110 protein-coding genes, 1 pseudogene, 1 riboswitch and 1 other annotated feature (2 of these 113 running past the window's edge) are annotated in these 115,343 nt (G+C 37.3%); of the genes and pseudogenes, 94 read left to right on the top strand and 17 right to left on the bottom strand.

What is annotated here, in order from left to right:
* Positions 1-55 carry the 5' end (the start) of a hypothetical protein gene (locus IGM04_RS06240; RefSeq protein WP_002357693.1) on the bottom strand. Its footprint begins 452 nt before the window's first position, so only the first 55 of its 507 coding nucleotides appear in the window; it begins with the start codon at positions 53-55; its stop codon lies beyond the left edge, outside the window.
* 245 nt (positions 56-300) lie between these two features.
* Here IGM04_RS06240 and abc-f point away from each other — a divergent pair, with 245 nt between their 5' ends.
* Positions 301-1,767 carry a ribosomal protection-like ABC-F family protein gene (gene abc-f, locus IGM04_RS06245; protein WP_162782759.1) on the top strand — a complete coding sequence of 489 codons (1,467 nt, stop codon included), beginning with the start codon at positions 301-303 and terminating at the stop codon, positions 1,765-1,767.
* Positions 1,768-1,807: 40 nt separating this feature from the next.
* Here abc-f and IGM04_RS06250 read toward each other — a convergent pair whose 3' ends face one another.
* Together IGM04_RS06250 and IGM04_RS06255 are read right to left on the bottom strand one after the other, a co-directional pair.
* Positions 1,808-3,094: an NAD(P)/FAD-dependent oxidoreductase gene (locus IGM04_RS06250; protein ID WP_033595232.1), complete on the bottom strand. Its 1,287-nt coding sequence runs from the start codon at positions 3,092-3,094 to the stop codon at positions 1,808-1,810.
* 121 nt (positions 3,095-3,215) lie between these two features.
* Positions 3,216-4,274 (bottom strand): type I restriction endonuclease, encoded by a 1,059-nt coding sequence (locus IGM04_RS06255; RefSeq protein WP_002357690.1) that lies wholly within the window; start codon positions 4,272-4,274, stop codon positions 3,216-3,218.
* Positions 4,275-4,513: 239 nt separating this feature from the next.
* Here IGM04_RS06255 and gdhA point away from each other — a divergent pair, with 239 nt between their 5' ends.
* On the top strand, positions 4,514-5,860 hold the full coding sequence (gene gdhA, locus IGM04_RS06260; protein WP_086317859.1) for an NADP-specific glutamate dehydrogenase: 1,347 nt from the start codon (positions 4,514-4,516) through the stop codon (positions 5,858-5,860).
* A gap of 181 nt (positions 5,861-6,041) precedes the next feature.
* Positions 6,042-7,391 (top strand): glucose-6-phosphate isomerase, encoded by a 1,350-nt coding sequence (locus IGM04_RS06265; RefSeq protein WP_002357685.1) that lies wholly within the window; start codon positions 6,042-6,044, stop codon positions 7,389-7,391.
* Positions 7,392-7,456: 65 nt separating this feature from the next.
* Here IGM04_RS06265 and IGM04_RS06270 read toward each other — a convergent pair whose 3' ends face one another.
* A complete protein-coding gene (locus IGM04_RS06270) occupies positions 7,457-7,636 on the bottom strand; it encodes a hypothetical protein (RefSeq protein WP_002357684.1) in 180 nt (59 codons plus the stop codon).
* A gap of 58 nt (positions 7,637-7,694) precedes the next feature.
* Positions 7,695-8,138, bottom strand: coding sequence for a class Ib ribonucleoside-diphosphate reductase assembly flavoprotein NrdI (gene nrdI / locus IGM04_RS06275; protein WP_002382293.1), 444 nt, complete (start codon positions 8,136-8,138; stop codon positions 7,695-7,697).
* A gap of 208 nt (positions 8,139-8,346) precedes the next feature.
* Positions 8,347-8,394: a sequence feature (sodium ion sensor (DUF1646 type); this cis-regulatory element may regulate processes involved in with the transportation of sodium ions), on the top strand.
* Between the two features lie 116 nt (positions 8,395-8,510).
* Between nrdI and IGM04_RS06280 the strand changes: the two genes are divergently transcribed.
* The 10 genes from IGM04_RS06280 to IGM04_RS06325 all read left to right on the top strand — a co-directional run bounded on the left by IGM04_RS06280 (position 8,511) and on the right by IGM04_RS06325 (position 17,514).
* Positions 8,511-8,834, top strand: coding sequence for a V-type ATPase subunit F (locus tag IGM04_RS06280; protein WP_002381927.1), 324 nt, complete (start codon positions 8,511-8,513; stop codon positions 8,832-8,834).
* Positions 8,824-10,803, top strand: a complete 1,980-nt coding sequence (locus IGM04_RS06285; RefSeq protein WP_002361772.1) for a V-type ATP synthase subunit I — start codon at positions 8,824-8,826, stop codon at positions 10,801-10,803. The genes IGM04_RS06280 and IGM04_RS06285 overlap by 11 nt, the downstream gene beginning before the upstream one ends.
* A gap of 27 nt (positions 10,804-10,830) precedes the next feature.
* Positions 10,831-11,304: a V-type ATP synthase subunit K gene (locus IGM04_RS06290; protein ID WP_002363905.1), complete on the top strand. Its 474-nt coding sequence runs from the start codon at positions 10,831-10,833 to the stop codon at positions 11,302-11,304.
* Between the two features lie 16 nt (positions 11,305-11,320).
* The gene (locus IGM04_RS06295; RefSeq protein WP_002365627.1) at positions 11,321-11,902 is read left to right on the top strand and encodes a V-type ATP synthase subunit E; all 582 of its coding nucleotides are present in this window, start codon (positions 11,321-11,323) and stop codon (positions 11,900-11,902) included.
* A gap of 16 nt (positions 11,903-11,918) precedes the next feature.
* Positions 11,919-12,920 carry a V-type ATPase subunit gene (locus IGM04_RS06300; RefSeq protein ID WP_002363908.1) on the top strand — a complete coding sequence of 334 codons (1,002 nt, stop codon included), beginning with the start codon at positions 11,919-11,921 and terminating at the stop codon, positions 12,918-12,920.
* Complete coding sequence (locus IGM04_RS06305; protein WP_002357676.1) at positions 12,910-13,221, top strand: V-type ATP synthase subunit F; 312 nt, start codon at positions 12,910-12,912, stop codon at positions 13,219-13,221. The genes IGM04_RS06300 and IGM04_RS06305 overlap by 11 nt, the downstream gene beginning before the upstream one ends.
* A gap of 17 nt (positions 13,222-13,238) precedes the next feature.
* Positions 13,239-15,020: a V-type ATP synthase subunit A gene (locus tag IGM04_RS06310; protein WP_179189115.1), complete on the top strand. Its 1,782-nt coding sequence runs from the start codon at positions 13,239-13,241 to the stop codon at positions 15,018-15,020.
* Complete coding sequence (locus tag IGM04_RS06315) at positions 15,013-16,389, top strand: V-type ATP synthase subunit B (protein ID WP_002357674.1); 1,377 nt, start codon at positions 15,013-15,015, stop codon at positions 16,387-16,389. The genes IGM04_RS06310 and IGM04_RS06315 overlap by 8 nt, the downstream gene beginning before the upstream one ends.
* Positions 16,390-16,393: 4 nt before the next feature.
* Complete coding sequence (locus tag IGM04_RS06320) at positions 16,394-17,029, top strand: V-type ATP synthase subunit D (protein WP_002357673.1); 636 nt, start codon at positions 16,394-16,396, stop codon at positions 17,027-17,029.
* Between the two features lie 74 nt (positions 17,030-17,103).
* On the top strand, positions 17,104-17,514 hold the full coding sequence (locus tag IGM04_RS06325; protein ID WP_010825224.1) for a hypothetical protein: 411 nt from the start codon (positions 17,104-17,106) through the stop codon (positions 17,512-17,514).
* A 57-nt stretch (positions 17,515-17,571) separates the two neighbouring features.
* Here IGM04_RS06325 and IGM04_RS06330 read toward each other — a convergent pair whose 3' ends face one another.
* Entirely contained in the window at positions 17,572-18,513 is a 942-nt protein-coding gene (locus tag IGM04_RS06330; protein ID WP_086317861.1) for a serine hydrolase, read from the bottom strand.
* A gap of 94 nt (positions 18,514-18,607) precedes the next feature.
* Positions 18,608-20,488, bottom strand: coding sequence for a fructose-1,6-bisphosphatase (locus IGM04_RS06335; protein WP_086317862.1), 1,881 nt, complete (start codon positions 20,486-20,488; stop codon positions 18,608-18,610).
* A 197-nt stretch (positions 20,489-20,685) separates the two neighbouring features.
* On the opposite strand from IGM04_RS06335, the gene lysA reads away from it, so the two are divergent.
* Positions 20,686-21,996, top strand: coding sequence for a diaminopimelate decarboxylase (gene lysA, locus IGM04_RS06340; protein WP_179189116.1), 1,311 nt, complete (start codon positions 20,686-20,688; stop codon positions 21,994-21,996).
* A gap of 147 nt (positions 21,997-22,143) precedes the next feature.
* The gene (locus IGM04_RS06345; RefSeq protein WP_016615871.1) at positions 22,144-23,136 is read left to right on the top strand and encodes an alpha/beta hydrolase; all 993 of its coding nucleotides are present in this window, start codon (positions 22,144-22,146) and stop codon (positions 23,134-23,136) included.
* 15 nt (positions 23,137-23,151) lie between these two features.
* Here the strand turns inward: IGM04_RS06345 and IGM04_RS06350 are convergent, their stop codons facing one another.
* Positions 23,152-23,685: a hypothetical protein gene (locus IGM04_RS06350; RefSeq protein ID WP_016615870.1), complete on the bottom strand. Its 534-nt coding sequence runs from the start codon at positions 23,683-23,685 to the stop codon at positions 23,152-23,154.
* Positions 23,686-23,970: 285 nt separating this feature from the next.
* Between IGM04_RS06350 and IGM04_RS06355 the strand changes: the two genes are divergently transcribed.
* The gene (locus tag IGM04_RS06355) at positions 23,971-24,825 is read left to right on the top strand and encodes a hypothetical protein (protein ID WP_179189117.1); all 855 of its coding nucleotides are present in this window, start codon (positions 23,971-23,973) and stop codon (positions 24,823-24,825) included.
* 266 nt (positions 24,826-25,091) lie between these two features.
* Positions 25,092-25,575 (top strand): annotated as a pseudogene (locus tag IGM04_RS06360) (GNAT family N-acetyltransferase).
* A 97-nt stretch (positions 25,576-25,672) separates the two neighbouring features.
* On the opposite strand, the gene IGM04_RS06365 reads toward IGM04_RS06360, so the two are convergent.
* Positions 25,673-26,017, bottom strand: a complete 345-nt coding sequence (locus tag IGM04_RS06365; protein ID WP_002357660.1) for a metal-sulfur cluster assembly factor — start codon at positions 26,015-26,017, stop codon at positions 25,673-25,675.
* A 275-nt stretch (positions 26,018-26,292) separates the two neighbouring features.
* On the opposite strand from IGM04_RS06365, the gene IGM04_RS06370 reads away from it, so the two are divergent.
* The 18 genes from IGM04_RS06370 to fur all read left to right on the top strand — a co-directional run bounded on the left by IGM04_RS06370 (position 26,293) and on the right by fur (position 49,111).
* Entirely contained in the window at positions 26,293-27,357 is a 1,065-nt protein-coding gene (locus tag IGM04_RS06370; protein ID WP_086317864.1) for a dipeptide epimerase, read from the top strand.
* Positions 27,358-27,373: 16 nt separating this feature from the next.
* Positions 27,374-28,750: a transglutaminase-like domain-containing protein gene (locus IGM04_RS06375; RefSeq protein WP_010820816.1), complete on the top strand. Its 1,377-nt coding sequence runs from the start codon at positions 27,374-27,376 to the stop codon at positions 28,748-28,750.
* A gap of 17 nt (positions 28,751-28,767) precedes the next feature.
* Complete coding sequence (locus IGM04_RS06380; RefSeq protein ID WP_086317865.1) at positions 28,768-30,420, top strand: peptide ABC transporter substrate-binding protein; 1,653 nt, start codon at positions 28,768-28,770, stop codon at positions 30,418-30,420.
* 310 nt (positions 30,421-30,730) lie between these two features.
* Complete coding sequence (locus IGM04_RS06385) at positions 30,731-31,564, top strand: PRD domain-containing protein (RefSeq protein WP_002357655.1); 834 nt, start codon at positions 30,731-30,733, stop codon at positions 31,562-31,564.
* Between the two features lie 36 nt (positions 31,565-31,600).
* Positions 31,601-33,598 carry an N-acetylglucosamine-specific PTS transporter subunit IIBC gene (gene nagE, locus IGM04_RS06390; protein ID WP_086317866.1) on the top strand — a complete coding sequence of 666 codons (1,998 nt, stop codon included), beginning with the start codon at positions 31,601-31,603 and terminating at the stop codon, positions 33,596-33,598.
* 241 nt (positions 33,599-33,839) lie between these two features.
* Positions 33,840-35,321 carry a BglG family transcription antiterminator gene (locus tag IGM04_RS06395; protein WP_002379430.1) on the top strand — a complete coding sequence of 494 codons (1,482 nt, stop codon included), beginning with the start codon at positions 33,840-33,842 and terminating at the stop codon, positions 35,319-35,321.
* A complete protein-coding gene (locus tag IGM04_RS06400; RefSeq protein ID WP_002389217.1) occupies positions 35,311-35,763 on the top strand; it encodes a PTS sugar transporter subunit IIA in 453 nt (150 codons plus the stop codon). The genes IGM04_RS06395 and IGM04_RS06400 overlap by 11 nt, the downstream gene beginning before the upstream one ends.
* Positions 35,763-36,080, top strand: a complete 318-nt coding sequence (locus IGM04_RS06405; protein WP_002408519.1) for a PTS fructose transporter subunit IIB — start codon at positions 35,763-35,765, stop codon at positions 36,078-36,080. Before IGM04_RS06400 ends, IGM04_RS06405 begins: the two co-directional genes overlap by 1 nt.
* A gap of 19 nt (positions 36,081-36,099) precedes the next feature.
* Entirely contained in the window at positions 36,100-36,549 is a 450-nt protein-coding gene (locus IGM04_RS06410; RefSeq protein ID WP_002369427.1) for a PTS sugar transporter subunit IIA, read from the top strand.
* 109 nt (positions 36,550-36,658) lie between these two features.
* Positions 36,659-37,759 carry a PTS fructose transporter subunit IIC gene (locus tag IGM04_RS06415; RefSeq protein WP_086317867.1) on the top strand — a complete coding sequence of 367 codons (1,101 nt, stop codon included), beginning with the start codon at positions 36,659-36,661 and terminating at the stop codon, positions 37,757-37,759.
* Positions 37,760-37,896: 137 nt separating this feature from the next.
* Positions 37,897-38,586 carry a D-allulose 6-phosphate 3-epimerase gene (gene alsE, locus IGM04_RS06420; protein WP_002369425.1) on the top strand — a complete coding sequence of 230 codons (690 nt, stop codon included), beginning with the start codon at positions 37,897-37,899 and terminating at the stop codon, positions 38,584-38,586.
* A 290-nt stretch (positions 38,587-38,876) separates the two neighbouring features.
* Positions 38,877-39,494 (top strand): lysozyme family protein, encoded by a 618-nt coding sequence (locus IGM04_RS06425; RefSeq protein ID WP_002357646.1) that lies wholly within the window; start codon positions 38,877-38,879, stop codon positions 39,492-39,494.
* Between the two features lie 128 nt (positions 39,495-39,622).
* Complete coding sequence (locus IGM04_RS06430; RefSeq protein ID WP_002357645.1) at positions 39,623-41,959, top strand: cation-translocating P-type ATPase; 2,337 nt, start codon at positions 39,623-39,625, stop codon at positions 41,957-41,959.
* A gap of 316 nt (positions 41,960-42,275) precedes the next feature.
* Positions 42,276-44,162, top strand: a complete 1,887-nt coding sequence (dnaG, locus tag IGM04_RS06435) for a DNA primase (RefSeq protein WP_002363929.1) — start codon at positions 42,276-42,278, stop codon at positions 44,160-44,162.
* A 107-nt stretch (positions 44,163-44,269) separates the two neighbouring features.
* Positions 44,270-45,376: an RNA polymerase sigma factor RpoD gene (gene rpoD, locus IGM04_RS06440; protein WP_002360364.1), complete on the top strand. Its 1,107-nt coding sequence runs from the start codon at positions 44,270-44,272 to the stop codon at positions 45,374-45,376.
* Between the two features lie 151 nt (positions 45,377-45,527).
* On the top strand, positions 45,528-47,591 hold the full coding sequence (locus tag IGM04_RS06445; protein ID WP_086317868.1) for a cell division site-positioning protein MapZ family protein: 2,064 nt from the start codon (positions 45,528-45,530) through the stop codon (positions 47,589-47,591).
* A 73-nt stretch (positions 47,592-47,664) separates the two neighbouring features.
* Positions 47,665-48,546 carry a CvfB family protein gene (locus IGM04_RS06450; protein ID WP_002361792.1) on the top strand — a complete coding sequence of 294 codons (882 nt, stop codon included), beginning with the start codon at positions 47,665-47,667 and terminating at the stop codon, positions 48,544-48,546.
* A gap of 115 nt (positions 48,547-48,661) precedes the next feature.
* Positions 48,662-49,111, top strand: coding sequence for a ferric iron uptake transcriptional regulator (gene fur, locus IGM04_RS06455; RefSeq protein WP_002357640.1), 450 nt, complete (start codon positions 48,662-48,664; stop codon positions 49,109-49,111).
* Between the two features lie 50 nt (positions 49,112-49,161).
* Here the strand turns inward: fur and gap are convergent, their stop codons facing one another.
* Positions 49,162-50,172 (bottom strand): type I glyceraldehyde-3-phosphate dehydrogenase, encoded by a 1,011-nt coding sequence (gene gap, locus IGM04_RS06460; RefSeq protein WP_002357638.1) that lies wholly within the window; start codon positions 50,170-50,172, stop codon positions 49,162-49,164.
* A gap of 287 nt (positions 50,173-50,459) precedes the next feature.
* On the opposite strand from gap, the gene obgE reads away from it, so the two are divergent.
* From obgE to IGM04_RS06485, 5 genes are all read left to right on the top strand, one after another.
* Positions 50,460-51,776: a GTPase ObgE gene (gene obgE, locus IGM04_RS06465; protein WP_002384537.1), complete on the top strand. Its 1,317-nt coding sequence runs from the start codon at positions 50,460-50,462 to the stop codon at positions 51,774-51,776.
* Between the two features lie 138 nt (positions 51,777-51,914).
* The gene (locus tag IGM04_RS06470) at positions 51,915-52,217 is read left to right on the top strand and encodes a hypothetical protein (protein ID WP_002357636.1); all 303 of its coding nucleotides are present in this window, start codon (positions 51,915-51,917) and stop codon (positions 52,215-52,217) included.
* A gap of 26 nt (positions 52,218-52,243) precedes the next feature.
* Positions 52,244-53,542, top strand: a complete 1,299-nt coding sequence (locus IGM04_RS06475) for a PTS sugar transporter subunit IIC (protein WP_002363934.1) — start codon at positions 52,244-52,246, stop codon at positions 53,540-53,542.
* A gap of 218 nt (positions 53,543-53,760) precedes the next feature.
* On the top strand, positions 53,761-54,306 hold the full coding sequence (locus IGM04_RS06480) for a TetR/AcrR family transcriptional regulator (protein WP_002377438.1): 546 nt from the start codon (positions 53,761-53,763) through the stop codon (positions 54,304-54,306).
* Between the two features lie 142 nt (positions 54,307-54,448).
* On the top strand, positions 54,449-54,823 hold the full coding sequence (locus IGM04_RS06485; protein WP_002357632.1) for a YxeA family protein: 375 nt from the start codon (positions 54,449-54,451) through the stop codon (positions 54,821-54,823).
* A 43-nt stretch (positions 54,824-54,866) separates the two neighbouring features.
* On the opposite strand, the gene IGM04_RS06490 is transcribed toward IGM04_RS06485, so the two are convergent.
* Positions 54,867-55,616, bottom strand: a complete 750-nt coding sequence (locus IGM04_RS06490) for a peptidylprolyl isomerase (protein WP_086317869.1) — start codon at positions 55,614-55,616, stop codon at positions 54,867-54,869.
* Positions 55,617-55,797: 181 nt separating this feature from the next.
* Here IGM04_RS06490 and IGM04_RS06495 point away from each other — a divergent pair, with 181 nt between their 5' ends.
* The 8 genes from IGM04_RS06495 (at position 55,798) to IGM04_RS06530 (ending at position 63,847) form a co-directional block, all read left to right on the top strand.
* Positions 55,798-56,889 carry a DUF871 domain-containing protein gene (locus IGM04_RS06495; RefSeq protein ID WP_002360357.1) on the top strand — a complete coding sequence of 364 codons (1,092 nt, stop codon included), beginning with the start codon at positions 55,798-55,800 and terminating at the stop codon, positions 56,887-56,889.
* Between the two features lie 194 nt (positions 56,890-57,083).
* Entirely contained in the window at positions 57,084-58,013 is a 930-nt protein-coding gene (locus IGM04_RS06500) for an alpha/beta hydrolase (RefSeq protein ID WP_002357629.1), read from the top strand.
* A gap of 168 nt (positions 58,014-58,181) precedes the next feature.
* On the top strand, positions 58,182-59,072 hold the full coding sequence (gene xerD, locus IGM04_RS06505; protein ID WP_002360354.1) for a site-specific tyrosine recombinase XerD: 891 nt from the start codon (positions 58,182-58,184) through the stop codon (positions 59,070-59,072).
* Between the two features lie 64 nt (positions 59,073-59,136).
* Positions 59,137-59,931 (top strand): segregation/condensation protein A, encoded by a 795-nt coding sequence (locus tag IGM04_RS06510; RefSeq protein WP_002390627.1) that lies wholly within the window; start codon positions 59,137-59,139, stop codon positions 59,929-59,931.
* On the top strand, positions 59,928-60,533 hold the full coding sequence (gene scpB / locus IGM04_RS06515; protein ID WP_002357625.1) for an SMC-Scp complex subunit ScpB: 606 nt from the start codon (positions 59,928-59,930) through the stop codon (positions 60,531-60,533). Before IGM04_RS06510 ends, scpB begins: the two co-directional genes overlap by 4 nt.
* A 3-nt stretch (positions 60,534-60,536) precedes the next feature.
* Positions 60,537-61,253, top strand: coding sequence for a pseudouridine synthase (locus IGM04_RS06520; protein WP_086317870.1), 717 nt, complete (start codon positions 60,537-60,539; stop codon positions 61,251-61,253).
* Positions 61,254-61,403: 150 nt separating this feature from the next.
* Positions 61,404-61,523: riboswitch (FMN riboswitch) on the top strand.
* A 71-nt stretch (positions 61,524-61,594) separates the two neighbouring features.
* Entirely contained in the window at positions 61,595-62,260 is a 666-nt protein-coding gene (locus IGM04_RS06525) for an ECF transporter S component (protein ID WP_002382314.1), read from the top strand.
* A gap of 255 nt (positions 62,261-62,515) precedes the next feature.
* Entirely contained in the window at positions 62,516-63,847 is a 1,332-nt protein-coding gene (locus IGM04_RS06530; RefSeq protein WP_179189136.1) for a zinc ribbon domain-containing protein, read from the top strand.
* A 22-nt stretch (positions 63,848-63,869) separates the two neighbouring features.
* On the opposite strand, the gene IGM04_RS06535 is transcribed toward IGM04_RS06530, so the two are convergent.
* Positions 63,870-64,088: a ferredoxin gene (locus IGM04_RS06535; RefSeq protein ID WP_179189118.1), complete on the bottom strand. Its 219-nt coding sequence runs from the start codon at positions 64,086-64,088 to the stop codon at positions 63,870-63,872.
* Between the two features lie 35 nt (positions 64,089-64,123).
* Here IGM04_RS06535 and IGM04_RS06540 point away from each other — a divergent pair, with 35 nt between their 5' ends.
* From IGM04_RS06540 to IGM04_RS06585, 10 genes are all read left to right on the top strand, one after another.
* Positions 64,124-65,158 carry a helix-turn-helix domain-containing protein gene (locus IGM04_RS06540; RefSeq protein WP_086317873.1) on the top strand — a complete coding sequence of 345 codons (1,035 nt, stop codon included), beginning with the start codon at positions 64,124-64,126 and terminating at the stop codon, positions 65,156-65,158.
* On the top strand, positions 65,159-66,601 hold the full coding sequence (locus tag IGM04_RS06545; protein WP_086317874.1) for a RecQ family ATP-dependent DNA helicase: 1,443 nt from the start codon (positions 65,159-65,161) through the stop codon (positions 66,599-66,601). It begins immediately after the preceding gene.
* A gap of 75 nt (positions 66,602-66,676) precedes the next feature.
* A complete protein-coding gene (locus IGM04_RS06550) occupies positions 66,677-67,303 on the top strand; it encodes a LysM peptidoglycan-binding domain-containing protein (RefSeq protein WP_086317875.1) in 627 nt (208 codons plus the stop codon).
* Positions 67,304-67,539: 236 nt separating this feature from the next.
* Positions 67,540-68,220: a (d)CMP kinase gene (gene cmk, locus IGM04_RS06555; protein WP_002357612.1), complete on the top strand. Its 681-nt coding sequence runs from the start codon at positions 67,540-67,542 to the stop codon at positions 68,218-68,220.
* Positions 68,221-68,333: 113 nt separating this feature from the next.
* Complete coding sequence (gene rpsA / locus IGM04_RS06560; RefSeq protein ID WP_002360341.1) at positions 68,334-69,545, top strand: 30S ribosomal protein S1; 1,212 nt, start codon at positions 68,334-68,336, stop codon at positions 69,543-69,545.
* 173 nt (positions 69,546-69,718) lie between these two features.
* On the top strand, positions 69,719-71,029 hold the full coding sequence (gene der, locus IGM04_RS06565; protein ID WP_002357608.1) for a ribosome biogenesis GTPase Der: 1,311 nt from the start codon (positions 69,719-69,721) through the stop codon (positions 71,027-71,029).
* Positions 71,030-71,276: 247 nt separating this feature from the next.
* Entirely contained in the window at positions 71,277-71,552 is a 276-nt protein-coding gene (locus IGM04_RS06570; RefSeq protein ID WP_002357604.1) for an HU family DNA-binding protein, read from the top strand.
* A gap of 306 nt (positions 71,553-71,858) precedes the next feature.
* On the top strand, positions 71,859-72,899 hold the full coding sequence (locus tag IGM04_RS06575) for a hypothetical protein (protein ID WP_010777634.1): 1,041 nt from the start codon (positions 71,859-71,861) through the stop codon (positions 72,897-72,899).
* Between the two features lie 9 nt (positions 72,900-72,908).
* Complete coding sequence (locus IGM04_RS06580; protein WP_002365653.1) at positions 72,909-74,165, top strand: tetratricopeptide repeat protein; 1,257 nt, start codon at positions 72,909-72,911, stop codon at positions 74,163-74,165.
* Positions 74,166-74,174: 9 nt separating this feature from the next.
* Positions 74,175-74,714: a ReoY family proteolytic degradation factor gene (locus IGM04_RS06585; RefSeq protein ID WP_002360333.1), complete on the top strand. Its 540-nt coding sequence runs from the start codon at positions 74,175-74,177 to the stop codon at positions 74,712-74,714.
* A 37-nt stretch (positions 74,715-74,751) separates the two neighbouring features.
* On the opposite strand, the gene IGM04_RS06590 is transcribed toward IGM04_RS06585, so the two are convergent.
* Positions 74,752-75,636 carry a YitT family protein gene (locus IGM04_RS06590; protein WP_086317876.1) on the bottom strand — a complete coding sequence of 295 codons (885 nt, stop codon included), beginning with the start codon at positions 75,634-75,636 and terminating at the stop codon, positions 74,752-74,754.
* Positions 75,637-75,759: 123 nt separating this feature from the next.
* On the opposite strand from IGM04_RS06590, the gene IGM04_RS06595 reads away from it, so the two are divergent.
* From IGM04_RS06595 to queG, 23 genes are all read left to right on the top strand, one after another.
* A complete protein-coding gene (locus IGM04_RS06595) occupies positions 75,760-76,110 on the top strand; it encodes a nucleotide pyrophosphohydrolase (protein WP_002363944.1) in 351 nt (116 codons plus the stop codon).
* Positions 76,103-76,882 carry a 4-hydroxy-tetrahydrodipicolinate reductase gene (gene dapB, locus IGM04_RS06600; RefSeq protein WP_086317877.1) on the top strand — a complete coding sequence of 260 codons (780 nt, stop codon included), beginning with the start codon at positions 76,103-76,105 and terminating at the stop codon, positions 76,880-76,882. The genes IGM04_RS06595 and dapB overlap by 8 nt, the downstream gene beginning before the upstream one ends.
* Positions 76,879-78,099: a CCA tRNA nucleotidyltransferase gene (locus tag IGM04_RS06605; RefSeq protein WP_086317878.1), complete on the top strand. Its 1,221-nt coding sequence runs from the start codon at positions 76,879-76,881 to the stop codon at positions 78,097-78,099. Before dapB ends, IGM04_RS06605 begins: the two co-directional genes overlap by 4 nt.
* Positions 78,099-78,473 (top strand): thioesterase family protein, encoded by a 375-nt coding sequence (locus IGM04_RS06610; protein WP_086317879.1) that lies wholly within the window; start codon positions 78,099-78,101, stop codon positions 78,471-78,473. Before IGM04_RS06605 ends, IGM04_RS06610 begins: the two co-directional genes overlap by 1 nt.
* 89 nt (positions 78,474-78,562) lie before the next feature.
* The gene (locus IGM04_RS06615; protein WP_002357586.1) at positions 78,563-79,018 is read left to right on the top strand and encodes a hypothetical protein; all 456 of its coding nucleotides are present in this window, start codon (positions 78,563-78,565) and stop codon (positions 79,016-79,018) included.
* 488 nt (positions 79,019-79,506) lie between these two features.
* The gene (aroE, locus tag IGM04_RS06620; RefSeq protein WP_086317880.1) at positions 79,507-80,373 is read left to right on the top strand and encodes a shikimate dehydrogenase; all 867 of its coding nucleotides are present in this window, start codon (positions 79,507-79,509) and stop codon (positions 80,371-80,373) included.
* A gap of 36 nt (positions 80,374-80,409) precedes the next feature.
* The gene (aroF, locus tag IGM04_RS06625; protein ID WP_002363948.1) at positions 80,410-81,435 is read left to right on the top strand and encodes a 3-deoxy-7-phosphoheptulonate synthase; all 1,026 of its coding nucleotides are present in this window, start codon (positions 80,410-80,412) and stop codon (positions 81,433-81,435) included.
* A 22-nt stretch (positions 81,436-81,457) separates the two neighbouring features.
* Positions 81,458-82,534, top strand: a complete 1,077-nt coding sequence (gene aroB / locus IGM04_RS06630) for a 3-dehydroquinate synthase (RefSeq protein ID WP_086317881.1) — start codon at positions 81,458-81,460, stop codon at positions 82,532-82,534.
* A gap of 1 nt (position 82,535) precedes the next feature.
* The gene (gene aroC / locus IGM04_RS06635) at positions 82,536-83,702 is read left to right on the top strand and encodes a chorismate synthase (protein WP_002357582.1); all 1,167 of its coding nucleotides are present in this window, start codon (positions 82,536-82,538) and stop codon (positions 83,700-83,702) included.
* Between the two features lie 33 nt (positions 83,703-83,735).
* Positions 83,736-84,830, top strand: coding sequence for a prephenate dehydrogenase (locus IGM04_RS06640; protein WP_086317882.1), 1,095 nt, complete (start codon positions 83,736-83,738; stop codon positions 84,828-84,830).
* Between the two features lie 6 nt (positions 84,831-84,836).
* The gene (gene aroA / locus IGM04_RS06645; protein WP_002378283.1) at positions 84,837-86,123 is read left to right on the top strand and encodes a 3-phosphoshikimate 1-carboxyvinyltransferase; all 1,287 of its coding nucleotides are present in this window, start codon (positions 84,837-84,839) and stop codon (positions 86,121-86,123) included.
* 19 nt (positions 86,124-86,142) lie between these two features.
* Positions 86,143-86,649: a shikimate kinase gene (locus IGM04_RS06650; RefSeq protein ID WP_002360319.1), complete on the top strand. Its 507-nt coding sequence runs from the start codon at positions 86,143-86,145 to the stop codon at positions 86,647-86,649.
* Positions 86,650-86,656: 7 nt separating this feature from the next.
* On the top strand, positions 86,657-87,505 hold the full coding sequence (pheA, locus tag IGM04_RS06655) for a prephenate dehydratase (protein WP_002361812.1): 849 nt from the start codon (positions 86,657-86,659) through the stop codon (positions 87,503-87,505).
* 142 nt (positions 87,506-87,647) lie between these two features.
* Positions 87,648-88,820, top strand: coding sequence for an LCP family protein (locus IGM04_RS06660; RefSeq protein ID WP_086317883.1), 1,173 nt, complete (start codon positions 87,648-87,650; stop codon positions 88,818-88,820).
* A gap of 75 nt (positions 88,821-88,895) precedes the next feature.
* Positions 88,896-89,744 (top strand): DegV family protein, encoded by an 849-nt coding sequence (locus tag IGM04_RS06665; RefSeq protein ID WP_002382324.1) that lies wholly within the window; start codon positions 88,896-88,898, stop codon positions 89,742-89,744.
* Between the two features lie 193 nt (positions 89,745-89,937).
* Entirely contained in the window at positions 89,938-90,132 is a 195-nt protein-coding gene (locus IGM04_RS06670; RefSeq protein WP_002357574.1) for a hypothetical protein, read from the top strand.
* Between the two features lie 11 nt (positions 90,133-90,143).
* Complete coding sequence (locus IGM04_RS06675; protein WP_002369392.1) at positions 90,144-90,620, top strand: hypothetical protein; 477 nt, start codon at positions 90,144-90,146, stop codon at positions 90,618-90,620.
* 77 nt (positions 90,621-90,697) lie between these two features.
* The gene (locus IGM04_RS06680; RefSeq protein WP_002357572.1) at positions 90,698-91,030 is read left to right on the top strand and encodes an ACP phosphodiesterase; all 333 of its coding nucleotides are present in this window, start codon (positions 90,698-90,700) and stop codon (positions 91,028-91,030) included.
* A gap of 35 nt (positions 91,031-91,065) precedes the next feature.
* Positions 91,066-93,120 carry a cation:proton antiporter gene (locus IGM04_RS06685; RefSeq protein ID WP_002360309.1) on the top strand — a complete coding sequence of 685 codons (2,055 nt, stop codon included), beginning with the start codon at positions 91,066-91,068 and terminating at the stop codon, positions 93,118-93,120.
* Between the two features lie 110 nt (positions 93,121-93,230).
* Entirely contained in the window at positions 93,231-95,120 is a 1,890-nt protein-coding gene (locus IGM04_RS06690) for an ABC-F family ATP-binding cassette domain-containing protein (RefSeq protein ID WP_179189119.1), read from the top strand.
* A gap of 17 nt (positions 95,121-95,137) precedes the next feature.
* On the top strand, positions 95,138-96,085 hold the full coding sequence (locus IGM04_RS06695) for a thymidylate synthase (protein WP_002384508.1): 948 nt from the start codon (positions 95,138-95,140) through the stop codon (positions 96,083-96,085).
* Between the two features lie 17 nt (positions 96,086-96,102).
* The gene (gene dfr, locus IGM04_RS06700) at positions 96,103-96,597 is read left to right on the top strand and encodes a trimethoprim-sensitive dihydrofolate reductase (RefSeq protein WP_002357568.1); all 495 of its coding nucleotides are present in this window, start codon (positions 96,103-96,105) and stop codon (positions 96,595-96,597) included.
* Positions 96,598-96,620: 23 nt separating this feature from the next.
* Entirely contained in the window at positions 96,621-97,790 is a 1,170-nt protein-coding gene (gene queG / locus IGM04_RS06705) for a tRNA epoxyqueuosine(34) reductase QueG (RefSeq protein WP_002366694.1), read from the top strand.
* 13 nt (positions 97,791-97,803) lie between these two features.
* Here queG and lexA read toward each other — a convergent pair whose 3' ends face one another.
* Positions 97,804-98,424 carry a transcriptional repressor LexA gene (gene lexA, locus IGM04_RS06710; protein ID WP_179189120.1) on the bottom strand — a complete coding sequence of 207 codons (621 nt, stop codon included), beginning with the start codon at positions 98,422-98,424 and terminating at the stop codon, positions 97,804-97,806.
* A 150-nt stretch (positions 98,425-98,574) separates the two neighbouring features.
* Between lexA and IGM04_RS06715 the strand changes: the two genes are divergently transcribed.
* Together IGM04_RS06715 and tkt are read left to right on the top strand one after the other, a co-directional pair.
* A complete protein-coding gene (locus tag IGM04_RS06715; protein ID WP_002384502.1) occupies positions 98,575-98,817 on the top strand; it encodes a DUF896 family protein in 243 nt (80 codons plus the stop codon).
* Between the two features lie 71 nt (positions 98,818-98,888).
* Positions 98,889-100,883 (top strand): transketolase, encoded by a 1,995-nt coding sequence (gene tkt / locus IGM04_RS06720; RefSeq protein WP_002360299.1) that lies wholly within the window; start codon positions 98,889-98,891, stop codon positions 100,881-100,883.
* Between the two features lie 51 nt (positions 100,884-100,934).
* Here the strand turns inward: tkt and IGM04_RS06725 are convergent, their stop codons facing one another.
* Positions 100,935-102,125, bottom strand: a complete 1,191-nt coding sequence (locus IGM04_RS06725; RefSeq protein ID WP_086317886.1) for an MFS transporter — start codon at positions 102,123-102,125, stop codon at positions 100,935-100,937.
* Positions 102,126-102,479: 354 nt separating this feature from the next.
* Between IGM04_RS06725 and IGM04_RS06730 the strand changes: the two genes are divergently transcribed.
* From IGM04_RS06730 to IGM04_RS06745, 4 genes are all read left to right on the top strand, one after another.
* Positions 102,480-103,340: a glucosaminidase domain-containing protein gene (locus tag IGM04_RS06730; protein WP_002357562.1), complete on the top strand. Its 861-nt coding sequence runs from the start codon at positions 102,480-102,482 to the stop codon at positions 103,338-103,340.
* Positions 103,341-103,568: 228 nt separating this feature from the next.
* Positions 103,569-104,501 carry a cysteine synthase A gene (gene cysK / locus IGM04_RS06735; protein ID WP_086317887.1) on the top strand — a complete coding sequence of 311 codons (933 nt, stop codon included), beginning with the start codon at positions 103,569-103,571 and terminating at the stop codon, positions 104,499-104,501.
* A gap of 138 nt (positions 104,502-104,639) precedes the next feature.
* Complete coding sequence (locus tag IGM04_RS06740; protein ID WP_002357560.1) at positions 104,640-105,083, top strand: Fur family transcriptional regulator; 444 nt, start codon at positions 104,640-104,642, stop codon at positions 105,081-105,083.
* Positions 105,084-105,380: 297 nt separating this feature from the next.
* A complete protein-coding gene (locus IGM04_RS06745) occupies positions 105,381-106,721 on the top strand; it encodes an NADH oxidase (RefSeq protein ID WP_002369384.1) in 1,341 nt (446 codons plus the stop codon).
* A 50-nt stretch (positions 106,722-106,771) separates the two neighbouring features.
* Here IGM04_RS06745 and IGM04_RS06750 read toward each other — a convergent pair whose 3' ends face one another.
* On the bottom strand, positions 106,772-107,380 hold the full coding sequence (locus tag IGM04_RS06750) for an NUDIX hydrolase N-terminal domain-containing protein (RefSeq protein ID WP_002363964.1): 609 nt from the start codon (positions 107,378-107,380) through the stop codon (positions 106,772-106,774).
* Positions 107,381-107,556: 176 nt separating this feature from the next.
* On the opposite strand from IGM04_RS06750, the gene IGM04_RS06755 reads away from it, so the two are divergent.
* Together IGM04_RS06755 and IGM04_RS06760 are read left to right on the top strand one after the other, a co-directional pair.
* Complete coding sequence (locus tag IGM04_RS06755) at positions 107,557-108,057, top strand: GNAT family N-acetyltransferase (RefSeq protein ID WP_086317888.1); 501 nt, start codon at positions 107,557-107,559, stop codon at positions 108,055-108,057.
* Between the two features lie 19 nt (positions 108,058-108,076).
* A complete protein-coding gene (locus IGM04_RS06760; protein ID WP_002357555.1) occupies positions 108,077-108,604 on the top strand; it encodes a GNAT family N-acetyltransferase in 528 nt (175 codons plus the stop codon).
* 54 nt (positions 108,605-108,658) lie between these two features.
* On the opposite strand, the gene IGM04_RS06765 is transcribed toward IGM04_RS06760, so the two are convergent.
* On the bottom strand, positions 108,659-109,477 hold the full coding sequence (locus IGM04_RS06765; protein WP_002357554.1) for a helix-turn-helix transcriptional regulator: 819 nt from the start codon (positions 109,475-109,477) through the stop codon (positions 108,659-108,661).
* A gap of 136 nt (positions 109,478-109,613) precedes the next feature.
* Here IGM04_RS06765 and IGM04_RS06770 point away from each other — a divergent pair, with 136 nt between their 5' ends.
* From IGM04_RS06770 to IGM04_RS06790, 5 genes are all read left to right on the top strand, one after another.
* A complete protein-coding gene (locus IGM04_RS06770; protein WP_002377388.1) occupies positions 109,614-111,362 on the top strand; it encodes an ABC transporter ATP-binding protein in 1,749 nt (582 codons plus the stop codon).
* Positions 111,355-113,133, top strand: a complete 1,779-nt coding sequence (locus tag IGM04_RS06775; RefSeq protein ID WP_002360293.1) for an ABC transporter ATP-binding protein — start codon at positions 111,355-111,357, stop codon at positions 113,131-113,133. The genes IGM04_RS06770 and IGM04_RS06775 overlap by 8 nt, the downstream gene beginning before the upstream one ends.
* Positions 113,134-113,221: 88 nt before the next feature.
* Positions 113,222-113,647, top strand: a complete 426-nt coding sequence (locus tag IGM04_RS06780) for an 8-oxo-dGTP diphosphatase (RefSeq protein WP_002385906.1) — start codon at positions 113,222-113,224, stop codon at positions 113,645-113,647.
* 139 nt (positions 113,648-113,786) lie between these two features.
* A complete protein-coding gene (locus IGM04_RS06785; RefSeq protein WP_086317889.1) occupies positions 113,787-114,797 on the top strand; it encodes a hypothetical protein in 1,011 nt (336 codons plus the stop codon).
* 303 nt (positions 114,798-115,100) lie between these two features.
* Positions 115,101-115,343, top strand: partial view of a catalase gene (locus IGM04_RS06790; protein WP_086317890.1) — the 5' end (the start) only. Its footprint extends 1,194 nt past the window's final position; only the first 243 of its 1,437 coding nucleotides appear in the window; its start codon is at positions 115,101-115,103; the stop codon falls past the right edge of the window.

Consider the following 115,343-nt stretch of genomic DNA (forward strand, 5'->3'; position numbering starts at 1 on the left):
TTATTTTGCCATAGTTTCGGTAAAATTGTATCCTACTAAAGTCCGATTCTCTCATTTTAGGGGCAGAATTGACAAAAGAAAGCAGAGGTGTTAGTGTGGGAGTAATTAAACGAGGAGGTATAATTGTATGTTGGCATCTATCAGAATTTGGATTGACTTTTTGACAAAATAAATTGAATAAATCTTATCAAAAAGTCTGAAATTAAAATTCATGGGTGACGTGTGTACTTTTATACGAAACTACAAGGATAGCGATTAGGCTGTCCTTTTTTGCGTACCCAAGATTCTTTCGTTTCAGAAATGAAAGAAGAGGGCAAAATGAAAAAATTAAGTATTCATCTGAAAGACGTAAGTATTCACTTTTCGGGAAAACCAATTCTAGAAATTGATGAATTATTTGTATATGAAAATGAAAAAATTGGGATTATTGGTAAAAACGGCGCAGGAAAATCAACACTGCTCAATTTAATTATGGGTAAGATTCAATCAGATAAAGGAAAAGTTCAAAGATTGAACGATTTTCATTACTTGGCACAAGTAGCTGAAGAAATAACGAATGAACCAGAGAAAACTGACAAAAACTGTTTGCTAAATCAGAAAAATCAAAAACTAAGTGGTGGCGAAAAAGTCCAAAAACGCTTAGCGACATTATTTTCAGAGTATCCAACCGGGGTTATTTTAGATGAACCAACCACACATTTAGATAAAGAACATCGTCAGTTGTTAGTGGCGGATTTAACGTATTATTATGGGACCGTTTTGTTTGTTAGTCATGATCGCTTTTTCTTGAATCAATTAGCAGAGAAAATTTGGGAAGTTTCGGATGGACATGTCAAAGAATATTTAGGAAACTACGATGCGTATTGTCGTCAAAAAGAATTGGAACAGCAAACACAATATAATGTCTATCGTCAGTATCAAAAGGAAAAGAAAAAATTACAGGAATCTTACGCAAAGAAACAAGCACAAGCGCAAAAATCTAGTCATGTTTCAAAAAAACAAAAACAAAAGCAAATTAAACCTAGTCGTTTAGCTGGTTCTAAACAAAAAGATACCGTACAAAAAGCACTCCAAAAACAAGCGAAAGCGATTAATGCCAGAATTGACAGATTACCCGATGTTGCGCAAGCAAAACAAGAGCGAAAAATTATTTTTCCTACTAATAATCAGTTCTCTTTATACAATCCATATCCAATTAGAATTGAAAATTTAACTTTCGCTTATGAGAATCGAACAATTCTTAACCAAGTGAACGTTCAAATTCCTTTAAACGAAAAAATAGCACTTTGTGGAAAAAATGGTGCTGGGAAGAGTACCTTCCTTCAACAAATTGAAGCCCGTCACCCGGCCATTTACTTTTCTCCCAAAGTCAGGTTAGGAACGTATCATCAATTAGATTATCGATTAAAAAATGATGAACCACTGTTGACTTATTTATTGAAGCGGACAAATTATTCTGAAAAGATTGTGCGTTCACTTTTATATCGACTAGGTTTTCAACAAGAAAATTTACAGACAAAGATATCTTCTCTAAGTGGTGGCGAAGCCATAAAAATTACTTTGGCTCAATTATTTATAGAACCAAATAATATCATCTTATTGGATGAACCCACCAATTTTCTTGATTTAGAGACAATCCAAGCACTTGAAGAATTTATAAGTGCCTATCAAGGAACAGTAATTTTCACTTCGCATGATGAAACGTTTGTGGAAAAAGTAGCCACCCGCACTATTTATTTAGAAAACGGGAAAATTATTGATAAATAAAAAAAGTAAACAAAAAGTCGCTATTTTAGCGACTTTTTGTTTAGACTTCTTCAATTGGTAAATAGGTGTATTCTGCAATTTCTGCGGCATGGGAGCCAGCAACATGTCCAGTGACAAATGCAGCTGTAACATTGTAGCCTCCAGTATAGCCATTAATATCTAAAAGTTCACCAGCAAAAAATAAACCATTGACTAATTTGCTCTCCATTGTTTTAGGGGTCACTTCTTTGAGGGAAATCCCACCGCCTGTGACAAAAGATTTTTCCAAAGGCAATGTTTTCGTAACAGTGAACTGAAAGTCTTTCAGTAGTTCCACAAAGGAAAGACGTTGCTTTTCTGTTAGTTGTTTGGCAGGCACTTCTTCAATTGCTAGTTTCTCTAGATAAAAAGTGAGCAGACGTTCTGGTATTAAAGAATGAAAGGCATTTTTTGCCACTTTATTTGGCTGTTCCTCAATCATGCAATCAACATTTTTCAGCACTTCTTCAAAAGATTTTGTCGGAAACACATCCAAGGCTACCGTGACAGGCTGATTGCCGTTGCGAGTTAATTCTTGGTTAATAAAACTAGAACAGCGGAGCGCGGCAGGTCCTGAAATGCCAAAATGTGTAAACAGCATATCCATTTGATGATTAACTAAAGGTTTTCCTTTTTGGTTCAAAACAGTTAAATTAACATCTTGTAAAGAGAGACCTTGCAACGTTTTATCAAGGATAAAAGGTTCTTCAGAAATAATAGGTGATTCGGTAGGGTATAGTGGGCTGATGGTATGCCCCATTTTTTTGGCTAGTTTATAGCCATCACCAGTTGCTCCTGTGGAAGGATAAGTGCGGCCGCCAGTTGTTAATACAACACACGGTGCATAAATTTTTTCCAGTTCGGTTTCAACGCCAATTATTTGATCGTCTTTTCGTAGTAATTTTGTGACCTGTGTTTTTGTAAAAACAGTGACTCCTAATTCGTTAATGCGGTTAAATAGCGCATCAACAATTGACTTCGATTTATCTGTAACAGGGAACATGCGTCCGTGATCTTCTTCTTTTAAGTGAATACCATTGGATTCAAAAAAGTTCATGATATCATAGTTATCAAATTGTGAAAATGCGCTGTATAAAAATTTTCCATTCCCAGGAATAAATGAAATGATTTCTTCTGCGGGCCGATTATTAGTTACATTACAGCGGCCGCCACCAGTCATTAATAATTTTTTCCCAACACGGCGATTTTTTTCAATCAATAATACTTGAGCGCCTGCTTCTGCAGCCGCAATCGTGGCCATCATACCACTCGTCCCAGCGCCGACAATAATTACATCAAATTTCTTCATAGTTCTCCTCCAATTCAATAGGTAGTGTACCATAATTACGGGATTTTTTCTGGATTTAAGGAAAAAATAAATAAAACTAAGGAACCAGCTAATTGAAAATTTACTAACTGGCTCCTTAGTTTTATAAGAACTCGTTTACAATTTTTATTATTTTTTCTGAATGATTAGACACATCTAATGGTGATTCGATTGAAATTAATTCTTTTAATCCGTTGTTTAGTTCTATTTTCATACCATTATTATTCATGTAAAATCTTAAAATCCATTTTCTGATATTATTATCAAGGAGTACATTAAAGTAACTTTTATTATCTCGGTAAAATATCCTATCCAACACTACTGTATCTTTTAAAATGAGTTTAGAAATTGTGTAAACTTCTAATTCTTCAGGAGTAGTAACTATATTATTCTCGATTTCATCTTCAGGCTGTTCAGACAAATCATCTTCTTTGTCCGAAACAGAAGTATTTAATGCAGCACTTAACTTTTCATTTACTTTTTCATTGATAAATTGATTTATTCCTTTTTTTATTATAGGTGTAAACTTATCTAATGTTTGTTTAGTTTTTACTCCGCCATAAATTTCTCCAACAAAATATTTTACAAAATCTTCTGAAGGGTCTAAAAGCTGATCTGATAAGAAAGCTTTAAATTTATTTAAATATTTCAATTCAGAAGCGCTACTTGTAATTTTATCAATATCAAATGTGTCTTTATGGAATTTAGCAATTTCTGGTATTTGTGTATCCTTCAAATTAGTTATATCAATAGTTAAAAATGGAGAGACGTCCATTTTGTTGGGTTCTTCCAAATCGGTAAAAAATTTATATTCTTTACCATTTGTTAATATTCCAAATTTTGATGTCGTAGTCCCAAAATATCTAAATAATTGAGAATCATGTTTTGTTAATTGCTCGTTGACAGATTTTGCTTCAATTAACATAGTAGGAATACTATCAATTACTATCGCATAATCTACTTTTTCCCCTTTCTTAATCCCTACATCAGCAGTAAATTCTGGAACGAATTCCAAAGGATTAAAAATGTCATAACCCAGTATTTGAAAGAAGGGCATAATTAAAGAAGTTTTGGTTGCTTCTTCGGTAGCAATATTTTCCTTTAATTTTGTTACTCTTTTACCTAACGATTTTAAATCATCTTTAAATTTTTCCATTTCCATAAATATTCCTCTTTTCTTTAAATACATCTTGATGTATAAGAGTGTATTTAATGCAAAATATCAACAAATTTTTATCTTTGCTTACTAATTTTATATTACATACTTTACAAAAATATGTCAACGCTTTCATTAGCGCAATAAAAATGCAAAAAAGAAATAAATAAAAAAATAAACGTTTGACTATGGTAATTTTTGAATTTTCAGTTAAAATAAACCTATAACAATGAGAGGATGATTAAATGGACGCAAAACAATATGTTAAAAATATTCAAGAAAAGATTCACCAATTAGACCAAGGTCAAACAGAATATTTACAAGCAGTCGATGAGTTTTTACTAACCGTAGAAGGTTTTTTAGAAAAAAATCCTCAATACATTGAAGCAAATGTTTTAGGTGTCTTGATTGAACCTGAACGTATTTTTCAATTTCGTGTGCCGTGGCAAGATGACCAGGGCAACTGGCATGTGAACAGAGGCTATCGTGTCCAATATAATTCAGCGATTGGACCATACAAAGGTGGTTTGCGGTTTCATCCAAGTGTGAATTTAAGTGTGATGAAGTTTTTGGCCTTTGAACAAATTTTTAAAAATAGTTTAACTGGTTTGCCAATCGGTGGCGGCAAAGGTGGTAGTGATTTTGATCCAAAAGGTAAGTCAGATGCTGAAGTGATGCGCTTTTGTCAAAGTTTCATGACCGAACTTCAAAAACATATTGGTCCAAGTACAGATGTTCCAGCAGGCGATATTGGCGTAGGCGCTCGTGAAATTGGTTATTTGTTTGGCATGTATAAACGCTTGCGCAACTATGATGCAGGAGTGTTGACTGGCAAACCTTTAGGATACTGGGGAAGCCAAGCAAGAACAGAAGCGACGGGTTATGGAACGGTTTATTTTGTTAAACATTTATTAGCAGATAAAAACGATACGTTTGAAGGCAAAAAAGTCGCTGTTTCTGGTAGTGGGAATGTCGCAATTTATGCCATGGAAAAAGCAACTGAGCTAGGCGCCACAGTAATCACATGTTCCGATTCGTCTGGTTTTGTCTATGATCCAGAAGGAATTGATGTGGCGTTAGTAAAAGAACTAAAAGAAAAAAATCGTGAACGCATTTCAAAATATGTTGAAACACGTAAAGGCGCAACTTATTATGACAAAGAATCTGTTTGGGATTTCGAAACAGCGTATGACATTGCGTTACCATGTGCAACACAAAATGAAATCAACGAAAAGCAAGCCGCTATTTTAGTGAAAAACGGAGTGAAAGTTGTGGCAGAAGGCGCAAATATGCCTTGTACACTAGAAGCAGTCGCCGTTTTTGCTAAATCAGCTGTAATTTATTGTCCAGGTAAAGCTGCTAATGCAGGTGGTGTTGCGGTTTCTGCCTTAGAGATGAGCCAAAATGCTGAACGTTTAGCTTGGTCCTTTGAAAAAGTTGACGGTATGCTAGATCAAATTATGCAAAACATTTATGAGACTTGTCGTGATACAGCTAACGAATATCAGGCACGAGATAACTTTGTTTTAGGTGCGAATATTGCTGGCTTTGAAAAAGTAGCGGCAGCAATGCTAAGTCAAGGTCTCGTTTAATAACAAAAAATGCTAGGATTTCCTAGCATTTTTTATTGATTTGTTTGATTAAGAGAATAAATATCTCTAATTAAATAGTTAAAATTAAACAATTGGTCTATCCAAAAGAATTTGCTTGAAAAAATGTCTAAAAACACGTAAAGTATACATGTAGTAAGTTTACTTTCGAGGAGGAAAAGGAATGTCACACATTCAATTAGATTATTCCAAATTAGCACCATTTGTTGCTGATCATGAATTGGAATACATGCAAACACAAGTCACTGCAGTGGACAAAGCATTACGTGAAGGTACAGGAGCTGGTAATGATTTTACTGGCTGGATTGATTTACCAGAAAACTATGACAAAGAAGAATTCGCGCGCATTAAAAAAGCAGCAGCAAAAATTCAATCTGACTCTGAGGTATTAGTAGTCATTGGTATCGGTGGTTCATATTTAGGTGCCCGTGCAGCAATTGAATTTTTGACACATTCATTTAATAATCTATTATCAAAAGAAGAACGAAAAGCGCCACAAATCTTCTTTGCTGGAAATAGCATCAGCTCAACTTATTTAGCTGATTTAATCAATGTGATTGGTGATCGTGATTTTTCTGTCAACGTTATTTCAAAATCTGGAACTACGACAGAACCAGCGATTGCTTTCCGCGTCTTTAAAGAGTTACTAATTAATAAATATGGCAAAGAAGAAGCCAATAAACGTATTTATGCGACAACTGACCGTGCTAAAGGAGCAGTAAAAGTTGAAGCTGATGCGGAAGGTTGGGAAACATTTGTGATTCCTGATGATGTGGGCGGCCGTTTTACTGTTTTAACGCCAGTAGGTCTTTTACCAATCGCTGTTAGCGGTGCGGATATTGATCGTTTAATGGAAGGTGCAAATGATGCACGTAAAGAATACGGCGCAACGAGCGACTTAAAAGAAAACCAAGCCTATCAATATGCTGCGTTACGTAACATTTTATATCGTAAAGGTAAAACAACTGAAATGTTAATTAACTATGAGCCTGGTATGCACTATTTCTCTGAATGGTGGAAACAATTATACGGTGAATCAGAAGGAAAAGATGGCAAAGGTATTTTCCCAGCAGCCGCAGACTTTTCAACTGACTTACATTCTATGGGTCAATATGTTCAAGAAGGTATGCGTAACTTATTTGAAACAGTGGTTAAAATTGAAAATCCACGCCATAGCATTTCAATTCCAGAACAAAATGAAGATCTAGATGGCCTAGGCTATTTACAAGGAAAAGAAATTGACTTCGTCAATACAAAAGCGTTCGAAGGTACGTTGCTTGCTCACACAGATGGTGGTGTGCCAAACATGATCGTTAAAGTGCCAACAATGGATGCTTATTCATTAGGTTATGTTATGTACTTCTTTGAAATTGCGGTGGGCATCTCAGGTTACTTAAATGGGGTTAATCCATTTGATCAACCAGGTGTTGAAGCTTACAAACGCAACATGTTCGCTTTATTAGGTAAACCAGGTTTTGAAGAATTAGCAAAAGATTTAAATGCACGTCTATAATTTGTAAATAACAGAAGAAAAGAGCCAGAAACACTTACGTTTCTGGCTCTTTTCTTCTGTTTAAATTATTTTTCCAATGGTTCGTTCCATTTTTTAGGACTCCAAATGGTTCCTTCCAATGCAACTTGAAGACTTTCATTATCATCTTCTAATTGTTCAATATATTTGATGGTTTCCTCGATAATAAAAGAATTGGGTTCTTCACTGATTGACTGAAGTTGTTCTGCTAACCATGTATTTCTCATTTTTCTTCACCTCAAAATGTAGTCTATCATAGGTGAGCTTTTTAGTAATGAAACTTGCTTATTGGTTTTCCTTTAAAATAGCATAAATTCGTTCAATATCCGCTTGGGTACCTCTTAATTCATAATCAGCTAAGAAGGGGAAGTTAAATTGTTCCGCATACTGTTTAGCTGTCAGGCAGTATTGGTGGTTAAAGTTTTTATTGCCGCTGCCCACCACGCCAGAGCAATAACGATAATTATTTTCAAAAGCAAGATATTCTCGCATGACTTCTGTTAAAATTTCGGTATTGCCATTGTTGATGCCATCGCCACCATCTAAATAGGTAGGCACAAAGGTAAAAAATGGTTCTGTTTCTACTTCTAACGGAGAATTTTCCGAAATTTCTTTGAAAGTAATCGTAGGATTTTTTTCGTTGTGCTGATGTTGCTCTTCAGAATAAGTTGTTAAACGTTGAACAAATGAGCGTGTATTACCAGAGATTGAAATATATCGTATATTCATCAGAGATCCCTCCAAATAAATTTAATTGTTTACGTAAGTATAGCACATCTATGTGAAAAAAATTCAAGATCAATAATTATAAAGCGAAAAAAATAATGCCTTTTTATTACCTATTATAAAAGTGAAAATTTGTTATTTTAATTCATTTGGGTAAGTATTGAATTTTGCGAAAAACTTTGCTAAGATGGTAGAGTATTGAATAAAGAATGGTTGGGCGAAAGCTTCAAGGATTCAGTTCTTCAAGGGGTGAGAAGAACAATTTTTGAGTTTGCGCCTTTTTGCATACCTAAAACAAAAGGGCTGAGCGTATCTCTATTTCGCTAGTCCTTTTTCTTATATGCTAAAGGTGTAAAAACTAAGGAGGTGGAGACAATGGTACAAGAAGTACTAGAGCAAATCAAGGCAGCGGAAGATGCGGTGGAAGAGCATCGGCAACAAGCTAAGATGAATTGTCGTTTATATGAAGAACAGAAGCAAGAACGTTTAGCTGAACTACGTCAAGAGAGTGAAGAAGCTGTTGAAAAAGTGCTGACGGATTCACTAGCAACGCAAGAAAAGATGTTACAACTTGAAAAAGAACAACTTTTAGATGAAACAAAGCGCACTGAACAAGCGCTTCACGAACGTTATGAAGCGAACAAAGAACAAGTCATTGATTCAATTATTGAGAGGGTGAAAGACGTTTATGGCAGTTAGTAAAATGGAAAAAATGACAATAATTGCCGCTGCCGAAAAAGAAGCAGCAATTCTACAAGCCATTCAAGGCTTGCAAATTGTCGAAGTAAAACGGATTTTTCATTCGCCTGAAGAAGAACAAGCCTTAAAGAGTCAATATTCTTTTTTACAAGCAGAACAGTCAACTGAACAGCTACGTAAATATGAAACGATGCTACAACAATTGCAAGAGCTTCTTTTATTTTTGACACGCTCTTCAGGAAAAGGCTTAAAGATAAAAAGAAAAGTCTATACCTTAGAAGAGTTGGAACAAACCTTTGATGAAGAAACATTACAAAGCTATTTGACGGAATTAAAGAATATTCAAGAATCTTTGAAACAAATTCAAACGGATCGTCAAGGATTAGAAGCCGAAGAAGAATTATTAGGCCGCTGGCAATATCTGGATATTTTACCGCATAAACAACAGTTAAAAAGTAGTTATGTCGTTCATGGTTCGATAAATCTAGCCAATAAAGCCAGTTTCTTGAGCGCTTTGTCTCAATGGCCAACGGTTTATTTTGAAGAAATTTATCAAAGTATGCATCATAGTTACTTTACACTCGTTTACCTGAAGGAACATCAGCAGAGTGTAACCGAGTTATTAAACCAATATAGTTTTGAACCACTCCAATACCGTTATGATGTTCCACCTAAAGAGGCATATCAACAAGTCAAAGAACGATATGAAATTTTACAAAAAGAAGAAAAAGCCTTAAAGCAACAACTGGCTTCTTATCATGATTTTTATGAAACGTTTTGCTTGGCTGAAGAAGTCTTATTGGCGGTTATCCAAAGAGAACAAGCACGTCAACATTTGTTAAATGCTTCATCATTTTTCATCTTGCAAACGTGGATTCCAGTCGAAGAAAAAGCCGATATTTTGACAGCGATTGAAGAAAAAGTTCCTAAGGACGAAATAGCTCTTACTTTTGAAAATCCTACGAAGGCGGAAATTGAGACGGATATACCAGTTAAACTAGCGAATAATAAATTGGTGCAGCCGTTTGAAATGTTAACAGAGATGTATAGCTTACCAAAATATGAAGAAGTTGATCCGACACCTGCGATGATGCCGTTTTATCTAGTCTTTTTTGGCATGATGGTAGCGGATATTGGCTATGGCTTACTGATGCTACTCTTGTCTATTATTGCTTTGAAAGCATTTGTTTTACCGAGAGGCATGAAACGTTTTGCCGACTTTTTCTTGATTTTATCATTTCCAACAATTATTTGGGGCTTCATTTACGGTTCGTTTTTCGGTGCAGCATTACCGCCAACAATGTTTGGAATCAAATCACCATTTCCGATTTTATCAACGACCGAAGATGTAAATACGATTCTTATTTTATCGGTTATTTTTGGGTTTATCCAATTGGTTGTCGGTTTAATGATTAATGGGATTCAGTTATCAAAACAAAAGCGCTATTTAGATAGTATTAACGAAAGTTACGCTTGGTTAGGGATTTTGTTTGGTTTAGCATTGTTAGTCGTTGGTAAATTAGTGGTTAAAAATGAAGGCTTATTTACAGCAGGTGCGATTTTAGCTAGCCTTTCTGCCATTGCAATTATTGTGATTCCAATGATTCAATCGAAGGCCAAATTAAAAGGCTTAGCCAAAGGACTGTATGGACTATACGGTGTGACAGGTTATGTCGGTGATTTAGTTAGTTATACACGTTTGATGGCGTTAGGAATTGCTGGGGGAAGTATTGCTTCAGCGTTTAATATGCTCGTAGAGTTCATGCCGCCAGTTGCCCGTTTTAGCGTGGGCATCTTGCTGTTAATTGTTTTACATGCGTTAAACATATTCTTATCGTTATTAGGTGCTTATGTTCATGGCGCACGTTTGCAATATGTTGAGTTCTTTGGAAAATTTTACACAGGCGGTGGCCGGGCGTTTAATCCGCTAAAAACAAAAGAAAAGTATGTCAATGTTGAGAAAAAATAGAAAATTATTTATTGGAGGAAAATAGAGATGATGGATTACTTAATTAATAATAATGGTGGAATTGTTTTTGCAGTATTAGGAATGGCAATGGCGACAATTTTTGCTGGGATTGGATCAGCCAAAGGGGTTGGCTTTACTGGGGAAGCAGCAGCAGCTTTAACGACGGAGCAGCCAGAAAAATTTGGTCAAGCGTTAATTTTACAGTTATTACCAGGTACACAAGGACTATACGGTTTCGTTATTGCTTTCTTAATTTATATTAACTTAGGAAACGATATGAGTATGGTTCAAGGATTGAACTATTTTGTAGCAGCTTTACCGATTGCCTTTGCTGGATTGTTCTCTGGGATTGCCCAAGGTCGTGTAGCCGCTGCGGGGATCCAAATTTTAGCGAAGAAACCAGAACATGCAACAAAAGGAATTATCTATGCTGCCATGGTTGAAACTTATGCCATCTTAGGGTTCGTAATTTCCTTCTTACTTGTATTGAACGTCAAATAATTGAGGAGGCAGATGGATGGATGCCATTGAAAAAATCATCAGTGAAATTAAGCAACAAGGAAAGCAAGAAGTCGAAGCCTATGTCACCAGTGAACAAACGCGCATCGATCAAGAATTCCAAGCAGCACAACAAGAAATTTTGCTGAAGCAAGAACATGAAATAGAAAAACGACAACAACAATTATTAAAAGAATTTAAACAACGCCAACAACGGCAAACACTAGAAATTCGTCAGGATGCATTAAATAAAAAACAAGCATATCTTAACCAATTATTTGACGAAGTGGTCTTAAAGATGAGTGAATGGTCAGCAGAAGAATTTCAACAATTTATGAAAGCACAATTAGGTTCACTTGAATTAACAGGAAAAGCGACCATTCTTTTAGGCGAGTATTCTCAAACGAAAGTGACGCAAGAATGGCTGACCGCTCTTTCTGATGCTACTGTTCAATGGGAGCTTTCAGAGGAAGTTGTTCCAAAAGAAAGTGGCTTTATCGTTGCAAAAGACGGTTTGGATTATAATTTTCTCTTTTCAGCATTAGTTGAAGAGATTCAAAAAACAGAAGGCTTTAAAGTAGCAGAAAAACTTTTCAGTTAAGAAGGGAGGACGTAGAATGAGAAAACCAACGTATCATCAAATTAATCCGCTGATTCGTTTAAAAGAAACGGAGCTGCTTTCTGAGCAACAGTTTCAACAACTTTTAGAAGCGGAAACAGTTGAAGACGTTAAAAATATGTTAAAAAGTACGGTTTATCAACCTTATTTAACCGAAACTTTTGAAGAAAAATTTGACTACCATTCTTCTGAAGCGCTGGGAAGTCTTTATCGCTGGTTATATGAAATGGCTCCAGAACCAGCTGTAGTAACGTTGTATACGATGCGTTTTACCTTCCATAACTTGAAAATTTTGACGAAAGCTGAGCGAACAGGTAAAGATTTTGATTATCTTTATTTAGAAGATGGTCGTTATTCTCTAAACACAGTCAAAAGTGCCATTCATACAAAAAACTCTTCCGAACTTGAGCCAGCGTTGTTAGAAGTGATTCGTGATGTTTTTGCCTATCTGGAAGAAGGCGGTTTGCCACAAGCAATTGATATCCTTTATGATCGAGCATTTTTACAGCAACAGCGAAAATTGGCGGATGAATTGGGCTATGAAGAGTTAACGAAGGAAGTCATCGCTTTTATTGATTTAACCAATCTATCAACGATGGCTAGAGGGATTGTTCAACATCAAAACAGTAACTTTTTATCAACCGTGCTTTCTAGCGCTGGCAGTCTCTCAAAGAAAGAGCTGTTGACCTATGCGGAAAAGTCACTTGTAGAATTTACAGCATTTGTCAGAACAACGAATTACGGACAACTATTAGAAAAGATTATCAATAAAGAAACCAATGAATTAAATTTATTGGCTTTTGAAAAACTCAAAGATGATTACCTGACCTCAATGTATGAAAACGGTCGGACGGTTGCTTTTGGGCCGCTCCCATTACTAGCCTTTTTGAATGCGAAAGAAGTTGAATGGAAAAATTTGCGTTTAATTTTGGTCGGAAAACATAGTGGGTTTTCAAATGAAAAAATTCGAGAAAGGATGCGAAAAGTCAATGGGGTATAAAATTGGTGTCATTGGAGACAAAAATTCAATCTTACCATTTAAACTGTTTGGCTTTGAGGTCCATCATGCCATTTCAGAAATGCAAGTTAGAGAAGCCATTGAAACTATGGCAAAAAATAAGTTTGGGGTCATTTTCATAACGGAAGAAGCCTCTACTTTAGCAGAAGAAACGATTGAACGATACAAAGAACAAGTGACACCAGCGATTATTTTAATCCCAAGTCATAATGGTACAATCGGAATCGGTTTAAGTGAGATTGAAAAAAATGTTGAAAAAGCAATTGGACAAAATATTTTATAATGCAAAGGAGAATGAGCGTGCAAATTGGAAAAATTGTCAAAGTTTCAGGTCCTTTGATTTTAGCTGAAAACATGTCAGATGCTAGTATCCAAGACATTTGTCATGTAGGAGATTTAGGCGTTATCGGAGAGATTATTGAAATGCGAGGCGACGTCGCTTCGATTCAAGTATATGAAGAAACAACAGGCATTGGACCAGGAGAACCAGTTATTTCAACAGGAGAACCATTATCTGTTGAATTAGCCCCAGGTTTAATTGCCGAAATGTTTGATGGTATTCAACGACCATTGGATACATTTCAAGAAGTAACCCACAGTAACTTTTTAGGCCGTGGCGTTAAAATTGATGCGTTAGATCGTGAGAAAAAATGGACGTTTGAACCAACTGTGGCAGTTGGTGAAGAAGTGTCGGCAGGTGACATCGTCGGTGTGGTTCAAGAAACACCGATTATTCAACATAAAATTATGGTGCCTTTCGGCGTTTCAGGAACGATTGCCGAAATTAAAGCAGGTGACTTTGCCATTGATGAAACAGTTTACTCAGTGAAAACGGCTAAAGGAACGGAAAGTTTTAGCATGATGCAAAAATGGCCCGTTCGGCGGGGACGTCCCATTTTAGAAAAACTAAGTCCCAAAGTACCGATGGTGACCGGACAACGCGTAATTGATACCTTTTTCCCAATTACGAAAGGCGGAGCGGCAGCAGTTCCAGGACCATTTGGCGCTGGAAAAACAGTCGTTCAGCACCAAATTGCTAAGTGGGCCGATGTCGACTTAGTCGTTTACGTTGGTTGTGGGGAACGCGGGAATGAAATGACAGATGTTTTAAATGAATTTCCAGAATTAATTGATCCAACAACTGGTGAGTCTTTGATGAATCGGACGATTTTAATTGCGAATACGTCAAATATGCCGGTGGCGGCACGGGAAGCCTCGATTTATACAGGGATTACCATTGCAGAATACTTCCGTGATATGGGTTACTCAGTCGCAATTATGGCGGATTCTACTTCTCGTTGGGCAGAAGCGTTACGAGAAATGAGTGGCCGATTAGAAGAAATGCCTGGTGATGAAGGCTATCCAGCCTATTTAGGTAGCCGCTTAGCTGAATATTATGAACGAGCAGGACAAGTCATCGCGTTAGGAAAAGATCATCGTGAAGGAAGCATCACAGCGATTAGTGCGGTTTCGCCATCTGGTGGGGATATATCAGAACCTGTCACCCAAAATACGTTACGCGTTGTTAAAGTATTCTGGGGCTTAGATTCCCAGTTAGCACAAAAACGTCATTTTCCTTCTGTTAACTGGTTGCAAAGTTATTCTCTTTACTCCACAGAAGTAGGGCAATATTTAGACTTGGAATTGCAAGGGAACTGGGCCGCTATGGTAGCTGAAGGGATGCGGATTTTACAAGAGGAATCTCAATTGGAAGAAATTGTTCGTTTGGTTGGGATTGATTCCTTGTCGGATAAAGACCGTTTAACGTTGGAAACAGCCAAATCATTACGGGAAGACTATTTGCAACAAAATGCTTTTGATGACGTGGATACGTTCACTTCTCGAACCAAACAAGCGAAAATGTTGCAATTGATTCTAACTTTTGGTGAAGAAGGTCAAAAAGCCTTAAGTTTAGGCACTTATTTCTCTGAGTTAATGGTGGGAACAGTTGAAATCCGTGATCGCATTGCTCGTAGCAAGTATTTACCAGAAGAAGAATTAGAAAAATTGGATCGTTTACAAGCAGAAATTAAAACAACGATAAAAGAAATCATTGCTGAAGGAGGAATGACGAATGATTAAAGAATATCGCACAATCAATGAAGTCGTTGGTCCTCTGATGATTGTTGAAAAAGTGGCAGGCGTAAAGTACGAAGAATTAATTGAAGTACGCATGCAAAATGGCGAAATTCGCCAAGGGCAAGTTTTAGAAATCAATGGAGATAAAGCGATGGTCCAAATTTTTGAAGGAACGAGTAATATCAATATTCGTGATTCAAAAGTTCGCTTTCTGGGACATCCTTTAGAATTAGGGGTCTCGCCAGATATGATGGGGCGCGTTTTTGACGGCTTAGGTCGCTTAAAAGATAATGGACCAGAATTATTACCTGAGAAAAAATTAGATATTAACGGCGAAGTTATCAATCCAGTTGCTCGTGATTATCCCGATGAGTTCATCCAAACAGGGATTTCAGCGATTGACCATTTAAATACCTTAGTTCGTGGTCAAAAATTACCTGTTTTTTCAGCTTCTGGCTTACCTCATAAAGAATTAGCGGCACAAATTGCCAGACAAGCCAACGTGTTAAATAGTGAAGAAGAATTTGCCGTAGTTTTTGCGGCCATTGGGATTACCTTTGAAGAAGCGGAATATTTTATGGAAGATTTCCGTCAAACAGGCGCAATTGATCGTTCAGTCTTGTTTATGAACTTAGCGAATGATCCAGCCATTGAACGGATTGCAACACCTAGAATGGCTTTGACAGCCGCTGAATATTTAGCTTATGAAAAGGGCATGCATGTCTTAGTTATCATGACGGATATGACCAATTATTGCGAAGCGTTGCGAGAAATTTCAGCAGCACGCCGTGAAGTTCCAGGACGTCGTGGTTACCCAGGTTATCTTTACACGAACTTAGCAACGTTGTATGAACGGGCAGGCCGAATTCGTGGCTCAAAAGGTTCCGTAACACAGATTCCTATTTTAACAATGCCAGAGGAGGATAAAACACATCCAATTCCCGATTTAACTGGCTATATTACGGAAGGGCAAATTATCTTGTCTCGGGAACTATATAAGAGCGGTATCCAACCACCAATTGATGTATTGCCATCACTTTCCCGTCTTAAAGACAAAGGAACTGGCGAAGGCAAAACGCGCGGGGATCACGCAGCAACGATGAATCAATTGTTCTCAGCCTATGCACAAGGGAAACAAGCCAAAGAATTAGCTGTCATTTTAGGAGAATCAGCTCTTTCCGATGTCGATAAAATTTACGCAGCTTTTGCCCAACGTTTTGAAGAAGAATATGTCAATCAAGGATTCGATACAAACCGTTCGATTGAAGAAACGTTAGATCTTGGGTGGGAACTATTAAGTATGCTACCGAGAACAGAACTAAAACGAATTAAAGAGGATATGCTCGATCAATATTTAACTGAAGGGAAGTAGAAAAATGGCTCGATTAAATGTTAATCCAACCCGTATGGAACTTTCCCGATTGAAAAAACAGTTAACTACGGCCACGAGAGGTCATAAGTTGCTGAAGGACAAACAAGATGAATTGATGCGACGGTTTATTGCGCTAGTCAAAGAAAACAATGAGTTACGTATTCAGGTTGAACAAGAAGTGACAGATGCGTTATCAAATTTTGTATTGGCAAACGCAACGTTGAACGAAGCCTTTATTGAAGAGTTAGTGGCAATTCCAGCCGAAAAAGTTGAATTAGAAATTATTGAACAGAACATCTTAAGTGTGCCAGTTCCTAAAATGATTTTTGATTACGATGAATCGGTTCAAGAAGCACCCTTAGATTATGGCTACGTGAATTCAAACAGCGAGCTTGATCAAGCTTTTGCTAAAATTTCAAGCATTTTACCGAAATTATTAGCACTTGCAAATGTTGAAAAGACGTGCCAATTATTATCAAAAGAAATTGAAAAAACGCGTCGTCGTGTCAACGCCTTAGAGTATATGACGATTCCACAATTAGAAGAAACAATTTACTACATTCAAATGAAATTAGAAGAAAATGAACGTGGCGAAATTACACGTCTAATTAAAATTAAAAGCATGAACAAAGAAAATTAATGGTTAGAAAGAACGAGTGCGAAGCCAGTTGGTAGCTTTCGGGCTCGTTTTTAATAAAAAAGGGAGTGGAAAAAATGAAAAATGAAGAACGCCGCAAAGCGATTGCACTGAATTGTCAAAAATACGAAAGTGATTATGCTCACTTGGTGGAACCAATCAATGAGCTACTGTTAAACTTGGGAGCGGCTATTTCAGAAGAAGCCGCGAAGCAAATCATTCTGAATGTAAAACGATATCATCACGGCGTGAAATATCTTCCTGAGTGTCATTTAGATGAAAGTAACCAATTTATCGAAGATGGGCTTGAAGCTCTTAAAAAGGGAGATTTAGGCAACGGTGCGTTACAACTATTTGGTGCTGGCTTAAACTTTGCTAGTTTTGCAGCAAAAGCACAAGGAACCAAAAAAATTGATGCCCACCAAATGTTGGCAGAACGTTTTACGAAGTTGTTGTCTGTACAAATGGATAATGATAACAAACAATAAAAAAATACCCTTGGTTTATTAAGTCGTCTTAATAAACCAAGGGTATTTTTTTAACTGTTATTGATTAGGATATTCAGACACCTGTAATTGCCATAGCTTATCTGTCACTGAAGCAATAAACGCAGCACTCTTAGCATTATCAGGTCCTTTAGTAAAAATTGCTAAAGCAAAGGGGTGAGGTGTTTCTAAAATCCCCATATCATGAATAAATTCATCATAGGAACCAATTTTATGAGCAACTTTTCCTTGAGTTGTGGGAGTTTCCATTCTTTCATGGAAAACACTTTGTTTCATAGAATCATAAATCGCTTGGTAATCTGGTTTTGTTACTTTTTCAGTATATAATCTTTGTAGAATAACTAGCGCATCTTCCGAAGAAAATTGTGGCTCTTCAATCGAAGGTGTCTTGTGCAAATAACGCTGATACATTTCTCGTTTTGCTTTTGCATCACCACCCAATGTATCATAAAGCATATTTTTAGCGATATTATCAGAATAGGTGATGGCATATTCTTGTAACGTTTTTAATGGATATTCTGGTTGGATATTATAGGCAATGATTCCAGTTCCTTCTTCATAATCTTCTTCAGCGTTATAAGGAATCAGGTCTGGCCATTTTTTTTGACCAGAAGCAACCGTGTCGGCGACTAACATCGTCAGTGGCACTTTAATAGTACTAGCTGTATAAAATTCATGTTGGCCATTCACAGAACGTTGTTCGCCAGTTTCCAAATCTAAATAACTAATCCCGACCGTTCCTTCAAATTCTTTGACAGAAGCGACGAGCAGGTCATTTATTTTATCAAAAAATACTGCATTTGCTGAATTGTTTTCTTCCTTGTCTTTCGTATGTTTCTCATGTTTGGCGGAATCAATTGTAACTTTTTGTTCAGATTCTTTGGCATAATCTTCGCCACGACTTGAGAAGAAGAAGCCTACAATTAGGAAAAAGCAAAGAAAGAAAATGATGCCGTATAGTGAGAGTTGCTGTTTCTTCAATGTAAAACCCTTTCCGTTTCTCTAATAGATATTTTTCTCAACTCCTCCATTTAATCATTTTTCGGATAAGAGCGCAAGCGTCTTTTTAATGGCACTACTGGTTTTGTTTCATTTGTTTTTGGAGTGCTTGCGATTGCTTTAATAGCTCTTTGCCGATAGTGGTATCTTTCACTAATAGCCGCTGTAAGGGGCGATCGATGACTTGTTTGATGGAATGAATGTCTTGATTATTTAAAATGGCTGTTTCTTTACTAGAAAAAGATTTATGCGCGGTCAGTTGTAACCCGAACGAGTTGTACAACAATGTATAACCAGCAATTCCAGTAATTGTCTGATAAGATTTTGAAAAGCCGCCGTCAATTACGAGAAGCGTGCCATTTGCTTTGATTGGCGATTCGCCTTTTGTTCGTTTAATTGGTGTATGGCCATTAATGATATGTCGATTTTCACCAGTCACTTCAAATTCATCTAGGATTCTTTCACAAACTTCAACCGTATCACGCAAAGAGTAGTAAGGATTCTTTTCTTCATGATGTGTTTCTTTTTCAGCGAGAAAATAACGCTCAAAGGTTTTCATAGCTCGTTTACCAAATAATGAGGAGCCTTCGCCACACCAAAGATACCATAAACAATCTGTCGCATAGTCATCTGTACTAGCAGGCTGAGCGTAAGCTTCTTCTAACATTTCCTGAAAGAAGTCTACTAAAGCTTTTCCTGAATAGGAGTGGCCTTTAAATGTATAAGCTTGAAAAGTACCGTCCGCATTCAGAGGCAGACAGCCATGAATCAATAAATTTTGATTATACACAAGGTAAAGAGAAGCTTTTTCCATTAGAAAGCGCATGTGTTTTGTTAACCGCGGCGAAGACTGAAATTGCGTTAATAAATCATCAATTATCTGTTTTTCCTCACGTGTTAATTGGTAAGGCTGCTCTTCAGAAACGGTTTGGAAACAGCTGTTAATTAATGTATAACGACATTCGTCAAAAGTAATAGTTTCCCCTTGAATCTTATCTAAGCGTAGCCGATGTGCCAAGTTAAAATCAGGGCGTCGACCAATAATTTGGCCTTCTAGTTTTTCTTGAATAATGGCAATGGCTTGTTGCACACGCATCGCTACTTGTATTTCATCTTCAGTTAACGCACGATAGGGATTTTTCTTAGGTGCAAAAGCAGGATTTTCTTTATATGTTTCTAAACTAAATTTTTTTAAGGCGGTTAAATCGATAGCATAACGTTCTTCTAACAAATCTAAATTTCCATAGCGAGCACAAATACGCACTACATTGGCTAAACAAGCCAGTGAACCACTATAAGCAGCCAGCCAAATCATATCGTGATTGCCTAGTTGAATATCCAAGGAGTGATAGGACATTAATCGGTCCATAATTTTATCTGGTGCTGGCCCCCGATCATAGATATCCCCAATAACATGTAGGTGATCAATAATCAGACGTTGGATTAGATAAGCTAATTCTGTCACGAAACGTTTGGCTTCACCTAGTAAAATAATTTTTTCAATAATTTGTTGATAGTAACCGTTTTTGGTTGTTGTTTCATCATATTGATAAATCAATTCTTCGAGAATATACCCATAGGTTTCAGGAAGGGCTTTGCGAACTTTAGAACGTGTGTACTTCATCGAAGAAGAACGGACGATTTCAACCAGACGGCGAATCGTTAATAGCCACCATTCATAAGAGAGGGCGCTTTCATTTTCTAAAAGTGTTAATTTTTCTTCTGGATAGTAGATAATAAAACAAAGCTCGTCCATCTGATGGGCATTTAATTCTTGTTTAAATAAAAATTGAACTTTTTCTCGGATTCGCCCAGAACCATTTCTTAAAATATGGTCAAAAGCTTCAAATTCACCATGTAAATCACTGACAAAATGTTCTGTTCCTTTCGGTAAATTCAAAATTGCTTCCAAATTAATAATTTCTTCAATTTGTTGATCGCGGTTCAGTGTAGCCAAGTCATCTGCCTTCTTTCTTTTTCGTATATACCAATTTTGATTTAAAAGATTAAAGTCTTGATAATAAAGGTTTTTTATTTGTATGCCAATTATTGTAGGCTATTTGGCGAAAAAAAGCAACAGGAGAAAGTCAGAAAAAAATGTGGAAAATTATAGGAAGCTACTGGGTTTTATGCTATGATTTTTAATAAAACAAAATGAAGGGGCGGGAAAACATGTTATTTGGTACAGCAAAAATGAATCGGGAAAATCATTTAGAAATCGGTGGTTGTGACACCGTAAAGTTGGCGCAAAAATTCGGGACGCCGTTATTTGTTTATGATGTCGCTCATATTCGCGCGCAGGCACGTGGTTTTAAACAAACGTTAAATCAATTAGGTATCAAAAATAAAGTGGTTTATGCAAGTAAAGCATTTAGTTGTTTAGCTATTTATCAAGTGTTAAAGGAAGAAGATATTGCTTGTGATGTTGTCTCTGGTGGAGAACTATTCACAGCTTTAAAAGGGGGCATGGAGCCAGCGGAAATTGAGTTCCATGGAAATAATAAAACCCCTGAAGAATTACGTTATGCTTTGGATAACAAAATAGGTACAATTGTCATTGATAATTTTTACGAAATTGACTTGTTGGAAGAATTATTAGCTACACGAAATCAAACACAAAAAGTTCTTTTTCGGGTGAGTCCTGGCGTGGATGCAGAAACACATGATTACATTTTGACAGGCCAAGAAGATTCAAAATTTGGTTTTGATGTTGCAAGTGGCCAGGCAACAGAAGCACTTGTTCGCCTTTTATCAAATCCCTCTTTTGATGTGCAAGGGGTCCATTGCCATATTGGCTCGCAAATTTTTGCTGTGGAAGGCTTTTTAGCTGCTGTTGAAAAAATGTTCACTATTTTAGAAGACTGGCGGCAAGTCCATCAATTTACAGCACATGTTTTAAATATGGGTGGTGGTTTTGGTGTGCAGTACACGCAGCAAGATGAGCCGTTAACACCAGCAACATTTGTTGAAAAAATTGTTTATTCCTTGAAAGGTCATTGTGAACAATTAGGGTATCCACTGCCTGAGCTTTGGATTGAACCAGGCCGCAGTTTAATTGCCGAAGCGGGCACAACGATATATACAGTTGGCGCTCAAAAAGAGGTTCCTGGTGTTCGTCATTTTGTTTCCGTAGATGGTGGCATGGGTGATAATATACGGCCTGCTTTGTATCAAGCGGTTTATGATGGATTTTTAGCGAATCGTGAGGGGCATGATTCAGTCAAGAAAGTCACAGTGGTTGGTAAATATTGCGAATCAGGAGATGTCTTACTTCGAGATATTTTATTGCCAGAAGTTAAAGCAGGGGATTTATTGGCCATTAGTAGTACGGGGGCTTACGGTTATTCAATGGCAAGTAATTACAACCGAAATCCTCGACCAGCGGTGGTTTTTGTCGAAGATGGACAAGTAAAATTAGTTGCTCGCCGTGAGACATATGAAGATATGACAACGTTGGATTGTTGATAGATTAAAAGTAGCCGCCTCTTTTTGAGACGGCTGCTTTTTTTTTCAAAAAATAACAAAATGTAAGGGTGATTTCTTTCAGAAATGAAAAATCCATAGTATATTAAATGAAGAAAGAAATACTTTAGAAGAGGGTGTGATTTGCAGATGAAATGGCTCCTCGGGTTACTGATCATTTTTGCAATGATTGGCGTTGTTTTTTCTTTTTACATTGCCAATTATTTTTTGAAAATCGCGTTGCTTAAAGACAACCCTTGGTATCATAAAAAGGGGCATCGGTTATTAAATCCTGATAATTTTCAAGAACGAGAAACAAGATATACTAAAATAGAAGAACAACAAAAACAAGAAGGCGAAGCTTTTTGGACAGAGTCTTTTGCTGAAGATCGTTGGTTGAAAATTAAAGATGAAACATTGTATGCACGGTGTTTTACTCCTTATCCAGATAACCATCGTTGGGCGATTTGTGTGCATGGTTATCGTTCAAACGGAAAACGCGATATGGCATATACTGCATTACGTTTTGCAGAAGAAGGCTACAATGTTTTAGTTCCCGATTTGCGTGCGCACGGGAAAAGTTCAGGGAATAAAATTGGGATGGGCTGGCTGGATCGGTTAGATTTATTAAGTTGGCTTAGTGAAGTTCTTGCCATTGATATGGAAGCAGAAATTATTTTAGTGGGCGGTTCCATGGGAGCGGCTACTGTCATGATGGCAAGTGGTGAAAAGTTACCAACGAATGTCCGCGGATTAATAGTGGATTGTGGCTACACTTCTGTCTATGATGAATTTAAATACGTCCTACATGAATCTTTTCATTTACCCGCTTTTCCTATTTTAACGATTGCTAATCAATTAGCATTAAATAACTATGGCTTTCAATTGAAAACCGCTTCTTCCGTGAGACAATTACACAAAAATACGTTGCCAACATTTTTTATTCACGGTACAGGTGATCGCTTTGTTCCAATGATAATGTTTGAAGAAAATTTAGCGGCAACTCAGGGGATAAAAAAAGGCCTCATTGTTGCTAAAGCACCACATTTATCTTCAAGTGTCTACGAACCTGAAAATTATTACAGTAGTATTTTTGAATTTTTGGAAGAAAACTGTCCTGCAGTAAAAACAACATCCGACTAAAAAAGACATGGATTTTCATGATTCCATGTCTTTTTTTTGTCTGACTCGTTTAGCTAAATTTAAAGTGCTTAAAAAGAAAAATAACGGCGCCAAACTACCAAGGCAAAGAAACCATTTCATTGAATAAGTTAACTCTTGCTGTAAAAGAGATTCTCGTATATAGCTGAAACCTTCGCCATGGACCCGCAAATAAATATAAATGTAAGCATAAAGAATCACTAAAGGCAAAATACAGACTTCTAATATTTCCAAAAGATAAGGAAATGTTTTATTTAATAATTTGAGGCGTGTCTTATTCAATAGATAAGCAAAAATGAAAATTGACCATAAAAAACCAAAAAAACTAATCAAATAAAAAATCAGATTCGCACTTCCTGCATTCATAAAAGCTTTCGGGAAAAGTAGTCTGCCGATGAACGTATTTTTAATTGTAAAAGGAACATCAAAAATGGAAATATAAAGACAAAAAAGTACTAATGTTAACAAGGCATGCCAAATCTTTTTCTCCATTTCATTTAAAAAATATCTAATTACTTGGTACATTTCCATAAACTGTCGCTCCGTGTTTGAAATAATCGTAGTTTTGACTATACCATAGCTGTTCTCAATTTTCTTGAAAAAAATACACGCAACCAGCCTCGACTATACGAAACACACAGAGTGTCTAAAAATAAGTTGCCGATCGCATTTTTTCGCATGCTAGTGTTGCACTTCTGTTTCGCTGGTGTTTTCTAATTGCTGATTTGTTGATTAAAAAAGGGCAGGAGGGAGCGTTTTTCTAGTATAATAATATAAAAGAATATAGAGAAAATCGTAGGATGGGAGTTATTCAAAGTGGCGGAGATTACAGTTAAGACAATTTCAGCGAAAGATGATTTAAAGAAGTTGCTTTTGGGTCAAGAGTATGACCACCAGCAGCCGGTTAAAAATATTTTAAAAGCTAGAACATCGAATGTCCATATTGAAAAGTACGAGGTTGTGGAGGATGTTTTTTTAAAGTTAACTGGGAAGGCGACCATGCACAAAGATATTATGAACTCATTTTGGACAACGTATAAAATTATGTTACAACTTGTTTATCCCGATTTCTTTAGACCAGCGGAAGTAATTGGGGAAAATCAAGAAAGCTATTTAGAAAAACCTTCTGAACAGAATTTGCTTGCAGTAAATAGCAAGTATCCGCCTCATGATTCCGGGACATCGGCTGTGATTTCGGACCGATATTTAACTTATTTTGACCAAGTTTTTCCTGACTATTTACCAAATCCTGTACCCAAAAAATATACATGGAATGAATTCCTTCTCGACAATTTTACTAAATTTGATCGAGTCCATCAGGACCCACAATTAAAGCGTTTTGCCGAACTTACCCATTCAATTGGAAACATTACAGTAGTTCCACTAGGATTTAACAGCGGAAGAAGTTTATCGTTTAAAGATTATTGGGATTATTCTTTAGAACAACTTTCGATATTTTTAGCTTCATTTCATTCATGGGAAAGCTACGTTCATACGTATGAGATGCAACCATTTTTAAATGAACAGTATCAACCAGTAGCGCTATGGAAAAATCATTTGAAAAAAGACTCGTTTATCTTACCTCAGAATCTAGAGGAGATAAATGAATATTTAGTTCAAGTAAATCAACGAATAGAAAAAAGAGGGCAGCGAATAGTGAATCGGTTGTAATGAAATAAGAATCGACTTTTCACTAAACGTTGAAAGTCTCGAATCGTGTGCTCTTTTATTGACTCAGGAACAGAGAACGATTAAACTACTAGATTAGTATCAAAAAATAATTGCGTATAGGGCTAACCAGTCGCATGTTTAAATAACTTTTAGGTCTTATGTAAGTAACAAAAGTTATTAGTACGAAGCAATCATTTTAGAAAGGAGCTTTTATGTAATTCACATTATTAAATCAAGAAAATCAAGCCTATTGGGAAGCAACCTACATAGAAGCTTTTCCAGAAGAAGAGAGACTGCCGTTTGGTCAATTATTGACGTCTTCTCAAGCAGGAAAATTTCATTTGTTTGTTATTCAAGAGGCGGATGAGAACGTGGGGATTTTGTTAAATAGTCAAATTGCACCTGAAGCAACCTATGTCTTTTTCTTTGCAATTGATCAGCACCACCGAAACAAACGATTAGGCTCAACCGTGTTAGCGTTATTGAAGACACGTTATCCTAAGGGGTTCTTTTAGAGAGTGAAGAAATTGGCAAAAATGCAGCGAATGAAGCCCAAAGAGAAAAACGTTATCAGTTTTATGAAAGAAATGGCGTGCTGGATACAGGGTACTGATTATGGATAGAGGGCTCACTTTTCATATCATGTTTGCTGGAGCGTCAGGCTTCGGTGGAACGCAGCTACAGTTTTTATTAGACTTCCATCCAGTAGCAAAAATTTGGAAAAAGCCAAGTATTGATGGCATCAGGTAGTTTTTTTCAAATAAGTAAATTAAACAAACAAAAAAACATATGAAAGAACGGACCAATCGGTTCTTTCATATGTTTTTTATCATTAGTCTCGAAATAACTAGCGAATACCCAAAGCAATTCGTGCGTAACGGCTCATTTTATCCGTTGTCCAAGCAGGGTACCAGACTAATTTTACTTCGATATTATTCACTTCAGGAATATCTTTTAAAACACCATGGATTTGTTCTGTTAAAACATCTGCTAACGGACAACCCATTGTGGTTAAGGTCATTTTGATGACAGTATCACCAGTTTCTTCTGCAAATTCAACTTCATAAATTAGTCCTAAATTAACAATATCGATGCCTAATTCAGGGTCAATCACTGTTTCTAATGCAGTTAAAATATCTTCTTTAATTGCTTCAACTTCTTCGGTTGAACGTTGTTGAGGTTGTTCACTCATTCGTCTTCTACTCCTTTGCAAGTTGCCTCTTTACTATCATACCTTTTTTAAGAATGTTTGTAAATGAGAAGTATCTCACATGTCATGGAATTTACTGATTTACTAAAAAAGCTCATAAAATTCGAAATTCATTTTATTTTAATCAAAATCTCATTATTTTGTTGACATTAGAAAACAATGAGTTTAGAATGATCGATAACAATCTAAATTTAATTTTTGGATATTTTTAAAAAACTGAATTTTCAGTCAATTGAAAATATCAAAGGGAGGATTTTATGAAAATTAAGCAGGTGCATGTTAGGGCATCAAAAATCAAGCTGAAAGAAACATTTACAATCGCTTTGGGGACGATTGAATCCGCGGATAGTGCAATTGTGGAAATTGAAACAGAAGAGGGACTTATTGGATATGGAGAAGGAGGGCCAGGCATTTTTATTACCGGTGAAACGTTGGCTGGCACGCTTGAAACGATCGAATTATTTGGCCAAGCAATCATTGGCTTAAACCCCTTTAATATTGAGAAAATTCATGAAGTGATGGATAAAATATCTGCTTTCGCTCCAGCGGCAAAAGCAGCAATCGATATTGCTTGTTATGATTTGATGGGTCAGAAAGCTCAACTGCCTCTTTATCAATTGTTAGGCGGCTATGATAACCAAGTAATAACGGATATTACACTAGGTATTGATGAACCAAATGTGATGGCACAAAAAGCCGTCGAAAAAGTCAAACTAGGTTTTGATACATTAAAAATTAAAGTCGGAACAGGAATTGAAGCTGATATCGCAAGAGTAAAAGCGATTCGTGAAGCAGTTGGCTTTGATATCAAGCTCCGCTTAGATGCGAATCAGGCTTGGACGCCCAAAGATGCAGTTAAAGCGATTCAAGAATTAGTAGATTATCAAATTGAATTAGTGGAACAGCCAGTTAAAAGACGCGATTTAGAAGGTCTAAAATACGTTACTTCACAAGTTAATACGACAATTATGGCTGATGAAAGCTGTTTTGATGCTCAAGATGCGTTGGAATTAGTTAAAAAAGGCACAGTCGATGTTATCAATATAAAATTAATGAAGTGTGGCGGCATTCATGAAGCGCTGAAAATTAATCAGATTTGTGAAACAGCAGGCATCGAATGCATGATTGGTTGCATGGCGGAAGAAACAACCATTGGCATCACGGCTGCTGCCCATTTAGCTGCTGCTCAAAAGAATATCACACGAGCAGATTTAGATGCGACATTCGGTTTAGAAACTGCGCCCGTAACTGGGGGCGTATCCTTAGAAGCAAAACCATTATTGGAATTAGGAGAAGCAGCTGGATTAGGCATTTCTCATTAAAAAAGGAGTAAAGCAAATGAAGTATGATTTAAAGTATCTTAGTGTCCCTTTGCCTGAGGAAATTCAAAGGGTGAAAGAATTTGGCGATTTTGCAAGTGCGGATATTGCCATTGATTTTTGGTTGACAAAAGAACTTCCGCAGGCATTAAAAGAACGTTTGATAATTGAAAAAGATGTCATTAAAATGATGCGTATGAATGAGTATCCTCATAGCTTTGCAAAAGCTGATCAAATGATGAGAGACACTTTTCAGGATTATCAAACAGAGGAATTAATTCGTTTAAAAGAAACGGGATTAGTGGACTGGGTTTATATTGATGGTGAACCGTATTTCCAACTTCGATTTTTGGCCAATTTAATTAAAACAAATGCGGCATATGTTGCACGTTTGCGGGAAGCAGAAAGCAATCAATTAGAAATTCTCCGCAAAAAAGAACTAAAAGAGAACATCGAACAAATGCAAAAAAACGGTGGTAGAAAAGTGAAAACAACAATTAAAGCCACCATTCAGGTGAAAAAAGAATTTGAGCGTCCAGGTGAGCGTGTTCGTGTCCATTTGCCGCTACCCAAAGCGTGTCAACAACAATCAGAAATTGAAATCCTAGCTGCATCACCTGAAGCAACCTATATTGCGGCAGAAGATGCGCCTCAACGAACACTGTGTTTTGAAACAATCTTAAAAGAAAATCAAACGTTTACAGTTGAATATTGTTATGTTAATCGGATGGTTTACCAACAGTTAGAAGAAAATAACGTAGACAAAATGCAACCAAGCTTTGATTTAGAGGAACAGTTACCGCATATTCGATTCACGCCTTATTTAAGAAATTTAGCAGATGAGATTGTGGGCGATGAAAGTAATCCCTTAAAAAAGGCACGCTTGATTTATGACTTTGTGACGACAAAGATTCATTATTCTTTCATGCGTGAATATTTTACAATTTCCAATATTTCAGAGTATGCTGCAACTAATTTAAAAGGTGACTGCGGCGTGCAAGCGATTTTGTTTATCACGCTTTGTCGGATTGCAGGGATACCAGCCAAATGGCAATCGGGATTATATGTTTCTACACATTATACAGGCTGTCATGATTGGGCACAATTTTATATAGAACCGTACGGCTGGCTCTTTGCGGATTTATCTTTTGGCGGAGGTGCTTACCGAGACGGGGATAGACAGCGGTGGAATCATTATTTCGGCAATTTAGATGTTTTTAGAATGGTCGCAAATAGTGAGATCCAGGCAGACTTTCAGCCGGCAAAAATGCAATTGCGTGCAGACCCAATTGACAACCAGCGGGGAGAATTTGAGTACGAAAATGAGGGCTTGCCCTACGCATGCTTGATAGTTTCGCAAGAACGGCTTTCCATGGAAGAGTTGCCGTTTGATTGACACATAGGGGGAATAGTATGAAAAAGTTAAAAATGATGGGGATTATGTTATTTGTTAGTACGGTCTTGGTAGGTTGTGGCACAACAGCAGAAACAAAAAGAGACGAGAAAGCAACTGAGAAAACCAGTGTCTCGAAAAAAGTTTTAAATTTAATGGAGAACTCGGAAATCGGTTCAATGGATTCTATTTTTACACAAGATGAAGCCAGCATTAACGCACAGTCCAATGTCTTTGAAGGGCTATATCAATTAGATGAGAAGGATCAACTGATACCTGCTGCCGCTAAAGAGATGCCAGAAATTTCTGAAGATGGCAAACGATATACCATTAAACTAAGAGAAGATGGCAAGTGGTCCAATGGTGATGCTGTAACAGCCAATGATTTTGTTTTTGCTTGGCGTAAATTAGCGAATCCCAAAAACCAAGCCAATTACTTTTTCTTGTTAGAAGGAACGATTCTGAACGGAACAGCTATTACAAAAGAGGAAAAAGCACCAGAGGAATTGGGTGTCAAAGCGCTTGATGATTATACTTTGGAGGTTACTTTAGAAAAGCCTGTACCATATTTTACGTCCTTATTGGCATTTTCTCCATTTTTCCCACAAAACGAAGCATTCGTGAAAGAAAAAGGACAAGACTATGGCACTTCTAGTGAAATGATTGTATCTAATGGTCCGTTTTTAATGAAAAATTGGGATCAGTCAGCGATGTCGTGGGATTTTGTGCGTAATCCCGACTATTACGATAAAGAAAAAGTAAAATCAGAAACGATTCATTTTGAAGTTCTTAAAGAAACCAATACCGTTTATAATTTGTACGAATCAGGTGAATTAGATGTGGCTGTCTTAACAGGAGATTTTGCTAAACAAAATCGAGACAACCCAGACTATGAAGCAATCGAACGGTCAAAAGTATATTCCTTACGTTTAAACCAAAAAAGAAACGAAAAACCATCTATTTTTGCAAATGAGAATGTCCGCAAAGCTTTAGCTTATGCTTTGGATAAAAAAAGTTTAGTCAACAATATTTTAGCAGATGGTTCAAAAGAAATTTATGGGTACATTCCACAAAAATTTGTATATAACCCAGAAACGAATGAAGATTTTCGTCAAGAAGCAGGCACCCTTGTCAAAACAGACGCCAAAAAAGCCAAAGAGTATTTAGATAAAGCAAAAGCAGAGCTAAACGGAGATGTAGCCATTGAACTTCTTTCAAGAGATGGTGATAGTGACCGAAAAGTTGCTGAATTCATCCAAGGCCAGTTACAAGAAACGTTGCCAGGTCTCACTATTAATGTCAAAACAGTTCCTTTAAATAATGCGATTGAATTAATGAGAAAAGGGGATTATGAATTGTCTGTTGGCATGTGGGGACCCGATTATCAGGATCCAATGACTTTCTTAGAAAGCTCAGTTAGTGGTAACCGTATGAACTATTCTAGCCCAACGTTTGATCAACTAATTGAAGAAGCAACAACTAAATACGCAAATGATCCTGAAACTCGTTGGCAAACATTAATTAAAGCTGAAAAAGTATTGGTGGAAGAAGATGCCGCTTTAATTCCTTTATACCAAGAGGCCCGTAGTCAGCTTGTACGACCAGGTGTCAAAGGCATTCAGTATCATAACTTCGGTGCAACGAGCACATATAAGTATGCCTATAAAGAATAAATTAGTGAACAAAAGTACCTTTAGCTGAAGGTACTTTTTTTCCCGATAAGAGCTTCTTTTTTGTTAATAGTCAACAATTAATAAAAAAATAATTGAAAAAGGTTGACAAAAATAATGATACTCGTTAGAATAAGCACTGTTAACAAATGAATAGCGTTTTCATGTGACTAGATAATACTAGGCATGGAAGAATTTCGTAATACAATGTGGTGTACAATGGTTACGCAACATGTTTAACGGGATTGTTCTATGCTTTTTTTGTTGTTTTCACTGAAGATGTTAGAATTACTTCTGCAGAAGAGGGTCATTTATGAAAATTAAAAAGGTGCTAAATCAAAATGCTGTACTTGTTCTTGACGAAGGACAGGAGAAAGTAGCTGTAGGTAAAGGCGTCGGGTTTAATAAGACTAAAAATGATGTCTTATCTCGACAATTGGTGGAGCGGATGTTTGTGATGGAGCCAGAAGGACTGAAAAAACTTCAAGTACTGCTATCACAAATTGAAGACAAATACTTTTTAGCGAGTGAAGAAATTATCCAACATGCTGAAACGGTATTGGGTGAAAAGTTGAATGAACATATTAATATTGGGTTGAGTGATCACATTGCTTTTGCAGCTGAAAATATTCAAAATAATATTATTGTTCGGAACAAGCTTTTAAGTGAAATTGAGATTTTATATAGTGAAGAATTTGCTATTGCTCAATGGGCTGTAGAATATTTAACACAAACCTTAGAGATTCCATTTAGTTATGATGAAGCGGGATATATTGCAATTCATATCCATAGTGCTCGCAGCGGGCGTACTGATAATAGTAAAAGTATCCGTGAAGTTACAATCGTTTCTGAAATTATTCATTTAATCGAGCAGGAATTGGCTATTGATATTCATGATGATAAAAATAGTCTCAGTTATTCACGTTTGGTGAATCATTTACGTTTGTTTATTCATCGCTTCCAACAAAATCAATATGCTGTTTTAGATGAAGAAATTTTGGAAGTCGTAAAGAAAAAGTATGCTGAAAGCTATGAAATCTCAAAAAAAGTACAAGTCTTATTAATGAGAAATTTTCATTATCAAGTACCAAATGAAGAACTTGGTTATTTATCGATTCACATTGAACGATTAAGAATGACCAAATAATAAAAATTAAATAGTTTATGTGAGGAGTTACGTATAATGAAAGCGTATATGCAAAGAATGGGACGTTCGTTAATGTTACCAGTTGCTGTATTACCGGCGGCTTCTTTATTAGTCGGTATTGCCAACTGGATCGTGGGAACAATCGGCGCTAGTCCAGCCACAACTTTTCTAATGAATGGTGGTTTGGCTATCTTAAACAACTTAGCATTATTATTTGCAGTTGGTTTAGCGTTAGGAATGTCAAAAGATAAAGATGGATCGGCAGCATTAGCTGGTTTAGTCGCTTATTTAGTGCCAAAAACTGTTTTAGCGCCTGCTTCTATCCAAGCCATTAAAGGCTTCAAGGATATTGCTGAAGTAAACCCAGCCTTCAACAGCATGGACAACAATGTCTTTGTCGGGATTGTCGCTGGTTTAGTTGCCGCGGCAATGTATAATCGTTTCTCTGGTGTGAAATTGCCAATGGCTTTATCATTCTTTAGTGGAAAACGTTTAGTTCCTATTATGTCAGCTATTTCGATGTTAGCAATCTCAGCTGTCTTATTCTTCTTCTGGCCAGTTGTTTATAACGGATTAGTTGCTTTTGGTAAAGGAATCTCTAGCTTAGGTTTCGTAGGAGCTGGCTTGTATGGTTTCTTTAACCGACTATTAATTCCAACAGGCTTACACCATGCTTTGAATTCTGTTTTCTGGTTTGATGTTGCTGGTATCAATGATATTGGGAACTTTTTAGCTGGTCAACAAGCGTTAGATACTGGTAAAGCAATTGTAGGACAAACGGGTATGTATCAAGCTGGTTTCTTCCCAGTAATGATGTTTGGTTTACCAGCAGGCGCGTTTGCAATTTATCAATGTGCACGTCCTGAGAAGAAAAAAGTTACAGCTTCATTAATGTTAGCTGCTGGTTTTGCGGCTTTCTTTACAGGCGTTACTGAACCTTTAGAATTCTCATTTATGTTCGTTGCTTGGCCTTTATATGTTTTACATGCAGTCTTTACAGGTATTTCTTTAGCACTCGCTGCGTTTATGCATTGGACAGCTGGCTTTGCCTTTAGTGCAGGTTTTGTAGACTTCTTCTTAAGTTTGAAAAACCCAGTCGCGAATCATCCAATGATGTTGGTGGTTCAAGGACTTGTCTTTGCAGCAATTTACTACTTCGGTTTCCGTTTTGCAATCACTAAGTTTAACTTAATGACACCAGGACGTGAAGAAGGCGATGGCGAAGAAACGCCAGATGTTGCAGAAGGCGACAACAAATTTGCTTCTCTAGCTCGTCGTATTTATGATGGTTTAGGCGCTGATGCTAATGTAACTTCTATTGATAACTGTACAACTCGTTTACGCTTAACAGTGAAAGATACAGGCAAAGTGGATCAAGCAAAAATTAAAGCAACTGGGGTTCCTGGTGTGAAAGTCATTGATGACACCAATATCCAAGTGATCGTTGGTACGGAAGTACAATTTGTTGCTGACGAAATGCAACGATTATATAACCACCAAGCGCCAGCAACACCAGTCAAAGAAACACCTGTTTCTCAACCAGTTGTTGAAGAAAAAGCACCAGTTTCAACAAAAGAAACTGAATTATATTCTGTAGCGAATGGGAAAGTTATTCCTATTTCTGAAGTACCAGATGATGTTTTCTCAGCAAAAATGATGGGTGACGGTTATGCTGTCGTACCAACAGACGGCGAAGTTTCAACACCCGTTGCTGGTAAAATTACTAGCATTTTCCCAACAAAACATGCGTTAGGTATCCAAACAGATTCAGGCATTGAAGTATTATTACACATGGGTCTAGATACTGTTGAGTTACAAGGTGGACCATTTACATTACATGTTGAAGAAGGCCAAGTTGTAAAACAAGGCGATAAAATTGCAACCATTGATTTAGCCGCATTAGAACAAGCTGGCAAAAAATCAGATTTAATTGTTGTTTTCACAAATCAAGATATCGTTGCTCAATACGATTTACAAAAAGCAGGTCAAACGACTTCAATAAATGATGTAATCGGGAATGTTACCGTAAAATAAAAGTAAAAAAGGGCTAGCCGCAAGGCAGCCCTTTTTTTATATTCTTTGAAAGTATTAGTGTCTGTAGAGACAGTAATTCAAAATCGCTTGCTCTACAGATTTTTATTTATAAATAGCCTTAGAAAGTTTCGCATAATTGAACACTTTAACCACTCACAAAAATGGCCAATGTAACGGACAGAAAACAAGGAAGCGTTTTCTTTTATATGGATTATAATAAATATATCAAGGAGGGGTTGCTATGAGTTCGAAAAAAGAACGTGGACAAAAATTGTTGTTACTTCTCTCAAAAAAACAAGATTATATGACTGCAGAAGAATTGGCAAACTGCCTAAGTACTTCTCCTAAGACAGTTTATCGTTTGATAAAAAAAATTAACGATGAATTTTCAGAAGGTTCACTCATATTATCTGAGAAAGGACGAGGATACAAGCTAGACTATGAACGATTTATGGAACAGAATCGACATTTAGCCGAAAAAGAAAGTGATTTTTCGCCAAGGGAAAGACGCAATCGAATTCTGGAGGAATTGTTGTTAGCTTCTCCACAAGCTAAAAATGTTTATGAATTATTTGCAAGATATTATGTTGGCGATTCTGTGATATTTAGCGATGAACAACAATTATCCGAAGATTTAAAGAAATATGATTTAACACTCAAACGGAAAAATCGAACGTTGGCAATTATCGGTGAGGAAAGAGCTATCAGGAAAGCCATTTCCGATAGAATACAACTGTTGAACATTATCGATATTGAGGATCTTCGAAACAACAAAGCATTAAATTTTAATAATTATGATGTCCTTTTTACGTTAGATCAAGTCAGGAACATTGAAAAAAAACTGGATATTACTATTCCACATCCATATAACGTAAACATCTTTTCGCATCTTTATATCTTAATTAGTCGTTCACGAAAAGTAGCTATTTCTGAAAAATACCAATTATCTAACGAAGAAGAACAAGAATTAACAAAGGACTTAGTACTCAAAAAGGTCGCGCAAACAACGATTCAACAGATTGAAACTTATTTAAATAAGAGACTGCCTAACGTTGAAATTTATTACTTATATCAATATTTGGTTTCTTCTAGGATGCAAGGTTCATTTAGTAAAGTAACTAATTTTTCTTTCAAAGTAATGCAAATTACTCAATTTTATTTAGAGGAAATGAGTGCACAACTAAAAATTTTAACTGATAATGATCAGCTACTTCTTGAATTGGCTAGTCATATAAAACCAATGATAAATCGTCTTGAAAACGGCATACATGTTAAGAATAGTTTATTGGATCAAATAAAAATGACGTATGAAACAATTTTCAGAAAAATTGTGCAAGTTTCTAAGCAAGTAAGTAAAAACTATCAACTACCGGCTATAAACGAAGACGAGAATGGGTTTATTACATTGTATTTTGCGCGAATGATTGAAACCAATCAGTTACCTATTCGTACTTTGATTATGTGTACCACTGGAATTGGAACTTCAGAACTATTGAGAGTAAAAGTTGAAAAGAAATTCCCTGAATTACAAATTGTTGAAATTATTGCCACACGAAATATAAAGAAATCATTAAAAGATTATTCTGATATTGAATTGATTCTTACAACGATTCATTTACAGGAAAAGGTCCCCATTAAATCATTGTTGGTAAGTGCCATGTTTACAATGGATGATCAGTATCGATTACAAAGAAAAGTTGAGGAAATCTATCATGAACGTTAATCCTTTATACCAAGTTTTCCTAAACCAAGAACTTCTTTCAAAACAGCAAGTATATCAATTCATTGCAGAAACAGCAGCACCTTGGTTAACGCCCGAAGAAAAAAAGCAGATTGAGGAATCTTTGGTAAATCGTGAGAAGATGGGAAGTAATCAGATTGCAGAGCAAGTTGTCTTGCCACATTTAGAGAATGCACTCTTGAAAAAAAGTGAAATATATCTGATTGGCTTAAAAACAGAAATCCAAGAATGGACGGCAGACATTAAGCAAGTGAAATTAATTATTGTCATCTTACTAAAAGAAAATGAACAGTTAAAAGTAAAAAAAGAAATCAGTCGATTTACTAGAAAATTAGCAAATGAAGACTTCTTAGAAAAGTTGTTGCGTTTAAAAACAGAAACAGATTTTTATAAAAATATAGAAAAATTTGAGGAGGAAAAATAATGAAGATAGTCGGCGTAGCAGCCTGCACAGTAGGAATTGCTCACACATATATCGCACAAGAAAAATTGGAGAACGCTGCAAAAAAAGCAGGAGTTGAGATCCATATAGAAACACAAGGGACCATTGGGATTGAAAACAAACTAACGGATGAACAAATTAAGGAAGCGGACATTGTTATATTAGCCATTGATGTAAAAATTTCTGGAAGAGAGCGTTTTGATGGGAAACGAATCATTCAAGTACCTACAGAAGTTGCTGTAAAATCACCCACTAAACTAATTGAAAAAGCAGAAGAAGTTATGACACAAGAAAAGTAACCTTCTAGGAGGAATTGTAATGGAAGTAAAGGATATCATTGACTTAAAAACCGTTAAAACGAATATGAATGTAAATACAAAAGAGGAAGCGTTAAAAGAATTAGCCAATCTTTTGCTTGAAAATGGCAATATTTCAGATGAAAAAGGCTTTATAAAAGATATCTATGTTAGAGAGGCGGAAGGCCAAACAGGCATCGGAAACTATCTAGCCATTCCACATGGCAAAAGTGCGTATGTAAAAAAAATAGGCGTGGCCATTGGTATTAATGGTACAGAAATTCCTTGGGAATCTTTAGATGATAATGGCGTAAAAGGAATCATTCTTTTTGCTGTGGGTAATGATCATAAAGAAACAACTAGCCATCTTAAACTATTATCATTGTTTGCCAGAAAACTCGGAAATGATGAAGTAGTGAGAGAATTCCTTCAATCAAAATCGCCAGAGGATGTAGTAAAGGCATTCTCTTAATGAAATTACTAAGACAGCATATTGTGGATATTTTCTACAGAAGAATCCACAACAGTAATTTTTTTAAATAGAAAATAAAATGAAAAGAACAATGTTTAGGAGGATAAAAATGAAAAAACTAAAAGAGTTAAATCTTAAAGGTCATTTATTAACAGCAATCTCATATTTAATTCCAATTGTCTGTGGTGCTGGCTTTTTAATTGCAATTGGTATGGGGTTTGGCGGCTCAAGTCAAGGAACCTTGGTACCAGGTGAATTTTCGCTTTGGGATGCTTTAGCTACTATGGGTGGCGCTGGCTTAGGCTTACTTCCGGTTGTTATATCTACTGGCATTTCTTTTTCAATCGCCAGTAAACCTGGAATTGCTCCAGGCTTTATTATTGGTTTAACTGCGAATGCAGTTGGTGCCGGCTTTATTGGTGGTATTTTAGGTGGTTACTTGGCAGGATATCTTGTATTAGCTATTTTAAAATATGTGAAATTACCAAACTGGGCGAGAGGGTTAATGCCAACATTAATTATTCCATTTTTAACCTCAATTACTGGTGGATTAATCATGGTATATATTATCGGGACCCCAATAACGGCATTTACTTCATTATTAACGAACTTTTTAGATAGCTTAGGTAACTCGTCATTATTAATTTTTGGTGGTGTAATTGGTTTATTAAGTGGTATAGACTATGGCGGACCCATTAACAAAACTGTTTTTGCCTTTGTTTTGACAATGCAAGCGGAAGGACTTAATGGACCAATTACAGCATTGCAATTAGTAAATACAGCAACGCCAATAGGCTTTGGATTAGCTTTCTTCTTTGCTAAATTATTTAGAAAAAATATTTATACAAAACTAGAAGTTGAAACGTTAAAGTCTGCCGTACCAATGGGAGTGATTAACATTGTTGAAGGTGTTATTCCTTTAGTTATGAATGATATTGTCCGAGGAGTCATTGCTACAGCGATTGGTGGCTTCGTGGGTGGCGCAACAACAATGATCTTAGGGGCAGATGCGACAGTTCCATTTGGCGGTGTTTTAATGATTCCAACAATGAGTAAACCGCTGGCTGGCATTATTGCAATTGTTGTAAACGCTGTGGTTACCGGTTTAGTTTTAGCTATTATTAAGAAAGATGTAACTGAGAAAGATATGGAAGCGTTAGTAGAAAAAGAAGAAGAGGAGATAAACTTGGAAGATATTCAGATTTTCTAAACAAAATGAAAAAGCGCAACAAAATTAATGCAATTTATATTGCCTGTCAGAGATGTGTCAACGTCTGAATATAACGAGTTAGAAAAATTTTCAAAAACATCAACCAAATAATCAGATAGAAAGAGTTGAAAATTAGAATGAACAAAGTTGAATTTTCTCCGTCACTAATGACGATGGATTTGGACAAGTTTAAACAACAAATCACCTTTTTGAATGATCATGTTGCTTCGTATCACATAGACATTATGGATGGTCACTATGTGCCAAACATTACATTATCTCCGTGGTTTATTGAGGAGTTAAGAAAAATTTCGAAGCTCCCAGTATCTGCCCATTTAATGGTTACGAATCCAAGCTTTTGGGTACAACAACTAGTAGATATCAAATGTGAATGGATTTGTATGCATGCAGAGGTTTTAGATGGTCTAGCATTTCGCCTAATTGACCAAATTCACAATGCTAATCTTAAAGCAGGGATCGTCCTTAATCCCGAAACGCCTATTGAATCAATCTTTCCATATATTGAATTGTTGGATAAAATCACAATCATGACCGTTGATCCAGGCTTTGCTGGCCAGCGATTTATTGAAGGAACACTTGATAAAATTGTTGCTCTTCGTAATTTACGTGAAGAAAAAGGGTATCGTTATGTAATTGAAATGGACGGCTCATCGAATAGAAATTCATTTAAGCGAATTGATGCTGCAGGACCTGATATTTATATTGTTGGTAGAAGCGGATTGTTTGGATTGAATGAAGATATTGAAAAAGCTTGGAGAATGATGAGTAGAGACTATGAAGAAATGACTGGGAAAAAAATTCCATAAAACATTTGACTGTTTGTTAAAAGAATAGATAAGTTGTATAAAGTCAAGCCTAGAAAAGAATTTTGTTCATTCTTATCTGGGCTTTTTTGATGCAATAAATAAGCGCCAATAGAACAAAATTACTTGTTATTCTATTCTAGGTGAAAACGTTCAATCTTGCGAAGTTACGGTTTGTTCACAAAAAAGTTACTTTTATTAAATAAAACTAAAGAAGTAACAAAAACTTCGCTTTTTTCGGTTATTTCAAGTAACATAGAACGTATCTTAAAAGAAAAAGTTTGGATGATTCGATGCGTAGAGTAAGAAAAATAATTTATAAAATCATGCTACTTTTGTTTGTTGGTTTAGTTGCTGGTCTTGGCTATCTTGGCTATAAAATACATCAAAATGTTGAAACGGTAATGACCTTTGAAAAACAAGTAGAAGCAGAAGTCAAAAAAAATAAAATACCTGAATACAAAACATTAGCTTTAGCGATTATCTATACAGAGTCTAAAGGGAAATCTGGCGATATTATGCAGAGCAGTGAAAGTGTTTATGGACAACAAGAAGTGATTGAAACACCAGAGGAAAGTATCGCACATGGCGTCAAATTTCTTGCGGAAGCGTTAGCGAAAGCGAAAGAAGCTGGCTGTGATGAATGGACAGGCGTACAAGCATATAATTATGGACTGGATTATATTCAGTTTGTTAAAGAACGTGGCGGGAAACACACGACAGAGTTAGCAGAAGAATATTCAAGAGAAGTCCTTTCACCGTTGCTAGGGAATGACCAAAATACGAAATATCGTTATTATCGTTGGCAAGCGTTAGTTTACAATGGTGGTTACCTTTATCAAAATGGTGGCAATATGTTCTATGCGGAAATTGTCAAAATGAATCGTTGGTTTATTGAAAAGTTAAATTAAAACGAGAAAAGTCTAAAGAATTCTTTCAACTTACAGGAATTTTTTAGGCTTTTCTTGCAGTTTCATGAAAATGCAAGTAAACTAGAAGGGATGTAACTGATTAATTGAAAAGGTAGGGAAAGAGCTGGATGTTGAATAAAGTCGACCTGAAAAAAGGGTTAAGTACAGAAGAAGTTGCCAAGCAGAAAGAGTTAGGCCTTCAAAATAATTATGAGGAAAATGTAGCAAAATCTACAAAAGATATTATTTTTGATAACGTCATGACGTTATTCAACTTTTTAAACTTTGCAATCGCTGTTTGTTTACTATTTGTCGGAGCGTATTCCAATCTGGCTTTCTTAGCGATTATTATTGTGAACATGTCAATCGGGATTTTCCAAGAAATTCATGCCCGTAATTTAGTTCAAAAATTATCTATTGTGGCAAAAGAAAATGTTCATGTTGTTCGAAATGGCGTACAACAAGAAATTGATACAAAAGAACTAGTTATGGAAGATATTGTTATTATCTCTGCAGGGGAACAAGTTCCTTCTGATATGGAAGTTATTGACGGTAAAGTCGAAGCGAATGAAGCGTTGTTAACAGGTGAATCAGATTTAATTGAAAAGGAAATCGGCGATACCTTGCTTTCTGGAAGTTTCATTGTTAGCGGACAAGCCTATGCCCGTGTTATCCACGTTGGAGCCGAAAACTATGCTGTGAAAATCACCCAAGAAGCCAAAGTGCATAAACCAATTCAATCAGAGTTAGTCAATTCGATTCGTAAAGTCTCTAAATTTACAAGTTGGGTGATTATTCCTCTAGGGATTATTTTATTTGTTGAAGCTTTTTGGTTAAGAGATGCTGGCATTAAAACATCTGTTGTTGCTTCTGCAGCTGCTTTGTTAGGGATGTTACCAAAAGGATTAGTACTATTAATTAGTATTGCACTGACAACAGGTGTCATTAAGTTAGCCAAAAAACGTATTCTAGTACAAGATATGTACTCAATTGAAACATTGGCCCATGTGGACACTTTGTGTTTAGATAAAACTGGAACAATTACAGAAGGTAAAATGAAAGTGCAAAAGGCGATTATCTTGCATGACAAATATGAAGAACTTTTCCCGCAGATTATCGGAAGCTACCTATCTGAAAGTACGGATAATAATATTACAATGCAAGCAATTCGTGATCATTATGAAGTATCCAATCGATTTGGCGCAAAAGAAGTCTTGGCTTTTTCTTCTGAACGAAAATGGGGAGCTATTGAATTTCCAGAAATTGGGACAGTTTATTTAGGGGCTCCTGAGCGTTTGGTAGACGATAGTCGGTTGCCAGAAGCTGTCTTTACAGCACAAGAGAATGGGTATCGCGTCTTGATGTTAGCCATTGCGGAACAACAACCGTTAAACGAAACCAAAATGCCTTATTTAGAGCCATTAGCAATTCTAGAAATTGATGATCCAATTCGCCAAAATGCCAAAGAAACACTGGCTTATCTAAAAGAAGAAGGAATCGACTTAAAAGTAATTTCTGGTGATAATCCGGTAACTGTTTCAAATATTGCTCGTCGTGCTGGGCTACCCGGTTATGAGTCTTATATTGATTTGTCGACCAAAACGACAGAAGCAGAAGTGCGTGAAGCAGTTCAGCAATACACAGTGTTCGGACGTGTATCGCCTCAGCAAAAAAGAACCATTGTACGTGAGTTGAAAGACACAGAGCATGTGGTGGCGATGACCGGCGATGGCGTCAACGATGTTTTAGCGTTACGAGAAGCGGATTGTAGTATCGCCATGGCAGAGGGAGATGGCGCTACTCGGCAAATTTCTAATCTAGTTTTACTAGATTCTGATTTTACAACGTTACCAGATGTCTTGTTTGAAGGACGACGTGTGGTAAATAATGTAACCCGAGTTTCCAGCGTTTTCTTCATTAAAACGATTTATTCGTTTATTCTCTCAATCATTTGTGCCTTAACGGCCATTGCGTTCCCGTTCATTCCGATTCAAGTGACCTTGATTGATTTAGCAATTGAAGGATATCCTGCTTTCTTCTTATCTTTCGAAGGGGACAAACGAAAAGTTGTCGGGAAGTTTTTACCAACGGCTTTGAAAAATGCGTCTGTTAATGCGCTTTTAGTTGTAGCGAATATCATTGCTGTTTATCTGATTGGACAAAATCAAGGATTTTCTTCTTTAGACACCACGACGTTAATGTATTATTTATTAGTTGGAATTAGCTGTATGGCTGTTGTTCGAGCATGTCTGCCTTTAAATCCATTACGCATTTTCTTGGTTTTCAGTACCATTATTGGTATTTATGTAGCAGCTATGTTATTCCACAACATTTTAGAAATTGGTTTCTTAACTTCGCAAACAATGGGTCTCTTCTTTATTATGATGGCCATTAATATTGTAGTGCGTGTAACAATTGGTTTCGTACAAATGAAACGTGCTGGAAAAACAATTAAAGATTTATAAAAAGCAGAGGTTGAGCTAAAAGCATTCGTCTCCAGAAATGCAGTTCTTCTTTAAATCTTGAAGGAAGTCGGAGCAAGCTTGATGTTTAACTGATTATTTTAAGAGTTAGTGTCTGGGGCAGGAGTCAAGATGACTTTTGTCCTAGATACTTTCTTTTTTTGTTGAGTTGAAACAAGATACTTGAAAAACAGAGATTATGTGATACAATAAATCATGTGTAAATGTGTCCATTGGAATTCGCACTGAAATGACAGTGCGTTTTTTAAACGGTCAATCACATGAGTTAGCACAATGCTATTCTTAGGAGGTGAGGACAATGGCACAACGCATTCCTCAGGAAGTCATTGAGGAAGTTCGTCACCGAACGAATATAGTAGATATTATTGGGCAGTATGTCCAGTTAAAAAAATCCGGTAAAAATTATATGGGTTTATGTCCGTTTCACGAAGAACGTTCCCCTTCATTTTCAGTAGCAGAAGACAAACAAATTTTTCACTGTTTTGGCTGCGGGAAAGGTGGAACTGTTTTTAATTTCTTGCAAGAAATTGAAGGCATTAGTTTTCCAGAATCCGTGAAACGTGTTGCAGATTTGGAACATTTATCTGTGGACTTTGATTGGTCAGAGCCGCGTGAAGTAGCGGATACCCCAGAAAACCAACAAAGACGGAGTTTGTTACAACTGCATAGTAAAGCCGCAGAACTTTACCATCATATTTTAGTGAATACTAAAATTGGCGAACCCGCATTAAACTATTTATTAGAGCGGGGGTTAACACAAGAACTAATTGAGACCTTTCAAATTGGATTTGCGCCGCAAAAACGTGATTTCTTAAGTCAAGTTTTTAAAAACGAACAACTGGATGAAACGCTTTTTGAGCCTTCTGGGCTGTTTGTCCAAAGAGATAACGGTACGTTTTTGGATCGTTTCTATCAACGAATCATGTTTCCAATTAATGATCCCCAAGGCAATGTCATCGCCTTTTCTGGTCGCTTGTTAAAAACAGCTGATTTTCCAGGGGATGAGATGCCTAAATACTTGAATAGTCCTGAAACAACACTTTTTAATAAGCGAGAAACGCTGTTTAACTTTGATAAAGCCAGAAAAGAAATTCGTAAAGAAAATACAGTCTTGCTTTTTGAAGGATTCATGGATGTTATCGCTGCTTGGCAATCAGGCGTAAAAAGTGGGGTGGCTTCAATGGGGACTAGTTTGACCAATGAACAAATTCGGCGTTTGGAACGGGTCGCTAAGGAAGTAGTTATTTGTTACGATGGCGATAATGCCGGTGTTCAAGCCACAAACCGTGCGATTCAATTATTGCAAGAAAACAGTCATTTTGACTTGAGTATTGTCAGCATCCCTGAAAAGCTGGATCCTGATGAATATGTGCGGAAATATGGCGCAGAAGCTTTTCAAAATTTAGCCAATCATGGCCGAGAAACAGTTTTTAGTTTTAAAATGAACTATCATCGGTTAACTAGAAACATGAATAACGAAAAAGAACAATTGGATTATGTGAACGAATTGTTACGGGAGTTAACCAATGTTCAATCTCCCTTGGAACGTGATCGTTATTTAAACCAAATTGCTCAGGAATTTCAACTTTCTGTTCATAGTTTGGAAGAGCAATTCAATCAATTGAAGCAAGAGCAACGTTCAGTCCAACGGCAAGAAAGGCAACAATTTTATCAAGATGAAATGATGCCACCACCAATGGAAGAACCTGTTTTTGAAGAGAATCACGTCCAGAACAAGTTACCGTTAACCCAAGTTCAAAAAGCAGAACGTTCTTTATTATTTCGTTTAATGAATGAACAAGGAGTACGGCAAACCATTCAACAATTGCCAGATTTTTCATTCGCTCATGATGAATACCAAGAATTATATTTCTTGCTAGAAAGTTATGCGACACTGCATCAAAGTTTCGACATTGCCGATTTTATTAATTTTTTGCAAGATAATCAAACCAAACAATTAGCAATTGAAATTGCGTATCAGAATTTATCGGAAGAAAGCTCTGAGCGAGAAGTTGCCGATTTATTACATGTAATTGCCTTGTCAAGTATTGCAGAGGCAATTGAGCAGAAAAAGATTCAACAGCAAGAAGCAAAACGAGTGGGCAACCAACAGCTTGAAGCCGAATTAACAATGGAGATTATCCAATTGGCTCGACAGCTTAAAGCTCAACGAACATTTACTTAAGCAATAAATGAATAGAACTAAGCGTTTTGTTCATTTTATTTTGATAAGTCCCAGTGATTTATCAGTTATTTCAAGCGTGAACCGAAAAATGAAGGGGGCCTTCTTTCATGGAAAAAGAAACAAGTAAAAAATATGAAGCTGCAGTGGCAGCATTTATCAAAGAAAACAAGCCTAAAGGAACAGTGGTTTATGATGATTTAGCGAATCAATTAGCCACACCGTATACTTTGGATGCAGAAGCTATGGAAAAATTGATCCAAAAAGTTGAAGATGCTGGTATCAGCGTGGTCGATGAAAATGGAGACCCAAGTGAACATAGCTTGAAAAAAGATGAAAAAGAAGCGGAAAAGGCCCAAGCAGAAGACTTATCTGCGCCAACAGGTGTTAAAATTAATGATCCCGTGCGTATGTACCTAAAAGAAATTGGGCGCGTTCAATTATTAACTGCCGCAGAAGAAGTTGAATTGGCACTTAAAATTGAAGAAGGCGATCAAGAAGCAAAACAACGTTTAGCAGAAGCCAACTTACGTTTGGTTGTTTCAATTGCCAAACGATATGTAGGTCGTGGTATGCAATTCTTGGATTTAATTCAAGAAGGTAATATGGGCTTAATGAAAGCTGTTGAAAAATTTGACTACCGTAAAGGGTTCAAATTCTCTACGTATGCTACTTGGTGGATTCGTCAAGCGATTACGCGGGCAATTGCGGACCAAGCTAGAACGATTCGAATTCCTGTTCATATGGTTGAAACAATCAATAAATTGATTCGGATTCAACGCCAACTATTGCAAGATTTAGGTAGAGAACCAACGCCAGAAGAAATTGGTGCGGAAATGGATTTACCAACAGAAAAAGTTCGTGAAATCCTAAAAATCGCACAAGAGCCAGTCTCTTTAGAAACACCAATTGGTGAAGAAGATGATTCACATTTAGGTGATTTCATTGAAGACCAAGATGCTACCAGTCCTGCTGAACATGCAGCTTACGAATTGTTAAAAGAACAACTAGAAGATGTTCTGGATACTTTAACAGACCGTGAAGAAAATGTTTTACGTTTACGTTTTGGTTTAGATGATGGTCGGACACGTACGCTAGAAGAAGTCGGAAAAGTTTTCGGTGTCACTCGTGAACGTATTCGTCAAATTGAAGCAAAAGCGTTAAGAAAACTAAGACATCCTTCTCGTTCAAAACAATTAAAAGACTTTTTAGAATAAACATACCGTTTAGCGGCTCTTTTCGTGCATGCGAGAAGAGCCGCTTTTGATTTTTAAAAAGTCTCTAAATGTCATTGCTAGTTATTGGAAGAAGGCGCAAGTTGTGGTAAATTAGAAGTAATGGAATATTAGCAGAATGTGAGGCGGAAGAATGACAAAAAAATGTCCGAAGTGCGGGAACGAATTCGATGCAGAATTAACGACCTGCCCAACATGTGGCTATTCACTAACTGACACAACAGTTGATAAAGAAGAAGCGGAAACGACTTCAACAAATATAGATTTTGAAACACAGGAAAATGAACAACACGAAGATCAATTAAATGAGAATATTGAATGGTCTGAGTTAAAAGATATGAGCTTAGGCCATGTGATGGAACTGTTTGGCGAATCACCAGAAGAAGAAAGTAATGATGACAAAAAAGAAGAGTCGACAGAAGATAACTTAATAGTCTCTGATTCAGAGGATGTTTCTGGTCTAGAAACATCGCTTCAAGAAGGGGCTAGTGAGGAGACTCATGATTCGGTGGAGAAGTCGACACCAGCGACAGAAGAGACGCCTACTCATTCAACAGAAGAAAAACTAGCAACGGACGAAGCAGTTAATTTAGAAGAAACAACGGAAGAAACAACTACTGTTGAAGCAGAAACAGCTGAGGTATCTAAGACGGTGAAGTCAGAAGAGGAAGCTTTAACAGAGATTTCAGGAACTGAAGTTATCTCTACTACTTCTGAAGAAGAAATTTTTTCACAACCACCGATAGAAGATCAAGATGTAACACCAAACGAAACTTTGCAAGCTTATATTCAAGCGCATCGAGCAGATACAGAAATGTCTGAAAATCCATCAGAAGAAACAGCAGAGACCCAAGAGTTAGAAAACAGCGGTGAGGCAGTATTAACCCAAGCCGAAACACCAACTGAATCCATTTCAGATTCTGAAGAAGGGTTAACAAGTGCAGCGTCGCTAGAAGCACCGAGCGACGCTGATGCAACCGAGGAAAAAGTTTCAAATTCAGGTGTGATACCACCGATGAATGAAACTGGGAATGCTCAACCAGCGCCTGCTCCGAAGAAACCATCAAAAAAAGTGGCTTTCGTTGCGCTTGCGGTTGTTTTATTAGCTGGAGGTAGTGCTTGGGCGTATCATGATCAAACGCAAAAAGCTGCCGCACAAGAGGCGGCGGCACTAACCAAGAAAACAGATACGCTGAAAGATGAACTAGCAGCCTTTTATACCACGAAGGAGCAAGCTTTTATTAAACCCGATATGGTGACTGTTAGTCCAGAAAAACTCTCAAAACAAGTCGCGGAAATTAAAGATTCAGAAGAGTATTCTCAATTAAATAAACAAATTCAAACATTGAAAGAGAAGCAACAAACCATTCAACAAATCAACCAATTATTTGAGGCGCCGATTGTCAATGGCAATGAGTTGAAACCGGCGATTCTAGCTGCTGATCAACCAATTTCCGTAAAGAAATTAACAGGAAATGATCCATTTGACCAATTGATGAACCAAGCAATCGATCAAGCGAACCAACAATACAACCAATTACAAAAAGCTAAAAAAGCGGTTGAGGTCATTTATAAAGATGGAAAAACTACCAATCAGCTGAATCGAGACACGTATCAAGCTGCTAAGGCAGAAGTAGATAAAGTAACAAGTGATAAGCTGAAAAAAGAATTGGTCAAACAAGTCACGACAGCTGACCAAGCGTTAACCAAGGTTGAAGAAGAACAGAAAAGAATTGCAGAAGAACAAGCTGCCGCAGAGCAAGCAAAACAAGCAGAAGAACAAGCGAAACAAGCTGCTGCCGCGAAAAAAGAGAACGCTAAGAAGGAGGAAACAGCAAAAACAGAAGCGAATGGCTACACGGCGCCGAACAGTGACGGGGTTTACACTAGTCCGCTTTATGCGCCAGATGCTGCCGATATCGCTGATAGTAGCAATCCAGCGTGGACATGGGCACCAGGTGTGAAAGAAAAAGTCTTAGACACAGTGATTGCTCGTGGCTATGTGGTTCCTGGCGGATATTCTTTAGAACCTGCCAAAATTGTGAATGGCGAAGGTTACTACAATCTTTATGCAACAAACAATCAATCAAAATTATTAGAAGGCACTACAGAGAAAAATGTTCACATGTATTTAGTTACAATCAATGCTAAAACAGGTTGGTTCAAAGGGAACGCTTCTCGTAATGCAGGGCAATAAAAGAAAATAGAAACAATCGAACAAAAGCGGAAATCTTTTGTTCGATTGATTTTCCTTGAGGAGTTAATGATAAATGAGAGAATTACTAGCAACAACATTTACCGGCATTGTGGTCGATGAAAATGAACAATTTTATTTTGTTCAAAAAAATGGCATCACATTCCGTTTAAAAAAAGAAGAAGGTACGCATGCCATAGGAGAGGCTGTAGAAGGCTTTGGTTATTTAAATCAAAAACAAGAGCCAGCACTGACAACTACAATTCCTACTGTGCGCATTGGTAGCTATGGCTTTGGTACTGTCACAGGAACGAGACGTGATTTAGGTGTCTTTGTGGATGTTGGCTTACCAGATAAAGATGTCGTTATTTCGTTGGATGAATTACCAACTATGCGGGAACTTTGGCCTAAAAAAGAAGACCGAGTAATGGTTACTTTAAAAGTGGACAGTAAAGACCGCATTTGGGGCGAATTAGCAGATGAAAAAGTCTTTAAAGCAATGGCAAAACGCGGGAATGCTGAAATGCAAAACCAAAACTTAACCGGGCATGTATATCGTCTGAAACTTGCAGGAACGTATATTTTAACTGATGATTTATACATTGGATTTATCCATCCTTCTGAACGATTCCAGGAACCACGTTTAGGTGAAAAAGTAGTGGGGCGTGTGATTGGCGTGCGGCCGGACGGCGTATTGAATCTTTCATTAAAACCAAGAAGTCATGAAGTAATCAGCGATGATGCGTTAATGATTCTAACTTTCTTAGAAAGAGCAAACGATCACCAAATTCCTTTCACCGATAAATCAAGCCCTGATGAAATTAAACAAACCTTTGGCATTAGTAAAGCTCAATTTAAACGCGCCTTAGGCCATTTAATGAAACAAAAATTAATTAAACAAGAAGATGGTAAAACAATTCTAATTGGCTCGTTGGAACAATCAAAAGAAAAAAATTAAGGTAGCTAATTGAGAATATCTTGCAAATTACAGTTATTTCTTTTATAATTATTTTAATTTGATTGATAAATTAAGTTTCTTAATTTATAATCATTCTAAACAAGGAGCTGTAATAATGGATTCGACTGCTGCTTTAAAAAAGACAAAAAAACAATTACATGAATCAGGCTTTAAATTAACACCACAACGGGAAGCAACCGTACTTGTATTATTGGAAAATGAAAAAGATCATTTATCAGCAGAAGAAATTTACTTCTTGGTAAAACAAAAAAGTCCGGAAATTGGTCTAGCAACAGTCTATCGAACGCTAGAAATTTTAACAGACTTAAAAGTCGTTGATAAAGTGAGCTTTAACGATGGTTTAGCTCGCTATGATTTAAGAAAAGAAGGCGCCAAACACTTTCACCACCATTTGTTATGCTTAGAATGTGGCACAATTGAGGAAGTGGAAGAAGACTTGCTTGGTGAAGTAGAGCAAATTGTTGAAAGTCGGTATCATTTTTTAGTCAAAGATCATCGCTTAACTTTTCATGGTATTTGTCAAAGTTGTCAAAGTAAACATTAAAAAAACTGCCTTGCATTAATTTATGCAAGGCAGTTTTTTATTTATTGGCATTATAAATTAGCGAATTTTTCCAATAAGCGAATCATTTGGCAAGTAAAACCATATTCATTGTCATACCAAGCCACAGTTTTCACTAATTGGAAATCACCAGCTGTCGTTACTTCTGTTTGCGTTGGGTCAAAAATCGAACCTTCTGTCGTGCCGATTATGTCTCCAGAAACAATTTCACGATCATCATAACCGAAAGAAGGGTTATCAATGGTGTGTTTTTTCATTGCTTCATTTACTTGATCAGCTGTTACTTTTGTTTTTAAAATGCTAACTAATTCTGTTAAGGATCCATCCACAACGGGAACACGTTGGGCATGGCCTTGTAATTTTCCATTAAGTTCTGGAATAACTAAGCCAATTGCTTTAGCAGCACCAGTTGAATGGGGAATAGTATTGTCTGCAGCAGAGCGTGCCGCACGAAGATTTCCGCCACGAACAGGGCCATCTAATAGCATTTGTGTTGATGTGTAGGCATGGACAGTTGTCATGGTACCAACTTCAATACCGAATTCATTATTTAAGAAGTAAGCCATCGGTGCTAGACAGTTTGTCGTACATGAGCCGGCAGAAATGATTTTATCGTTGGCATCAAGTGTATCATCATTGACGTTGTAAACGATTGTTTTCATTGCGCCTGCAGGAGCAGAGATAACCACACGTTTCACACCTGCATCTAAATGAGCTTGTGCTTTTTCTTCAGAGGTATAAAAACCTGTACATTCAAGCACAATGTCTACTCCGTTTTCTTTAACCCAAGGGATTTTACTTGCATCTGGTTCTGCGTAGACACGGGTTTCTTCGCCGTCAACAACAATGCCATTTTCAGTGGCTGTCACGGTGCCAGGATAGGTGCCATGCGTAGAGTCAAATTGTAATAAGTGAGCCAACATTGTTGGGCTAGTCAAATCATTGATAGCCACAACTTCAATATCATCAGAAACTTCTTTTATTCGGCGAAAGGCTAAACGACCAATTCTTCCAAAACCGTTAATTCCTACTTTGACTGTCATAACAAAAATTCCTCCTTTAGATGTTTGTGTTTCTTTGGACCCTTGCTGAAAAAGTGATTTTCTTCAACTATCTATAGTATGAACCTCTAAAATTTTTTTGTCAAAAGACTGATAGCGAAGCGACAAAAAGAAAGCGAAAGATTCATGAGAAATTTTGCTTTTTCCAACGATAACTAACTAGAATTGCTAGACAAACGGTTGTTTTCCCGATACAATAATAAAGACTTTCGAATCACGCTTTTTGAGGTGATTAAAGATAGTAGAAGTAGAATAGGAGGACAAATTATATGTCCATGTTTTTAGATCAAGTGACGATTGATGTCAAAGCTGGTAAAGGCGGCGACGGAATGGTTGCTTTCCGTAGAGAAAAATATGTACCAGACGGGGGTCCCGCTGGTGGTGATGGCGGACGCGGTGGCGACGTTGTTTTAGTTGTTGAAGAAGGATTACGCACATTAATGGATTTCCGGTTTAATCGTCATTTTAAGGCGACACCTGGAGAGAATGGTATGAGTAAAGGAATGCACGGTCGTGGTTCAGAAGATTTACTTGTCAAAGTTCCACCAGGTACAACAGTTCGTGATGCAGAAACTGGAGCTTTAATTGGGGATTTAATTGAGAATGGTCAGACCTTAGTAGTAGCAAAAGGCGGACGCGGTGGTCGCGGGAATATTCGCTTTGCTTCCCCAAGAAACCCTGCACCAGAAATTGCAGAAAACGGCGAACCGGGCCAAGAACGTAAAATTGAATTAGAATTAAAAGTTTTAGCAGATGTTGGCTTAGTTGGGTTTCCTTCTGTAGGGAAATCAACGTTACTCTCTGTTATCTCGTCCGCTCGTCCGAAAATTGGTGCCTATCATTTTACGACGTTAGTTCCAAACTTAGGGATGGTGACTACTAGTGATGGTCGAAGCTTTGCTGCAGCAGATTTGCCAGGCTTAATTGAAGGAGCTTCTCAAGGTGTCGGCTTAGGAACACAGTTCTTACGCCACATTGAACGGACGCGTGTTATTTTACATGTCATTGATATGAGTGGCATGGAAGGACGCGATCCTTACGAAGATTATTTGGCAATCAATAAAGAATTGGCTTCACACAATTTACGTTTGATGGAGCGACCTCAAATTATTGTTGCCAATAAAATGGACATGCCTGAAGCAGAAGAGAATTTAGCGAAATTTAAAGAGCAACTTGCGAAGGAACGCACCGATGAGTATGCTGATGAGCTACCTATTTTCCCAATCTCTGGGGTTACTCGTAAAGGTATTGAACCTTTATTAAATGCAACAGCTGACTTGTTGGAAGTAACGCCTGAATTCCCATTATATGAAGATGAAGTGGTAGAGGAAGAAACCGTTCGTTATGGCTTCCAACCAGAAGGTCCAGAATTTACGATTGATCGTGAACCAGATGCTTCATGGGTTTTATCTGGTGAAAAATTAGAAAAATTATTTGAAATGACGAATTTCGATCATGATGAAACAGTAATGCGTTTTGCACGTCAATTACGTGGTATGGGTGTCGATGAGGCATTACGAGCACGTGGCGCGAAAGATGGCGACATTGTTCGGATTGGTAATTTTGAATTTGAATTTGTCGAATAAGCATAAAACCAGTTCACTCAGTGAACTGGTTTTTTATTTTAAAATTAGTATTAAATCAGCGAATAGATTGAAATAATATTTTTAATAGCTTATAATTTTAAATGTAACAAAATAACAAACGAAAGGAGCGAAATTGAAATGGAAAACAATCAAGCAATGGTTCCTAAGTTTTCAGTTAAAAGTGCCGGTTTTCTTTTTAGTATGGGGCTCTTATGTGGTGTCCTGTTGCCGAGTGTTTTATTATGGACTTTCAATCTGCCGTTTAATATTGGTGCCATGATTTTTTTGCCTGTTGGGATTGCTTTTGCGTTAGCGTATAGTCATTATTTTATTGAAACGAAAACAGGTTTTTGTAAGCGTTTTATTTGGTTGTTTTTAATTTCTCTTATTTTATTAGAGCTTATCTCTTATTTATGGCTGATTAAAGGAGTTATTTTTTAAGAGAAAAACAGAGGAGAGTGTTATTTATGTTAGATAAACTGACTGTTTGGATTGAAAATCATCTAGCTGGACCAATGGCTAAAATTGCCAATCAGCGCCATTTACGTGCGGTGCGGGATGGGATTATTGCGACATTACCTTTAATTATTGTCGGTTCTTTTTTTCTAATTATTGCGTTTCCGCCGTTACCAGAATCTTGGGGCATTACTCAATTTTTAACAAGTAATGCTGCTACAATTTTACTGCCTTACCGAATGACAATGTACATTATGGCGTTATATGCGACTTTTGGCATTGGCGCTAGTTTAGCGAAATCATATAATCTTGATCAAGTCTCTGGAGGGATTTTGGCTACGATTGCTTTTTTATTAACATTGGTACCTGTAGCGATTCCTGAAGAAGCCAGTAAAGCAGCTGGCGTTTCTGGGTTTGTTTTACCAATGGCTAATTTGGGTGGTGCAGGGATGTTTGTCGGGATTGTGACGTCAATTATTGCTGTCGAAATCTATCGAGTAACAGATAAGTCTAAGTTCAAAATTACAATGCCTGATAACGTTCCACCTGCTGTTGCTCGTTCATTTGAATCGTTGACTCCGACGTTAATTGTCATGTTATTGATTGGTTCAATCACTTATTATTTAGGCTTTGATTGGCACACATTTGTAGGGAACTTAGTAGGACCACTAGTTCAAGCAGCGGACTCTTTATTGAGTGTCTTGCTGTTGGTCTTTTTAACCACATTTTTCTGGTTCTTTGGGATTCACGGCGCTTCAATCGTAGGATCGTTGGCGCGTCCTCTATGGCTACAACTATTAGAGGAAAACACGACTGCTAAAGCAGCTGGCGAAGCATTACCTCGGATTGCGGCAGAACCTTTTTACCAATGGTTTATTTGGATTGGTGGTGCTGGAGCCACAATTGGTTTAGCTATATTATTAGCCTTCCGGGCAAAATCAGAATATGGTTCAAAACTAGGAAAAGCTATTTTAGCACCGTCTATTTTTAATATTAATGAGCCAGTTATTTTCGGTGTACCGATTGTCTTAAATCCTATTTTAATGATTCCTTTTATCTTTGCACCAATGGTTTTAGCAACGATTGCTTGGTTTGCCACAAAATTAGGTTTAGTAAGTGAAGTTGTCTTTACCGCTCCTTGGACCTTACCAGGACCAATTGGCGCCTTTATGGCGACAGGCGGCGATTGGCGTGCTGCTGTTTTGAATATTGTTTTAATTCTAGTGGCCATCTTGATTTACTATCCGTTCTTTGTAGCTTATGATAAAAATGAGCTTGCCAAAGAACAAGGTAAACAAATAGAAGAATAAAGAGTGCAGCCATTTAGTGTCCAGAACAAAAGGTGATGACCTTTTGTTCTGGACCTATTTGTTTATAGGTGATGAAAATTCTCAATTTTTTTGAAATGTATAGAAAATTTTGAGAAAAGAAACGCATAAAAAAGTGTAAAATATTATATATATAATGAAAATGGTTTTCTTTTGTGTGAACATAATAAAGTTATTGTTAACTAAAAGAGAAAAGGGGTATGAAAATGGTTAGAACGAAGGTATATACAAAGGAAAAAATCTTAAACGTAGCTGAAAAAATTTTAGTAGATAAAGGTTTTTCTAATTTAACTGCTAGAAATATTGCAGATGCTATGGGGATTTCTACACAGCCAATTTATTTAGAATTTGTCAACATGGACGATTTAAAACGAACCTTAATTAAATCGCTATTTCATCGTATGCAATTATTTTACAAAGCAGATGTCGGTACCTCAGACCCAGTGATTGCATTGGGTCTGAACTTTATATTATTTGCCCAAAAACATCAAAAAATCTATACGGCGTTATTTATGAAAGCACATGGTTATGAAGAAGAATTGCAGCAAATGCTTCAAACTTTTTTTGAAGAGCGTTTATTATTGGATAAAAAATATGTACAAATGGACAAAGGAAAATTTGTCGAATTATTTCCTAAAATGGTGGTAATCTATTTAGGTTTAGCCACAGCGGTTACAATGAAGACAATTGACTTAACTAAGAATCAAGAAATTCAATTATTAAGTCAATTGTTGATAGAAGAGTAGTGTTTTGTTATTTATTCAAAATAACAAAAATACGACATAAGTCTGAGAAAAAACTGGTCGTTGCGCCCGAGGAAGGATTGTTTAAATCTTGCTATACTTTGGAAGAAGTAACAGAGAATAATTACTCGGGAGGATTTATGTGATGAAATTTATTAAATTTTTAGTGGTGACAGCAATTGTTATTGGTGGTGGTTTATTTGGGGCCAAGTTTTACGCGGAGAAGAACTCTGGCGAATTAGCTGGTGTGTTAGATCAATTAAATCCATTGGTTAAAGAAGGAAATGTGTATGTTAAAACAAAGAAAGCCGATAGCGTTAATGGCTATGGAATTGCTAGTTATACGCAAGTAGCCGCAGATGAGGAAGGCAAAACGCGAGAAATAACTTTCACAGCGGACCATGAATTAAAAACAGATCATTATCTAAAAGTCTCAAATAAAGGGGCCCACATCAATACGTATGAAGAGGTCAATCAAGACCAAGTACCAGAAAAGGCATTACAAGCGATTCAAAAATAACAAAAAGTCAGAACGTATCTTCAGCGTACGTTCTGACTTTTTGTTATTTTTTTGCTTCTTGAAGAATATTGATTTTTTCAATTTTAACATCAGTTTTTGGTTTATCGTTGGCACCAACTTCGACTTTGGCAATTTTATCGACAATATCCATTCCTTTGGTTACTTGACCGAAAACAGTATGTTTTTTATCAAGAGAAGGATAGCCGCCTTTTTTGTAAGCATCAATGATTGCTTTTGGATAATCATCATATAAAAGACCATCAGATTGATCATCTGTATTTTGGACAATAAAGAACTGACTGCCGTTAGTATTAGGTCCTGCATTCGCCATTGATAATGCGCCACGAATGTTATATAACTGGTTTGAAAATTCATCTTCAAATGGTTTATTCCAGATGCTGTTTCCGCCAGTTCCATCACCGCTAGGATCGCCACCTTGGATCATAAAGTTATTGATGACGCGGTGGAAAGTCAAGCCATCATAATAGCCATCTTTGGCATGTTTCATAAAGTTCTCAACAGTTTTTGGAGCCTGTTTAGGAAATAGTTTGATTTCAATATTTCCCATTGAAGTAACCATTTGGACTAAGTCTTGATCTTCGGCAACTTTGTCATCTAGTTGTGGTAAATCTAGTGAATTTAAGTCGACCGAATCCTTTGTTTTGCTTTCACTGGATTTAGCGACAGAATCACTCGTTGCGGTCGTGCCTTTATTATTGGTTGTGTTACAGCCTGCTAAAAGCAAGGTGAATGCTGTAACTGAAGCAACAGCAAGCATTTTCTTATGTTTCATCTGTTTTCCTCTTCCTTTCACACTGACAATTAGGTTCTTTTTTATCATAACAAAAGAGAAGATAACAAACCAGTGGAATTTTTATAAGATTTCCTATAGGAAAGGTGTAGACCACTTTTGTTTTTTTTGTTACAATGTAAGCAGATACATTATTATGTTTTACAATTTAGGAGGCAATCACATGGGAAAATTAGGTATTTCAATTTATCCAGAACGTTCAACATTTGAAAAGGACAAAGCATATTTGGATTTGGCTCATAAATACGGCTTTAAGCGTGTCTTTACTAGTTTATTGCAAATCAATGATGATCGGGAAAAGGTATTAGCAGAGTTTAAAAAAGTCGTAGATTACGCCAACCAATTAGGTATGGAAGTGATGGTCGATATTAATCCTGCATTGTTCGAACAATTAGGCATCTCTTATGATGATTTATCATTTTTCCATGATATGGGCGCTTACGGTATTCGTTTAGATCTTGGCTTTACTGGGCAAGAAGAGGCGAATATGACAAGAAACCCTTATGGCATTAAAATTGAAATTAATATGAGTTCAGGGACAAGTTATGTAGATAATATTATGGCCTACTCACCAAACACAGAAAATTTACTAGGCTCACATAATTTCTATCCACATCGTTATACAGGCTTAGGCTATGAGCATTTTGTTTATTGTTCAGAAAAATTTAGAAAATATAATTTAAATACGATGGCGTTTGTGAACTCACACGATGCTACATTTGGACCATGGCCGACACAAGATGGGTTATGTTCTTTGGAAGACCACCGCGATTTAGAAATTGCAACGCAAGTTAAGCATTTAGTTTTAACAGGATTAATCGATGATATTTCTGTCGGAAATGCTTATGCCTCAGAAGCAGAATTAGCAGCAATGGCAGAAGCCTTTCATGCACCGTATCCTTCGATCAAAGTGGATACAGAACCAGAAATCACAGAAGATGAAAGAATTGCATTGTTCGATAACTTACACAGTTATCGTGGAGATCGTTCTGATTACGTTTTGCGTTCAACAATGACACGTGTTTACTATAAAGATCGTCCTTTCCCAGCTCATACAACGAGAGATATTGTTCGAGGCGATGTCTTGATTGACAACGTTGGCTATGGACAATACAAAGGGGAAACACAAATTGCTTTAAAAGAAATGAAAAATGATGGCCGTGTAAATGTGGTTGGTCGTATTTCTGATGACGAACGTTTCTTATTAGAATTTTTGAAACCATGGTCAAGTTTTAAACTTATTGAAAATAAATAATTTTTAGTTTCCTATAAATAGATAAGTGGAGCATAGCGTAAAAGGTAACATTTTTGTGCTATGCTTTTTTTGTCGCAACAAAATTGTCTCATTGTAGTGGTAAAGAAAGATGGCTGAATCTTTGAATGGTAGTTGTCAAAAAAAGGGCGACAACTTATAATGAATCATACAGTTTAAATAAAAGGAGTACGTAGATGAATCGATGGTTAAAAATTTTGATTGCGCTTATTGTAGTAATTGCAATTGGTTTAATTGCGGCAGGCTTATATTTTTATAATTATGCAGTAGTTCCAGGAAAGAAAGACTTTATAAATGAGAATACCCCAGGGTCAAAAGTGGTCCAGACACCTGAAGGCGCGTGGTTTAAAGATGACAAAAATCGACAAGAATGGTCAATTACTTCGGAAGATGGGCTACGTCTAAAGGCCATTTATTTACCAGCCGACAAGAAAAGTAATCGTACCGTTATTATGGCGCATGGTTATATGGGTTCGGCAGAAACGATGTCTGTCTTTGCGAAAATGTATCATGATTGGGGCTACAATGTGTTAGCGCCAGATGCGCGTGGTCACGGGAAAAGTCAAGGAGATTATATTGGGTTCGGCTGGCCCGATCGTAAAGATTATGTCCAATGGATTGAGAAAGTTTTAACCGAAAATGGTCAGCAAGAACAAATCACTTTATACGGTGTCAGTATGGGTGCTGCTACAGTCATGATGACGAGCGGGGAAAAATTACCAGATAACGTGAAAGCCATTGTGGAAGATTGTGGCTATTCTACAGTCAATCAGGAGTTGCAATATCAATTGAAAGAGCTTTTCAATTTACCAAGTTTCCCATTAGTTAATGTTACTAGCGGGATTACGAAACTTAGAGCTGGCTATTTCTTTGGGGAAGCAAGCGCTGTTAAACAATTACAAAAGAATCATTTACCAATGCTCTTTATTCATGGTGAAAATGATACGTTTGTGCCGTTTAGTATGCTAGACGAAGTTTATAATGCAACCCAAGGACCTAAAGAGAAATATGTCGTTCCTGGAGCAGAGCATGCGAAAGCTTATAATAAAAACCCAGAAAAATATAAGGAAACAGTAGCTGCTTTTCTAGATAAATATATAAAATAACAAATTTATTCTTTACTAATAGTAGCAAAAACAAAAGACTTGTTCTTAAGTTAACGACTTAGTGAACAAGTCTTTTGTTGTCAGTTGATTTTTTTTAATAAGTTGGAATTTACCCATGCAATCTAGGGCATAATCTGATAGGATAGTACTAGAAATGAGGGAAGGATAATGGAAGAACAATTAGTCGATTATTTACACTATTTACAAATAGAGCGGGGCTTATCAAATAACACACGACGGAGTTACGAACGAGATTTAAAAAAATACGTAGCCTTTTTACAAGAACAAGGCCTGCATTCTTGGGACGAAGTTGACCGTTACATGATTACAGAATTTTTGCAATCCCTTCACGAAGAACAGCAAGCTTCAGCAAGTGTGATTCGGATGATTTCTAGTTTGAGAGGATTTCATCAATTTTTACGTCAAGAACGCTTAAGCGAACATAATCCGATGCAACATATTGACTCCCCCAAGAAAGTTCAAAAATTGCCAAGTACATTATCTGTTGACGAAGTGACTCGATTAATTGAAACGCCTGATACAAGTAAACCACTAGGTATGCGGAATCGTGCTATTTTAGAAGTGATGTATGCAACGGGCCTGCGAGTTAGTGAGCTAATTGAAATAAAATTAGGGGATCTGCATTTATCCATTGGTTTATTGCAAACAATCGGAAAAGGGGACAAAGAACGAATTATTCCTTTAGGCGATTATGCGATTCAATGGATTGAGCGCTATATGAACGAAGCCAGACCTCAATTGATTAAAAACCATCCGAATGAAACACACCTGTTCGTTAATCATCATGGCGAACCGTTATCTAGACAGGGCATTTGGAAAAATTTAAAACAGATTGTCCGAGAAGCCCAGATAGAGAAAAATATTACCCCGCATACATTACGGCATAGCTTTGCGACACATTTGTTGGAAAATGGCGCAGATCTTAGAATCGTGCAAGAATTATTAGGACATGCAGATATCTCCACGACACAAATTTATACACATATTACCAAACAACGAATGGCAGATGTTTATAAGGAACATTTTCCTCGGGCTTAATTTGCGAGAATGCCCACAAACGAATAAATTTATGGTAAACTAGGAAGTCGAGAAAAGAAAGTAGGTGTCGTTTTTGCAAGAAATTAATTTAAAACTAGATGTCTTTGAAGGACCACTGGATCTTCTACTACATTTAATTCAAAAATTAGAAATCGATATCTATGACATTCCCATTACAGCAGTAACTGAACAATACATGTCTTATATTCATGCGATGCAAACCTTAGAGTTAGAAGTCGCTGGAGAATATCTAGTCATGGCTGCCACCTTAATGGCTATTAAAAGTCAGATGTTGCTTCCAAAACAAGAGCTTGAAATCATTGATGATGAAGATTTTTTTGAAGAGGAAGACCCACGGGAAGCTTTAGTAGCTCAGTTATTGGAGTATCGGAAATTTAAATATGCAGCGACTGTTTTACATGAAAAAGAAGAAGAACGTAAACTCTATTATACAAAAGAACCAATGGATATGGATGATTATAAAGAGGAAGATACAACACTACCGCCTAATCAAATCAATACAATTGATTTATTTCTAGCCTTTCATGCCATGTTAGAAAAGAAAAAAAATCGCCAGCCTGTTGAAACAACTGTTGCTAGTGACGATGTTTCCATCGAAGAAAAAATCACCGCTATTTCAGAACGTATGCGTCAAGTACAGAAAGGGAAGGCAGTGTCGTTTGATTCTTTCTTCGATTCTTATTCCAAACAAGAAATTGTGACAACGTTCATGGCTCTTTTAGAATTAATGAAAACAGGCGTGATTTATGCTGAACAAGAAAATAATTATAGTGAAATTTTGTTATTTAATACAGAAACCCAGCAGGAAGATACAACAGAGGTGGAGGAAACACAGTGACATTAGTTAGTCAAATTGAAGCAATTTTATTTGTGGTTGGCGAAGAAGGAATTGGCTTGGAAGAGCTTGCGTACTTATTAGAGAAGTCAACAGCAAAAACCTATGAAGAATTAACGAAATTGAAAGAACATTATGCTTCTGACAATAAATCGGCGTTGAATATTTTAGAAGTCGGCAATCATTTTGTCTTAACAACGAAGAAAAAATATGCCTCATTACTAAAAAAATATGCGCAATCGCCTATGTCGAACGCCTTATCACAAGCGGCGCTAGAAACATTATCCATTATTGCTTATAAGCAACCAATTTCGCGTATTGAAATTGATGAAATTCGTGGCGTACAGACTTCTGGCTCTATCCAAAAGTTAGTTGCCCGTCAGTTGATAGAAGAAAAAGGCCGCGTCGATGGTCCTGGTAGAGCAATTTTGTATGGCACAACGAAGTATTTTATGGATTACTTTGGGTTGAAAAGTTTAGATGAATTACCAGATATCCAACAAATGGAAGATGAATTAGAAGAAGAACTACCAATGGATCTATTTTTTGATCGTTATCAAGAAACGAACCCAATGTCTGAAACAACAGAAGGCGAGGAAGCTTAAACAATGGAAAGATTACAAAAAGCAATTGCTCATGCTGGGGTGACTTCGCGTCGCAAAGCAGAGGAATTAATTGTCAAAGGTCGCGTAAAAGTCAACGGTCAAGTGGTCAAAGAATTAGGAACACAAGTAAGTAAACAAGATACCGTTGAAGTTGATGGTGTACCAATTTATCAAGAAGAATATGGTTATTATTTATTCTATAAACCAAGAGGGGTTATTTCTGCGGTGTCTGACGATAAAGGCCGTAAAGTAGTAACGGATTATTTTACAGATGTTACTGAGCGAATTTATCCAGTCGGTCGTCTGGATTATGATACTTCTGGGTTGTTACTTTTAACGAATGATGGAAGTTTTTCACAAAAATTAACCCATCCTAAACATGAAGTAGATAAAGTCTACGTAGCAAAAATTAAAGGTGTACCAACTAAACGAGATCTATTGCCATTAGCCAAAGGCATTCGCATTGATGGCAAACGCACAGCACCAGCCAATTTTCAAATTCTTTCAGCGGATATTAAAACAGGTAGCAGTGTCGTGGAATTAACGATTCATGAAGGACGTAATCATCAAGTGAAGAAAATGTTTCAAGCTGTTGGTTTCCCTGTTCAAAAATTAAAACGTGAACGTTACGGTGAATTAACCTTACAAGGTCTGCGACAAGGGCAATATCGTGATTTAACTAAAAAAGAAATCAGTCAATTATTAAATCAAGCTAAATAAGATAAAATGACTCGATCTCTTCGCGCTTATGGCGGAGGGATTGTTTTTTTGAGAAACGAAACAATCAATGAAATTTAATAAAAAAGCTTAGTTAGTTGCATTCATTGTTCAAATGGGTTACACTAAGTAAGTAAAAAAATATAATACAAGGTTCGTCTTCAGGGGCAGGGTGTAATTCCCGACCGGTGGTTATAGTCCACGACTCGTTTTTAACGATTGAATTGGTGTAATTCCAATACCGACAGTATAGTCTGGATAAAGAAGATAGGGCTTATTTGAGACGCTTTTTCATCAGATAATCCTACTCTATTTTTCCCTGCAGAAAAATAGGGTTTTTTTGTATGACAAAGAAGCGAATCAAAAAGTTCGTTGAAGATGGGTCCTTAATTGGAGGATTTCAGATGAACAACAAGGTACAAAAAATGGTCAGCATTGCAATGTTGGCCGCAATCGGTACAGTATTACAATTTGTGGCATTTCCGATTATGCCGGCGTTTAGTTTTTTGAAAATCGATTTTAGTGATATTCCGATTCTACTCGGAATGTTCTTGTACGGACCGTTAGCAGGAGTAATTACTGCTTTTGTTCGTTCGTTGCTACACCTGTTCTTAACCGGACTAGCACCGCAAAATATGGTGGGAGATTTCGCTAGCTTTTTAGCAAGTAGTATCTTCACCTTGCCAATTTTTTATTTCTTTGGTAAAAAGAAAAATATCCGTACAAATCGGATAGTGGGCTTAGTAAGTGGGATCTTAGCCTTGACAATTTTCATGAGTATTGCGAATTATTTTGTCATTACACCCATTTACTTACAATTATATGGTGTGACCACACAACAATTTTTAGGAACATCTTTAGCAAGCTATGTGGCGATTGGTATTGTGCCATTCAACCTTATTAAAGGCCTCTTAGTCAGTGGTGTTTTTCTAGTACTACATGCGAAGTTATTGCCATGGCTATCAAAAAAACAACATACTATTCAGAAAAAAACACCGTTAACAAAATAAATGATAAAAAACCTGCTGTTGAACAATGTTTGACAGTGGGTTTTTAAAATTTACGCTTAAAAGAAAAGAGGTTGTCATAATCTGTCATCATTCTGTTAAAAAATACTAAACCATCTGCATTGTAATTTTAACTTTCCCTTGGTATGATAGAAATCATCAAAGAAAGAGGAGTTTTCCTGAGTGAAAAAGTGTAAAAATTGTCGTCACGTGAATCGTGATACGGAGTCCTTTTGTGAAGAATGCGGCGCTCCGCTAATGAATGAATCAATGCATCAAGAGGAAAACCAAGCACAACCATCAATGAATAAAGGGAACGAATCTACTCCTCTCAGATCAAAAAGAAGCTGGATCTGGGTGTTTCTTTTTGTGTTCATCGTTCTTGGAGCGGGTAGCTATTTTCTCGGGACGCATTATTTTTCTAAGGAACAACAAATTTCTCATTTTATTGAAGCGATTGAGAATGGTGATGCCCAAGAATTAAGTAAAAAAATGAGGACGAACGAGTCTGAATTTCAAGTGAATCCGCAAAGCATTAAGCCTTTAATCACTTATTATCAAAAAAATCCAACTGAGCTAAAAAAATTAGAAAAAGCGCTATTAAAGGATAAAAAGCTACATGGTTTAACTATTCGTGAAACAAGTCAAACAGCATTTTTCTTTCACCGTTATCAATTCATTTTAACGCCTGTTTCTGTTCAGTTAACGACGAATCAGCGCGGTGTGACGCTGGCGATGAACGGGCGTGAAGTGGGCACTTCCGACTCAACCACTTATCAAAAGGAATTGGGACCCTTAGCGCCAGGACAATATACTTTTACAGCCACAGTGAAAGATAGCACCGGCGAACCTGTTATCACAGAAGAGTATCGTTTATTAGAAGAGGAAAATTATATTTCTAGTATTCCTTTAGATTTTAAACGAATGAATTTTGTTGTGGAAAGCAATCTGCCAGACGCAGATATTTATATTAATGATCGGAAAGTTGGTACGCTAACGAATGGAAGCAAAACGATTGGCCCTTTGTTCTGGTCCAAAGGGATGACGATTCAACTTAAAAAGACGATTAATGGAGAAGAAATTCAAACATCAAAAGAAACGATTGGTGAAAATGATTTTGTCGAAGCGCTCTCCGATAATCCAACGCTACAATTGAATTTTCCGTTAGCTAGCGACTATGATGCCCGCAAAGCGCTAGAAACCTTTTATCAAGCATTTGCCAAACAAGTGAAAAGTCATACGGATAGTACAGAATTTGCTAAAAAATATCTCGTTGGTGGGGAAAATAATCCTCAATTTCCTTCTTTTATTGAAGCACTTGAACGATTACGTGAAAAGAAATCGACCGATGTTTCACCAGATTTTGAAGTGAACATTAATACGCTACAATTGGATGGTAAAGAAAATTACCATGTCAATTATTATTTAGAAGCTAAAAATTCTAAAGCAAAAGAAAATGGTCTTCGTTATGAATGGATCAATGGCCTAAATGATCAAATTCATTTAGTCAAAGAACCGCTAAAAGAAGGACAATTACAGTTTGTTTCGATAGATGAGCAAACACTTGCGTGGCTCGAAAAAATACTCTAAGCAAAAATGAGTGCTAAATTATTTAGCACTCATTTTTGCTTATTTCTATTGCACGCGTGGGACATTTGCGGTACGCTTTTAACACATTCTCGCGTTCGTTTTCTGGAATAAATCGTTGTCGAGCATGCGGCTCGTCTTTAAAAAGGACAATCCCATGATCATCATAATCAAATATATTGGGCGCATAAACTTGACAAAGTCCACAAGCAATACATTTTTCAGGAACTAAACGTGATTGCATAAACAGTGACACATCCTATCTAAAAGAGGTTTACTATGGAAGCAACTTTTATTTTAGCGTTATTATCTCACGGATACAAGGTACGTGCATCAACTTTGTATCATCTTTTAAAAGGCAAACGGACTAGCTCTGTTTTGATTTATGGTTTTTTATATGATTGTTTACGATTCATTGGCTGGTGGCCAACGATTTCCGAACAAGCCTATTTTCAATTTCTTGAAAAACTTTCGAAGGCGAAACAAATTCAGTATCACAAAGAGACAAATGAGATTCAACTAACAAAAGAAGGGCAACTATTTTTAAAGGAGCACCATTTTTCGTTGCTGGATTATCCTGCAATTGATCTTTATCGTTTTGGCAGAAGTGATCGAGAAAGTTGGCAACTCATTCAATTTGCCGTGCAAGTGACTTCGTATTTATCATTTGAGGAAAAACAGTATATTCCACTTTTATCAACACCGATTCCGCAACTATATTTGAAACGATGGTTACAAAAAGACAAGAAAGAGCAGCGCATTCAATCAATCAAAGAAGAACTGTTGCGAGGGTTTGAGTTACTACCTGAAGTAGAAAGCGACTATTTGGTTGCGCAACTTTCTGGTTATCAGCAAACTGGCAAAGTTCCTCAGCAATTAACACCCCATAAGACAGCTCTTGAACAGCGTTTGTGGCACACGCAAGCGGTTCATCATTTACTGCTGTTGATAATGTACGGAGGAAACTATCCTGCTTTACAAACGCTTGTATGGCCGTATCTAGAAAAAAATCTAAACCAAAGTATGCAAGAAACTCAACGATTGTTAACGGAAGGTAAGACACTTCAAGAAATTGCTGAGCAGCGAAAAATAAAACTGAGTACCATTCATGACCATCTATTAGAGTTGGCTATTCAAGGGCAGCTGCAGGCGTCTGTTTATCTTGAAAAGGAGGCAATACTCCAAAACTTGGCTCAAACAGAACAAGATCCGCGGTTGTGGGTGTATCGGGATTGGCGAGCGCAAGAAGAGACGCTTTCTTATTTAGATTTTCGCTTATATCAAATCCAACAAATTTGGCAAGAAAAGGAGTGAGTGTTGTTGACATTAGAACAAGAATTATTCACTCGATTTGGTTATGCAGCGTTTAAGCCTGGTCAAAAAGAAGTGATTACAAACTTACTTGACGGTATGAATACATTGGCTGTTTTGCCAACAGGGACTGGTAAATCATTGTGTTATCAATTTGTGGGCCAGAAGTTAGAGGGACTAACGGTAATTGTTTCTCCTTTACTTTCGTTAATGGAAGATCAGGTGCGTCAATTACAAAGACAAGGAATTAAAGGTGCGGTTGCCTTAAACAGTACGTTACAATATTCAGAAAAGCGTTATGTTTTAGCGAAAATGTTCCAATACGATTATCTGTTTTTAAGCCCAGAAATGCTTTTGCAGCAAGAAGTACTTAGTGTGTTACAACGCCAAAAAATTGCATTATTTGTGGTGGATGAAGCCCATTGTGTTTATCAGTGGGGCGTCGATTTTCGCCCTGAATATAGTAAATTAGATCTGGTCCAAAAACAGCTAGACTTTCCTTTGACCTTGGCGTTAACTGCCACAGCGACACCCGTTGTACAGCACGCAATTATAAAACAATTATTTTCTCATGGCAGCTATCAAGAAGTTCTTTCTTCAGTGAATCGAAAAAATATTGGCTTGTTCGTGAAGGAAACGTCAGAAAAAGAAGAAGTGTTACTAGATTACTTATCTAAAACGGCTGGTAAAATCATTATCTATTGCGCCACGCGCAACAAAACAGAACAAATCAGTCAACTTATTCAGGCAAAAACCAGTTTTAAGGTAGCCTATTATCATGGGGGCTTGGAGGCTAGTGAACGTAGTCGCTTGCAAGAACAATTTATTGATAATCAAATCGATATTCTTTGTGCAACGAATGCTTTTGGGATGGGAATCGACAAACCTGATGTTCGTGGAGTGATTCATTTTGATTTGCCTGATAGCTTAGAAAATTACCTGCAAGAAATCGGGCGAGCTGGACGTGATGGTCAAAAAAGTTGGGCGCTATTATTGTATAAAAAAGGGGATGAATTTATTCATCGGTTTTTCTTAGAAGAGACAAGAGCGAATCGAGCGACCTTAAAATCGCTGATTGAAGGAGAAGAACAAGCAGGTTTGTTAGAAAATGCCACCGAGTTACAACAAAAATGGGTTCAAGGCTATTTAGCCAAGGATTATTCTTTTGAAGAGCTAGAGCATCGTTTAGAGGAGAAAGAAAAAGATCGTCAAGCGCAATTAAGAGGGATGCTGACGTATATTGAAACCACAACCTGTCGAAGAACGTTGATTCAAACTTATTTTCAAGAACCGATTGTCAAACAATCACTGGAAACTTGTTGTGATAATTGTGCGTTATTCTTTGACATTTACCAAGATTCAATAGTAAAATCGAACAAGACCAGCAATCAAAATGAAGAAGGTTGGCGTTCTAAATTTCTAAAATTATTTAAAGAACGTGATTAATTCATTTTTTTAGTCGGCAGTTGGCAAAAGCTATGATATAATAACAAGCGAGAGAAGTTTAGGAGGAAATTAGCAGTGAGTAAAAAGGACAAAAAGAAAAACCAAGCTCGTGAGCCATGGGAACAATCAATTTATGAACCTGATCAAAATGGTGGTGGTTCTCGTTTAGCAAAACGCCAACAGCAACGAGGAAATTCATTATTTCTAACTGTTTTAGTTATTTTGCTATTATTAATTATTGCCATTCCAATTGGGACTTTCTTATGGATGATGCAAGACAAGAAACCGAACGAAAGTGCTAGCAAAAATAGCCAGCCATCTTCTTCATTAGTCCAATCATCATCAAAAGAGAAGAAAAAAGAAAGTACGTCAAAATCAGTGGAAAGCTCAGAACCAGCAAGCAGCCAACCAGCTGAAAATACAATACCTTCAAGTTCTGATGCTGCTGCACAGCAACAACAGGACCAACAAGCACAACAACAGCAACAGCAACAACAAGAGCAGCAACAACAACAAGAAGCTCAAAATCAACAACAGCAACAAGCGCAGAACCAACAACCTGTTTATGATACCGTTCAAAGTGGCGAAGGGGCACGTCAAGTTGCCGAACGTAACGGAATGACATTAGAACAAATTTTAGCGTTAAATCCTGGGATTGATACATCTGTGTTTTATCCAGGACAACCATTACGTATTAAATAATCCAGAAAAAGAGGTTTGGACAGCACTTTCAAGGGCTAAACCGCGACGAATGATTACATGAGAATGCCAATAAGCAGAAATTTCCGAAAGATGTTTTGCGTCTTTCGAGGGATTTCGGCTTATTGCTTTTTCGTTAGAAACTCGTCATCAGTTTAAATCCAAGTTCTTTTCTTCTGATTTTAATATAAAAGAAGAAGCGCATTTTAAAGGATGCATATCAGTTAAGGAGTTTTTTCATGGGGAAAATCAGTATTGCTATTGACGGACCAGCTTCGTCAGGCAAAAGTACAGTTGCAAAAATTTTAGCAAAACAATTGAATTATGTGTATTGTGACACGGGGGCCATGTACCGAGCGATTACGTATCTGGCCTTGCAAAATCAAATCGACATTCAAGCGGAAGAACCATTAGTAGCGCTTTGTGTCAACCACACTATTTCTTTTCAGCAAGCAGAGAATGGCCAACGTGTTTTTATCGACGGTCATGAAGTGACCGAAGCGATTCGCCAGCCAGATGTAACGAATGCTGTTTCAGCTGTTTCAAAACATGCAAAAGTTAGAGAAGAAATGGTGGCGTTACAACAGAAAATTGGTCAAGCTGGCGGAGTTGTCATGGATGGTCGAGATATTGGTACTGCAGTTTTACCAAAGGCCGAAGTAAAGATATTCTTGGTGGCTAGCGTTGAAGAACGTGCAGAACGTCGTTTTAAAGAAAATCAAGAAAAAGGGATTGAGACGGATTTTGAAACCTTGAAGGCGGAGATTGAACGTCGGGATTATTTAGATTCAACCAGAGAAGTATCACCCCTTGTCCAAGCAAGTGATGCTGTGAAAATCGATACAACAGGGTTGACGATTGAAGAAGTCGTCGCCGCCATACAAAATGTGATTAAACAAAAAGGTTTTGAACTTTTTTAAAGAATTTTAAGAAAAATAGAAGAAATCGCTTTATTTTTTTACAAAAATCTCGTACTATGTAAGTATATATAGCTAAGTTTTGGAATTTTTGTTGGCATAGGAGGATAAGAGGCATGACAGATTTTGAAGACAAACAAGTAGCAAACAACGAAACAATGGAAGATGCAATGAACAGCGTTCAAGAAGTCAGTGTTGGCGATATTGTTAAAGGCGAAGTTTTAGCCATTGAAGACAAACAAGTTGTTGTCGGCATTGAAGGAGCGGGCGTTGAAGGCGTTGTTCCTGCAAAGGAATTATCGACTTTACCAGTTGAAGATGTACACGAACTTGTGAAAGTCGGTGATGTGTTAGATTTAGTTGTTATCACATCAATTGGCAAAGATAAAGAAAACGGCAGTTATTTACTGTCAAAACGCCGTTTAGATGCTAAAAAAGTTTGGGAAGAAATTGAACAAGATTTCCAAGCGGGCAAAGTAATCGAAGCACCTGTTACAAATGTTGTTAAAGGTGGTTTGGTTGTTGATGTTGGTGTTCGCGGATTTGTTCCTGCCTCAATGGTTGAAGATCATTTTGTTGCAGATTTTTCTGAATATAAAGGTCAAACACTAGCATTTAAAATTATTGAAATCGAACCTTCAGAAAACCGCTTAATTCTTTCACATAAAGCAGTTGTTGAAGCTGAAAAAGAATCGAAAAAAGAAGAATTACTTTCTTCTTTACATGACGGAGACGTTGTTGAAGGGAAAGTAGCCCGTTTAACAGATTTCGGCGCATTCATTGATTTAGGTGGCGTGGATGGTTTAGTTCATGTTTCTGAAATTGCTCATCAACATGTGGGCAAACCAAGTGATGCGTTAACTGTTGGCGAAGACGTTCAAGTAAAAATTCTTTCAATTAATCCAGAAGAAGGACGTATTTCTTTATCTATTAAAGAAACACTGCCTGGACCATGGACAGATATCGAAACAAAAGCAGCCGCTGGGACTGTTTTAGATGGCACAGTAAAACGCCTAACAAGCTTCGGTGCCTTTGTGGAAGTTTTCCCTGGTGTGGAAGGATTAGTGCATATTTCTCAAATTTCTCACAAGCATATTGCAACGCCTCATGAAGTCCTTCATGAAGGGGATCAAGTACAAGTGAAAGTTTTAGAAGTTAATCCAGAGGAACATCGTATTGCTTTAAGTATCAAAGCGTTAGAACCAAAACCTGAGTCTCAAGAAGAACCAAAAGAAGAACAGGAATATGAATTGCCTGAAGAAAATACTGGCTTTACCATGGGCGATATTTTAGGTGACGCTTTATCTGATGCGAAAGAAGAGGAATAACACGTTACTTTCTTGAAATTTATGAGTTTGACATAGCCGTAAACAGATCGGCTATGTCAAACTCATTTTTTCTTGAATTGGTTAGAAAATCAGCAGAAACTAAAACTTTTCTTGCACTTTAAGGTTTGATTAGGTAAACTAGTAAGGATTGAAATTCTCAAGGAGGGAATCAAATGGCAAATCCAACTATTGCGATTGTCGGTAGACCGAATGTCGGTAAATCGACTATTTTTAACCGCATTGCCGGTGAGCGTATCTCGATTGTAGAAGATACTCCTGGCGTAACACGCGACCGTATTTATACAACTGGAGAATGGTTAGGGCGTGAATTTAGTATTATTGATACAGGTGGGATTGATTTAGGTGACGAACCATTTATGGACCAAATCAAACATCAAGCAGAAATTGCGATTGATGAAGCAGATGTGATTATCTTTGTTGCTAGTGGCCGTGAAGGAATTACTGATGCAGATGAGTTAGTAGCAAAAATTTTATATCGTAGTAATAAACCAGTGATCTTAGCTGTTAATAAAGTTGACAATCCTGAAATGCGTAATGATATTTATGAATTTTATGCTTTAGGACTAGGGGATCCTTTCCCAGTTTCTGGTAGTCATGGTTTAGGCATTGGCGATGTGTTAGACGAAGCAGTTAAACATTTTCCTAACACTTCAGAAGAAGAGGACGAAGATACAATTAAATTTAGTTTAATCGGGCGTCCAAATGTCGGTAAATCATCATTGATTAATGCTATTCTTGGTGAAGATCGTGTGATTGTTTCAGATATTGAAGGAACAACGCGAGATGCAATCGATACGTATTTTGAATCTGAAGAAGGTCAAAAGTTCTTAATGATTGATACGGCTGGTATGCGTAAACGTGGGAAAGTATACGAATCAACTGAAAAATATAGCGTCATGCGCGCAATGCGGGCGATTGAACGCTCAGACATTGTTTTAATGGTCTTGAATGCAGAAGAAGGTATTCGTGAGCAAGACAAGCGTGTGGCGGGCTATGCCCATGAAGCAGGTCGCGGTATTATTATCGTGGTCAACAAATGGGATACAGTCAAAAAAGATACAAATACAATGCGTGATTTTGAAGCGGAAATTCGTGATGAATTCCAATATTTAGATTATGCACCCATTATTTTTGTGTCTGCATTAACCAAACAACGTTTAAACAAACTGCCTGAACTAATTGAAACGGTAAGTATGAATCAAAACTTACGGATTCCTTCAGCGTTGTTAAATGACGTTGTAATGGATGCTGTAGCAATTAATCCGACACCAACTGATAAAGGAAAACGTTTGAAGATTTTTTATGCAACACAAGTGGCAGTCAAACCACCTACATTTGTTATTTTTGTCAACGAAGAAGAACTAATGCACTTTTCTTATGCCCGGTTTTTAGAAAATCAAATCAGAAAAGCATTTACGTTTGAGGGCACGCCGATTAAAATCATTCCGCGACGCCGAAAATAGTGCATTCTACCATACTTTTTTTAGATATTCAAATAAATTTATCAACTTTGAGAAAAAATGATTATTTTTTGAAAAAACTGGTTAAAATACACTAAAAACCTTGCTATTACAACTTTCTTATGCTATCTTGTTAACAGAATATTGAACCAGATCAATATTTGCTGTCTGTTTTTGGACCACTCAAAAATAGACGGAACTTTAGGTGTGTAAAAACATCGTATCTCTTATAGAGGAGGTGAAATGATCCATGGCAAATAAAGCAGAATTAATCGAAAACGTTGCATCTTCAACTGGTTTAACTAAAAAAGATGCTACTGCAGCAGTAGACGCTGTCTTTTCAACAATTCAAGAAACTCTTGCTAAAGGTGAAAAAGTTCAATTAATCGGTTTTGGTAACTTTGAAGTTCGCGAACGCGCAGCTCGTAAAGGACGTAACCCACAAACTGGACAAGAAATTCAAATCGCTGCAAGCAAAGTACCTGCATTCAAACCAGGTAAAGCATTGAAAGATGCAGTGAAATAAGACAGACAATTAGAACCCTTGGTTTCCAAGGGTTCTTTTTTGAATCATACATAAAAAATGTTATTTTAAGAGGTGGTCGAAACAGTACGCTAAAAGGCTAAATTGTAACGAACCTTAGGTGAGAAAAACGTGCTTCGCTCCGAGAATCAAGCGGGAACGGTTCGACACTCGCTCCTTGCTTTTTTGATAAAAAGAGAAAGATTTATGAATGAAGGACAAAAATAAGTTGTTGCCAGTAGCTGTTTTTTAGTGGTTATGCTAGACTTGGGTTGAAGGAAGAGGAAACAGTCTTAAGGTGGTGAATCAATGAAATACAACTATTCTAGAGGGGAAAACAAGGTCGCTATTACTTATGGAGAAACATTTGCTTCCGTCCTAAAAAAACGACCAGTAACGACGGAGTCAATCGTTGTTTTGGCGAATCAGCGTTACTATGATCTTTTTTCGGAGAAGATTAATTATGCCTTTGGGGAACAGTTGGGATTAAACTGGTATATTTGTCGCAATGATGTTCATTGCAATGACTTATCAGAATTAGAAAGTGTGTTACGTTTCTTAGCTGATTGGCCAGAAAATCAGGATGTTTTATTGATTGGTTTAGGTAATGAAGGGGTACTACAATTAACCGCATTTTTGCACCAAGTAAGTAAGTGTTCCTCCAAATGTTGGCTGATGCCTGTGTCTGTTCAAGCGTTACGGCAAGGACTTTTACCAAGTGTCACAATTCAGCAAGCACAGCATGCAACCATGCATATAGAAAATCATTCAGAAGAAATTTTGTTTGATAGTACCTTGACCAATAAAAAAGGTGCCGCTCCTTTAATTGATTTGCTCGTTTTTATTCGAGCGGGTCTTGTCTGTGATTATGCTTATTTACAAATGCTATACCAAACGTATCCAGATAAAAAACGGTTGAATCAAACGTCATTTAATGGTATTTTAGACGAGTTGTTATCTTTTTATGAACAAGCAGGGGAAAAAGTGGATCAATTTGGCCGAGTTTTTGAAGCGGCCTTTGCTACAACCGAAAATGGCCATTTGTTATCAGGTCCCATGAGACGATTATTGGGATTATTGTTACAAGTTTTATGGAGCCAGCAAGTCAATCACTTTGACTTTCAATTTAAAAATTTTATCGTTTGGTTTATTCGCTTAGGTTTTCCGGTGGCGTTTCCAAAAGAAATTTTAAGTGCTGATTACGCAGAACAAGTTTTGCTTCACACAGAAACACTAGGTCCTCCTATGGTGTTGGAAAAAATCGGTCAACTAGGAGCAGCTTTAAAGCCAACGCCCGATCAACTGTTAACAACGATTGAAAGATACCAAGAAATTTTAAAAGAGATTTGAGGGGAAATTATGTCATATAGTGAAAAAATGGTTCAAGCATTACAAGCTGAAAATTTAGCAGAAGCACAGTTAATGTTTGAAGAAGCATTAAAGAAAGATGATGAAAATACCTTAGCTGATTTAGGGGAAACGTTATTATCTTTAGGTTTTCTAGAAGAAGCCAAACAAATTTTCCAACAATTGTTGGAACAATTTCCCGATGCAGATGGCTTAAACATTCCATTAGCAGAAATCGCCATTGAAAATAATGAAATAGATGACGCATTCATCTATTTAGAAAAAATTCCAGAAACTAGTGACAGTTATGTCCAAAGTCTCTTAGTTACTGCGGATTTGTACCAAGTTTTAGGGATTCCAGAAGTCAGTGAAGCGAAATTAAAAGAAGCAGCCAATCTTATGCCAGAAGAGCCGTTAATTCAATTTGCTTTGGGAGAACTATACTTTACAAATGGTCAATTTGTCGAGGCTATTACTCGTTATCAAAGCATTGTAGAAAGCGGGACAGCACAAATCTCTGCTATTTCCTTGAATGAACGCTTAGGAAGTAGTTACAGCATGTTAGGTGATTTTGAAGAAGCAGTTCCTTATTTGGAAGCCGCGGTCAAAGAAGAACAAACAGACGATCGTTTATTCCAGTTAGCTTTCACTTATTTACAGTTACATGAGAATCAAAAAGCCATTACGTTGTTCCAGCAATTAAAAACACTAAACCCACATTATCAATCACTTTATCTATATTTAGCGGAAGCGCTCCAAGAAGAAGAGCAATTAGAGGAAGCAAAAGCGGTGATCGAAGAAGGAATTGCGGAAAACCCCTTCCAAGTAGAGTTATACCAATTTGCCTCTGAAAATGCCTATCGCTTACACGATATTGCTGGTGCTGAAAATTGGTTGTTAAAAGCTTTGGAATTAGGTGAGAAAACAGATGAAAGTCGTTTGACCTTAAGTAATCTCTACATCACGGAAGAGCGTTTTGAGGAAGTAATTACTATCTTAAATGATTTAGAGGAAACGGATCATCCTTATGCTGAATGGAATTTAGCAAAAGCGTACAACGAATTAGAAAACTTTGCCGTCGCTAAAGTTCATTATGAACAAGCAGCGCAAGAATTGTCTCACGAACCAGAATTTCTAAAAGAATACGCATTGTTCTTACGAGAAGAAGGCGAACTTGAAAAAGCAAAACACTTGTTGCACCATTATTTGGAACATGAACCTGGTGATGTCGACATGCAATCTGTGCTAGCAGATATGGAAGAAAGATAGGAAACGACGATGTTTGTTAGTTTATCAGAAAAGAAAAAATTTTTAACTTGGTTAGTGAATACCGTGCCTTTTGGAAGAAGAGAAGTACTGTGGATTTTAAATTACTTATTAACGCATGATGCGATTTTAAATAATGTTCATTTTGTTGAGAACGTAGAGAAGACTGATCGAGGGATCCGCGTGGTAGCAGATGGTTTAGGTAAGGAGCCGTTATTGCTTTTTATCCAAGCACAAGAATTTACAGATCCGGAACAAATTTTTCATGAGATTCGAATGAATTGGCGGAAAGCTCTTTATTTAGAATGTGTATTTCCAGAGGCTTGGCAAACGAGCCAGTATTTATCTGTTTTAGAAGACAATCCGTTTGCGCCATGGAATGAACAAGTGGATCAGGAAGTTGCCAGAGCGATTGATCAATATTTTAAGCAAGAAGAACAAACGCAGCGAATGGCATTACTTAAAGCTCAAATTGATGATGCTTTAGAAACAGGCAACAAAGAAGCGTTTTTAGAATTATCCGATGAATTAAATCGTTTGAAACAACAATAAATAAAACCCAGCATTTTCAATAAATGCTGGGTTTTATTTATTGTTTTAATTTAAAGCGCCGTTGTTTGCTGGGTTTTGCATAAGTAAAGCCTTCGCCAATTGCTTCATGTACGTTAATGATGGACACAAAGGCTTTTTCATCTATTTCATTAGCAATCCGTTTGACTTCCATTATTTCTCGAGGGCTGACTACCGTGTAGAGAACCCGTTTTTCCACTTGTGAATAAGCACCTTCACCATTTAAATATGTTACCCCACGTTCTAAAGAAGCCATTAAACTTTGACCGATTTCTTCGGAATGATTGGAAACAATTAAAATTCCTTTCGCAGCATAGGCTCCATCGAGTACAGAATCAACAACACGACTGAAAACAAAGGACACAATTAAAGTATACATCATTCGTTTGACATCAATATAGGTCAACGAGAGGAGTAAGACTGCAACATCAAAAAGTAACAACGAGCGGCCCATGCTAATCCCAAAGTATTTTTCGAAAATGCGGGCAATGACGTCGGTCCCACCAGTGGTTCCGCCTACGCGGTAAACAAGGCCACTCCCGAATCCTGCGGCCAAACCAGCTAAGAGAGCAGCAATCAATAAATCATGATATAAATTAATTTCAACAGGAAATTTTTGCCAAAACCACAAAAATACCGATAACGACACGGTACCAATTAGCGTATAATAGAGGGAACGTTTGCCTAAAATTTTACCACCAATTAATAAGAGCGGAATATTGATTAATAATGTCGTATATGCTGGGTTAAAATGAAATAAGGCTCTTAAAATCAAAGTAATCCCCGTGACACCACCTTCGGCCAGGTCATTGGCAATATTGAAAGTAACCAAACCAAAGGCATAGATACAGCTTCCTAATACAATAAATAACACATCTTTAAAATAAAATCTTTGTTCTTCCATTTAATCACGTCCTTTTACAGTATAAACTGTATCATTCTCTATATAAAACAACAAGTAGAACCTTTCCAGATAGCCAAGTTTTTGATAAGATGTAGGAGGTAGAGTAAGAAAGGTTGGGGTAAAATGTCAGAATCAGAACAACGTAGTTTGCAATCGATGCAAACAGAAGTTGATGATTATATTCAACAGTTTAAAACAGGCTATTTTTCACCATTAGGACAAATGGCTCGTTTGACGGAAGAGGTCGGAGAATTAGCCCGTGAAGTCAATCATTATTATGGTGAAAAACAGAAAAAAGCAGACGAAAAACCAAAGACAGTATCAGAGGAACTTGGAGATGTCTTTTTTGTATTGATTAGCATGGCAAATTCTTTAGAGATTGATTTAACCGAAGTTTTTGAAGAAAATATGGCCAAATTTAACAAGCGGGATCGCTATCGCTTTGAAAGAAAGGATGGGAAAACACATGATTAAAATAATTGTCGCTGGGTTTAAAGGACGGATGGGCAGTACTGCTACACAAATGGTCTTAGAAACCGCAGACTTTGAATTAGTAGGTGTGTATGATCCTCATGAAGCACAAGAAACTGTTTCTTTCAATGATGAAACAGCAATTCCCGTTTTTCAGCGCTTAGAAGAAGTCCTAGCTGTCAAACCAGATGTTTGGATTGATTTTACGGTTCCTGAAGCCGCCTATCCAAATACGCGTTTTGCGTTGGAACACGGTATGGCGCCTGTTGTTGGGACTACAGGCTTTACGGAAGAACAAATCAACGAATTGACAAACCTATCTCGAGAAAAAGCCATCGGCGGCTTAATTGCGCCAAACTTTGCAATTGGGGCAGTTTTAATGATGCAATTTGCCCAAAAAGCGGCGCAGTATTTTCCAGATGTGGAAATCATTGAATTACATCATGATAACAAATTGGATGCACCGAGTGGAACGGCTATAAAAACTGCAGAAATGATTCAAGAAGTTCGGCCAGCAAAAAAACAAGGGAATCCGCAAGAGGTAGAATCAATACCAGGGGCACGCGGGGCTGATTTCGAGGGTCTGCGAATCCATAGTGTCCGCTTACCTGGTTTAGTGGCACACCAACAAGTCCAATTTGGCAGTGTAGGTGAAGGGCTCACTATTCGGCATGATTCTTATGATCGGCGTTCATTCATGACAGGAGTGGCGTTAGCTTGTCGGCAAGTGGTACAGAAAACAGAACTACTTTACGGATTGGAACAGATGCTATGAAATTGACAACTATTCCAAACGAATTTAAAGAAGCTGCTCCCGTTATTCGTGAAATCAATGCACAGGGCTTTGAAGCGTATTTTGTCGGGGGCAGCGTCCGTGATGCTTTATTAAATAAACCAATCCATGATGTCGATATTGCGACAAGTGCCTATCCAGAAGAAATTAAGCAAATTTTTAAACGAACCGTTGATGTGGGTATCGAACATGGTACAGTCCTTGTATTGATGGAAGAACAACAGTATGAAGTAACAACCTTTCGTACCGAGTCAACTTATCAAGACTTTCGTCGACCAGATGAAGTCACTTTTGTTCGCTCCTTGAAAGAAGACTTAAAACGGCGAGATTTTACGATTAATGCCTTGGCGCTTGACAGCACAGGCGAAATCATTGATTTATTTGATGGTATCGAAGATTTAACTAATCAAACCATTCGTGCAGTCGGTAATCCCCATGAGCGGTTTCATGAAGATGCTCTGCGGATGATGCGGGGCTTACGCTTTGCTAGCCAATTAGATTTTAAAATTGAAGAAAAAACCTTAGCTGCTATCGCTGAATTTCATCCTTTATTGGAAAAAATTTCAGTAGAACGCATTACAATTGAATTTGTAAAAATGCTTTTAGGGGTTAATCGACAAGGTGGCTTAGCTCCGTTTATTGAAACAGAATGCTATCAATATTGTCCCAAATTACGAGAACAAGGGGCTGGACTTTTTCGTTTAATGGACTTGCCTGCTCGTCAAATTGAAACAGAAGCAGAAGCGTGGACGTTACTTATCCAATCGTTGAATTTACCAGAAGCAGAAATTCGCTCCTTCTTAAAGGCTTGGAAACTTTCAAATCAATTAATTCAAAACGTTTCACAATTAGTACGCGGTTTGCGTTTTCGCTTGAGTAACGACTGGCAGCCAATGATGCTTTATGAATTAGGCGAAGAATCAGCAGTACTTGTTGAAAGGCTTTTATATTATTACCAACAAGAGAGTCAAGTACAAGTAACAAAAGAGTTAGTTAAGGCATTACCCATTCATCAAAGACATGAATTGGCCATCACAGGAAAAGACCTTTTAGCCGTCTTAGAAGAAACACCAGGCAAATGGTTAGGGGAACTGATTGCTGAAATCGAGCAACACGTTGTTGAAGGTAGCTTAGAGAATAAACAAGAAGTTCTGCTTTCGTTTGCCAAAAAACAACGTTCAAAAGGAGAGAAAGCATAATGCCAACAGAAATGTTTACAAAAGAATTCTTGGTGAAAGAATCACAAACGGCTAAAATGCTCGGTTCTGGTGACTTAGAAGTTTTAGGAACCCCTGCTTTAGCTGCCATGATTGAACAAACAGCCAAAGAAGCTGTGAAGGACCAATTATCAGTTGGGGAAACAACTGTCGGAACGGTGTTAGAATTGCGCCACTTATATCCATCCGCGGTAGGGGCGACAATCGTTGTTACGATGACCAGCATTGAACAGACTGCACACAAAATACGCTATGAATTTGTTGCTTATGAAGGAGAACGACAAATTGCCAAAGGTTCTCACCAACGTGCAGTAGTTGATATTGATTCTTTTTTAAAAAGAATAACAAAATATTAAGAATCTACAGCGAAAGTTTGTGACCGTTTATCAAAAGTATGGTAAACTAATAATGTAAGAAATTATTTTTAAGTAAGGAGATTTGTGCTATGGCTAGAGAAATGACAGGACTTAAATTTTATTTCAGAAATGGTGAAACTTGGACGATTGATCGTCGTTTTATTGGTGATTTATGGATCAAACATATTACAACAAGTTTTGGCCGTATCCATGGTAGTGAATTTGTTGAAATTCATCCATGTGAAGGGTTCAAAATTGAAATTTTCCAAGAAGGAGATCATGTTCAAACCCACGATATTAACTTAGGTGGCTTAGAATTAGGGATGTTCTCTCGTGCTTTAAAATATGAAGATATCGAACGTATGGAAATTCTTTACAAAAATGGCACACCAGATTTAGTTTATTTCCCTTACAAAGATAAAACAGATGAGGGCTTGGATAACATCTATCAATCTACAAAAGTCAGCGAAAAAACTAAAAACTTATACATTGTTATCGACCCAACACAAACAGTTGACGATGTATACGCTGAAGAATTAAAATAATTTTTGCTCCACAGGAATCAGTGAAATGACTGGTTTCTGTGGCTTTTTTCAGTCTTTTGACGAATAAAATAACATTGTTTTTAATGGAATAGTCGAAAAAATAAGCGAATAAGTGTTGACACATGTTTTTTCTAGCGGTATACTATTAACAATTCTTAATTAAATCAGTTTTGGAGTGATTCTTATGACAACAACGAAGAAAAACCATACACAACTGAATAACTTTTACTTTAGCTATTTTAGATAGGTTTGTATTCATAACATTATGGGTACAGACAACAAACGTTTGTATCTATAATGGCTAGGGAAATTTAAGATGACTTTCAGCCATGTAGATTTAAGAAAATCTATAGTGGCTTTTATATTGCTTTTTTGTAGGGTATTCACTGTAGATTTTTCTTAAAATTTACTGTGAATATCCTTTTTGTTTGGCCAAAAATTAGGATTTCAGAAACTTACTAAAAAAATTTCGTAAAGGAGCACACAGGATGAAAGAAATAACTGGATCTACTCGTTTAGCTGGGCTATTCGCGAAACCCAGCCGACACAGTATTTCACCGTTGATTCATAATACAGCATTTCAAAATTTAGGAGTTGATGCTCGGTATCTGGCGTTTGACGTTGGACAAGAGACACTGCCACAAGCAATTGAAGCGATTCGAACGTTTCACATGTTAGGGGCCAACTTATCAATGCCCAATAAAGTGGCGGCTGTAAGTTATATGGATGAACTAAGTCCTACCGCCCAACTGGTTGGCGCGATTAATACGATTGTCAACAAAGATGGAAAACTTTACGGAGACAGCACGGATGGTACTGGTTTTATGTGGAGTTTGAAAGAGAAAAAGGTTGACGTTTTTCAGAATAAAATGACCATCTTAGGAACAGGTGGTGCAGCCTTATCAATCATTGCCCAAGCTGCTTTAGATGGCGTGAAAGAAATCGCCGTTTACAACAGGAAAAGCGCGGGGTTTAACGACAGTCAAAAAAAACTGGCAAATTTCACTGAACGAACCAACTGTGTAATTCATTTAAACGATTTAGCGGATACTGAAAAACTAGCAAAAGATGTTGCTGAAAGCGTCTTGTTAGTTAATGCAACGAGTGTGGGTATGCATCCACATGCGCATAGTAGTCCTATAGAAAATTATGCAATGATTCAACCGAAGTTATTTGTGTATGATGCTATTTATAATCCCAGAGAAACACAGTTATTAAAAGAAGCCCGTTTACGTGGCGCAGAAACAAGCAACGGCTTGGACATGCTACTTTATCAAGGCGCTGCTGCTTTTGAACAATGGACAGGACAAAAAATGCCTGTATCAGTCGTAAAACGTAAAATTGAAAATAGATAAAAAGAGCGCCGTTTAAAGGCATGAGGAGAGAATATAATGATCGTAATTATGAAAGAAAATGCAACCGAAAAGCAAATGAAACAAGTCATTGATTTAGTAACAGGTGCAGGCTTAACTACTCAAACAAGTCAAGATAATGGAAAAACAGTGATAGGCTTGATTGGTGATACAGAAAAATTAGTTGAAGCAGAGTTAACAGCATTAGAAGGCGTGGAGAAAAGTGTCCGCATTTCGTTGTCTTACAAACTAACGAGTCGTTTATTTCATCCAGAGAATACAGTGGTTGATGTGAACGGTGTTAAAATTGGTGACGGCAGTATGACCATGATGGCGGGCCCTTGTTCAATCGAAAGCTTAGATCAGATTCGTGAATGTGCGCGAATTGCTAAAGCTGGCGGTGCAACAATTTTACGAGGTGGTGCATTCAAACCTAGAACGTCGCCATACGCTTTCCAAGGACTAGAAGAAGAAGGACTAAAATACATTCGCCAAGCGGCTGATGAATTAGATATGCAAGTCATTACAGAAGTGATGGATGAAGCGAATTTAGAACTTGTCGCAAAATACAGTGACATTTTACAAATCGGTGCGCGCAACATGCAAAATTTCAAGTTATTACAAGCGGTTGGTAAAACTGGAAAACCTATCGGCTTAAAACGCGGGATTGCTGGTACGATTGATGAATGGCTAAACGCAGCTGAATACATTGCTGCGCAAGGAAATTTCAATGTGATCTTCATTGAACGTGGGATTCGTACGTACGAAACCGCTACGCGCAATACACTTGATTTAAGTGCGGTGCCTTTAATTAAAAAATTAAGTCATTTTCCAATTATTGTTGATCCGAGTCATGGTGTTGGTATCTGGGATTTAGTACCGCCAATGGCCCGAGCAGGTGTTGCTTCAGGTGCGGACGGCTTGATTGTAGAAATTCACCCAGACCCAGCGAATGCGTGGTCAGATGGGCCACAATCCTTGAATGAAAAAACTTACCTACGTATGATGAAAGAAGTTCATATCATCGAAAAAGCAATGAAAGAAATTAATGCTTTAGAAGATTAGTAAAGACAGAGGAGTAGTGGACATGAAATTAACCGTAACGTTACCTACACATTCATATGATTTAACCATCAAAACAAGTGCCTTAGATAAAATTGGCACCTGGGTACGTAGCCTGTGGCAGCCACAACGGATAGCGATTATTACCGATGAAACGGTGAATAAATTATATGGCGCAGCTGTTGAGAAAGAATTGCAAGCTGCTGGTTTTGAAACATCATTGATTGCTGTAGCGGCAGGTGAACAAAGTAAGAGCCTCGAAACAGCTCAGCTGCTTTATGATTTTTTAGCGGAACAGCAATTGACTCGAAGTGATGGTCTAATTGCTCTAGGTGGAGGCGTTGTAGGAGATCTAGCTGGATTTGTCGCTTCAACCTATATGCGCGGTATTCACTTTTTGCAAGTACCAACAACCTTACTGGCACAAGTAGATAGTAGCATTGGAGGTAAAACAGCGGTTAATACTAAAAAAGCCAAAAATCTTGTCGGTACTTTTGCCCAACCAGATGGGGTTTTAATTGATCCTAATACACTTAAAACATTAGAACCTAGACGTGTTCGTGAAGGAATTGCAGAAATTGTAAAATCAGCAGCTATCGCTGATGTTGAATTGTGGCACCGTTTATCCTCTTTGGAAAATGAACAAGATTTAGTGGCACATGCAGAAGAAATTATCACGGCCTGTTGCAAGATTAAACGTGATGTCGTCGAAGAAGATGAATTAGATTTGGGCTTACGTTTGATTCTGAATTTTGGGCATACGATCGGCCACGCATTAGAAAATACAGCTGGTTACGGGGTGATTGCTCACGGTGAAGGCGTTTCTTTAGGAATGATTCAAATAACTCAAGTCGCAGAACAACAAGGGCTTTCCCCACTTGGGACTACCCAAGAGTTGGTCACCATGCTAGAAAAGTTCCATTTACCAGTAACCACAGATCGTTGGTCAGAAGAACGTCTCTATCAAGCAATTACACATGATAAAAAAACACGTGGGGGACAGATTAAAATCATTGTCTTAGAAAAAATTGGTCAAGCGAAAATTGTCTCTTTACCAACGGAAGAAATTCGAGCATTTTTAAACAGAGAAGGAGGAATTTAAGATGCGCTTTATTACAGCAGGCGAATCACATGGACCTGAATTAACTGCTATTATTGAAGGCTTACCAGCCGGCTTGCCTTTAAGTAGCGAAGAGATTAACCGAGAATTAGCAAGACGTCAAGGCGGTTACGGTCGTGGGGGACGGATGAAAATTGAAAAAGACCAAGTACGTATTACTTCGGGTATTCGGCATGGTAAAACACTTGGCTCACCAGTAACGTTGATTGTCGAAAACAAAGACTGGAAAAATTGGACCTCCGTGATGTCAGTAGAGCCAGTTCCTGAAAAACAAAAGAAAATCCGCCGCGTCAGCAAACCACGTCCAGGACATGCTGATTTAGTCGGTGGCATGAAATATCAACATGATGATTTACGGAATGTTTTAGAACGGTCTTCGGCACGAGAAACAACGATGCGTGTGGCGATTGGTGCGGTTGCTAAAAAACTCTTAGCTGAACTGGATATCCAAGTCGCTGGGCATGTCGCGGTATTAGGTGGGATTGAAGCTACGATTCCTGAAAATTTAACGATTCGTGAAATTCAAGAACGATCTGAACAATCTGCCGTTCGCGTATTAGATCCTTCCGTAGAAGAAAAAATGAAAGAACTAATTGACCAAACCAAGAAAAATGGTGATACAATTGGTGGGGTAGTAGAAGTACTTGTGGGTGGCGTTCCAGCTGGCTTAGGTAGCTATGTTCAATGGGATCGTAAACTAGATGCCAAAATTGCGCAAGCTGTTGTAAGCATCAATGCTTTTAAAGGTGCTGAGTTTGGCATTGGATTTGAAATGGCGCAACGCCCTGGTAGTCAAGTGATGGACGAGATTGTTTGGGACGAAAGTACAGGTTATACCAGAACTTCCAACAATTTAGGCGGTTTTGAAGGAGGAATGACCAACGGAATGCCAATCATCGTTCGTGGTGTCATGAAACCTATTCCAACCCTTTATAAACCATTACAAAGCGTGAATATTGATACAAAAGAGCCTTATAAGGCCAGCGTTGAGCGCTCTGATAGCACGGCGGTACCGGCCGCTAGCGTTGTTTGTGAAGCCGTTGTTGCAACGGAAGTAGCGAAGGCTATGCTCGAAAAATTTGATAGTGACTCATTTGAACAAATGAAAGAAGCAGTGAAACGTTATCGTCTATATACTCAAAACTTTTAATGGAAGAAAGTCGCAAGTATATGGAGGGAAAAAATGAAGAAACGTATTTTAATCGTAGGATTAGGGCTAATTGGGAGTTCACTGGCTTTGTGTATCAAAAAAGGGCATCCAAACAGTGAGATTATCGGTTTTGATAATCAAGCGGAGTCAACTGAATTTGCTAAGAAAACGGGTCTAATTGATGAGATAGCTGAATCTTTAACAAGTGGGGCAAGACGAGCAGAGATTATTTTTCTTTGTTCCCCAGTTAAAGCAACTTTAGTACAACTAGAAGAATTAAACCAATTATCACCAGAAACTGCTCTGATCACAGATGTGGGTAGTACCAAGGTGGAAATTAATCAGTTAGCAACAAAGCTTAAAATGAAAAATTTTATTGGTGGTCATCCAATGGCTGGTTCACATAAATCCGGCGTAACAGCCGCTGATGAACGTTTGTTTGAAAATGCCTACTATATTTTTACCGATGACCATGGCGAAAAAAACAAACAGATTCAGGAGTTACAAACGTTACTAAAAGGAACGCATGCGAAGTTTATTACGATGTCTGCACAGGAACATGATGAAATTACTGGTGCTCTAAGTCACTTGCCACATATTGTTGCCGCAGCTTTAGTGAACGAAAGTCAGCAACTGAATACCACTTACCCTAGAGCACAGCAGCTAGCGGCTGGAGGATTTAGAGATATTACTCGAATTGCTTCCTCTGATGCAACGATGTGGACGGATATTTTATTAAGCAATCGCTTAGTATTATTGGACTTACTAGAAAATTGGCAAAAAGAGATGACTACTGTTTGCCAATGGTTAACAGAAAAAAATGCCCCAGCTATTCGTAATTTTTTTGATAAGGCCAAAGAAACACGTGCTCAGTTGCCCATTCATAAAGAAGGCGCAATCCCAGCTTTCTATGATCTGTTTGTTGATGTACCAGATCAACCAGGAATCATTGCTGAAATTACGCAAATTTTAGGCGAAGCGGACCTTTCTCTTACAAATATTAAAATTTTAGAAACGAGAGAAGAAATCTATGGGATTCTTCAATTGTCTTTTAAAAATCAACCAGACTGCCAAGCTGCAAAACAAATTTTATCTAAAAAAACGAACTATACGTGTTATGAAAAATAAGAGGTGATGAGGGTGCAACTACGTACAAATGTGAAACATTTACAAGGGACTCTGATGGTTCCTAGCGACAAATCGATTTCCCATAGAAGTATTATGTTTGGAGCGATTTCTTCTGGAAAAACGACGATTACAAACTTTCTAAGAGGCGAAGATTGTTTAAGTACCTTAGCGGCGTTTCGTTCTTTGGGTGTGAACATTGAAGATGACGGGACGACAATCACCGTTGAGGGGCAAGGATTTGCAGGTTTAAAAAAGGCGAGGAATACAATTGATGTTGGAAATTCAGGGACAACAATTCGTCTGATGCTGGGCATTTTAGCTGGCTGTCCCTTTGAAACGCGCCTAGCTGGTGATGCGTCTATTGCCAAACGACCGATGAATCGTGTGATGCTTCCTTTAAACCAAATGGGAGCGGAATGTCAAGGGGTTCAGCAAACGGAGTTTCCGCCAATTTCTATTCGCGGGACTCAAAATTTGCAACCGATTGACTACACAATGCCTGTTGCGAGTGCTCAAGTGAAATCGGCTATTTTATTCGCCGCTTTGCAAGCCGAGGGCACTTCTGTAGTGGTTGAGAAAGAAAAGACACGTGATCATACAGAAGAGATGATTCGACAATTTGGTGGGACACTTGAAGTAGACGGTAAAAAAATTATGTTAACTGGACCGCAACAATTAACAGGTCAAAATGTGGTAGTTCCTGGTGATATCTCTTCTGCAGCTTTCTTTTTAGTTGCGGGTTTAGTAGTCCCAGATAGCGAGATACTTCTGAAAAATGTTGGCTTAAATCAAACGCGGACAGGTATTTTAGATGTGATTAAAAACATGGGTGGTTCCGTCACTATTTTAAATGAAGATGAGGCCAATCATTCTGGCGATTTACTTGTAAAAACGAGTCAATTAACAGCTACAGAGATTGGTGGCGCTATTATCCCACGTTTAATTGATGAGTTACCGATTATTGCTTTGTTAGCTACTCAGGCTACTGGCACGACAATCATTCGAGATGCAGAAGAATTGAAAGTCAAAGAAACCAATCGGATTGATGCAGTAGCGAAAGAATTAACAATTTTAGGCGCCGACATCACGCCTACTGATGATGGCTTAATTATACATGGACCAACTTCTTTACATGGTGGAAGAGTTACCAGTTATGGGGATCATCGTATCGGGATGATGTTACAAATTGCTGCATTACTTGTAAAAGAAGGCACTGTTGAATTAGATAAGGCTGAAGCAGTTTCAGTTTCTTATCCAGCATTTTTTGACGACTTAGAACGTTTAAGTTGTTAACGAAGGAGGATAACGAACCATGGAAAGCATTGTTTTAATTGGTTTCATGGGTGCGGGTAAAACAACTATCGGCCAAAGTTTGGCCAATAAACTAAAGATGCCTCATCTTGATTTAGATACAGCGTTAATTGAAAAAATAGGACGCTCAATTCCTGACTATTTCGAAAAATATGGTGAAGCAGCTTTCCGAGAACAGGAAACCCAACTTTTAAAGGAGCTGTCAAAAAATACAGCCGTCCTTTCAACTGGTGGCGGGATTGTTGTCGGACCAGAAAATCGTAGCTTATTAAAATCTTTTCAGCAAGTGATTTATTTACATGCGACACCAGAAGAGCTGTTAAAAAGAATCGCAGAAGATACTGAAAACCAACGCCCCTTAGCTATAGAACGTTCTTCAAAAGAAATCATTACTTTATTTGAGTCTCGTAAAAATTTTTATGAAGAATGTGCGAAGATGACAATTGATACGACCAATCGCTCACCAGAAGAAATTATCAATGAAATTCTGCAACAATTAAAGGAGTAGAGAAACGATGAAAGTTGGTTATTTAGGCCCGATTGGTTCCTTTACGTACAGTGCAACGTTGGCTGCTTTTCCTGATGCTACATTGATACCGTACGCATCGATTCCAGCTTGCTTGAAAGCAATTGAACAGCAAGAAGTGGCATGGAGCATTATCCCAATAGAAAACACGATTGAAGGAACCGTTAATGCATCGATAGATTATTTGTATCATCAAGCGCAGTTACCTGTCCAAGCAGAGTTGGTTTTACCAATTCAACAACAATTAATGGTGGCAAAAGAGAATCAATCGATCTGGCAACAAAGTCAGAAAATTTTATCACACCCGCAAGCATTAGCTCAATCGCAGATGTTTCTAGCGAAAAACTTTCCAGAAGCGATTTTAGAAGCAACGCCTTCAACAGCTTACGCCGCCAAATACATTGCAGAACATCCAGAATTACCTTTTGCAGCTATTGCACCAAAACTTTCTGCGGAAATGTATGATTTGACCATTGTTGAAAAAAATATACAAGATTTATCGGTAAATCAAACCCGATTTTGGGTTCTTGGTTCTGAAAATTTAGCGATTTCTTTCCCGCTATCTGAGAAAAAAATAACGCTGGCGATTACGATGCCAAGTAATGTTCCTGGCTCTTTACACAAAGCATTAAGCGTGTTTAGTTGGCGAGGGATTAATCTTAGTAAAATAGAATCGCGGCCTTTGAAAACAAAGCTAGGAGAGTACTTCTTTTTAATGGACTTAGTGAAAGATCAACCAGAAAAATTAATTGAAGCAGCCTTAACAGAACTGGAACTCATTGGCGCAGAAATAAAAATTTTAGGGGATTACCCGATCTATGTTTTGTCCACACTTTAAAGAGTTAAAATGAAAATGAAGCTTACTTATTAGATAAAGTGAGTTTCATTTTTTATTAAATTACATATTTGTAATAGGAATTTCCTGCGAAATGAGGTATCCTAAGAAAGGTGATAAAACACAGAGGTAAAGGAGTGACACGATGAGTCGTGTAGATCGTTATAAACATATTCATGAAAAATCGAGACCAGCAGAGCATAAAAAGACCTTTAATCCCCGAAAATCAATGGGTGAACATAGAGAAGAAGAACCAGAAGAACTAGCTGAAAGCCTTCAAGAGCCAGTTTACGAAGACAGCTATACTGAGGACAGTCGCAGAAGTGAGAGGCGACATCAAACAGATTCAGGTGGTGGCAACGGTTCTGACCAACCACCCCGCGGAAAAAAAGACAAGAAACCAAAAAAGAAAAGTAAAAAATCAAAAACAAAACGCTTTTTCAAATGGCTAGTGATCCTATTGATTCTGTTATTTGCCTATAGTACAGTCATGTTTTTAAAAGGAAAATCTGCAGCAGAACATGATGACTCGTTGCCTCAAGAAAAAGTAGAAACATTTAATGGCGTCAAAAGTAGCAACGGGGCTAAGAATATTTTAATTCTTGGTAGCGATACTCGTGGAGAAGATGCTGGACGAGCCGACACAATAATGGTTCTCCAACTAAATGGACCATCAAAAAAACCGAAATTAATTTCATTTATGCGTGATACATTCGTGGACATTCCTGGTGTCGGGCCGAATAAAATTAATGCCGCATACGCTTATGGCGGTGCTGAATTGGTTCGTGAAACGTTAAAACAAAACTTTAATTTAGATACGAAATATTATGCTAAGGTAGATTTCCAATCATTTGAAAAAATTGTTGACTCTATGTTTCCAAAAGGTGTCAAAATCGATGCAGAAAAATCACTGAATTTAGATGGCGTTGATATTGAAAAAGGGCAACAGGTCATGGATGGACATGTCTTACTTCAATACGCTCGCTTTAGGATGGATGAAGAAGGCGACTTTGGTCGGGTTCGTCGCCAACAACAAGTTATGTCAGCTGTAATGAGCCAAATGAAAAACCCAATGACTTTATTAAGAACCCCAGAATCACTTGGGAAATTAGTCGGCTATATGTCGACAGATGTGCCTGTTAGTTTCATGTTAACGAACGGACCATCATTGTTGATTAAAGGAAAAGCAGGGGTTGAGTCATTATCGGTTCCGGTACCAGATTCTTGGAATTTTGGTGAATCCTCTTATGCAGGCAGTATTTTAGAAGTAGATGAACAAAAAAATGCTGACGCCATCGAAAAATTCCTGAACGAATAAGGAAAGCATTTTAAAATATCCTTTTTTATGCTATATTAGAAACAACGTGGAAAATTAGTGAAACGAGGTTACAAAATGAAAATTGCTATTGTGACAGATAGTACAGCTTATTTACCCGAGCGCATTAAAGATCATCCGAATCTTTTTGTAATTCCCATCCCAGTCATTTTAGATGGAAAAATATACAACGAAGGCATTGACATTGAAGCAGATGAATATTATGCATTGCTAAATAATAGTAAAGAATTTCCGACGACTTCACAACCTGCTTTAGGAGAAGTGTTAGAGCTTTACAAATCAATCGCTGAACAAGGGTACGACACCATCATCAGCATTCATCTTTCTTCAGGAATCTCTGGTTTTGTTCATACATTGCACGGACTTACTGATGAAATCCCAGGCGTTGCTTTGTATCCATATGACTCAAAAATTACAAGTATGCCAATGGGACACATGGTAGAAGCTGCTTTAGATTTAACAGAAGAAAAAGCCAGCTTAGAAGAAATTTTTGCCAAATTAGATTTAATTCGTGATAATACGTATGCATATCTAATTGTAGAAGATCTGAACAACTTAGTTCGTGGCGGTCGCTTAACGAATGGCGCAGCCTTGATCGCTGGGCTATTGAAGATTAAACCTATCTTGACTTTTGAAGATGGAAAGATTGTATTATTTGAAAAAATCCGTTCAACAAAGAAAGCTTTTGCTCGTGCAGAAAAGATTATTGGTGAACGAAACGCAGGGATTGAAGCGCCAGTTAAACTGTACGTGATTCATGCCAATAACCGCATCGTTGCTGAAAAAGAACAAGCAAAATTACAAAAGCTATACCCAAATGCAGAAATTGAAATCGGTCATTTTGGTCCAGTTATTGGGACCCACCTAGGGGAAAAAGCAATTGGTTTAGCGATTTCAGCTCAATAATAAAAGATGAGACAAAAGTAAACTACTTCTGTCTCATCTTTTATTCTATTATTTTGTCGTTTGCTGCTGTTACTCAGCCGAATACTTTTTGTTTATAAGAAAATGTAAAATTACTCCTTTTTATTAGAAAATATCTTGCAAATTAAGCAATTCCTTACAAAGTAATGTATACTAAGGAAGAGGAGGCGGTTAAATGAAAAGAAATATAGCCTTGTTGCAAAGCGAAAAAATGAAAAAAGTTCAAGCTTTAGCAAACTACTACCAAGAATCAATTGACTTACCGCCTGGAAAAAACCGTGAGGCGGTTATCAAAAAGATTAACGAATCAAAAAAAGAAATTAAAGAAATAAATGATATATTAACAGATATTCAAAAGAAAAAGAAATAAAGGAGTCGTTTGTGATTATCGATGGATTTACGTTATTGCTATTTTTATTTGTCGTCGTTATGTATGGTTACTTTTACTTCGTACGTAAAAGTATTGTAATTCCGGCTGCAAAACATCCTACAACAAAATATTTAGTTGCTTTTTTTAGTTTAATGATTCTGGCCAATGCATTTTCGGCAGGAGATAAAATTGAAATGATTCGAAGTGTGTTATATATTTTGATTATCTTCAGTTTTCTTTACGATGCAAGAGGTTTTGCGGAGGACTGTATTATTACGCATCCTTTTGACAATCGGGGCACGGCCTTTAAAGATATCGAAAAGATTGTCCTTGTTCAAAAGCCGAACGGTATTCGTTTAGGGTATTTAAAAAAAGGCAGAAGAGGGGTGGTTTTACGCTTTTCTGCGCCACTAGAAGAAATGGTTCTTTTTCTTTCAACACGGATGAATGAAGAGGCAGAAATTGATATTATTGTTAATGAAGATTAACCATGTTCAGCTCCTAGAAATCAGCTTTTCCCGCGTTAAGTTTTGTCTGAATTTCTTTTGAAAAAAAGAAAGCAATTTTGCTTGTACTTTTGGTAAAATTTGTTATAATTAGTCAGATTAAATTTTGGAAGGAAGTTGTTTCGGTGAGTGAAGAATTTGAAAAGTGTGTCGCTGACTTGAAAAAGAAATATCAAGCAATCCCTGAAGAAAAACGACAACACTTTGCAGAACGTATGCAAAAGAAAAATTTCTTACGCTACAAAAAAATTGAATTAATTAAAGGAGAACTTCTTCGTTTAGAAGCACGACGCGCTCAATTGGAACTTTGCGAACGCAGTTCTGAGTTAGAAGAAGTCGAAAAGAAAATTATTCTTAAAAAGAAAAAATTACTTAAATGTTTTGATCGGTAAGTCAATAAAAATTTAATATAGAAGGGAATGATAGGATGGAATTTACCTTTCTAATCATTGTTTTTGCACTGTCTATTACCTTCTCAAACATATTCAACCGGATTGTTCCCGTCATTCCGCTGCCAATTGTGCAAATTATTGTAGGCGTTCTAATTGGTTTAACTAAAATGGGGCAGGAAATTGAATTTGAGCCTGAAGTGTTTTTAGTAATGATTATTGCACCGCTTTTATTTAGAGAAGGGGAGCTAATCAATCTGAAAGCAATGATGAAAAATTTCGGGATGATTCTTTTCTTGGCCTTTTTTGGTGTGTTAATTACCTTAGTCGGAGTCGGCTGGACCCTGCATATGATTTTGCCTACTTTACCATTAGCCGCTTGCTTCGCTTTTGGAGCGGCTCTAGGGCCAACGGATGCGGTGGCGGTAGGTTCGTTATCAGGTCGAATTGACATTCCTGAACGTTCGATGAACATTTTATCTGGTGAAGGACTCATTAATGATGCATCAGGCGTTACAGCCTTTCAATTTGCATTAGCGGCTTTATTAACGGGGTCATTTTCGCCGGTGGAAGCGGCAGGGACCTTGGTTATTTCCAGTATTGGTGGAGCGGTAGTCGGAATCGTGTTAGTTCTATTAAAACAGCAAATTGTTCATTTACTTGAAACTGCAGTGGCAAAAGATGTTACAGGCTACTTGTTGATTGAATTACTCTTGCCATTTATTGCTTATTTAATTTCAGAGTTGATTGGCGTTTCTGGAATTATTGCCGCTGTGATTGCTGGAATTATGCAAGCGTCTAGTTTGAAAAAAGTTTCGCTTTTTGAAGCAGAGCTGTCAAATGTTGGCGAAAGTATTTGGAGTATGATTGAGTTCACTTTAAATGCCTTAGTTTTCTTATTCTTAGGAATTGAACTTTCTCAAGTGTTTTCGCCAATTTGGATTGACCAACAATATTCAAACTGGTTCCTACTAATGGTTGTTCTAATTATTAGCGCCGTTGTCTTTTTGATTCGTTTCTTAGCCATTTTCAGTGTTTACACGCTTCAACATGGCCTTAAGAAAGTTAAAAACGCAATGAATGAAATGCTGATTTTAACTTTTGGCGGTGTTAAAGGAACAGTGAGTTTAGCCACCATCTTTATTTTGCCAACGGCGATTAACGGCGAGCATTTTAAAGAACGACCGTTATTACTATTCATTACGGCTTGTGTTATTTTGGTGACTCTGATTGGCGGGATTCTAGTTTTACCATTTTTAACTGATTCAGAGACGGAAGTGGAAAATGAAGAGTCAGTCGAAATTGATTTATTACGTGATGTCATTGATGTCTTAAAACAGCAAAATGAAGAGAATCCTCGTGGTGAAATGAATGCGGTCATTGAAAATTATCAAGATCGTTTAAAAGAATTGTATACCGAGCAGCTAAGTGCAGAACGAAAACAAGAAGTGCAAGAGTTGCGGACGTTAATTGTGTCCATTGAACGAGACGGCTTAGAAGAAAGTCTGAAACAAGGAGAAATTAGTGTCAGAAGTTATCGTATGTATCAACGCTTGATTACACGGATGCAACGGTCGATTGCCAAACAATTATTATCGATTGTAGGCTTTTGGTTATTATTTGCTCGACAAATCATTTCGATTCTTTTACATCCTAAGCTATTTTTCAATCGTGGTGAAGCTTCTGAAGAAGAAAAAGAATTACGAAATGAAGAACTAGAAAATATTCGCCAAGTTTTTCTAAGAAATTCTCAAGTTATTCTGAAGAGTTTAGATAATTTGCGCGGTGTCTATGATGATGATTTAATTGATTTCTTCATTGACGGACGCTTGGATTTAGCCCATAAGTTTGAAAAAGGCGAATTTATTGATTCGTATATTGTTCATACGGAGACAGACTATGTCAAAGACCTATTATTAGGCTTCCAAGAAGAACGACGGATGATTGATCATTACGAACAATCTGAACGCATTTCAATTATCGAAGCGAACGAGTTACGAAAAAATGTCAATTTATTAGAGAGTTATTCGATTAGCGGCGAAGTGAATAACGTTCCGCTGAAACGATTTGTTAAAAATTTTAATAAAGAATAAGTAATAGTGTATGAGATGAAACCAAGACGATTTTTATCTCATGCACTTTTTTTATAATCCAATTTTTGATACAATAAGCAAGACCAAAATAGAAGGAGTTGGTAGTGTCGGTGAAAGAATTAAAAGTAACAGATTTAACCAAAACATATGGGGAAAAAACACTATTTGATCATCTTTCTTTTTTGATTCATGAAAAAGATCGCATTGGTTTAATTGGGATTAACGGCACAGGGAAAACCAGTTTATTAAATATTATTGCTGGCGTAGATAGCGGTGATGGTGATCTTGCTGCGATTCAGCAGCCAAGTGATTATCAAATTGGGTACCTTTCCCAGAATCAAACATTTAACGAGAATATTACGATTGCAGAAGCCGTGTTTCAGGGAGACAGCCCGATCATAAAAGCAGTCAAAAATTATGAATTAGCGTTAGCTGCTTTAAGTGAGAATGGTTTAGACGAAGGGGTTCAAAGACGTTACACGCAAGCAGAAGAAGCCATGAATAAACAAGATGCTTGGACAGCAGATACCAATGCAAAAATTATTTTACAAAAATTAGGCATTCCCACATTGGAAAAGAAAATAGGTGAGCTTTCTGGTGGGCAGTTAAAACGAGTAAGCTTGGCGCAAGTCTTAATTGAAGCGCCTGATTTACTGTTATTGGATGAACCAACGAACCATCTGGATTATGAAACGATTGAATGGCTGGAAAACTTTTTAAATAACTATCGTGGCGCGGTTTTAATGGTGACCCATGACCGCTACTTTTTAGATCGAGTAACCAATCGGATTTTCGAACTTTCTTTTGGAAAACTGTATGAATACAAAGGAAACTATGAAACGTATGTGATGGAAAAAGCCGAACGTGAACGTGTCGCTGTAGAACAAGAAGAAAAAAGAAAACGCCTCTTCAAACAAGAACTTGCGTGGATGCGAGCAGGCGTTCAAGCACGAGGAACGAAACAACAAGCAAGAATTGATCGGTTTCAGGATTTAAAAGAAAACTTGCATCAGGTACAAACCAATGGCACCTTAGAAGCAGACTTTGCCACGCAGCGTTTAGGGAAAAAAGTTCTGGAAATCAAGGAAGGAAATTATGCCATTGATCATAAACAGCTTTTGAAAGACTTTAATTTACTCATTCAAGCAAACGATCGAATTGGCATTACTGGTAAAAACGGTGCAGGCAAATCCACATTATTAAATATTTTAGCTGGCCGCATTCCTTTAGAGAGTGGTCTATATAGTATCGGTGAAACCGTCCGAATTGGCTATTATACCCAGCAAAACGAAGAAATGGATCCTAATCAACGGATGATTGCTTATTTGCAAGAAGCAGCAGAAGAAGTGAAACGCAGTGATGGAAGCAGCGTTGGGGTCGCTGAAATGTTAGAGCGCTTTTTATTTCCTCGTTTTATGCATGGCACACTGATTGGCAAACTGTCTGGTGGAGAAAAACGCCGGTTATATCTCTTAAAATTATTAATTAGTCAGCCTAACGTGTTATTATTGGATGAACCAACCAACGATTTGGACATTGATACGTTGACCATTTTAGAAGATTATATCCAAACGTTTAAAGGAGCGGTAATTGCGGTTTCTCATGACCGTTATTTCTTGGATAAAACAATGGATAAATTGTTAGTTTTTCAAGGAAATGGTCAGATCCTATCATTTTATGGCACGATGAGTGAATATTTGGCGAACCAAAAAGAACAAGAAAAGGTCAAAGAAAAACCGCTCAATAAACCAGTAAAAGAAGCATCGACAGAAAAGAAAGAAAAAACAAAGCTGACTTATATGGAACAAAAAGAGTGGGCAACAATTGAAGAAGACATCACACAATTAGAAACGAAATTAGAAACATTAACTGAAGAAATGAATCATCAGGGTGATGATTTTGTTCGTTTACAAGAACTACAAGAAGCGGTAACAGCAACGGAACAATTGTTAGAAGAAAAAATGAATCGTTGGGAATACTTGAGTGAATACGCGGATTAAGAGACGGAGGGAATAAGATGGAAGAAGCATACTTAGCGCTAGGAAAAAAGATTTTAGAAGAAGGTCATTTTAAAGAAGACCGTACAGGAACTGGGACGTATAGTTTATTTGGCTATCAAATGCGTTTTGATTTGGCCAAAGGATTTCCCTTACTAACAACCAAACGAGTACCGTTTGGCTTGATTAAAAGTGAGTTATTGTGGTTTTTAAAAGGCGACACGAATATTCGCTATTTGTTAGAGCGAAATAATCATATTTGGGATGAATGGGCGTTCGAACGTTACGTAAAAAGCGCAGATTATCAAGGACCAGACATGACGGATTTTGGGCATCGTGTCTTACAAGATCCAGCGTTTGCAGAACAATACAAAGAAGAACATCAAAAGTTCTGTGACACCATTTTAAATGATGCAGAGTTTGCAGAAAAATATGGTGAATTAGGGAATATTTATGGTGCACAATGGCGTCACTGGGAAACCAAAGATGGTAGCTTTATCGATCAATTAGCTAATGTGATTGAAATGATTAAAACCAATCCTGATTCTCGCCGTTTAATTGTTTCCGCTTGGAATCCAGAAGATGTGCCTTCAATGGCGTTGCCGCCTTGTCACACTATGTTTCAATTTTATGTAAATGAAGGAAAATTAAGCTGTCAACTTTATCAGCGCAGTGCCGATGTTTTTTTAGGTGTTCCTTTTAACATTGCAAGCTATGCTTTATTGACACATCTGATTGCACATGAAACAGGTTTAGAAGTGGGGGAGTTTGTACACACGCTAGGAGATGCCCACTTATATCAAAATCATGTGGAGCAAATGCAAGAACAATTATCACGAGAAGTTCGTTCTTTCCCAACGCTCGTTTTGAATCCAGACAAGGCTTCTGTTTTTGATTTTGATATGGAAGATATTAAAGTAGAAGGCTATGACCCACATCCAACGATTAAAGCGCCGATTGCCGTATAAAAAAGGAGAGAGAAGCTATGTTAGCAGCCATTTGGGCCCAAGATGAACAAGGAGTGATTGGTAAAGAAGGCAAATTGCCTTGGCATTTACCCAACGACTTGAAATTTTTCAAGGAAAAAACAATTCATAATACATTGGTCTTAGGACGTGCAACTTTCGAAGGCATGGGATGTCGTCCGTTACCAAATCGAACAACGATTGTTCTTACCAGTAATCCGGATTACCAAGCTGAAGGCGTTTTGGTTATGCATTCCGTAGAGGAGATTCTTGCGTATGCTGACAACTATGAAGGCGTGACCGTTATTGGTGGAGGTTCTGTCGTTTTTAAAGAACTGATTCCCGCATGCGATGTCTTATATCGGACGATGATTCATGAAACATTTGAAGGCGACACCTTCTTTCCAGAAATCGACTGGTCTGTTTGGGAAAAAGTTGCCACTGTTCCCGGCGTCGTGGACGAGAAAAATCTCTATGCACATGACTATGAAACGTATCATCGAAACGATAAATAATAAAATGAAGGGAGGCATGAGCAATGCCGACATTGAAAGAAAAAATTATTCAAGAGAGTCAACGTTTAGGCATCGATAAAATCGGCTTTACTCATGCTGAACCATTTATTGAATTAGAAGATTCTCTGCATGAACAACGAGAGCGAGGATATAACTCGGGATTTGAACATCAAAATGTGGAAGAACGAATTTACCCAGAAAAAACGTTTGAGCATCCTAAAAGTATTATCTCCATTGCTTTAGCTTATCCCACCAAAGCTCAGGAAAAAATGCCTAGAGATGAAAAGCGTGGACAATTTGCGCGAGCCTCTTGGGGAATTGATTATCATCACATTTTGCAGGATCGGTTGCAAAAATTAATTGCTTTTATTGAAGAGCAAGCTGCCACTGAAGCAGAAAAAGAACACTGGCGCTTTCGGCCACAAGTAGATACTGGCGAATATGTTGACACCGCTGTTGCTCAGCGGGCGGGTTTAGGATTCATTGGTAAAAATGGTCTACTGATTACCGAAGAATTTGGTTCCTTTGTATATTTAGGTGAGGTGACCACCAACATTCAATTTGAACCAGATGAACCTGTTCCAAATGGTTGCGGTGATTGTACTCGTTGTATCACAGGGTGTCCTACAGGGGCTTTGTTAGGGGACGGTCGAATGAATGCTCAAAAATGTTTGTCTTATCAAACGCAAACAAAAGGCATGATGCCTGAAGAGTATCGAAAAAAAATGCGTAACGTCATTTATGGTTGCGACATTTGTCAGCTGGTTTGCCCTTATAATAAAGGAAAAGATTTTCATTTTCATGAAGAGATGGAACCAAAGATTGAAGAAGTTTATCCCAAATTAGCACCGTTATTAACTATTTCCAATAAAGAGTTTAAACAGCAATTCGGACACTTAGCAGGCTCTTGGCGTGGTAAAAAACCATTGCAACGGAATGCTTTAATTGCGTTAGCGAATTTGGGCGGCCGTGAAGCTATCCCACAAATTATTCTCTGTTTAAATGATCAGCGTCCTGTCATTCGCGGAACAGCTGCTTGGTCGTTAGGTCAGCTCGCAAAAAGAGAACCCGAGCAAAGTTTAGAAGCTTTAAATTATCTACTTTCTGTAGAAACTGAAGAAGAGGTTATCGAGGAAGCCCAAAAGGCTATTCACTTGTTAACAAGCAAAAAAGGAAGCCGCTCAACGGAGTGACTTCCTTTTTTTATTAAATATGATTGCGATATAAACCAACAACTTTACCTAAAATTGTAACGTTATCTAAAAGAATAGGCGCTAATGCATCATTTTCAGGCTGCAAGCGGATATGATCTACTTCTCGGAAGAATCGTTTACAGGTTGCTTCATCTTCATCGGTCATTGCGATTACGATGTCGCCATTATTGGCATTCGATTGCTTACGAACAATCACTTGGTCGCCATCTAGAATACCTGCGTTAATCATACTTTCTCCTCGAATCGTCAACATAAATAAAGCATTTTCTTCTGTACGTAAATCAGGAGGTAACGGGAAGAAATCTGATGCTTCTTCCACCGCTAAAATTGGTTCACCAGCAGTTACGACACCTAACATCGGAATAGTTGTCGGTTTAATTCCGATCTTTTCCAATCCTTCTGGTGTTAATTCGATTGCTCGCGGTTTTGTTGGGTCACGTAAGATTAGACCCTTTTTTTCAAGACGAGCTAAATGTCCGTGAACGGTAGAAGTTGAGGATAAATCAACAGCCTTCCCAATTTCGCGAACGGTTGGCGGATAGCCCTTTAATTCGACTTGTTCGTATATATATTTAAGTACTTCTAATTGTCTTGTTTCTGTACGTTTCGCCAAAACCCGCACCTTCTTTCAATTGATAAAATTAGTGTACCATAAAATGCGAACGAAATCAAACAAGCGTTCGTGTTTTATAAATATCAGAATATAGTTGTTTTTTTAAGGCAGTTCTTATAATATAGACAGTGAGAGTAAGGAGGGATTTTGATGTTATCGAAAGAAAAAATTGCCCGTATAAATGAATTAGCGAATAAAGCAAAAGTGGAAGAACTTAGTGCGAAAGAAAAAGTCGAACAACAAGAATTACGTAAAGAGTATTTAGAAGCATTTCGTGGAGGGATGCGTCACCATATCGAAGGAATGAAGGTCGTGGATCAAGAAGGGACCGATGTGACTCCTGAAAAACTAAAACAAATTCAACGTGAAAAAGGACTTCACAACAGAAAGTAATTGCTTTCATTGTCGAAATAAGCTACACTATGAATAAAGGTAAAAAAAACCTAAATTAGGAGATGATTTTTTTGTTTGACAAGACAGATCAATTGGGCGTTAATACAATCCGGACATTAAGTATTGAAGCCGTACAAAAAGCGAACTCAGGACATCCTGGTTTACCAATGGGTGCTGCCCCAATGGCGTATGCACTTTGGACAAAACATTTAAAGGTGAACCCAACAACTTCTAGAAACTGGGTTGATCGTGATCGTTTTGTACTTTCAGCAGGCCACGGCTCTGCAATGTTGTACAGCTTATTACATCTATCAGGATACAACGTAACAATTGACGATTTGAAAAATTTCCGTCAATGGGATAGTAAAACACCAGGGCATCCAGAAGTGCACCACACAGATGGTGTTGAAGCAACAACAGGACCTCTAGGACAAGGGATTGCTATGGCTGTTGGTATGGCAATGGCTGAAGCGCATTTAGCTGCAACTTATAATCGTGATAGTTTCCCTATTATGGATCATTACACGTACGCAATTTGTGGTGACGGCGATTTAATGGAAGGTGTTTCTCAAGAAGCAAGTTCAATGGCTGGTCATATGAAATTAGGTAAATTAATTGTCTTGTACGATTCAAATGACATCTCATTAGATGGACCAACTTCTAAAGCCTTTACTGAAAATGTTGGGGCTCGTTATGAAGCATACGGATGGCAACATATTTTAGTTAAAGACGGCAATGATTTAGATGAAATAGAGGCTGCGATTGAAGCGGCTAAAGCTGAAACAGATAAACCAACACTGATTGAAGTTAAAACAGTCATTGGTTACGGAGCACCAAAAGAAGGAACATCTTCCGTTCACGGCGCGCCAATTGGTGAAGAGGGCATTACAGCGGCTAAAGCTGTTTATGGTTGGGAATACCCTGACTTTACTGTGCCAGAGGAAGTCGCTGCTCGTTTTAAAGAAACGATGATTGACGAAGGCCAAAAAGCTGAAGAGGCTTGGAATGAGATGTTTAAGAACTATGAACATGCGCATCCAGAATTAGCCAAACAATTTAAAGAAGCTTTTGCCAACCAATTACCTGAAGGTTGGGAACAAGAATTACCTAAATATGAACTAGGAACAAGTGCCGCAAGTCGTGTAACAAGTAAAGAAACGATTCAAGCTATTTCAAAAGTTGTTCCAAGTTTCTGGGGCGGTTCAGCTGATTTATCTGCCTCAAATAATACAATGGTTGCTGCAGAAAAAGATTTCGAACCTGGTCAATACGAAGGCCGTAATATTTGGTTTGGTGTTCGCGAATTTGCAATGGCTGCAGCAATGAACGGGATTCAATTACACGGTGGTAGCCATGTTTATGGCGGGACATTCTTCGTCTTTACTGACTACTTACGTCCAGCAATCCGTTTAGCCGCTTTACAAAAAGTTCCTGTAACTTACGTCTTAACGCATGACTCTGTTGCGGTGGGTGAAGATGGGCCAACACACGAACCAATTGAGCAATTAGCAAGTGTTCGTTGCATACCAAATGTTCATGTGATTCGTCCAGCAGACGGCAATGAAACTGTTGCTGCTTGGAAAATTGCTATGACTTCTACGGAAACACCAACTATTTTAGTTCTAAGTCGTCAAAACTTACCTGTTTTAGAAGGAACGTTAGAACACGCTTCTGATTCTGTTCAAAAAGGTGCTTATGTATTGTCACCACAAAAAGGTGAACAACCAGCAGGGATTTTAATTGCGACTGGTTCTGAAGTAAATCTAGCAGTGGAAGCACAAGCTAAATTAGCGGAAGAAGGCATCGATGTATCTGTCGTGTCAATGCCAAGTTTTGATTTGTTTGAAAAACAATCTGCTGAATATAAAGAAAGTGTGTTACCTAAAGCTGTGACAAAACGTGTGGCAATTGAAGCTGCAGCAAGCTTTGGTTGGGAACGCTATGTAGGAACGGAAGGCAAAACAATTACAATTGATCACTTCGGCGCTTCTGCACCTGGCGGTCTAGTTCTTGAAAAATTCGGCTTTACTCCTGAAAATGTGGTTAATACCTATAAATCACTATAAATAAAGATTAAAAAACCTGAATGCTATCACAAGCATTCAGGTTTTTTTGCTTCATTTCTTTTTGGGAGCAAAGAGCATAAAGTGAAAAAATAATGCGAACAATTGGAACCCAATACCAGTTAAAGTAACACCAGACCAACCATAGTTTTGCCACATTAATGTACCAATCAATGAACCCAGTGAACCGCCGATGAAATAGAAAAACATAAAGACGGTATTGTTACGATTGCTGGCTTCTTCTCCCAAATTTTGGACGCGTGTTTGATTGGCTACTTGCCCAAATTGAGTACCGATATCTAAAACAATAATTGCTAAGATTAGTAAGACCACATGTGTTCCACCTAGAAAAAGTAGGATAAAACTACCGAACTGCATCAACAGGCCAATCAAAACAATCTTCCGTTCTGGATAATAATCGGATAGACGACCAATGATGGGTGCTACAAAAGCCCCTGATAACCCAAAAATTGCTAAAATACCGACTTCTTTCGGTCCCCAATAATAAGCTGGACTACTAACAAAGAAAATTAATGTAGACCAAAAGATTGAAAAGGTTGCAAACATAAAAAAGCCATTGACAGTTGCTTCTCTTAACAAAGGTTGCGATTTGATTAGCTTAGGAAGACTTTTCAAAGAACCCAAATAAGTTAATCGATTTGAAGTTTGAGTATGTATCACTGTTTTGGGCAATTTTAATTGAAGTAGAACGACCAATGCTAACACGAATATTACGGCGATTAAGTAGACTGTTCGCCAAGAAGCTGCACTAGCAATGAAACCCGAGATCGTTCGAGACAATAAAATTCCTGTCAATAGTCCGCCCAGCATTCGACCTGTTACTTTACCACGGTTCGCTGGTCCCGCCATGACCGCAGCATAAGGAATAATAATTTGGGCGACAATAGAGAGCAGCCCGACAAAAAAAGAAGAGAGTGCAAAAAGGAGAAAACTTGGTGCAAAAAACGCAGCACTTAGAGACAGCGAGGAGAGCGCGGCTACTCGAATGATTAATTTGCGGCGATCAACGACATCGCCTAATGGAACAAGAAAAAGTAATCCTAGCGCATAGCCTAATTGGGTCAGCATAGTAACAAAACCAATAGAACCAATACTGACTTGAAAGGCCTGAGCAATTTGGGTGCCAATTGGTTGAATATAATACATATTGGCGACCACAACCCCGCAAGTTAACGCTAATAAAAACGTCACTTGATTTGTTAAACCCGATTGTTGTTTCTTCATCTAACCACCTACATTTCTATGTAATTCATTTTGTAATACAACAACTACTCGGTAATAGTTGTTTTGACTACAAAAACAGACTTCTCTTATAAAGTTTGTTCAAAAAGTGACAAGTCCATTAAAAAGTTTATCACAATAAATAAAGAAAAGTAAGAGGATAAATAACAAAAATCTCATCAAATTGAAAAGAAGAAGTGGTTGTTTTCACAAGTGTGAAGAGGGTTAATTAAATACAAACAAGATTTCAATTACATTACAGAAATTTTAAAACTCAAAATTTAATACGTTTATTTCTTGTTTCAATAGGAAATTAACGGTAAAATAGAAAAGTGAGACAGTGAGGAGGAAAAATGAATGAGCGAACAGTTAACAAGAAGTAGTAAACATATTCAAAAAGCTCTTAAAAAGCAAAAAGCTTATAAACGTGCTACCGCCGTTGCGGGGACTTCAATGATTTTAGCACCTGTGGTTGGTGCTGCGGTACCTGCCCAAGCAGAATCTAGCCAGCAAGCATTTATTAATGAAATCGGAAATTCAGCAGCAGCCGTTGCCAATAGCAATGATATGTATGCTTCCGTCATGATTGCTCAAGCGTTGCTAGAAAGTAGTTATGGTAGTTCTGGGTTAGCATCTGCACCGAACTATAACTTGTTTGGTGTAAAAGGAAGTTATAATGGACAATCTGTTTATATGCCAACAAAAGAATATTTAGACGGACAATGGGTGACCGTCACAGCAGCATTTAGAAGTTATAATTCTTATGCGGAATCGTTCCAAGATCATGCCAATGTTATTCGTTCCACTGCTTTTGGGGATACATACCATTATTCAGGCGTTTGGAAGAGTAATACTAGCAGTTATCGCGATGCAACAGCCGCTTTAGCTGGAAGTTATGCAACTGATCCAGGCTATGCCGAAAAATTGAATTGGTTAATTGAAGCATATAATTTAACTCAATATGATTGGGGAGCACCAGTCGCTCAAACCACTAGTTATTCAGATACAACGGGAACCGTTGATACAACAATCGATACAGCGGCTTCTGCAACAGCAACAGCAGAAACTGTAGCTAGTCAAAGTTACACTGTCGCAAACGGCGACACATTGTGGGACATTGCTGCACGTTTTGGAACGACAGTTGATAATTTAATGTCACTAAATGGATTAACATTGGATTCTGTTTTATCGGTGGGTCAAACCATCCAAATCGGTTAATTTTGCAATTATTTAGTTGAAGAAGGACCTTACAAAAGCAGTAGTTTTTGTAAGGTCTTTTATCGTGAAAATAGGTAGGGCTAGCAGCAATTATTTGATGAGCATAATCTGTTTTTTTATTTAATTTTTCACAAACTAAAATTCGTTTTTCTGGTAGAAATCGTTTTTTTGAGCTATGCTTAGAGAAAGAATTATTATATTGTTTGTAAAATTGGAGGATGTAGGATTATGACTAAAGGTTATGTAAAATCAGTAACAGAGTTAATTGGTCAAAGCCCAGTTGTGAAATTAAAACGGATGGTACCAGAAGGAGCTGCAGATGTTTTTGTTAAACTAGAGTTCTTTAATCCTGGTGGCAGTGTGAAAGATCGAATTGCTTTAAGCATGATCCAACAAGCCGAAGCAGATGGTCGCCTAAAACCTGGACAAACGATTATTGAGCCGACTAGTGGTAATACAGGCATTGGGTTAGCAATGGTAGGTGCTGCGTTGGGATATCCAGTTAAGATTGTGATGCCAGATACTATGAGCATTGAACGCCGCAAATTAATGCAAGCATATGGGGCTGATCTATCATTAACCCCTGGTGCCGAAGGAATGAAAGGGGCAATTGCAAAAGCTACAGCATTAGCAGAAGAACACGGGTACTTCATGCCTTTGCAATTTAATAATCCGGCTAATCCAATGGTACATGAACAAAAAACAGGAAAAGAAATTGTTGATGTCTTTAGTAAACGTGGCTTAGATGCGTTTGTTTCTGGTGTTGGCACTGGAGGAACCGTTACAGGAGTTGGCCATGAATTGAAACGGATTTTTCCAGATATTGAAATTGTTGCAGTAGAACCAACGGAGTCGCCTGTTTTAGAAGGTGGCGAACCAGGTCCACATAAAATCCAAGGAATAGGTGCTGGTTTTGTCCCAGACGTTTTAGACACCACCGTTTATCAAAAAGTTGCCGCTGTTTCTAGTGAAGACGCATTAGAAACTGCTCGTTTAATGGGGCCAAAAGAAGGCATCCTTGTGGGGATCTCAGCAGGGGCAGCAATTAAAGCTGCCATTGATTTGGCAGTTGAATTAGGCGCAGGCAAACGTGTCTTAGCGCTGGTTCCGGATAACGGCGAACGTTATCTTTCGACAGCTCTTTACGAATTTCCAGAATAAAAAACACGCCAAAAAACGAGCATTTCTCTTAGTTTAGTAAAATGCTCGTTTTTTCCACGAGAATCCTACAATAATTCTTGTCAATCGTAATAAGAAATAGTATTATTTAAGAAAGATAGACAGGGGAGGGATACAAAGATGGACAACGTATTGGTTAAAAATGCACTTGCTGAATTAAAAGAAGCCAATATCCGAATTACTCCGCAACGTTATGCTATCTTGGAATATTTAATCGAAAATCATACACACCCAACAGCTGATGAAATTTATCGCGCACTAGAAGATCATTTTCCAAATATGAGTGTAGCAACGGTTTACAACAATCTACGTTTATTTACTGAAATCGGTTTCGTTCAAGAAATGAGTTATGGCGATGCATCTAGTCGTTTTGATTTTAGTTCGAAGAAACATTATCACGTGATTTGTCAAAAATGTGGTAAAATCGTTGATTTTCATTATCCAGGGTTAGAGGACGTTGAAATGGCCGCTAGTAAATTAACAGGCTTCGAAATTAATGAACATCGTTTAGAATTATATGGATTATGTCCAGATTGCCAACAAGCACAACAGGAGAATGTGTAAAAAATTACATACTGTTAAAAATTTATCAAAAGATAAGTCACTTGTCTAGGCAAATTTCACAAGCGTAAGAGTTTTCACTCTTATGCTTGTTTTTTTGTGTGGTTATTGACTTTTAAATTCTTAAAAACAAAAAATTAACTAGCTATTATTAAGAATTAGCAACAGTTTGTGAATTTTTTTATATGCGATTCACAAGCATAGAACTCGAATAAGCTTGGTTCCTCTGATATATTTTAAACAGACAGAGGGAGACGTCACCTCTGCAAAACAAAGATTGTGAAAGAAGGGATTTACAACATGAAAGTCGTAGTCGTAGGATGTACCCATGCTGGAACTTCAGCAGTTAAAAGTATTTTAGCAAATCACCCGGAGGCGGAAGTCACTGTATATGAAAGAAATGACAATATTTCCTTCCTATCTTGCGGAATTGCCTTGTACGTTGGAGGCGTAGTTAAAAATGCTGCTGATTTATTTTATTCAAATCCAGAAGAACTGGCTTCTTTAGGAGCAACAGTGAAGATGGAACACAATGTTGAAGAAATCAACGTGGACGACAAAACTGTTACAGCGAAAAACTTACAAACGGGCGCAACTGAGACCGTTTCTTATGATAAATTAGTGATGACAACTGGTTCTTGGCCAATTATTCCACCAATTCCAGGAATTGATGCTGAAAATATTTTATTATGTAAGAACTATTCACAAGCCAACGTGATCATCGAAAAAGCGAAAGATGCCAAACGTGTCGTTGTCGTTGGTGGCGGTTATATTGGTATTGAATTAGTAGAAGCTTTTGTAGAATCAGGTAAAGAAGTCACTTTAGTTGACGGGTTAGACCGCATTTTAAATAAATATTTAGATAAGCCATTCACAGATGTTCTAGAAAAAGAATTAGTTGATCGTGGCGTTAATTTAGCTTTAGGTGAAAATGTCCAACAATTCGTAGCAGATGAGCAAGGAAAAGTAGCAAAAGTCATTACACCAAGTCAAGAATTCGAAGCAGATATGGTGATTATGTGTGTTGGTTTCCGTCCAAATACAGAATTATTAAAAGATAAAGTTGACATGTTACCAAATGGTGCAATTGAAGTCAATGAGTATATGCAAACAAGCAATCCTGATATTTTTGCTGCGGGTGATAGTGCAGTTGTTCACTACAACCCAAGTCAAACAAAAAATTATATCCCATTAGCAACGAATGCTGTTCGTCAAGGTATGCTAGTAGGTCGTAATTTGACTGAACAAAAATTGGCTTATCGTGGCACACAGGGAACTTCTGGCTTATATTTATTCGGTTGGAAAATTGGTTCAACAGGTGTGACAAAAGAAAGTGCCAAATTAAACGGACTAGATGTCGAAGCAACTGTTTTCGAAGATAACTATCGTCCAGAGTTTATGCCAACAACTGAAAAAGTTCTGATGGAATTAGTCTATGAAAAAGGAACACAACGCATTGTTGGTGGTCAATTGATGTCTAAATATGATATCACACAATCTGCCAATACTTTATCATTAGCGGTCCAAAATAAAATGACTGTCGAAGATTTAGCGATTTCTGATTTCTTCTTCCAACCACATTTTGATCGCCCTTGGAACTACTTAAACTTATTAGCCCAAGCCGCTTTAGAAAATATGTAATTAATAATGATAGAAAAAGGATGAAGAACAGAAGTTCTTCATCCTTTTTGTTAGTCACTAAGCGCTCCAGTTGTTTGGTTCATTAATGCCATTAATTGCTCTTTCGTTGTTCGTTTGATAGAAAGAGGGGGGAGATTATCTAAAGAAAAATAAGCACAATTCGAGGTTTCAATGTTTTTTTCAAAGGGATGATTTTCTAAAATCTCACAAGAAAAGATCATTTTATAGTACTGAAATAGTTGAGGAATGTCTTTTCGTTTATCTGTATCATAAACAGCAAGCAATTCTTTTGCTGTAACAACTAAGCCAGTTTCTTCCAATACTTCTTTTTCAATATTTTCTTTAGGGGAGCAGCCAATTTCGGCATAGCCACCAGGTAATGACCATTCTTTGGTCCGTAAATCTTCAACTAATAAAAAACGATTCTCTTTTTTTATCAAACCGCGAACATCTACTTTCGGTGTTGGATAACCTTCCTCTTTAGTTAAGATTTTTTCTAAGTCGGGCAAAACAGTCGCTTCGGGTCCGGTTGCGCTAATAAGTTGTAACGTAAGTTCTCGTAGTTCTTGGTAACGTTCTTGATCAAAAGCATCTTTCCCGTAAAAAAGACCTGCATCCGCCAATGCTAGCAACCGCTTGTAGGTGTTCAGATAATCCATATACGCACGCTCCTCATAGACTTAATACGTTTAGTTTAACAGAAAAAAATAAAGAAAGGGCAGATTTAGCGAGAAAAGGAGTCGGTTTAAGGAAATAATAAAGAATAAATGACTAACTTACATTTTTAAACTACCTATGCTATTATTTAATAAAAAAGATTGGGTATACAATAATTTTGTTATGTAAACAAAAAGGAGGTTGTAAATTGAAAGAATTTACAATTATAAGGGAAAAAAATGCAGATAAAAAGACTCAGGCAGCACAAGAAGTATTGTTTAATCTTCCAGAATGGTTTGGCCTTGAAAAAGAGACCCGCAAGTATATCGATATAGCTAGCACTTTACCTATGTGGGTGGCAAAGGATGTAGAGAATAAAATACTCGGTTTTATAACACTTTCAGAAACAAGTAAAGATACAGTAGAAATCCATTGTATGACAGTTAAAAAGCGGTATTATCGCAAAGGTATCGGCAAGTTATTGATAGAAAGCGTGGAAACGTATTCTAAAAATAACTATTTTTTTATTCAAGTCAAAACAGTTGACGAAGGAAATTATTCCGTGTACGATCATACTATTCGTTTTTACGAATCATTGGGTTTTAAGCGCCTTGAGGTTTTTCCGACATTATGGGACGCTTGGAATCCTTGTTTAATTTTAATTAAACAGTTGATTTAATCTACAAAGGAGTTTTAGTATGTCAGTATTTATTAGAGAGTGTACCGTCGCAGACGTACCAGAATTAGAGGCCATTTGCCAAGAGACTTTTGCAGATACTTATGGAGATGGCGAAAACGAAGAGGATTTACAGGCACATTATGAGAGGAAATTTAGTCCAGCAGTTTTAGAAAGCGAAATCTTACATAAAGATTCGCAATATTTCTTTGCTTTTTATAATAATGAACTTGCAGGTTATGTGAAATTAAATCACGGTGATGCTCAGATTACCTATCAACATCCACAAGCGTTACAAGTTGAGCGCATTTATATTCGTAAATCTTTTAAGCGTTTAGGCTTAGGCAAACATTTGATTACGAAAGCAATTGAATTAGCAGAAGAAGCAGAAAAAGAGACGGTTTGGTTAGGTGTTTGGGAACATAATCATCCAGCGCAAAAATTTTATCAATCATTGGGCTTCGTCAAAACAGATGAACATGATTTTTATATGGGAAATGAACGCCATACCGATTATACAATGACGAAACAGTTAAAAGAGTCAACGTAAAGCAAAAACAAGGAAACGGACGCAATGAAGCCGACGATTCCTTGTTTTTTTATCTTAAAATTGTGAAGGGGATTTTCCATAATATTTTTTGAATAATTTACTGAAATGATAGGCATCTTCGTAACCAACCGTTTTTGCCACTTCTTTGACACTTAAGGAATCATTTTTCAGCAATTCTTTCGCATGGTTTAAGCGGATTTGAATTAAATAATTGATTGGCCCAACGCCTGTGGCCGCTTTAAAGGTTTTCGACAAATAAGTCGGGGTCACATATAACATTTCAGCTAACTGTTCCAAAGTAATTTCTTCGTCATGGTGGGTTTCCAGATAATAAATCGTATGATTGACTAAATTTCGTTTTCTTTTTTCCGTTTTCGATAGCCGAGTTTCAATTTTATTTTCTTGATCAACTGCTAAACTTCTTAAAATATAGACCAATAGTTCAATAACTAAAGCTTTAATTTGTAACGCTGATTCAACTTCTTGATGGTTTAATTCATGAACAATTTGCCAAGCTTTTTCTAAAAAAGCACCATGTAAATGACTTAAATCTAATAAAGCTGATTTATTTGGAAATACGTTTCGCGCTAAGCCTTCTAAATAGAGATTTGAAATGCCAATGTGTAGTTGATGTGAGTAAGTTCCTGCTTTTTGTTGCTCACCATGTTCCGTTCGCGGATTAAAAAGAAACACCGTACCAGCAGTGGCATGGTACTGTTGCCCTTGAACAATATATTCAGATTCACCTTCTAAAAGAATAGATATTTCCAGAAATTCATGATGATGACAATTATAAGGGTGGGTCTCTTCGTTCCAAGGATCAAAGGCATATAAAATTTCAGGATTAAACGTTCGACTATTTGTGTAGTTCATAAAAAATCACTCCTACTTGTATCCGCTTTCTATACTATATTGTACATCAAAATATACAAGAATGCCCATTTCTTTTCCTATAAAAAAACAGTAATCTTATACACGTCCATAAAAACAAGAGAGAGTAGGGGAGAAAATGAATAGTTTTGAATGGATTTGGCAATATGCTAAAAAAAATAAGAATAAGTTACTGCTAGCTGTTATTTTTGTCGTTATTAACGCTATTTTAATTGTTATTATTCCATTGTTATCTGGCAGAATTGTAGACCAAGTAATCAATCAGGGGAAAACTGAAGAGCTTGTCCCAATTCTTGGGGTTATGATTGGGGTGACCGTTATTCGGACAGTTGTTCGTTATAGTTATCAAGTCTTGTTTGAATCGGTTGGACAATCTGCGTTATTTGACTTAAGAAAAGATATGTATGTCAAACTTCAAGAATTAGATTTTGATTTCTTTAATCATACACGTGTTGGCGACATTATGGCGCGAATGACAGGGGATACAGACGCTATCCGCCATTTTGTTTCTTGGGTCACTTATAACCTCTTAGAATGTATTTTATGGTTCATCGCAGCCGTGATTGTGATGGGGACGATCAATTGGCAATTGATGCTGGCATTAATTTTAATTACACCTTTGATTTTTCTGTTAACACAAAAAATGTCGAAGGAATCGCATCCGGTATTTTTTGAGATCCGGGAAAGTTTTTCTCGGCTAAATTCGATGGTCGAAGAAAATATTGGTGGAAATCGGGTGGTTAAAGCTTTTTCTCAAGAACCTTATGAAATTGAAAAGTTTAACAAGCACAATGAAGACTATAAAAAATGGAATATGGCTTCTGCAGATGTCTCAAAAAAATATTTACCGTGGTTAGACGGTTTTGCAGGTAGTTTAAATGTTATTGCCTTAGTTCTTGGTGGCCTCTTTGTGATTCAAGGTCGAATGACAATTGGTGATTTAGTGGCCTTTAACGGCTTTCTCTGGATGTTGAACATGCCGATGCGAATGAGTGGCTGGTTGATCAATGATGTGCAACGCTTTACGGCATCGTCCATTAAAATTCGTCAGTTATTAGCAACGAAACCGAAGATTCCCATTGCTCGGGAAAAAGAGGCAGAACCAATCCAAGGCTATGTGACGTTTGATCACGTGTCCTTTCATTTTTCAGATGATCCAGAAACCCCCATTTTATCGGATGTTTCATTTTCAGCAAAACCTGGTGAAACAATTGGTATTTTAGGGGAAACTGGTTCAGGCAAAACCACTTTAGTTAACTTAATCGCTCGGTTCTATGATCCAACAAAAGGCACTGTTTATATTGATGGAAAAGATGCTAAAAGCTATTCTGTTCGTAAATTGCGAGAAAATATCTCCATGGTTATGCAAGATGTCTTTCTTTTTTCCAATACAATAGAAGATAACATTGCTTTTGGTAACACATTGGCTAACTTGGAACAAGTGCAAATGATGGCTGAAATTGCTGATGCCCATAGCTTTATTTCCAGAATGCCCGAAGGTTATGCAACAATTGTTGGTGAACGCGGCGTTGGCCTATCTGGTGGCCAAAAACAGCGGATTTCACTGGCCCGTGCCTTAACCAAAGATCCAGCTATTTTAATTTTAGATGACACAACTTCCGCTGTTGATATGGAAACAGAATCAAAAATTCAAAAAGAACTAGGTCGTTTGACGGAAAAGAAAACGACATTTATTATTGCCCACCGAATTTCTTCTGTGAGAGAGGCCAATTTAATTTTGATGATGGAAAAAGGCCGTGTGGTGGAAAGCGGTACGCATAGCGAATTAGTCGAACAAAAAGGCAAATATTTTGACGTATATCAAAAACAATTAGGTCTGACAAAGGAAGGTGAGTCGCGTGGCTAGAAATACGTTTGATGTGGATGAGACTTTAGAAAAAGAATTTAATTGGTCTCATTATAAACGATTAGGCGCCTATATTAAGCCTTACAAAAAAGCTGTTTTTAAAACATTATTTGTCATCATATTAGCTAATCTGGCAAGTATGTTAGGCCCTTACTTTACTAAAATTGCGATTGACCAAGTAATTCCACAAAAGAATCTCTCGTTACTCTTGATACTAGGGGCTATTTTCCTATTTTCCTTGGTGATTATTGGTTGGTGTATGCGTTATCGAATATATGCCATCACAGAAATTGGACAAGATATTTTAAAAGATATGCGTTTTTCAATTTTTGAGCATCTACAAAAATTACCATTTTCTTACTTTGACAGTCGGCCGCATGGAAAAATCTTAATTCGGGTGGTCAATTACATCAATACGTTAAGTGATTTACTAAGTAACGGATTGATCAATTTAATTTCTGATTTATTTAATGTGATTATCACCTTAATCTTCATGTTATTTATTGATGTGAAATTAACCTTATACAGTTTGCTGCTATTGCCTGTGTTGTTCGTGATGGTTCTATTTATCCAAGGGAAACAACGGAAAGCTTACCAAGAGCTTAGCAATAAACAATCAAACTTAAATGCCTATATTCATGAAAGTATTTCAGGAATTAAAATTACACAATCTTTTGCACGAGAAGATGAAAATTTCCAAATTTTTAACGAGGTAAGCGAAGAATATCGTCAATCCTTTATGAAAGCTGTGCGTGTCCAGTATTTATTATGGCCAGCAGTGCAAAATATATCCGTCATTACGACTTGTTTTATCTATTTCGTAGGAATCCGTCAATTAGGTGTGTCCGTTACTACTGGGACGCTAATTGCTTTTATCGGTTATATCAATAACTTTTGGAATCCGGTCATCAATATTGGTAACTTCTACAATTCTCTGATTACTGCAACTGCCTATTTGGAAAGGATTTTTGAAACGATGGATGTTGTTCCAGAAATTCAAGATGCGCCGCACGCTATTGAGTTGCCGCCAATTAAAGGAACCGTCGACTTTCAGCATGTTTATTTCCGTTATGAAGAAGGAAAAAATATTTTGACCGATGTTAGTTTTCATATTGAGCCAGGACAAACAATCGCCTTGGTTGGGCCAACAGGTGCGGGTAAAACAACAATCATCAATTTGTTAAGTCGTTTTTATGATGTGAATGAAGGGGCCGTTAAAATTGATGGTTATGATGTTCGCGATGTGACACTCCGTTCGTTAAGAAAACAAATGGGGGTAATGCTTCAAGATACGTTTATTTTTTCAGGAACGATTATTGAAAACATTCGGTACGGAAATTTAGCAGCCACAGAGGAAGAAGTCATCCAAGCCGCAAAAATTGTTCGTGCGCACGACTTTATCAAGGATTTAAAAGATGGCTATGAAACAGTTGTGGAAGAGCGGGGTAGTACACTCTCGGCAGGACAACGCCAATTAATTTCATTTGCTCGTGCTTTACTGGCAGATCCCAAAATTTTAATTTTAGACGAAGCAACCTCCAGTATTGATACAAAAACAGAAGAATTGTTACAAGAAGGACTACAACAACTTCTGAAAGGACGGACATCGTTTATTATTGCTCATCGACTTTCTACCATCAAAAATAGCGATAAAATTTTCTATATTGATGGTGGTCGTATTGTGGAAGAAGGATCTCATGATCAACTAATGGCAAAACATGCGTTATATCATCATTTATATCAATCGCAATACGACTTATTAAAGAGTTAGATGATAAAACAGAGAAAATTCTTAGTTGAATCTTTCTCTGTTTTTCTGTATCGTAACCTTAACAAAGGAAAAAATGATGAGGTGCCAAATGAATCGGAATTTTGAAGTAGAATTAACAACACTATGTATGATTAGAAATCAGAAAAATGAAATCCTTGTGCAAGAACGACAAAAAAAGGATTGGCCTGGTTGGACGTTCCCTGGCGGACATGTTGAAAAAAACGAGGGCATGGAAACAGCCATGGTTCGCGAACTCCTTGAAGAAACAGGATTAGTGCTGAAGCCACAATTAGTAGGTGTTGCAGAATGGCTGAATGATTGTTCAGGTGCGCGGGAATTAGCCACATTATTCATTGCAGAAACAGCGGATGAACTACCAGAAGAAACGGAACAACCCTTGTTTTGGGTCACTGAAAAAGAATTGCGAGAAGGTCCTTTAGCTGGCAGTTTAGCAGAACTTTTCCCAGTATTTTTTGGCGAAAAGCAATTTTATTTTAAAAATAATACAGCTTAATGATTCAAACCTAAAAGATTAAATCAATCCCACTTATTAAAAGAGAGGAAATCTAAAATTAAACATTGCTATTTATAAGTAATGTTTGCTATTCTTAATAAAAGGGAATTAATTTTTTATATAATGAGGGGGAAAAAGTGTGTTAAAAAGAAAAGTGGGGATTATCGCAGGCGTTTTCTGTTCAGCTTTGTTACTGACAGGTTGTGGCAAAAGCGCGAAAGATGAGTTCATTCAAGGGATTGGCAATCAAAACGCACAAGAATCTGGGGTTTGGGATTTCTCTATGTCAATTAGTGACATGAAATTTTCACAAGAAGATGGTGCACAAACGAATCCTATGATTGGGATGCTCATCACGCAAATCAAAGACGCATCGCTTTCTGGGAAGATTCAAGTAGATGCCAAAAAAGAAAAAGCATTCAACTTAGAGATGAAATTAAAAGCGATGGGAATGGATGTACCGATTTCATTGGTTGGATCAGTAGATAACGAAGGCAAAGAGCCAAAACTCTATTTAGCAACAGATATGATGGAATATATTGTCGCTGTCGCAGACTCAATGACTGACGGTGCTATCGATAGTTCTCAGTTAGATACAGAAAAACTAAAAGGAAAATACATTGATCTTTTAGCCATGAACGAGGAAAGTACGAAAGAATGGCAAGATACAATCAAAGAGTATCAAGAATCGGAAAAAGAACGAAAACAGTCTGCTAAGGAATACAAAGAGTTTTTAGAAGGATTAGACAAGGATACGTTCGAGAAAAAAGGGGACACCATTACCCATACGTTTACAAAAAAAGAATTACAAAAGTTAATCAAAATTACGACAGAAGCATCTGAGAAAGGTAAAGAACAAGATCCTTTCGAAAAAATCAAAGATGTTTCTGCTAAAGTTTCTGTTAATACAAAAGAAAATAAAACAAATATGTTGATTAATGTGAAACCGCAGCAAGACAAGAACGTTGATATGGGACTTGAATCATTATCTAGTAAAATTAGCATTACACAAAAAGCCAAAAAAGCGACGATTTCAATGCCTAAGAAAGAAAATATTTTATCAGAACAAGAAGTTGAAAAAATTTTTTCCGATAGCACCTCTATGACAGGTCTATCGACTGAAGACACGACTGTTGCGATCAATCAATAACGCTGAATGACCAATAAAAACGGTCCCTCAAAAAAAGTAACGAAAGACCTAGCATGATTGGGAGGCTAGGTCTTTTTTTGAATAAAAAAACAGCATTTTAGTTTTCTTTGAATTATTGGTTGTTATTTTTGGTGGTGTAAACAGTTTAAAGTTAATACATTTGTTTTTGATTTAAATTCTACTGCTATTTTTAATCATTCTATTAAATAACAAATGTTTTCGAGTGTTTTTAAGCATTATTTTTGTTATGCAGAGTGGTTTTTTTATACAATGAGTATAATTTTAGATGAAGGAGTGTTTTAGGTGAAAAATCAACATTTAACTACGTCACAAGGAAGTCCAGTTGGCGATAATCAAAATTCGCTAACTGCAGGAGAATTTGGTCCTGTCCTAATCCAAGACGTTCATTTATTAGAAAAATTAGCTCATTTTAATCGTGAGCGCGTACCAGAACGGGTTGTTCATGCCAAAGGTGCTGGTGCTCATGGGATTTTCAAGGTGAGCCACTCAATGGCACAATATACTAAAGCCGATTTTTTATCTGAA

It is taken from the genome of Enterococcus sp. DIV2385 (assembly GCF_051711925.1).
GTDB classification, from domain to species: Bacteria; Bacillota; Bacilli; order Lactobacillales; family Enterococcaceae; genus Enterococcus; species Enterococcus faecalis.

Coding starts and splice junctions, on each gene's coding strand:
- abc-f (WP_162782759.1), top strand. CDS start 301: ATGAAAGAAGAGGGCAAAATGAAAAAATTAAGTATTCATCTGAAAGAC.
- IGM04_RS06250 (WP_033595232.1), bottom strand. CDS start 3,094: ATGAAGAAATTTGATGTAATTATTGTCGGCGCTGGGACGAGTGGTATG.
- IGM04_RS06255 (WP_002357690.1), bottom strand. CDS start 4,274: ATGGAAATGGAAAAATTTAAAGATGATTTAAAATCGTTAGGTAAAAGA.
- gdhA (WP_086317859.1), top strand. CDS start 4,514: ATGGACGCAAAACAATATGTTAAAAATATTCAAGAAAAGATTCACCAA.
- IGM04_RS06265 (WP_002357685.1), top strand. CDS start 6,042: ATGTCACACATTCAATTAGATTATTCCAAATTAGCACCATTTGTTGCT.
- IGM04_RS06270 (WP_002357684.1), bottom strand. CDS start 7,636: ATGAGAAATACATGGTTAGCAGAACAACTTCAGTCAATCAGTGAAGAA.
- nrdI (WP_002382293.1), bottom strand. CDS start 8,138: ATGAATATACGATATATTTCAATCTCTGGTAATACACGCTCATTTGTT.
- IGM04_RS06280 (WP_002381927.1), top strand. CDS start 8,511: ATGGTACAAGAAGTACTAGAGCAAATCAAGGCAGCGGAAGATGCGGTG.
- IGM04_RS06285 (WP_002361772.1), top strand. CDS start 8,824: ATGGCAGTTAGTAAAATGGAAAAAATGACAATAATTGCCGCTGCCGAA.
- IGM04_RS06290 (WP_002363905.1), top strand. CDS start 10,831: ATGATGGATTACTTAATTAATAATAATGGTGGAATTGTTTTTGCAGTA.
- IGM04_RS06295 (WP_002365627.1), top strand. CDS start 11,321: ATGGATGCCATTGAAAAAATCATCAGTGAAATTAAGCAACAAGGAAAG.
- IGM04_RS06300 (WP_002363908.1), top strand. CDS start 11,919: ATGAGAAAACCAACGTATCATCAAATTAATCCGCTGATTCGTTTAAAA.
- IGM04_RS06305 (WP_002357676.1), top strand. CDS start 12,910: ATGGGGTATAAAATTGGTGTCATTGGAGACAAAAATTCAATCTTACCA.
- IGM04_RS06315 (WP_002357674.1), top strand. CDS start 15,013: ATGATTAAAGAATATCGCACAATCAATGAAGTCGTTGGTCCTCTGATG.
- IGM04_RS06320 (WP_002357673.1), top strand. CDS start 16,394: ATGGCTCGATTAAATGTTAATCCAACCCGTATGGAACTTTCCCGATTG.
- IGM04_RS06325 (WP_010825224.1), top strand. CDS start 17,104: ATGAAAAATGAAGAACGCCGCAAAGCGATTGCACTGAATTGTCAAAAA.
- lysA (WP_179189116.1), top strand. CDS start 20,686: ATGAAGGGGCGGGAAAACATGTTATTTGGTACAGCAAAAATGAATCGG.
- IGM04_RS06345 (WP_016615871.1), top strand. CDS start 22,144: ATGAAATGGCTCCTCGGGTTACTGATCATTTTTGCAATGATTGGCGTT.
- IGM04_RS06350 (WP_016615870.1), bottom strand. CDS start 23,685: ATGGAAATGTACCAAGTAATTAGATATTTTTTAAATGAAATGGAGAAA.
- IGM04_RS06365 (WP_002357660.1), bottom strand. CDS start 26,017: ATGAGTGAACAACCTCAACAACGTTCAACCGAAGAAGTTGAAGCAATT.
- IGM04_RS06370 (WP_086317864.1), top strand. CDS start 26,293: ATGAAAATTAAGCAGGTGCATGTTAGGGCATCAAAAATCAAGCTGAAA.
- IGM04_RS06375 (WP_010820816.1), top strand. CDS start 27,374: ATGAAGTATGATTTAAAGTATCTTAGTGTCCCTTTGCCTGAGGAAATT.
- IGM04_RS06380 (WP_086317865.1), top strand. CDS start 28,768: ATGAAAAAGTTAAAAATGATGGGGATTATGTTATTTGTTAGTACGGTC.
- IGM04_RS06385 (WP_002357655.1), top strand. CDS start 30,731: ATGAAAATTAAAAAGGTGCTAAATCAAAATGCTGTACTTGTTCTTGAC.
- nagE (WP_086317866.1), top strand. CDS start 31,601: ATGAAAGCGTATATGCAAAGAATGGGACGTTCGTTAATGTTACCAGTT.
- IGM04_RS06395 (WP_002379430.1), top strand. CDS start 33,840: ATGAGTTCGAAAAAAGAACGTGGACAAAAATTGTTGTTACTTCTCTCA.
- IGM04_RS06400 (WP_002389217.1), top strand. CDS start 35,311: ATGAACGTTAATCCTTTATACCAAGTTTTCCTAAACCAAGAACTTCTT.
- IGM04_RS06405 (WP_002408519.1), top strand. CDS start 35,763: ATGAAGATAGTCGGCGTAGCAGCCTGCACAGTAGGAATTGCTCACACA.
- IGM04_RS06410 (WP_002369427.1), top strand. CDS start 36,100: ATGGAAGTAAAGGATATCATTGACTTAAAAACCGTTAAAACGAATATG.
- IGM04_RS06415 (WP_086317867.1), top strand. CDS start 36,659: ATGAAAAAACTAAAAGAGTTAAATCTTAAAGGTCATTTATTAACAGCA.
- alsE (WP_002369425.1), top strand. CDS start 37,897: ATGAACAAAGTTGAATTTTCTCCGTCACTAATGACGATGGATTTGGAC.
- IGM04_RS06425 (WP_002357646.1), top strand. CDS start 38,877: ATGCGTAGAGTAAGAAAAATAATTTATAAAATCATGCTACTTTTGTTT.
- IGM04_RS06430 (WP_002357645.1), top strand. CDS start 39,623: ATGTTGAATAAAGTCGACCTGAAAAAAGGGTTAAGTACAGAAGAAGTT.
- dnaG (WP_002363929.1), top strand. CDS start 42,276: ATGGCACAACGCATTCCTCAGGAAGTCATTGAGGAAGTTCGTCACCGA.
- rpoD (WP_002360364.1), top strand. CDS start 44,270: ATGGAAAAAGAAACAAGTAAAAAATATGAAGCTGCAGTGGCAGCATTT.
- IGM04_RS06445 (WP_086317868.1), top strand. CDS start 45,528: ATGACAAAAAAATGTCCGAAGTGCGGGAACGAATTCGATGCAGAATTA.
- IGM04_RS06450 (WP_002361792.1), top strand. CDS start 47,665: ATGAGAGAATTACTAGCAACAACATTTACCGGCATTGTGGTCGATGAA.
- fur (WP_002357640.1), top strand. CDS start 48,662: ATGGATTCGACTGCTGCTTTAAAAAAGACAAAAAAACAATTACATGAA.
- gap (WP_002357638.1), bottom strand. CDS start 50,172: ATGACAGTCAAAGTAGGAATTAACGGTTTTGGAAGAATTGGTCGTTTA.
- obgE (WP_002384537.1), top strand. CDS start 50,460: ATGTCCATGTTTTTAGATCAAGTGACGATTGATGTCAAAGCTGGTAAA.
- IGM04_RS06470 (WP_002357636.1), top strand. CDS start 51,915: ATGGAAAACAATCAAGCAATGGTTCCTAAGTTTTCAGTTAAAAGTGCC.
- IGM04_RS06475 (WP_002363934.1), top strand. CDS start 52,244: ATGTTAGATAAACTGACTGTTTGGATTGAAAATCATCTAGCTGGACCA.
- IGM04_RS06480 (WP_002377438.1), top strand. CDS start 53,761: ATGAAAATGGTTAGAACGAAGGTATATACAAAGGAAAAAATCTTAAAC.
- IGM04_RS06485 (WP_002357632.1), top strand. CDS start 54,449: ATGAAATTTATTAAATTTTTAGTGGTGACAGCAATTGTTATTGGTGGT.
- IGM04_RS06490 (WP_086317869.1), bottom strand. CDS start 55,616: ATGAAACATAAGAAAATGCTTGCTGTTGCTTCAGTTACAGCATTCACC.
- IGM04_RS06495 (WP_002360357.1), top strand. CDS start 55,798: ATGGGAAAATTAGGTATTTCAATTTATCCAGAACGTTCAACATTTGAA.
- IGM04_RS06500 (WP_002357629.1), top strand. CDS start 57,084: ATGAATCGATGGTTAAAAATTTTGATTGCGCTTATTGTAGTAATTGCA.
- xerD (WP_002360354.1), top strand. CDS start 58,182: ATGGAAGAACAATTAGTCGATTATTTACACTATTTACAAATAGAGCGG.
- IGM04_RS06520 (WP_086317870.1), top strand. CDS start 60,537: ATGGAAAGATTACAAAAAGCAATTGCTCATGCTGGGGTGACTTCGCGT.
- IGM04_RS06525 (WP_002382314.1), top strand. CDS start 61,595: ATGACAAAGAAGCGAATCAAAAAGTTCGTTGAAGATGGGTCCTTAATT.
- IGM04_RS06530 (WP_179189136.1), top strand. CDS start 62,516: ATGAATGAATCAATGCATCAAGAGGAAAACCAAGCACAACCATCAATG.
- IGM04_RS06535 (WP_179189118.1), bottom strand. CDS start 64,088: ATGCAATCACGTTTAGTTCCTGAAAAATGTATTGCTTGTGGACTTTGT.
- IGM04_RS06540 (WP_086317873.1), top strand. CDS start 64,124: ATGGAAGCAACTTTTATTTTAGCGTTATTATCTCACGGATACAAGGTA.
- cmk (WP_002357612.1), top strand. CDS start 67,540: ATGGGGAAAATCAGTATTGCTATTGACGGACCAGCTTCGTCAGGCAAA.
- rpsA (WP_002360341.1), top strand. CDS start 68,334: ATGACAGATTTTGAAGACAAACAAGTAGCAAACAACGAAACAATGGAA.
- der (WP_002357608.1), top strand. CDS start 69,719: ATGGCAAATCCAACTATTGCGATTGTCGGTAGACCGAATGTCGGTAAA.
- IGM04_RS06570 (WP_002357604.1), top strand. CDS start 71,277: ATGGCAAATAAAGCAGAATTAATCGAAAACGTTGCATCTTCAACTGGT.
- IGM04_RS06575 (WP_010777634.1), top strand. CDS start 71,859: ATGAAATACAACTATTCTAGAGGGGAAAACAAGGTCGCTATTACTTAT.
- IGM04_RS06580 (WP_002365653.1), top strand. CDS start 72,909: ATGTCATATAGTGAAAAAATGGTTCAAGCATTACAAGCTGAAAATTTA.
- IGM04_RS06585 (WP_002360333.1), top strand. CDS start 74,175: ATGTTTGTTAGTTTATCAGAAAAGAAAAAATTTTTAACTTGGTTAGTG.
- IGM04_RS06590 (WP_086317876.1), bottom strand. CDS start 75,636: ATGGAAGAACAAAGATTTTATTTTAAAGATGTGTTATTTATTGTATTA.
- IGM04_RS06595 (WP_002363944.1), top strand. CDS start 75,760: ATGTCAGAATCAGAACAACGTAGTTTGCAATCGATGCAAACAGAAGTT.
- dapB (WP_086317877.1), top strand. CDS start 76,103: ATGATTAAAATAATTGTCGCTGGGTTTAAAGGACGGATGGGCAGTACT.
- IGM04_RS06605 (WP_086317878.1), top strand. CDS start 76,879: ATGAAATTGACAACTATTCCAAACGAATTTAAAGAAGCTGCTCCCGTT.
- IGM04_RS06610 (WP_086317879.1), top strand. CDS start 78,099: ATGCCAACAGAAATGTTTACAAAAGAATTCTTGGTGAAAGAATCACAA.
- IGM04_RS06615 (WP_002357586.1), top strand. CDS start 78,563: ATGGCTAGAGAAATGACAGGACTTAAATTTTATTTCAGAAATGGTGAA.
- aroE (WP_086317880.1), top strand. CDS start 79,507: ATGAAAGAAATAACTGGATCTACTCGTTTAGCTGGGCTATTCGCGAAA.
- aroF (WP_002363948.1), top strand. CDS start 80,410: ATGATCGTAATTATGAAAGAAAATGCAACCGAAAAGCAAATGAAACAA.
- aroB (WP_086317881.1), top strand. CDS start 81,458: ATGAAATTAACCGTAACGTTACCTACACATTCATATGATTTAACCATC.
- aroC (WP_002357582.1), top strand. CDS start 82,536: ATGCGCTTTATTACAGCAGGCGAATCACATGGACCTGAATTAACTGCT.
- IGM04_RS06640 (WP_086317882.1), top strand. CDS start 83,736: ATGAAGAAACGTATTTTAATCGTAGGATTAGGGCTAATTGGGAGTTCA.
- aroA (WP_002378283.1), top strand. CDS start 84,837: ATGAGGGTGCAACTACGTACAAATGTGAAACATTTACAAGGGACTCTG.
- IGM04_RS06650 (WP_002360319.1), top strand. CDS start 86,143: ATGGAAAGCATTGTTTTAATTGGTTTCATGGGTGCGGGTAAAACAACT.
- pheA (WP_002361812.1), top strand. CDS start 86,657: ATGAAAGTTGGTTATTTAGGCCCGATTGGTTCCTTTACGTACAGTGCA.
- IGM04_RS06660 (WP_086317883.1), top strand. CDS start 87,648: ATGAGTCGTGTAGATCGTTATAAACATATTCATGAAAAATCGAGACCA.
- IGM04_RS06665 (WP_002382324.1), top strand. CDS start 88,896: ATGAAAATTGCTATTGTGACAGATAGTACAGCTTATTTACCCGAGCGC.
- IGM04_RS06670 (WP_002357574.1), top strand. CDS start 89,938: ATGAAAAGAAATATAGCCTTGTTGCAAAGCGAAAAAATGAAAAAAGTT.
- IGM04_RS06685 (WP_002360309.1), top strand. CDS start 91,066: ATGGAATTTACCTTTCTAATCATTGTTTTTGCACTGTCTATTACCTTC.
- IGM04_RS06695 (WP_002384508.1), top strand. CDS start 95,138: ATGGAAGAAGCATACTTAGCGCTAGGAAAAAAGATTTTAGAAGAAGGT.
- dfr (WP_002357568.1), top strand. CDS start 96,103: ATGTTAGCAGCCATTTGGGCCCAAGATGAACAAGGAGTGATTGGTAAA.
- queG (WP_002366694.1), top strand. CDS start 96,621: ATGCCGACATTGAAAGAAAAAATTATTCAAGAGAGTCAACGTTTAGGC.
- IGM04_RS06715 (WP_002384502.1), top strand. CDS start 98,575: ATGTTATCGAAAGAAAAAATTGCCCGTATAAATGAATTAGCGAATAAA.
- IGM04_RS06725 (WP_086317886.1), bottom strand. CDS start 102,125: ATGAAGAAACAACAATCGGGTTTAACAAATCAAGTGACGTTTTTATTA.
- IGM04_RS06730 (WP_002357562.1), top strand. CDS start 102,480: ATGAGCGAACAGTTAACAAGAAGTAGTAAACATATTCAAAAAGCTCTT.
- cysK (WP_086317887.1), top strand. CDS start 103,569: ATGACTAAAGGTTATGTAAAATCAGTAACAGAGTTAATTGGTCAAAGC.
- IGM04_RS06740 (WP_002357560.1), top strand. CDS start 104,640: ATGGACAACGTATTGGTTAAAAATGCACTTGCTGAATTAAAAGAAGCC.
- IGM04_RS06745 (WP_002369384.1), top strand. CDS start 105,381: ATGAAAGTCGTAGTCGTAGGATGTACCCATGCTGGAACTTCAGCAGTT.
- IGM04_RS06750 (WP_002363964.1), bottom strand. CDS start 107,380: ATGGATTATCTGAACACCTACAAGCGGTTGCTAGCATTGGCGGATGCA.
- IGM04_RS06760 (WP_002357555.1), top strand. CDS start 108,077: ATGTCAGTATTTATTAGAGAGTGTACCGTCGCAGACGTACCAGAATTA.
- IGM04_RS06765 (WP_002357554.1), bottom strand. CDS start 109,477: ATGAACTACACAAATAGTCGAACGTTTAATCCTGAAATTTTATATGCC.
- IGM04_RS06770 (WP_002377388.1), top strand. CDS start 109,614: ATGAATAGTTTTGAATGGATTTGGCAATATGCTAAAAAAAATAAGAAT.
- IGM04_RS06780 (WP_002385906.1), top strand. CDS start 113,222: ATGAATCGGAATTTTGAAGTAGAATTAACAACACTATGTATGATTAGA.